Genomic DNA, 115,343 nt, shown 5'->3' with positions numbered 1-115,343 from the left:
GGTGCTGTGCAATTTCGCAGCCGTGCAGATCGACAGCGTCGTCAAACACAATAATGTGGCTTAGTTGCGGGCATACGCCACGCAATGCAATAGCGGCATCCAATTGGGCCTGCTCACCAACAAACAGAATGCGTACATCAGCATCATTGATGATAAAAGCCGCCTGAGCCGCCGTGTTAGTGGCATACAGCGGCACGCTAACGCCACGCAATTGCAGAATCGCCAAATCAACCAGTGACCAAGCCATGCAGTTGTTGGCAAAAATGGCGATACGTTCCTGTACGTCAATACCCAATGCCAGTAACGCACTCGCGATGTGACTGATATGCGCGTCGACCTGTCGCCAGGTCAGCTGTGTCTCACCATCAGGTGACCATTGGCGAAAAGCTGTGCGATCGGCACGGTGGGAAACTTGATGCTGTATACGGTGAGTTAAATGGTATTGCAGCAGATTATTGATCATAGCGCTCTAAGCCTGAAATGAATCAAACAGTTAACCTTGGGCAGGACGACATATCCCGCATCTCAGCTTACACGTGTTTACTTTTTTTCGCGCAGTCTACCTACTCTCTGGCAGCGGGAAAAGAGATTTCAGCGTCGAAGTGTGCGCCAAAACCAAGATTAATTTCATCACGTCCATTCATTTGGACAGAAAGAAGGTTAAAAGGTTTGATTCAGGCTACGAAATGCATGTCAGGCAGCAGCACCTTACCAACAGGTAAAAACACCAATCGTAATTAAAATATCAGGATATAATTTCGCATTGAAAAACTTTGGTAAAACTATCGAAAAAATAAAGAAGTGGTTAATGAAAAAGACTTAACTCAAGATATATCTTAGATAAGCCCAAGGTAATTCCTAATAAACAAACAGCAAAAATTATTCCCCCAATCGGGAGATAGCCGCCTTAGGGGGTAATAACCCGTTACTTACTCAGTGGTCTCGGGCTGACTCAGCATGGATTTCAACCATTGATGCCCCTTATCGCGTTCGGCTGATTCATGCCAAGAAAGATAGCATGTTGCTTTTTCCTCAATCCAAGGCAAGGGAATACATCTTAACTGTAATTTTTCGGCTTGCTGCTGAGCTAACCAAGCAGGAACAATAGCCACCATGTCTGTATTGGAGACAATGCTCAGTACACTATATAAGTCCGTACACTGCTGGGTGATGACACGCCGCATCGTTTCTTTTATATAGTAAGGTTTACTGAATGAATAGAACTCCTCAAGCGATACTACAGCGTGCTGTTCCGATAAAAGTTGTTCCTGTGTGATGTTAGCGTCAATTCTCGGATGTTTCTGGGCTAAGACTAACGTCAGCTCATCCTCAAAAAGAACAACATTGTTAAACTCTGTAGATTCAAAGTTTGCATAACCAATGACAAACTCCACATCCTGATAACGCAATTGGTTGTCAATGTTACTTGTTATATAAGAATTTATTTTCAAATGTATTTGCGGTGCCATTTCTTTCACGCGGTTGATTATTGCCGCCCCCAAACGCAAATCAAGCGGGCTGCACAATGCAACAGAGAAAATGCGCTCGCTGGTCACAGGCTCAAATTCCGCCCCTGGCAATTCATTTTGCACAAGCTGCAACGCCTGGCGCATCGGGCCAAACAGCTGTTTGGCACGCACTGTGGGCTGAATGCCGCGCCCACATCGCACAAAAAGCTCGTCATTAAACATCAGTTTCAAACGCGCGACAGCGTTACTCACCGCGGGTTGTGACATCCCCAAAAAGCTTGCCGCCCGCGTAATGTTCTGCATTTGCATAACCGCGTCAAACACCGTGAGCAGGTTCAGATCGACGCTACGCAGGTGTATTTCACTCACACATTGATCAATAACAACCTCTGAATTTAATTCCGACATATCTCACTCCACTAAGTCCTATTTAGATAACTCAAACGAATATAATCAAAACAATGATTGAAACATCACTCTCTGAATCACACACGAAAAGTTAGTTGCCCATCGCCTCTATTTAAAAAATGGCTTGAACATCATCCCATATAAAAACGTGATTAAAGATTAAATACTGACGTATATCTCGATTATTTTCTTGGTTGCAGACAGAAAAACCGCATTAAAAACCCAACAAACAGTCACAATATAACTCGCAGTTATAACATCACCTGACACACTCACCATTAACTGTTCATACCCAAGAAAATAAAATACAAAAGCATAACCTGTCAAACATCTGATTCTTACCTATTGATAGCCAGATCGTCTAACACATTCACTGGAACAATAAAAAGCACAAACACATTGACAATAGGAATGCAAAAAATCAAAAACACTCTTTTAGTCTCGCGAGAGCGATGGTTACGCACTTTCAATATTAACCAAATGTAAATCAGAAGCAATTACGACAATATATATTCAGTTAATTTATGCTAAGAGGCCCGCAAATCACTCATGATTTTTTCTCTGGCAACATCATTTTTTACCGAATTATCGTCTAAAGCGTTACGCCGTTAACCACGTATGTAAAGACTATCCCCATTTTCAATCAGGTGTTGACAGCGCCAAGCCAATAACGTATCAAATTAGACAACGACATTATTTTGAGAACGTGAACCGCTATGAACCGTACACATCGTCTACTAGGCCTACTACTTAACGCATCTTCTTTGCGCGGTATGCCAGTGGACGAAGTTCAGAGCTGATTCAGCCCACGACATAACAAACCCGCGCTACTGCGCGGGTTTTTTTTTACCCGCTTAGCGTGAAATAAACACGATAAGGAACGCCCTGATGAGCCAACAAGTCATTATTTTCGATACAACGCTGCGTGATGGTGAACAAGCGCTGCAAGCCAGTCTGAGCGTGAAAGAGAAGATTCAGATAGCGATGGCACTGGAAAGAATGGGGGTCGACGTCATGGAAGTCGGTTTCCCAGTCTCTTCACCGGGTGATTTCGAATCGGTGCAAACCATCGCCCGTCAGATCAAAAATAGCCGTGTGTGTGGATTGGCCCGATGCGTCGATAAAGATATCGACGTCGCGGCCGAAGCATTGCGTGTCGCCGAAGCCTTTCGTATTCACGTCTTCCTGGCCACCTCAACCCTGCACATCGAATCAAAGTTGAAGCGTTCGTTCGATGAAGTGCTGGAGATGGCGATTCGGTCAGTGAAACGTGCTCGCAATTACACAGACGACGTAGAGTTCTCTTGTGAAGATGCAGGCCGTACTCCCATCGATAATCTGTGCCGTGTGGTGGAAGCGGCGATTAATGCTGGCGCGACAACGATCAATATCCCGGATACCGTGGGTTACACCACGCCGAACCAGTTTGGCGGCATCATCAGCACCCTGTACAACCGCGTCCCCAATATCGATAAAGCCATTATTTCTGTCCATTGCCATGACGATTTGGGTATGGCAGTCGGCAACTCTATCGCCGCAGTGCAGGCAGGTGCGCGCCAGGTTGAAGGGACGTTGAACGGCATTGGTGAGCGTGCAGGCAACACCTCGTTGGAAGAAGTGATCATGGCGATCAAAGTGCGCCAGGACATCATGAACGTGCACACCAATATCAACCACCAGGAAATTTTCCGCACCAGTCAAATTGTCAGCCAGTTGTGTAACATGCCGATCCCGGCCAACAAGGCGATCGTGGGCTCCAATGCTTTCGCACACTCATCCGGTATCCACCAAGATGGTGTCCTGAAGAACCGCGAAAACTACGAAATCATGTCACCGCAGACCATTGGTCTGAAAGATGTGCAACTGAACCTGACCTCCCGTTCCGGTCGTGCTGCGGTAAAACACCGTATGGAAGAAATGGGCTATAAGGAACAGGACTATAACCTGGACAACCTGTACGCCGCATTCCTGAAGCTGGCCGACAAGAAAGGCCAAGTGTTCGATTACGATCTGGAAGCATTGGCCTTCATTAATAAGCAGCAAGAAGAACCAGAGCATTTCAGCCTGGACTATTTCAGCGTCCAGTCAGGTAGCAGCATCATGGCGACCGCATCGGTGAAATTGATCTGTGGTGAAGAAGAAAAAGCCGAAGCGGCCACAGGCAACGGCCCGGTTGACGCAGTTTACCAAGCTATCAATCGCATTACCGGTTACCCAATCGAGTTGGTGAAATACCAGTTAACGGCCAAAGGTCAAGGCCGTGATGCACTGGGCCAGGTTGATATTGTCGTGTCCTACAACGGTCGTCGCTTCCACGGTGTGGGCCTTGCGACCGACATCGTGGAATCCTCAGCCAAGGCGATGGTTCACGTATTGAATAATATTTGGCGCTCTCAGCAGGTAGAAAAAGAAAAACAGCGTCTGCAGCAAAGCAAACATCAAAATAATCAGGAAACGGTGTGAACATGACGAAGACTTACCACATTGCCGTCTTACCCGGAGACGGAATCGGCCCAGAAGTAATGGCCCAGGCGCGTAAAGTGTTGGACGCAGTGCGTCAGCGCTTTGATATCCGCATCACCGAAGCCGAATATGACGTCGGTGGCATCGCCATCGACCGTCATGGCAGCCCACTGCCCCAGGCTACCCTTGCGGGTTGTGAACAAGCCGATGCTATTCTGTTTGGCTCCGTGGGTGGCCCGAAATGGGAACACCTGCCCCCCGCCGAACAACCAGAACGCGGCGCGTTACTGCCACTGCGTAAGCACTTCAAGCTGTTTAGTAACCTGCGTCCCGCGCGTTTGTACCAAGGCTTAGAAGAATTCTGCCCACTGCGCGCCGACATCGCCGCCCGGGGATTCGATATTTTGTGCGTGCGCGAACTGACCGGCGGTATTTACTTTGGCCAGCCGAAAGGCCGTGAAGGCCAAGGCATGCAGGAACGTGCTTTCGACACTGAGGTCTATCACCGTTTCGAGATTGAACGCATTGCACGCATCGCCTTTGAATCCGCCCGTAAGCGTCGCAACAAAGTCACCTCTATCGACAAAGCCAACGTCCTGCAAAGCTCAATCCTGTGGCGGGAAGTGGTCAATCAGGTTGCTAAAGATTACCCGGACGTGTCGCTGTCGCACATGTACATTGACAACGCCACCATGCAGCTGATTAAAGATCCGTCCCAATTCGACGTGCTGCTGTGCTCCAACCTGTTCGGCGACATCCTGTCCGACGAATGCGCCATGATCACCGGTTCAATGGGCATGCTGCCATCCGCCAGCCTGAACGAGCAAGGTTTCGGTCTGTATGAGCCGGCTGGCGGTTCTGCGCCAGACATCGCGGGTAAAGGTATCGCTAACCCAATCGCTCAGATTCTGTCGGCCACCCTGCTGTTGCGATACAGCCTGGGCGCCGCCGACGCGGCTGATGCCGTAGAGCGCGCGATAAACCAGGCGCTGGAACAGGGCTACCGCACCGCCGATCTGGCCGGTACAGGTAACGCCATCAGCACCGATGAAATGGGCGACATCATCGCCCGCTTTGTAGCTCAGGGGGCATAACATGGCCAAGACCTTATATCAAAAGCTGTACGATGCCCACGTGGTGTACGAAGCCCCAAACGAAACGCCGCTGTTATACATCGACCGTCATTTGGTGCACGAAGTCACTTCGCCACAGGCGTTTGATGGCCTGCGCGCCATGGGCCGCAAAGTTCGTCAACCGGGCAAAACGTTCGCCACCATGGATCACAACGTCTCGACCCAAACCAAAGACATCAACGCCAGCGGCGAGATGGCACGAATTCAAATGCAGGAGCTGATCAAGAACTGTGCTGAATTCGGTGTCTCCCTGTACGATCTGAACCACCCGTTCCAGGGTATCGTGCACGTCATCGGCCCTGAACAGGGCATGACGCTGCCGGGCATGACCATCGTGTGCGGAGACTCCCACACCGCAACGCACGGCGCCTTTGGCTCGCTGGCATTCGGTATTGGCACCTCGGAAGTCGAACACGTACTGGCGACCCAGACCCTGAAACAGGGTCGCGCCAAGACGATGAAAATTGAAGTCGCCGGCGACGCAGCCGAAGGCATTACCGCCAAGGACATTGTGCTGGCGATCATCGGCAAAACTGGCAGCGCTGGCGGTACAGGTCACGTAGTGGAATTCTGCGGCAAAGCGATTGAAGCGCTGAGCATGGAAGGCCGCATGACCCTGTGCAACATGGCGATTGAAATGGGGGCCAAGGCCGGGCTGGTTGCACCGGACGACACCACCTTTGATTACCTGAAGGGCCGCCAGTTTGCGCCGACCGGCAGCAACTGGGAACAGGCTGTCGCTTACTGGCGTACGATGAAGTCCGATGATGACGCCAAATTCGATACCGTGGTGACCTTACGCGCAGAAGATATTGCGCCACAGGTCACCTGGGGTACTAACCCAGGCCAGGTGATCGCCGTCAATCAGGTGATCCCTGCACCGGAATCCTTTAGCGATCCTGTCGAACGAGCCTCTGCCGAGAAGGCACTGGCCTACATGGATCTCAAACCGGGTATCAAACTGACTGAAGTGCCGATCGACAAAGTGTTTATCGGTTCTTGCACCAATTCGCGCATCGAAGATCTGCGTGCCGCAGCGGCGATCGCCAAGGGGCGCAAGGTTGCCAACGGCGTTCAAGCTATCGTGGTGCCCGGCTCCGGCCCAGTAAAGGCGCAGGCAGAGGCTGAAGGCTTGGATAAAATCTTTATTGAAGCCGGTTTTGAATGGCGTCTGCCGGGTTGCTCAATGTGCCTGGCAATGAACAACGACCGTCTGAACCCCGGCGAACGCTGTGCATCCACCAGCAACCGTAACTTTGAAGGGCGTCAGGGCCGTGGTGGCCGTACGCACCTGCTCAGCCCTGCTATGGCTGCTGCGGCTGCCGTTGCCGGTCATTTCGCCGATATCCGTGATATTCACTAAGGGGCTAACGTGTCTAAATTTACTCAGCATATCGGTTTAGTCGTCCCTCTGGACGCGGCTAACGTCGATACCGACGCCATCATCCCAAAACAGTTTTTGCAGAAAGTCACGCGCACAGGTTTCGGCCAGCATCTGTTCAACGACTGGCGTTTTCTCGACGATGCCGGTCAACAACCGAACCCAGAGTTCGTGCTGAACAAACCGCGTTACAAGGGGGCCAGTATCCTGCTGGCGCGTGAAAACTTTGGCTGTGGCTCCTCACGTGAGCATGCGCCGTGGGCACTGACCGATTACGGTTTCAAAGTCGTGATTGCACCAAGCTTCGCTGATATCTTCTATGGCAACTCGTTCAATAACCAGTTGTTACCTGTCACACTGAGCGAACAAGAAGTCGATGAATTGTTCAAACTGGTGGCAGACAACGAAGGCGTCGAGTTCGTGGTCGATCTGGAAAATCAGACAGTCAACGCTGGCGGTAAAAGCTATCCGTTCGAGATTGACAGCTTCCGCCGCCACTGCATGATCAACGGGCTGGACAGTATTGGTTTGACGCTGCAACACGAGGCCGATATTTCCCGCTACGAAGCGCAGCAGCCTGCGTTTCTGAACTGATCATCGGCTAATACTCCCAATACGGCAAGGGGCTCCCTGGAGCTGAGTAAACTCAGTGGCAGGGGCCCCTTACACAACCCAAACAGCAGCAGTTTCAAGTATGACGGGTATCACCAATAACCCAGCCACTTCCACCACGCCCCACCAATCAAAATCCAAATCAACAGGTTAACCACGCTCATCACCCAACCGGCTTTCCACCACTCCCCTAGCGTCACGTAGCCAGAGCCGAAAATAATCGGTGCTGTTCCCGTGCCATAGTGAGTCAGTGACATCATCAGTGAAGAAGAGAACGCCAGGATCAGTCCCAGCAATGCAGGCGGGGCACCCAGCGCAACACCAGCAGCAAAGAACGCGGCGAACATGGCAGTGACGTGTGCGGTGGTGCTGGCGAAAAAGTAATGCGAGTACAGATAGATAATGGTCAGCAGTACCGTACCACCGACCCAGCTCATGCCCATGTGATCGATACCGTTGCCCACCGTTTGCGACAGCCAACTGATCAATCCCAACTTACCAAGGAAACTGGCCATCATCACCAGCGCGGAGAACCACACGACGGTATCCCAAGCGCCCTTGTGTTTCAGCACGTCTTCCCAGCTCAACACCCCTGTAGCCAATAGCACCGCCAGGCCAATCAGCGCCGCAGTGGTTGGGTTTACCGACAAGGCCGGTCCAAAGATCATCGCCGGGATACCTGCCCACATCACCAATAGCAAGGCAAATACCGCCAAGGTGATTTTCTCAGGTAACGTGATGCGTCCCAATGCCTGCAGTTTTTCACGGGCGAAAAGTGGTGCATCCGGGGTACTTTTCACGTCCGGCGGATACAACAGGTAAATCACCAATGGCATAACGATAAGCGAACACAATCCCGGTACCAAAGCCGCAACAGCCCACATAGACCAGGAGAGCTCAAAGTTGCCATGGGTGCCTTTGGCAATCAAACTGACGATCAAGGGGTTAGGTGCCGTAGCGGTGATAAACATCGCAGAAGTGATAGGGTTGATATTGTAATTCACCAATGACAGATAGCGGCCAATTTTACCGGAGGTATTCAACTCGGGTTTGGAGCCAAAGCTATCGGCGATCGATCTCATGATCGGGTGGATAATCCCGCCGCCACGGGCCGTATTGCTTGGCGTTACCGGTGCCAACGTGGTCTCAGCCAGCGTTAATGCATAGGCGATCCCCAGCGTCTTTTTGCCAAACAGCGAAATAAAGTAATAGCCAATACGTGCACCTAACCCGGTTTTGTTCAGGCTAAGAGAAATCATAATCGAGAAACCAATCAGCCAGATCAATTGGTTGGAAAATCCACTCAGCGCGTCATTCAGCGCCGCGCCTGGATTGCCGGGATGGGTAACGCCGGTCACGGCCACCAGCGCAATGGCCACCACTGAAACGGCACCGATCGGCATCGCTTTGCCGATGATGGCAATAATGGTGCCGATAAACAGCGCCAGCAAATGCCAGGCATTGGGCTCTACCCCATCAGGCACAGGGATCACAAACCAAATTAGCAAAGTCGCAGCGAGGGCACACAGAGAAGGGACAGGTTTGAGCGGTGTTAGTTTATCCATAACATACCCACTTTTCTAAACGGATCGGCATCTCAGCAACAAGATGGGCGGGAGCGCAGCAGTCACGCTCCGTGTTCCATTTAGCTTGGGGGGTTGGCGTCATGTTCTCAATGACATGCGTCAATATTGCTGACGTTAAAACTCACACTTCCCGCACGCGAGCGCTCACCCATAACGCCACCACAGCCAGGACGGTCGCGAACCAATACACCGCATAATGGCCCAGATTTTCCACCAATGCCCCCTGCAGTACACCCGCCAAAATCACACCGGTAGAAATGCTGTTGGTAAACAACGTCGTCGCTGCCCCCGGCCGTCCCGGCATCAGGTCCTGGAAATACAGCATGCCGATGCCAGCGATAATGCCAATAAATATGGCGTTGAATAGCTGTAGCACCATCAGTGCCAGCTTGAATTTAAACATCACCAACCCGGCATAAAACAAAATACCCGCTGCCACAGCAAACAGCATCATGTTGCGCTTGCCGAAGCGTTTGACGTAATAGCCAGCCAGCAGCATTGCCGGGATCTCCAACCCCGCCGCTGTCCCCATCAGCAGACCCGCCAGATTCTCCGGTAGCCCCAAATCCGCGGTAATGTAGAGCGGCATATCGATGATATACATCGTATTGCACGTCCACATCAGCATCGAGGCGATAAACAAGCGCCGCACATCAGGGTTACGCCAGGCACTCACGGGGGCAATAGGGGCAGAGGCCGTATTGGCAAGCGCATCGTCCTGTGCTTGCTGCCCAGCACGCGGCACTGATGGCAAGGTAAACCACACCAATAGTGCACAGACAGCAAAGGTTGTCGCCGCAATCACGAACATCACGGTAAATCCATAAGTCAGCGCCAGCGTAAACGACAGCGGCGGACCAATCACCCATGCCAGCGACAATTGCGCACGCATCACCGAGCTGAACATCACGACTTCACGCGCCGAGCTGTCAGCATATTCTCGCGCCAGCGCGAAAATTTGCGGCATCGCCGTATTGGCAATAGCCGACAACAGCACACCGGCGGTAATCAGCGTCAAATAGTCACGATTGAAGGCAAACAGCAGACAGTTGCCGATCGCCATAACACAGCACATCAGAATCAAATTACGCCGGTCACCCTGCGTATCCGAACGCTTGGCCAACAGAAAACTGACGGCAATACCGACAATGGCATTAACGGTGTAGAACAGGCCAACCCATAACGGTCGCACCTTAACTTCAGTGGTCAGGAACAGGCTCAGCGTCGGCGCCAAGAGTGCCCCGGCAATGCCGGAAAGAAACGCGATCAGCAGGAAAGCGGCAAAGACAGGATTAAAGCGGCGTGGCAGCCAGCGCTGGCGTTTCATATCATCGTTCCCTGGCCCTAAAGCGGAAGACAGAACCTTAGGCTACGGGAGAAAAATTGCAAGAACATCCCATGGCCCACAATAAAAAAACCAGTGGGTATGACCCCACTGGCTGGTGAACAACACCATTACTCAGAAACACTTTCATTACCGGAGCCTCAGAGGTGCTCGCGGTATTGCTTGTCCGTCATGCTCTTAATGTCCCACTGGGTCAGGTGGGCCAACATGTCCAATCGTGCCTGTTCAGGCACCAGGCCCAGCCAGTCGGCGTGCTGCCGGCGTACCGCACTGAAGTAGCGCTGATAGAACTGTTTTGACAAGAAAACTTTCATCCGTCGCCCTCCCCCTTTCATTGAGGAAAATTATCGGCGTAATATAGGGAAAGATAAATTGATGAGTTGATGCCGGAGCGTTCCTCTTTTATGTCCACCTCCAGATTGCAACAGCAGTTCATTCGCCTGTGGCAACGCTGCCATGGCGAGCCGACAGAGACCACGCTGCAAGAACTGGCCGACGCGCTCACCTGCTCACGTCGTCACGTGCGTTCGCTACTTGGGGCCATGCAGCAGCAAGGCTGGCTGACCTGGCAAGCGGAATCGGGTCGCGGCAAACGTTCGCGGCTCACCTTCCACTATACTGGCCTGGCATTGCAGCAGCAGCGGGCGGAAGACCTGTTGGAACAAGACCGCATCGATCAACTGGTGCAATTGGTCGGCGATAAAAATGTGGTGCGACAGATGCTCCTCTCGCAACTGGGGCGCAGCTTTCGTCAGGGTAAACACATTCTTCGTGTGCTCTACTATCGCCAGTTGTACAACCTGTTGCCCGGTTCGGCGTTACGACGTTCGGAAACCCATTTGGCACGGCAGATCTTCAGCGGACTGACGCGTATAAATGAGGAAAACGGGGAACTAGAATCAGATCTCGCGCATCATTGGCAAGCGTTAACACCGCTGCACTGGCGTTTTTATCTACGTCCGGCGATCCATTTTCACCATGGACGTGAACTGGAAATGGAGGATGTCATCAGCACGCTCAGTCGGTTGACGCCGCAGCCCCTGTTTTCCCATATCGAGCGAGTGACGTCACCGACGCCATACGTGATTGACGTGCACCTGCTCAGCCCCGACTACTGGCTCCCCTGGTTGCTGGGCTCTGTGCACGCCATGATCCTCCCGCGTGAGTGGCAGAGTCTGCCAGAGTTCTCACGCCATCCAATCGGCACTGGGCCGTACAGTGTGGAAAGGAACCACCGCAGTCAGATGAAAATTCACGCCTTCGACGATTACTTTGGTTACCGGGCACTGATCGATGAGGTAAATATCTGGGTATTGCCGGAAGTGACAGAAGAACTGGTACATTCAGGCGTACAACTGCAAGCTGACGATACCGGCAAAAATGAGCTGGAAAGCCGATTGGAAGAAGGCTGCTATTTCCTGTTGTTCGATCAACGTTCCCCATTGGCGGCAGATCCGGCCATTCGCAGTTGGCTGTGTGAGTTGATTAACCCCATTTCACTGCTGAGCAACGCCGGGCCTATCTACCAACGCTATTGGTCTCCCGCCTATGGCATTCTGCCGCGCTGGCATCATAACCGTGCGCTGGCCCTGCAACCCAAACCACCTGGATTAACCGAACTGACGCTGACCTTCTACAGCGAACACTCGGAATTCCATGCCATTCAACAGGCGATCGAACCTTTGCTGGCGCAGCAGGGTATCAAGCTGAAGATTCAGAGCGTCGATTACGACACCTGGCACAAAGGCGATGCGATCAGCGATGTGTGGCTAGGCAGCGCCAACTTCTATCTGCCGCTGGAATTCTCACTGTTCGCCACGCTGTATGAGTTGCCGCTAATGCAGCACTGCATGAATGAAGATCTCGCAGAGGATGCGATGTTATGGCGCGCCAATGCCTTACCGCTGGCCGATTTTGGTCAACGCCTGGTCAGCAGTCATCAGTTGCATCCGCTGTTCCACCACTGGCTACAGCTACACGGTCAACGGAGTATGCGCGGCGTGCGGATGAACACCCTCGGCTGGTTTGATTTTAAATCCGCGTGGTTTGCGCCACCGGAAGCATAAGCATCTTTCACCAGCGCGCGTTAGTCTTTACAATGGCGCCGTCTCAACGGGGTGCAAAATGCGGCGTGCCGATTTTGCTGAGAACAAACCCGTCGAACCTGATCCGGTCAATACCGGCGGAGGGATTTGAGCCTAGCGAACCGGCAGCCGCCATTCGCCCCTCAGATACCTTTGCCCCCTAAATGTTCAGGAGTGCAAAGTGGTCAAAAAAAGCCTGCCCTTATTACTGTTGTTGAGCGCCGCACCGGTGTTCGCCAAACCCACGCTGACGGTCTATACCTATGATTCTTTCGCTGCCGACTGGGGCCCTGGCCCGGCAGTCAAAAAGGCCTTTGAGGCCCAGTGCGACTGTGATCTGAAATTCGTTGCCCTGGAAGACGGTGTCTCACTGCTTAACCGTTTACGCATGGAAGGCAAAAACAGTGCCGCCGACGTGGTTCTGGGATTGGACAACAACCTGCTGCAGGCCGCGCAACAAACCGGTTTATTCGCGCCAAGCGGCGTTAACAGCGCAACCTTGAGTGTGCCTGGCGGCTGGCAGGATAAAACCTTCGTGCCTTACGACTACGGTTACTTTGCCTTTGTTTACAATAAAGAAAAACTGAAGAACCCACCCACAAGCCTGCGAGAACTGGTCGACAGCGATCAAAAATGGAAAGTGATTTACGAAGATCCGCGCACCAGTACTCCGGGCCTGGGCCTGCTGCTGTGGATGCAGAAAGTCTATGGTGACAAAGCCCCCGAAGCTTGGCAGAAACTGGCGAAAAAAACCGTCACCGTGACAAAGGGCTGGAGTGAAGCCTACGGTTTGTTCCTGAAAGGTGAAGGCGATCTGGTGCTCAGCTACACCACCTCCCCGGCCTATCATCTTATTGAAGAGAAGAAAGACAGCTACGCTGCGGCCAATTTTAGCGAAGGCCACTATCTGCAAGTCGAAGTGGCGGGCAAACTCAAAGCCAGCAAACAACCGGCGCTGGCCGAGCGCTTTATGCAATTTATGGTCACTCCGGCGTTCCAGAACACCATTCCAACAGGCAACTGGATGTACCCGGTGATAAAAACCCAATTACCCGCAGGTTTTGAGCAAATGACCGTACCGCAGACAGCGCTGCAATACAGTGCAGAAGACGTGGCTAAACAACGCGGCAACTGGATCCGAGCATGGCAAACCGCCGTCAGCCACTGATCCCGCATTGGCTATGGCCGGGGCTACTGGCCGCCGGTCTGATCCTGACCATCGCCGTATTGGCGATGGGTTCTCTGTGGCGACACGCGCCGGAAAGCGACTGGCGCGGCCTGTGGCAAGACAGCTACCTGTGGCATGTGGTCCGTTTCACCTTCTGGCAGGCGTTGCTGTCTGCACTGATTTCGGTGCTGCCCGCAATCCTATTGGCACGTGCGCTATACCGCCGCCGTTTTCCTGGTCGTCAACTGCTGCTGCGGTTGTGTGCCATGACGCTGGTGCTGCCCGTACTGGTAGCCGTATTCGGCTTGCTCAGTGTGTATGGCCGACAAGGCTGGTTGGCCGCGCTATGCGGCTGGCTCGGCATTGACTACAGTTTCTCCCCTTACGGCCTGCAGGGCATCCTGTTAGCCCACATGTTCTTCAACCTGCCTTTAGCGACCCGGCTACTGTTACAGGCACTGGAAAACATTCCGGTCGAGCAACGCCAACTGGCGGCCCAGCTTGGCATGAGCGGTTGGCAGCAATTCCGCTTTGTCGAGTGGCCAGCGCTGCGTCGTCAAATTCTGCCGAGCGGTGCGCTGATCTTTATGTTGTGCTTCGCCAGCTTCGCCACCGTGCTATCACTGGGAGGCGGGCCGCAAGCCACCACCATCGAACTGGCTATCTATCAGGCACTCAGTTATGACTACGATCTCAGCCGTGCAGCACTGCTGGCTCTTATCCAACTGGCATGCTGTCTGGGCCTGGTGGTGCTCAGTCAGCGTTTGAGCCAGGCGCTGCCCGTTGGCAACACCCATGCCCACCGTTGGCGCAATCCGGAAGATAGCCTGTGGCGCCGCACCAGTGATGTTCTGTTGATTACCGCCGCGCTGCTGTTGCTGTTACCCCCGCTGCTGGCCGTCATTGCCGACGGGGCCAATCAAACACTGGTCAGCGTTCTACAACAACAGGTGCTCTGGCAGGCGTTGTTCACCTCGCTACGCATCGCGCTCGGTGCAGGCGCACTCTGTGTCATGCTGACGATGATGCTGTTGTGGAGTAGCCGTGAATTAAAGCTGCAACAGCGATTACGCTTTGGCCATACGTTGGAACTGAGCGGCATGGTGATCCTGGCAATGCCGGGTATCGTGCTGGCTACCGGCTTCTTCTTGTTGTTAAGCGATACCCTGGGGCTACCGCAATCGCCCTATGCGCTGGTTATCCTCACCAATGCGTTGATGGCAGTGCCTTATGCGTTGAAAGTGCTGGAAAACCCCATGCGCGACCTCGCTGAACGTTACAACCCGCTGTGTTTGTCACTGGATATCCACGGTTGGCAACGGCTACGCTGGATCGAACTCAAAGCATTACGCCGCCCACTGGCACAGGCGTTAGCCTTCGCCTGCGTATTGTCACTCGGGGATTTTGGCGTGGTGGCCCTGTTCGGCAACGAGCACTTCCGTACGCTACCTTTTTACCTGTATCAACAGATTGGCGCCTATCGCAGTAATGACGGCGCGGTCACCGCACTGTTGCTGCTACTGTTGTGCTTCCTACTGTTTACCTTGATCGAACGTTTACCAGGCCGCCATGATAGATCTTGAAAAACTGACCTACCTGTATGAACACCTGCCTATGCGCTTTGATCTGCGCATTGAGCCGGGCGAACGTGTCGCGGTGCTTGGCCCCAGCGGGGCAGGAAAAAGCACGCTTCTTAGCCTGATCGCCGGGTTCCTGTCTGCCACCAGCGGCAAGCTGCGGCTCAATGGCAGCGACCACACCACTACGCCACCGGCTAAACGCCCCGTCTCTATGCTGTTTCAGGAAAATAACCTGTTCGCCCATTTGACGGTGGCACAGAACATCGGATTAGGTCTGGATCCCGGATTGCGGCTGAAGGAAGAACAGAAGCAACAGTTGGCACACATCGCGCGACAAGTGGGATTGGAAGAACATTTGACGCGCCTGCCGTCACAGCTATCCGGTGGCCAGCGCCAGCGTGCAGCCTTGGCCCGCTGTCTGATCCGTCAACAGCCTATCCTGTTGCTCGACGAGCCTTTCTCAGCGCTCGATCCCGCACTGCGCAATGAAATGTTGCAGCTACTGCAGGAGGTTTGCGACCAGCGATCCCTGACATTACTGATGGTTTCCCACAATCTGGATGATGCCGCGCGGATCGCGCCGCGCACCTTACTCGTGGTCGACGGCCGCATTTATTATGACGGCCCGACGCTGGCGCTACTGGACGGCAGCGCCCCAGAGGCCAAGGTACTCGGCATCGCGAACAAAGCGTGATCTGACGCGCGTTTTTTATGCTGTGAAAATAAACCTGTTGTGCGAATTTTGCGCCTGTGGTTTTATAAAAACCTGACTTTTTTTACTGATGATAAGGTTCCCTGTGATCGCATCCTCGCTGACTTCGACCCTACTAATTACCGCGCTACCAGCCGCGGTGGTCGTCGTGCGTGTGGTGGTGGTCGTCGGCAATGCGCCGTAGGGTCCGAATCAACGCATCGATTCCCAAACCCCGCCGGCGCAAACCGGGCGGGGTTTTTAGTTTTAGCCCCCTGCCCAGAAAAGCGAACCGGCCTTGAGAAAGGATAGGAACATGGCAATTTCGGGCACGCCACATCAAGGTAACCGCTTCACCGGCGCACAGCTGATCGTTCATCTGCTGGAACGGCAGGGTATTACCACCGTCGCCGGCATTCCCGGTGGTGCAGCACTGCCACTGTATGATGCACTGGGCCAAAGCACTCGCATTCACCACGTACTGGCACGCCACGAACAGGGCGCAGGCTTTATGGCACAAGGCATGGCGCGTGCTAACGGCAAAGCGGCGGTGTGCATCGCCTCTAGCGGACCGGGTGCAACCAACCTGGTCACCGCCATCGCCGACGCCAAGCTCGATTCCATTCCGCTGGTATGTATCACCGGCCAAGTGCCTTCCTCTATGATCGGCACCGACGCTTTCCAGGAAGTGGATACCTACGGCATCTCGATCCCTATCACCAAGCACAACCATTTGGTACGCGATATCCGCGAATTGCCGCAAGTGATCTGCGATGCATTCCGTATCGCAGAGTCCGGTCGCCCAGGCCCAGTGTGGATCGACGTGCCTAAAGACGTACAAACTGCGGTTATCGATTTGGATGAGTTGCCCCCGATCGCCATTCCCGATGCGGCTCCCGCCTTTGAAGCCTCCGCGGTGGCTCAGGCTGCGACAATGATCAACCAGGCCAAGCGCCCGGTGCTGTATCTGGGTGGCGGTATCATCTGCGCCAATGCCTACCAACAGGCGGTTGAATTGGCCGAACGCGCCAACTTGCCCACCACCATGACGCTGATGGCACTCGGCGCCATGCCGGTTCAGCATCCGCTGTCGCTGGGTATGCTGGGGATGCATGCGGCACGTAGCACTAACTTTATCCTGCAAGAAGCCGATCTGCTGATCGTACTGGGCGCCCGCTTTGACGATCGGGCGATTGGCAAAACCGAACAGTTTTGCCCGAACGCCAGCATCATCCATGTGGATATCGACCGTGCCGAACTGGGTAAGGTGAAACAGGCCAATATTGCCATTCATGCCGACGTTGGTCAGGTGTTGCAGCAACTGTTACCACTGATTGAGGCACAGCCACGCAGTGAATGGCTGGACACCGTCAACGGCCTGAAGCGCGAGTTCCCGTTCAGTATGCCGAACGCCGAAGACCCGCTGAGCCATTACGGGCTGGTGCTCGCTGCCGCACGCTGTGTAGATGACAGCGCCATTATCACCACCGACGTGGGCCAGCATCAGATGTGGGTAGCACAAGCCTATCCGCTGAGCCGTCCGCGCCAGTGGCTGACCTCTGGTGGACTCGGGACCATGGGCTTTGGCCTACCAGCCGCAATTGGCGCCGCGTTGGCAGAACCACAGCGTAAAGTGCTGTGCTTTTCCGGTGACGGTAGCCTGATGATGAACATTCAGGAAATGGCTACTGCCGTCGAACACAATCTGGACGTGAAAATTATCCTGATGAACAATCAGGCGTTGGGGCTGGTACATCAACAGCAAACCCTGTTTTATCAACAGCGCATTTTTGCCGCCGCCTACCCCAAGCGCACCGACTTTATCAAGATTGCTGCCGGTTTCGGGTTGGACACCTGCGATTTGAACGCCGCGGAAGATCCACAGGCAGCTCTCGCAGAAGCGATCCAGCGCCCAGGGCCTTGTCTGATCCACGCGCTGATCGATATCAATGAAAAGGTCTTCCCGATGGTGCCGCCGGGTGCCGCTAATATCGACATGATTGGAGAATAAGCCATGTCAGAACAATACAATAACCCGCAGGTGATCCTGGAACTGACGGTTCGTAACCATCCCGGCGTGATGTCGCATGTGTGCGGTCTGTTCGCCCGCCGCGCCTTTAACGTGGAAGGCATTCTGTGTCTGCCGCTGAAAGACGGTAAACAGAGCCGCATCTGGCTATTGGTGGCGGACGATCAACGACTGATGCAGATGATAAGTCAGGTAGAGAAACTCGAAGATGTATTGCAAGTAAAACGCCACAGCGAGGACGTGCGGGTGTTCGAACAGTTAGAGGCATTCTTCCAGTAATGCACAAAGGGGCGTTACGCCCCCTTGTTATTGTCCTGCTAATACCTTCCACAAGAGGTGCCGATAAACCGGCATCAGTGGTTGCAGGGACAGATAATAAAAGGTGCCGAGCGCCAGGATCCAACTCAGCACGCAGGCCATCCGCAGGCGCACCGGCGACAGCCAGTTGCTCAAGCGGTCGGCGCTGCGCTTGCCTTCACGCCACCAACGCCAGCTCAGCCAGACGGCAAGCCAAACCAGCATCACCACCGCAAACAGCAACCATTTGAATAACGCACTGTTGGCGCTGGCAGGAATGTCGATCGCCACGCCGGCCAGAATACCCGGGAAAAAATAGACCGGTGGCCAGGTGATGCAGCCGATAATGTTCGGCAATGCGAATTTGTACGGCGGTAAATCCAGCATCCCGGCGACCATCGGCACCAGTGGACGCGTCGGGCCAATAAAACGGCCAATCAGAATGGTCGCCATACTGTGCTGATGTAGCGCATGCTCGGTTTTGTCGAGCATCGCCTTGTTCTTTTTCAGGAATGACCACCGGTGCAACGGCCCCTTGAAGGCACGACCGATAAAGTAAGAGATCCAGTCGCCCAGCAAGCAACCGGCAATGCCCGCCGCCCAGGCGTAATAGAAGTCAACCTGACCACTGCCAATCAAGGCGCCGATACTGGCCATCATCACCGTGCCGGGCAACAACAACCCAACCAACGCCAACGACTCCAAAAACGCGACAAGCATGACGACCATCAGAGTGAAAGCCAAAGACTGGGTAATTAAATGCTGTAAATAGGCTTCCATTAAACCTCTGCTGGTTATCCAAAGCGCGTGGGCGTGGGATTGTCAGGTGCAGCCGGGAACGAGTCAACCGGTGAATTGTAGGGTTTTTTGGCAGGACTGCACGGCAATGGACAATGACTGTATAAAAACCCATACTGTAATTTATGTCCTTCTCCCTTTAGCTTAGCCTCTCAGGAACAGCGTGATGTCACTCCAACAGGGTTTCCTGCTCACCCGCCACTGGCGTGATACGCCGGCTGGCACCGAGGTGGAGTTTTGGCTGGCGACCGACAATGGGCCACAGCAAATTCGCCTGTCGCCGCAGACCTCCGTCGCCTTCATTCCTGTCGAACAGCGCCAACGTGCTGAGCTGTTGCTGCGCGAAGAGCGGCAATGGGAGCTAAAACCCTTACCGCTGACTGATTTTCATCACCGCCCGGTCCTGGGGCTGTACTGCCGCCAACACCGTCAGTTGATCAAACTGGAAAGGCTGCTGAAAGACGGCGGCGTCAATGTCTACGAAGCCGATATTCGCCCGCCGGAACGCTACCTGATGGAGCGCTTTATCACCGCACCGGTGTGGTTCAGTGGCCAACCGAATGGCAGTGGCCCCCTGCTCAACAGTAAAATGAAACCCGCACCAGAATACCGCCCTGTACTGAAGCTGGTCTCGCTGGACATTGAAACCACCGCTCACGGTGAGCTGTACTCTATTGCACTGGAAGGCTGTGGACAGCGCCAGGTCTACATGCTTGGGCCAGCCAACGGTGGCAATGAGACTCTGGATTTTGCTCTGGAGTACTGCGTAAGCCGCCCGCAGATGTTAGAACGCCTGAACCAATGGCTGGAACAGCACGACCCCGACGCCATCATTGGCTGGAATCTGGTGCAGTTTGATCTACGCGTACTGCAAAAACACGCTGAGCGCTACCAGATCCCATTACGGTTAGGCCGTGGGGGTAACCCGCTCGAGTGGCGTGAGCACGGTTTCAAACAAAATCACTTTTTCGCCTCCGCCGCCGGTCGATTGATTATCGATGGCATCGAAGCGTTGAAATCTGCCACCTGGAACTTCCCTTCTTTTAGTCTCGAGCACGTGTCCCAGACACTGCTGGGGGAAGGCAAGTCGATCGACAACCCTTATCAGCGGATGGCCGAAATCGACCGACGCTTCGCCGAAGATAAGCCGGCACTGGCACGCTACAACTTAAAAGATTGTGAGCTCGTGACGCGGATTTTTGCCAAAACCGAGTTGCTGACCTTTCTGCTGGAGCGCGCCACGGTCACCGGGTTAGCGGCCGATCGCAGTGGCGGTTCGGTCGCGGCCTTCAGCAATCTGTATATGCCACGCATGCACCGGCTGGGTTTTATCGCCCCCAACCTCGGCGAACAGCCAGAAGAACACAGCCCCGGCGGTTTTGTGATGGATTCACAACCCGGCCTGTATGATTCAGTGCTGGTGCTGGATTACAAAAGTCTGTATCCGTCGATCATCCGCACCTTTCTGATCGATCCGGTCGGGCTGGTGGAAGGCATGCAACACCCGAGCGATGTCGATTCAGTGCCCGGTTTCCGCAACGCGCGCTTCTCACGTAGCAAACACTGCCTGCCGGCGATCGTCGAGCAGATCTGGCAGGGGCGTGAAACGGCAAAACGTCAGCAGAACAAAGCGTTATCCCAAGCATTGAAGATCATCATGAATGCGCTGTATGGCGTATTGGGATCGAGCGGTTGCCGCTTTTTCGATCCCCGCCTGGCCTCGTCGATCACCCTGCGTGGCCACGAGATCATGCGCCAAACGCGTGAACTGATCGAAGCGCAGGGGTACCAGGTCATCTACGGCGATACAGATTCCACCTTCGTTTGGCTCAAGCAACCCCATGACGAGCAGCAGGCCGCCCAAATCGGCAGGACGCTGGTTGAGCACGTAAACCAATGGTGGCAACAACATTTACAGGCGCAGTATGGGCTGGATAATGCCTTGGAGCTGGAGTTCGAAACCCATTACTCGCGTTTCCTGATGCCGACCATTCGTGGTGCCGAACAGGGCAGTAAAAAACGCTATGCTGGGCTGATCGCAAGCGCTGATGGCCGTGAAGAGATGGTTTACAAAGGCCTTGAAACCGTGCGCACCGACTGGACACCGCTTGCGCAGCAGTTCCAGCAACTGCTCTACCAACGCATTTTTAAACGGCAGCCGTATCAGGATTTTGTGCGGGAATACGTGAGCCAAACACTGAACGGCGATTTCGACGATCGGCTCGTTTACCGCAAACGCCTGCGCAGGAGACTGGACGAATATCAGCGCAACGTACCGCCACATGTCCGTGCTGCACGCATCGCCGACGACTATAATCGTCAGCAGGGTCGGCCGCTTCAATACCAGAATGGCGGCTGGATCAGCTATGTCATGACCGTTGCCGGGCCAGAGCCGCTGGAGACCCAACAATCGGCAATTGATTACCCCCATTATCTGGAGCGCCAGTTACAACCCGTGGCAGACGCTATACTCCCATTCTTGCACGACGATTTTACCACGCTGGTGACCGGGCAAATGGGGTTGTTTTGACATTCAGCCCGTCCCGCGGGCTTTGGCGAAGGGTTAAGAAAAATCATCAGGTTTTGCAGGTGACGAACGCGTCGCCTTCCATTACCATAGCGCCCTTCCCAAATTCTGGACCACACTTCACCCATGCCGTCTAACGATGTATGCATGGGATGAATAGCTATTGCCCGCCATATAAAAATAAATCGGGATTAGCAGACGTTTGATACGGGTACCGCGGTGTTCTAAACCCGGTAACAAGACTTACTTAAAAAGAATCGAGCCGACAATATATGCCTTTTACACTTGGTCAACGCTGGATCAGCGACACGGAAAGCGAATTAGGACTGGGTACTGTCGTGGCGCTGGATGCGCGCATGATTACCCTGCTTTTCCCCGCAACCGGCGAAAACCGCCTCTATGCCAGAAATGACTCGCCAATCACCCGCGTGATGTTCAACCCAGGCGACACCATCAGCAACCACGAAGGCTGGGAGCTGCAGGTGGAAGAGGTCAAAGAGGATAACGGCCTGCTGACCTATATTGGCACCCGCCTGGACACCCAGGAAAGCGGTGTGGCAATGCGTGAAGTGCTGCTGGACAGTAAGCTGACCTTCAGCAAGCCGCAAGACCGCCTGTTTGCCGGCCAGATCGACCGTATGGATCGCTTCGCGCTGCGTTTCCGCGCCCGTAAATACCAGAGCGAACAGTATCGCCTGCCGTTTGCCGGTCTGCGCGGCATGCGAGCCAGCCTGATCCCTCACCAGTTGCATATTGCCTATGAAGTCGGCCAGCGCCATGCCCCACGCGTTCTGTTAGCAGATGAAGTGGGCCTGGGTAAAACCATTGAAGCCGGTATGATCATCCACCAGCAACTGCTGGCAGGCCGTGCCGAGCGCGTATTGATCGTGGTACCAGAAACGTTGCAGCACCAGTGGCTGGTCGAAATGATGCGCCGCTTCAACCTCTATTTCTCACTATTCGACGACAGCCGTTACTCAGAGGCCAAACTCGACAGCAGCAACCCGTTTGAAACCGAACAGTTGGTCATCTGCTCGCTGGACTTCGTGCGCCGTAATAAGCAGCGCCTGGAAGAACTGGCCGATGCCCAATGGGATCTGCTGGTCGTCGATGAAGCACACCACCTGGCCTGGAGCGAAGACGCACCAAGCCGCGAATACCAGGTGATTGAACAGCTGGCCGAGCATATCCCCGGCGTACTGCTGCTGACCGCAACCCCAGAACAGCTTGGCCAACAGAGCCACTTTGCGCGTTTACGCCTGTTGGATCCGAACCGTTTCCACGACTACCACGAATTCGTCGCAGAACAGCAGAAATACCGCCCGGTGGCGGATGCTGTCACCTTGCTGCTCAGTGGTGAGCGCCTGGCGGATGACAAGCTGAACCTGCTCGGCGAGCTGATCGACGAACAAGACATTGAACCGCTGTTAAAAGCCGCCAACAGCGACAGTGAAAACAGCGAGCAGGCGCGTCAGGAGCTGGTTACCATGCTGATGGACCGCCACGGTACCAGCCGCGTGCTGTTCCGTAACACCCGTAATGGGGTCAAAGGCTTCCCGCACCGTAATCTGCATCAGATCAAGCTGCCGCTGCCAACTCAGTACCAGACCGCCATTAAAGTGTCTGGCATCATGGGTGCAAAGAAAACCGTTGAGGCACGTGCACGCGACATGCTCTATCCAGAGCAAATCTATCAGGAATTTGAAGGCGAAAACGCCACCTGGTGGAACTTCGATCCGCGTGTTGAATGGTTACTGAATTACCTGGTAAGCAACCGCAACGAAAAAGTCCTGGTGATCTGCGCCAAGGCCGCCACTGCACTGCAATTGGAACAGGTGTTGCGTGAGCGAGAAGCTATCCGTGCCGCCGTGTTCCATGAAGGCTTGTCGATTATCGAGCGCGATCGCGCCGCCGCTTACTTCGCCTCAGAGGAAGACGGTGCCCAAGTGCTGCTGTGCTCGGAAATCGGCTCTGAAGGCCGTAACTTCCAGTTCGCCAGCCACCTGGTGATGTTCGATCTGCCGTTTAACCCGGACCTGCTGGAACAACGTATTGGCCGTCTGGACCGTATCGGCCAGATGCATGACATTCAAATCATGGTGCCATACCTGGAAAACACCGCTCAGGCGGTACTGGGCCGTTGGTTCCACGAAGGGCTCGATGCCTTCGAACATACCTGCCCAACCGGCCGTACCATTTATGACAGTGGTTATGAGCAACTGATCGGTTTCCTGGCGTCACCCACCGAGCAGGAAGGCCTGGATGAATTCATTCACACCTGCCGTCAGCAGCACGACCAACTGAAGGTGCAACTGGAGCAGGGCCGCGATCGCCTGCTGGAAATGCACTCCAATGGCGGCGAAAAAGCGCAGGCGTTGGCTGAAGCCATTGCCAATCAGGACAACGACGTCAACCTGGTGGGCTTTGCGCTTAACCTATTCGACATCGTCGGTATCAACCAGGACGACCGCAGCGATAACCTGATCGTCCTGACACCGTCCGATCATATGCTGGTACCTGACTTCCCGGGCTTGCCACAGGATGGCTGCACCGTCACCTTCGATCGTGAGCAAGCGCTTTCACGTGAAGATGCCCAGTTCGTCAGTTGGGAGCACCCGATTATCCGCAACGGCCTGGATCTGATCCTGTCTGGGGATACCGGTAGCTGTGCCGTTTCTCTGCTGAAAAACAAGGCGCTGCCTGTCGGCACCTTGTTGGTTGAGCTGGTGTACGTGGTTGAGGCGCAAGCGCCGAAGCACCTGCAACTGACCCGCTTCCTGCCACCGACGCCAATCCGTATGTTGATGGACCGCAAAGGTACCAATCTGGCGGCGCAGGTTGAATTCGAAAGCTTCAACCGCCAATTGAACGCAGTTAACCGTCACACCTCCAGCAAGCTGGTCAATGCCGTGCAGCAAGATGTGCATGCCATGCTGCAACAGGCAGAAAGCCTGGTTGAAGAACAGGCCCGTGCCTTGATCGAGCAAGCAAAACAGGAAGCGGATGACAAGCTAAGCACCGAGCTGGCACGTCTGGAAGCCCTGAAGGCCGTCAACCCGAACATCCGTGATGACGAAGTCGAAGCGCTGGAGTTCAACCGTAAGCAGGTGTTGGTTAACCTGAATGAAGCGGGATGGCGTTTGGACGCGATCCGTCTGGTGGTTGTCACTCACCAGTAACCTGGCGCAAGGGGGGAGCTGCGGTTCCCCTATTGTGACTTTCAGCGGAGCCAACAAGATGGAACCCTACAATCCCCCACAGGGCCCGATGCATATCCTGTATCAGGATGAGCACATTATCGTGGTCAACAAGCCGAGCGGTCTGCTGTCGGTACCCGGCCGTGCGCCGGAAAACAAAGACAGTCTGATGACACGCATTCAGGCAGACTTTCCGGCCGCCGAGTCGGTGCATCGTCTGGATATGGCAACCAGTGGCGTGATTGTGGTGGCGTTAAATAAAGCCGCTGAACGTGAGCTAAAACGCCAGTTCCGCGAGCGCGAGCCGAAAAAGTCCTATATCGCACGGGTCTGGGGTCATCTGGAGCACGATGAAGGTCTGGTGGATTTGCCGCTGATTTGCGACTGGCCTAATCGGCCGTTGCAGAAAGTGTGTTTCGAGACGGGTAAAGCAGCGCAAACGGAGTATCTTGTGCTGTCACGAGATGCCGATGGAAGCACACGCGTAAAACTCATGCCGATCACCGGTCGCTCACACCAGTTGCGCGTTCATATGCTGGCATTGGGCCACCCGATCCTCGGTGACGGTTTTTATGCCACACCAGAAGCCAAGGCCATGGCGCCACGTTTACAGTTGCATGCGCAAGAGCTGCGCATTACCCACCCTGCTTTCCAGACGCCGATGCATTTCCGCGTTGAACCGGATTTCTAACCCCATCGGACGGCGATACCCTAAACAGCAACCTTGCTCACCCCAGGAGCCTGGTCAGCCAGGTGACCGGGGGGAGCAGGCGCAGCCAACAAAGAGGCAGCTTCAAGTATGACGGGTATCGTTATTTGAAGCCTTTCTCACGCTTGATCAGGTCGTAGGCCGCCTGAATTTCCTGCGCCTTTTGCTTGGCCATTTCCATCATTTGTGGTGGTAAACCTTTCGCCACCAGCTTGTCTGGATGGTGCTCGCTCATCAGCTTGCGGTAAGCACGTTTAATGGTGGTCGCATCGTCGCTGCTGCTGACACCCAGCACTTTACAGGCGTCATCCAAAGTAGGCCCACGCTGCGCCTGCTGGTAGCCGCCCTGCGAATGCCCGCCTTGCTGACCGCCGCCAAATTGGCGCCCGCCCTCCATCATGCTGAGGAACTGATCAAACTGCGCACGCGAAATGCCCAATTCTTCAGCGATGACGTACAGCACCTGGCGCTCGTTTGGATGCAGCGAACCATCGGCAAACGCCGCCTGAATTTGAATTTCCAGAAACATCCGAATCAGGTCAAAACGGCCAAAACAGATGCTGCGGAACTGCTGCAGCGTTTCTCTCAGTGGGAACTGGCTCTGTTTACCTTCACGAAATGCCTGCTGTGCCGCGGTACGGGCTTCCCCGTGCAGTTGCAGGCGATCCATAAACAGGCTGGCGATCTGGATATCCGCCTCGGTAACACGTCCTTTCGATTTGGTCAGGTGACCCATCACCTGAAAAGTGGTGCGGAAAAACAGCGTTTGCCGCGTTTGCTGGTCGGCGAAAAAACCCCGGCTGCGCTTGTTGCTGCGCGCAGTGTCAATCATATGACCGACAATCAGCCCCAAAACTACACCCCAGAATCCCGCGCCAGCCCAAATGGCCACGATGACCCCGAGCAGTTTTCCCCAATACTGCATATACTCCTCAATTATCATGCCGAAAGCCGACTGCTCCCTTCCGTCTTAGGTAAGGGTTAAGGCGATTTTTCCCAGGATTTCGATTATCATACCTGTCATTTATCTTTGCGCCTATCGACGACGCAAGTAAACGGCCGGATTTAACACTAGCGCAACGCAGATGAGTGATATAGTCTCTGACCGTTTGCCGGACATGACGCCTCTGATGACGGAACACCAAAACCGCGTATGAAAAAAAGTTTCCCAACACTGCTGGCCACACTGATTTGGACGGCACTCTACAGTCAGCACGCGCTGGCTGACCTGGCTGAGCAATGCATGCTCGGGGTACCTGTTTATGACAAACCGCTGGTCAGCGGCGATCCGAACAGCCAACCCGTCACTATTCACGCCGATGACTCCCGCGCCGATTATCCAAAAAGCGCGCTGTTCACCGGTAACGTGAACATTGAGCAAGGCAACAGTACCCTGACTGCCAAACAGGTTGAGCTGAACCAGACGCAAAACCCAGGACAAACCGAGCCGGTACGCACCGTAACGGCGACCGGTGACGTGCACTACAGCGACAATCAGATCAAACTGAAAGGTCCGAAAGCCTGGTCTAACCTGAACAATAAAGACACCGACGTCTATGAAGGCGACTACCAGATGGTAGGCCGTCAGGGCCGTGGCGACGCCGACAAGATGAAGATGCGCGGCGCCAACCGCTACACCATTCTGGAAAACGGCACCTTTACGTCCTGCTTGCCTGGCGACGACAGCTGGAGCGTCGTCGGATCCGAAGTGATCCACGACCGCGAAGAGCAGGTCGCAGAAATCTGGAACGCGCGCTTCAAAATTGGCGGCGTGCCCGTATTCTACAGCCCTTATCTGCAATTGCCGGTGGGTGATAAACGTCGCTCCGGTTTCCTGATCCCGAATGCAAAATATGGCAGCAGCAATGGTTTTGAGTTCTTGCTGCCGTATTACTGGAACATTGCGCCGAACTTCGACGCCACCATCACACCGCACTATATGTCCCGGCGTGGTCTGCAGTTGCAGAACGAATTCCGTTATCTGGTGCAGCCTGGTTTGGGCCTGATGGAATTCGACTGGTTGCCGAACGACAAGGAATACAGCAAGGACAACCCTGACGACAGCAAGCGTTGGTTGTTCTACTGGAACCATAATGGCGTGATGGACAAGGTGTGGCGTTTCAACGTCGACTACACCAAGGTCAGCGACTCCAAATACTTTACCGATTTGGACTCTAAATACGGTTCCACCACCGACGGTTACGCGACGCAGAAATTCAGCGTCGGCTACGCCATTGATAACTGGGACGCCACCTTAAGCTCCAAACAGTTCCAGATCTACGACGATACCGACCGCAGCCAATCGGACTCTTATAAAGTTCAACCACAGTTGGACCTGAACTACTACAAGGACGATATCGGGCCGTTCGATTTCCACATTTACGGCCAGGCAGCCAAGTTCATTAGCGTTAACCCATACAGCCCTGACGCGACCCGTCTGCATATGGAACCGACGCTAAGCCTGCCGCTGACCAACGGTTGGGGCAGCCTGAACACCGAAGCCAAACTGCTGGCAACCCACTATCAGCAGGATATTCCTGACGGTTTTGCCACCAACTACAAGAACCGCACTGGCAACAACGCCCCAGGCCTGGAAGACTCGGTCAACCGCGTGCTGCCGCAGTTCAAAGTCGACGGCAAGATGGTGTTCGATCGCCCAATGAACTGGTCTGAGGGCTATACGCAAACCCTCGAACCGCGCGTACAGTATTTGTATGTGCCGTATCGTGACCAAAGCAACATCTATACCTACGACACCACGTTGCTGCAAACCGACTACTCAGGCCTGTTCCGTGACCGCACATACAGTGGCCTGGATCGCATCGCGTCACAAAACCGTGTTTCAACCGGTTTGACCTCGCGTATTTATGATGACGCGCTGGTTGAACGTTTTAATGTTTCCGTTGGTCAAATCTACTACTTCAGCCGTTCCCGTACCGGTGACCAGACTACGCGTTACGACAACAATGACGATACCGGCAGCCTGGCTTGGGCTGGCGATAGCTATTGGAAGATTGACGATCGTTGGGGTCTCCGTGGCGGTCTGCAGTACGACACGCGTCTCAATAGCATCTCATTGGGTAATGGCGTACTGGAATACCGTCAGGATTCTGAACGCGTACTGCAGTTGAACTACCGTTACGCTACGCCGGAGTATATTGAGACGGCATTGAATACCACGCAGGTTCCGGCTTATCAGGACGGTATTTCGCAAGTGGGCGTCACCGGCAGTTGGCCGATTGCCGATCGCTGGGCAGTTGTAGGGGCTTATTACTACGACACCCGTGCAAAACAATCAGCCGATCAGCTGCTCGGCGTGAAGTACAACACCTGCTGTTGGGCGGTAACCTTGGGCTATGAGCGCAAGATCACCGACTGGAATAACAGTAACAATACCAGCGTTTATGACAACAAAGTTTCATTCAACGTCGAACTGCGTGGCCTGAGCAGCGATCACAGTCTGGGCTCCGCGGAAATGTTGCGTTCCGGCATTCTGCCTTATCAGCGTGCATTTTGATGCTTTGTAACACTTTGAAAACGAGAACTTTCACCCGCATTTGCGGATTACATAATGGGAAATGTATGAAGAACTGGAGAACGCTTATTCTCGGATTGGTGGTTTGCGCCAATACCGCGTTCGCAGCACCCCAAGAAGTGGATAAAGTCGCCGCCGTCGTGGATAACGGCGTTGTGCTTGAGAGCGACGTAAACACCCTGTTGCAGTCGGTGAAACTTAATGCGCAGCAAGCCGGGCAACAATTGCCGGATGACAAGACACTGCGTCACCAAATCCTTGAACGCCTGATTATGGATAACATCCAGCTGCAGATGGCCAAGAAAATGGGCATTACCGTTTCCGATGCCGATCTGGACAAAGCCATCAGTAACATCGCTGCACAGAACAAAATGAGCATCGATCAGATGCGCAGCCGTCTGGCGTATGAAGGCTTGAACTACAACACTTACCGTTCGCAGATCCGTAAGGAAATGCTGATTTCTGAAGTGCGTAACAACGAAGTTCGCCGACGCGTCACCATCCTGCCTCAGGAAGTGGACTCACTGGCAACGCAGGTTGGCGCTCAGAACGGTAGCGATACTGAAATGAACATCAGTCACATCCTGATCCCGCTGCCGGAAAACCCGTCGCAGGCACAGGTTGACGACGCAGAAGCCTTGGCGAAAAAACTGATGGGTGAAATCAACGGCGGTGCCGACTTCGGCAAGCTGGCGATCGCCTACTCCGCGGACTCCCAGGCGCTGAAAGGCGGCAACATGGGCTGGGGCAAGCTGCAGGAAATCCCTACGCTGTTCGCTGAAAGACTGGTTAACGCCAAAAAAGGCGATGTGGTCGGCCCAATCCGTTCCGGTGTCGGCTTCCACATTCTGAAAGTGAACGATATCCGCGGCGCCAACCAGTCGGTATCCGTCACCGAGGTTCATGCACGCCATATTCTGCTGAAGCCTTCCGTGGTGCTGACCGACGATCAGGCTCGTGCAAAACTGCAAGCCGTTGCTGAAGAAATTAAGAGCGGCCGCGCCAAGTTTGCTGACGAAGCCAAACAGCTTTCTCAGGATCCAGGTTCTGCACTTCAGGGTGGTGATTTGGGCTGGGCTTCTCCAGACATCTACGATCCTGCTTTCCGCGATGCTTTAATGAAACTGAGTAAAGGCGAAATCAGCCAACCAGTGCACTCTTCCTTCGGCTGGCACCTGATTCAGTTGCTGGATACGCGTCAGGTGGATAAAACCGACGCGGCGCAGAAAGACCGTGCTTACCGCATGCTGTTCAACCGCAAGTTTGCAGAAGAAGCGCAAACCTGGATGCAGGAACAACGTGCTCAGGCTTACGTGAAGATCCTTGACGGTAATGCACAACAATAATCGCATCGTAATCACCCCCGGCGAGCCTGCCGGGGTTGGGCCGGATTTAGTGGCAGTGCTGGCACAACAGGATTGGCCTGTTGAACTGGTGGTGTGCGCGGATCCGGCCTTGTTGCTTGAGCGCGCCCGGCAGTTAAACCTGCCGTTGCAACTGCGCGACTATCAAGCTCAACAGCCTGCCCAGCCACAGCGAGCCGGTACGCTGACGGTATTACCCGTCGCGCTCGCTCATGCGGTCGTAGCAGGTGAATTGAACGTGGGCAATAGCGCCTACGTCGTAGAAACGCTGGCACGCGCCTGCGACGGCTGTCTGAATGGCGAATTCGCCGCACTGATCACCGGCCCGGTGAACAAGGGCGTGATCAATGATGCCGGTGTCTCCTTTATTGGCCATACCGAATTCTTTGCCGATCGCAGCGGCTGCGATCGTGTCGTGATGATGCTGGCAACGGAAGAGCTGCGCGTGGCGTTGGCGACCACTCACCTGCCTTTATTGGCTGTGCCTGGCGCTATCACCCAGCAAAGTCTGCATGAAGTCATCCATATTCTCGACCATGACCTGAAAACCAAATTTGGCCTTGCACAACCACAAATTTATGTCTGTGGCCTGAATCCGCATGCCGGAGAAGGTGGCCATATGGGCCGCGAAGAGATCGATACCATTATCCCGGCGCTCGACGCGCTGCGTGCTGAAGGTATCCATCTTATTGGCCCACTGCCGGCAGACACCCTGTTCCAGCCCAAGTATCTGCAACATGCCGATGCTGTGCTGGCGATGTATCACGATCAGGGTCTGCCAGTGCTAAAATACCAAGGGTTCGGCCGGGCGGTAAATATTACCCTCGGTTTGCCTTTTATCCGTACCTCGGTCGACCACGGTACCGCTTTAGAACTTGCAGGCACCGGCACCGCCGATGCAGGCAGTTTCAAAACGGCCTTGAATCTCGCCATTAAAATGATAATTAATTGTAATGAATAATAAAGTCCACCAAGGGCACTTTGCCCGCAAACGCTTTGGACAGAACTTTTTAACCGATCAGTTTGTCATCGATAGCATTGTCTCCGCCATTCATCCCATGCCGGGTGAAGCGGTGGTTGAAATCGGCCCCGGCTTGGGTGCATTGACCGAGCCGGTTGGCGCACGCATGGACCGCATGACAGTGATTGAGCTGGACCGCGATCTGGCGGCTCGCCTGGCGAATCACCCACAGCTGAAAGACAAACTGACCATCCACCAGCAAGACGCCATGACGGTAAACTTTGCCGAAATGGCCGAGCAGGCTGGCCAACCGCTGCGCGTGTTTGGTAACCTGCCGTATAACATTTCGACGCCGCTGATGTTCCACCTTTTCAGCTATACTCAGGCCATCCGCGACATGCACTTTATGTTGCAGAAAGAAGTCGTCAATCGTCTGGTTGCTGGGCCAAACAGCAAAGCCTACGGGCGTTTAACCGTAATGGCGCAGTACTACTGCAATGTCATCCCGGTGCTGGAAGTGCCACCGACCTCTTTCACCCCGGCGCCAAAAGTGGATTCCGCTGTGGTACGTCTGGTTCCGCACCTTGTGAACCCGAACCCGGTGGGTGACGTACGTATGCTAAGCCGGATTACAACTCAGGCGTTCAACCAGCGCCGGAAGACGGTCCGCAACAGCCTGGGTGATCTGTTCACGCCAGAGCAACTGACGGAATTGGGTATCGATCCGGTACTTAGAGCAGAGAATATTTCTGTGGCGCAATACTGTAAGCTGGCTAACTGGCTTTCAGCCAATCCCGCGCCGCAGCAATAAGGAGTAGTGGTCATGATTGATTCGCCCCGTGTATGTATTCAGGTACAAAGTGTCTATGTGGAATCACAATCGATACCTGAGGAAGAACGTTACGTCTTCGCTTATACCATCACCATCCGCAATTTGGGGCGTTTCAACGTGCAACTGCTTGGGCGTTACTGGTTGATTACCAACAGTAATGGCCGTCAGACTGAAGTTCAGGGTGAAGGCGTGGTTGGCGAACAACCCCTCATTCCACCTGGGGGAGAATTCCAATACACCAGCGGCGCTATCCTTGAAACGCCACTGGGTACCATGGAAGGCCATTACGAAATGGTTGATCATCAGGGTCAACCGTTCCAGACCGCTATTCCCGTGTTCCGCTTAGCTATCCCAACACTGATTCACTAATTCTATGTCGACATATCTCATCGGCGATGTTCATGGCTGTTTTGATGAACTGCAGTCGCTATTGGCCCAAGTTGCTTTCGATCCTCTGCATGACCGCCTGTGGCTGACCGGCGATTTGGTTGCCCGCGGCCCCGGCTCGTTGGACGTGCTGCGCTACGTGCGTTCACTCGGCCCTGCGGTACGTATGGTCCTGGGCAACCACGATCTGCACCTGTTGGCTGTCTATGCCGGCATCAGTCGTAATAAGCCCAAAGACCGCATCACTCAGTTGCTGGAAGCCCCTGACGCTGATGAGCTTATCAACTGGCTACGCCGCCAACCGGTGCTGCAAGTGGATGAGCAACTCAAACTGGTGATGGCACATGCCGGGATCACTCCGCAATGGGACATTGAAACGGCACAAATCTGCGCCCGTGAAGTCGAGGCCGTATTGAGCAGCGACAGCTATCCGCTGTTCCTCGACGCCATGTACGGTGATATGCCGAACAACTGGAGCCCAGAGCTGAGCGGATTGGCTCGCCTGCGGTTCAGTACCAATGCCCTGACACGCATGCGTTACTGCTTCCCGAACGGCCAGCTTGATATGATCTGCAAAGATGCGCCAGGCACAGCGCCTGCCCCGCTCAAGCCTTGGTTTGAATTACCGCGATTGGTTGATGCCGATTACACCATTATCTTTGGTCACTGGGCATCACTGGAAGGTAAGGGCACACCCGCAGGCGTTATTGGCCTTGATACCGGCTGCTGTTGGGGGGGCGATCTGACCATGCTACGTTGGGAAGACCAGCAGTACTTTACCCAACCGGCTCACCGCCGTGATTCTCAGGACAGCGTGCACCAACAGGTCGCGTCATAATTAGAGTGGGGCGGTTAAAGCCGCCCCACTGTTTTCGCCTTAAGCCCCGATAACACCACCGTCTTCACGCGTAATCATCAATACTGACGAACGCGGGCGCGGACTGTTGTTCGGGAAATGGGAATCGCCTTCTTCGCCCGGGTGCTGTACGTTGACAAACATCGTCTTGTAATCCGGAGTGAAGGTAATACCGGTCAATTCGCAGGATTTCGGGCCGACCATAAAGCGACGAATCTCACCACTGAGTGGATCCCCCACCAACATCTGGTTGTTCCCTTGCCCAGCATAGTCGCCCTTATTACTGTATTTACCGTCAGTGAGGATCCACAGGCGACCGGATTTATCAAAGCCCAAGCCATCCGGGCTATTGAAGGTATTGTCCGCAGTAATATTGGGCGTACCGCGATTCACCCCTTCCGGGTGCGCAATAGGGTTGCCGCACAATGCATAAATATCCCAGGTGAATGACGCCGCCGTGGCATCGCCACCTTCATCCCAACGGATAATCTGACCGTAGACATTATTCGGGCGCGGGTTCGCCGCGTTCAGCGGCATGCCCTCTTCGCCACGCTTACTGTTATTGGTTAACGTGCAATAGGCTCGACCATCGTGAGGATTGACCGCGATCCATTCCGGGCGGTCCATTTTGGTTGCCCCAACCTGCGCCGCCGCTTTACGGGCGAAGATCAGCACTTCAGCCTCGTCACGGAAGCCATTTTCCGGTGTCAGCCCATTCTTGCCGAACTCCAGGGCAATCCAACGCCCTGTGCCCTTCAACGGCGTACCGGCGGCATCGCCATCAAACTGCGCCACATACAGCGTGCCTTCGTCCAACAGGGTACGATTATTGGCAGGGTTAGCCACGTCAACCACACCCTTGGAAACGTATTTATAAATGTGCTCACCGCGCTCATCGTCCCCCATGTAAACAACCAGGCGGCCATCCTTTGCGACAGTAACGGCAGCATTTTCATGCTTGAAGCGCCCCAGAGCGGTGTGTTTGATCGGTGTCGACGTTGGATTCATTGGGTCGATTTCGACAATCCAACCGTGGCGGTTGAATTCGTTTGGATTTTTCGCCACATCAAAACGCTCGTCATAATCCGGCCAGTTACGCTCCGGTTCGCTCACTTTCAGCGTGTAGCGTTTCTGTTCTGCCGTCGTCTTGTAATCCGCCTGGTGAGTACCAAAATAAGTATCAAAATTCTCTTCGCAGGTCAGGTAAGTGCCCCAGGGCGTTTTCCCGTTAGCACAGTTGCCGAAGGTGCCCAACACCTTGCGTCCGCTAGGATCAGCCGCCGTCTGCAACAACGGGTGGCCGGCAGCCGGGCCGCTGAACTGCATTTCGGTATTGGCCGTGATACGGCGGTTATAGCGTGACGGACGCTCTACTTCCCAGCGTTGGCTGTCACCGTCGCGGCGCACCGCAACAATGGAAACACCATGTGCGGCTTGTGATTTACGCACGTCCTCCAGGCTGGTGGCTTTGGTGCCACCATGGGCAAAGAGATACTGCTCATTAACGTATTCGTTGTTGATGGCCATCGCGCCGTGATTGTCATCAATCGGGAAGAAACTCATGCCATCGTTGTTATCACCAAACTGCTTTTCCTGGTCGGCAGCGCTGTTGTTGCCCTGCGGGTCAAAAGCGGCAGCGCCCTCAACCAACGGTTCCCCCCAAGAGATCAGCACCTCCGCGCGATATCCCGGTGCAATCGCCACCTCATCCGCGGTTGAGGCTGCAATGCCCTTGAAGCCCAACAGCTTGTTTGGCGGTAAATCTTCTGCCAATGCGTCGGCGGATAGGGTCCAAATACCGCCGCCGAGGAAACCGGCCAGGCCAACGGCACCTGCGCTGCCCAGCAGTAACTTGCGGCGGGTGGGGTCGGTCAGGCGATCGGCATCTAATTGCTCAATTTTAGTCGTCATAGGTTTATTTCCTTTTTTAATATGGCGCCGCGATCAAGATTCACCAGAGTTGCCGGGCGCTCAGAGTTGGGCTTCATACTAATCAGGAAATGTGACGAAAATGTTACAGCTAAAAGTCAGAAAACCTTTTGCCGCAGAAACGACAAAGGACGCAATCTCTTGCGCCCTTTGGAGGATATGGTTAACACCCGGTGATTAGCGGTGTTCTAAAATCTCAAAGCAATAGCTGTGAGAATTCAGCTCGTCAGCATCGTGGAACTCACTGAACGAAGTTTCCCATTCGTCCGGCTCATAGTCCGGGAAATGGGTGTCACCACCGACTTCGGCATCGATATGCGTCAGGTACATGCGGTTGGCGCGTGGCAGGAATTGGGTATAAATACGCCCCCCCCCCATCACCATGACTTCTTCGACATCGCCAGCAGCGGCCAGTGCTTCGTCCAGTGACGTCGCCCAGGTCACCCCGGTTTCACTGCCAGGACGGCTGCTTAAAACGATATTATGGCGCCCCGGCAACGGGCGACCAATGGACTCGAAAGTTTTACGGCCCATAATAACCGGTTTATTCAGCGTGTTACGTTTAAACCACGCTAAATCTGCTGGCAGGTGCCACGGCATGGCGTTTTCCATACCAATAACGCGATCCGCCGCCAAGGCAGCGATCAGGCTGATAATCATTGTTAAACCCTGTGTAGGCAGCAAAATTGCTCACACTATACGTAAAGCCCTATCTGCCGTCGATAGGCTAATCAAGCAATATGAATATATAAGATAGCTCTTATCAGCATAACTAATACCCATATTTTCTTGCCCGTAAATCCTCAGACGCCGGGACGTTTGCGATACAACCAAAGCCCAGGCAATGACAGCCCGATCGATAACGCGCCGACGATAAAACAGGCCTTGAGAAAATTACTCATCATCGTGGCCATCAGCGCCTCGCTATAACCCAAATGCGAAATCTCAACCACTGAGATCATCGCGGTATACGCGGAGATACCGGGGAACATCGGGATCACGGCTGCCACGGTAAACACCTTTGGGTGTGCCAGCAGCCAGCGAGACCAATAAATGCCGATGATGCCAATCAAAATAGCTGCCAGCAGCGACGCCCATTCGATGTTCATTCCTGCGTGCATCATCAGCATACGGGAACCGTGGCCCACCGCGCCCAACAATGCGCAATAACGCAAGGCACGCAGCGGCACGTTGAATACCATGGCAAAGCCCAGCGCCGGCACCGCCGCCAGCAACATGTCCTGCAGTAAGGCCCAAAGCAAACTCATGACCACCCCCGCAGATCCCATAGCGCCATCGCCATCACTACACCGATACAGGTGGCCAACGTCAGCAAGCTCGCCATCGCCCAACGCGCCAAACCAGTATTAATGTGCCCCTTGAACATATCGGCGACCGCGTTAATCAGCGGGAATCCGGGCACCAGCAGCAGTACGCTGGCCGCCATCGCCACCGTGGAGGTTTGACTAAACACCGGCAATCGCAGTAGCAGGCCGGAAACCGATGTAGCGACAAACGCCGTCAGGCAAAAGTTAATCAGCGGATTCATATGACGAGCCGTCAACATTTGGCGCACAGACATCGCCAGGCCACTGGCGATAAAGGTGACTGCAAATGCTTTTTGATCACCACCGTTCAATACGCTGAAGCAGCCGCAAGACAGCGCCACCATCAACACGACCAACCAGCGTGGGTAACGCAGCGGACGGATTTTCTCGAAACGCCGGGCTACGTCATGCGCATCGGCGAGCCGATGCTCCGCCAAAATGACGATGTGTTGTACCTCGGTCACCATCTGCATATTGATGCCGCGGTCAACATTCTTGCGTGTCGTGGTCAGGCATTCACCTTTACTGAGCGTCGTCAGCACGACCGCATTGGCCGAGATCGAACTTTCCACGCTGTCCATCCCCAGCGCCATCCCCAGCCGAGTCGATAACTGCTCCACTACCGTGCTTTCAGCGCCATGTTGTAACAGCAGCAAAGCACACTGAATGCACAGCCGAGTGATTTCACGTTGTTGCCGCTGTGGCGGCGGGATGTCTGTCGTTGTCGGCTGTTGCATAATGTCCCGGGGTTCGCGCTGAGTAGACCCTCTGGCTTTCACTACTGCGGCTTGAAAGACGGCGGGCAGGAATGTTTATCATAGAGTCAAACATTACCTCATTTGGTTGATGCGCATCAGGAGAAGCGGCGTTATTATCAGCGCAATTGGGCCTTTTGTGCAGAGAGTCAAATCATGCTTGAAACTTCGCTGTTCGTTGCCGGTATTGCCGCTTTAGGGATGCTATCGCCAGGTCCGGATTTTTTCCTGGTGATCAAAAACGCGGCCCGTTATCCGCGGCTGGCTGCCATGATGACCGCCTTCGGTGTGTTCTGCGGTGTCGCGACCCATATGTCTTACTGTGTCGCCGGCTTGGCGGTGGTGATCACAACCACCCCTTGGTTGTTTAATGTGCTGAAATACGCGGGAGCGGTATACCTGATTTGGGTTGGTATTCAGGCGTTACTGTCACGCGGTGGCAGCAAGATGAATGTCAGTAATCTGCCGCAACAGCAGGTGAGCCTGAAAAGCGCCTTTGTACAAGGGTATCTGTGTAATCTGCTTAACCCAAAAGCCACGTTATTCTTCCTGGCGGTCTTCACTCAGGTACTGCAGATCAACTCTGGGCTGGGCGAAAAACTCTGGTACGCGGGGATTATTCTTGGGCTGTCCGCCCTCTGGTGGCCGGCGTTGGTATTCCTGATACAAAGCGGGCCGGTACGCCGTGGGCTGGAAAAGACCCAGAAGATCGTCGACAAAGTGCTGGGCGGCATGCTGATTGCCTTGGGTATCAAGGTCGCGCTCAGTTAATTGCCCCTTCTTACCTGTCGCTGCCGCGTTGTTGACGGCATACATTTACCCCGGTCACTTGGCTCACCAAGCTCCCGGGGATTCATGGACTTGCCGCTTAACCGCAACATCCCGTACTTTGGGTCAATATCAGCATGATTATCCCTTGGCTTCTACCACCTCATCCTCCGGTGCCTTACCGTCAATACTGCCACGCCAACCACTTTGCTGTACTCTCGCCAGCCGATTTTGGTCCTGCTCGATAGCAGCGCTGAGCATCTCTTTGGCCCGCTGCAAGCTGGCAATGCGGAATTCTGTATCCTGGTAATTCTCCAGCGTTTCCTCCAGCATTTTCTGGTTATAACGCCGGAAGGTATCGGCTTTCTCACGTGCCTCGTAGGCATCCAGCCCCAGCAGCTCCAGTGCTTCACGACCGATACGCAGTGAACTTTCAAAGGTTTCACGTTCCGGGCTTTCCACCCCCAACTGCCGCAGCTGATACCAGTGATCAACGTCACGTGCACGCGCCACCACCTTCAGATGCGGGAAATGCCGCTTGGCCAGTTCGGTCAGTTGCAAGTTGGCCTCTACGTCGTCGATAGCATTAATCAGCACCTTGGCGTGCTCAGCCCCCGCAGCTTCCAGCAGATCGGCACGGGTGGCATCGCCATAAAATACTTTCGTGTCGAACTTGCGCAGAGTTTCAATATGGTCTGGGTCGTGATCCAACACCACGGTATGCACACCATTGGCCAGCAATAAACGGCCGGCAATCTGGCCGAAGCGACCAAACCCGGCAATGATTACACTGGCATTCTCATCGTCAATCTCATCCGCCGGACGTTCATCTTTCGGCGCGTTCTTCTCAAGCCGGGCGGCCACGACCAACAACAAGGGGGTCATCGCCATCGACAGGGCCACTGACAGCGTCAATGACTTAGCCCATTCTGGCGGCAAGACCCCAGCCAGTTGCGCAGCCGCAAAGATCACAAAAGCAAACTCACTGCCCTGACCTAACAAGATGGCAAACATGCCACGCTGACGTTTTGGCACCCCCAGCCACGGCCCAATCAGCCACAGTAACGCTGCTTTAATCAGCATAAAGCCCAGCAGTAGCGACGCGATCAGCAACGGGTGGTGGAACAGGGTGCCGAAGTCGATAGACATGCCGACACCGATGAAGAACAGCCCGAGTAACAGCCCTTTGAATGGCTGAATATCGCTTTCCAATGCGTGGCGGTATTCAGAACTCGCCAACATCACCCCAGCGAGGAAAGCCCCCATCGCCATCGACAGCCCGGCCATTTCCAGCAGAATGCCAAAACCAAAGACCAGGAACAGTGCTACGGCGCTGAAGACTTCGCGCATACCGGAACGGGCGACAAAATGCAGCAACGGTCGAGTGACATAGCGACCAAGCAGTACCACCGTCGCCAATGCCCCAACCACCTTGGCAGCCGACAGGGCGAATGATGCCAACGTGGTCGCAGTACCGCTGCTGGCCAATAGCGGAATCATCGCGACCAAAGGGATCGCCGCGATATCCTGGAATAACAACGCCGCAAACGCGCTGCGACCAATCGGCGATGGCGTCAGGTTACGCTCACTCATGGCCTGCATGGCAATCGCGGTGGAAGACAATGCCAGAGTCAGACCGATCAGCAGCGCCACCTTCCAGTCCAGTCCGAGGAAATAACAAAACGCGCTCAGCGCCAGCCCGCACGACGCCATCTGAATAATACCGCCGCCAAACACCGATGCCCGCAACGTCCAAAGCCGTTTCGGATCCAACTCCAGGCCGATGATAAACAACATCAGCACCACGCCGATCTCGGCAAAGGTGAGGATCGACTCAGCGTCGGAAACCAGCTTCAGCCCCCAGGGACCAATAATGCAGCCAGCAATCAGGTAGCCCAGCACAGAGCCCAGTCCAAGCCGCACTGCGATCGGCACAAACAATGCGGCCGATCCTAAATAGATCAGCCCCTCAATCATCATCTGGTGATTATCCATTTTCGACTCCCTGCTCAACGGGTTCGCTGTGTTCCATCAGATACGTTATCAGCCTTTGGCGATAGGCTTCCCCAGCGGCCATCAACGCCGGCTCATTGCAGGTAAAGGTGTTATGCACGGCAAAATACGGCAGCCAATTCATGCCGCAATACAATGCGGTCGCCTGCAACGGTTGTGCCAGTGCTGCAAAGTTGGGGTAATCGCCCAGCTCGAAATGGTGTTCATCGCCACCGCTGGTTACTGCCCACAGCACATCTTTACCCACCAAGGCATTGCCTTCATGGCCATAAGCCCAGCCATGTTCCAGCACTTTATCGATCCACAGTTTCAGTAACGGCGGTTGGCTGTACCACTGCATCGGGTGTTGCAACACCACCAGATCGGCGCGCTCCAAGGCTTGCTGCTCGGCATTGATATCGATATTGAAGTCGGGATACAGCTCGTACAACGAGCGCACCTCCACCTCAGGAATATCCTTCACTGCCTGTAGCAGACGGTGATTGGCATGCGAATGCCGGGGATAGGGATGGGCGTAAATAATGAGAATCATGTTGTCGTCGTTCCTTCGTTCCATGCCAATACATCAAGCATATACCAATCACACAGGGTGACAGTTTGCTGAATGATTGATAGCGGAAATTTCTAATTCAAGACAACAAATTCCCTGAACAAGTTAAAAAAATAAGGGCGCTGCAGCTGCAGCGCCCTGAGGCTTACGGCATTATTGAATTACTTGCCGATGCGTGCGTGCAGCTCCTGCACCGACGTCACTTGCTCGGTCGGATCTGCCTTCAGCGCCATCGCAGTGGCAAAGCCGCCGTTCAGGGTTGTGTCGTAATGCACTTTGTACTGCAGTGCGCTGCGGCGAATCAGCTTGGAGTCTTCAATCGCCTGACGACCGGCCGTGGTGTTAACGATGTAGGTATATTCGCCATTCTTGATACGGTCCTGAATGTGCGGACGGCCTTCATGCACTTTGTTGACCAGGCGCGGGTTAATTCCCGCCTCGCCCAGCACCACGGCGGTACCGTGAGTGGCATCCAGCTCGAAGCCCTGTTTCAACAGGCTTGCGGCCAGGTCCACCACGCGGGCTTTATCGCCTTCACGCACAGAGAGCAGTGCGCGGCCCTGTTTTTTCATGCCTGACTGGCTGCCGAGCATCGCTTTGGAGAAAGCCTCTGCGAAGGTGCGGCCAACGCCCATCACTTCCCCGGTAGAGCGCATTTCTGGCCCTAAAATCGGGTCAACGCCTGGGAATTTGTTGAACGGCAATACCACTTCTTTCACCGAGTAGTACGGCGGGATAACTTCTTCCGTTACACCCTGCTCAGCCAGTGTTTTACCTGCCATCACACGCGCAGCCACCTTGGCCAGCGGCACGCCAGTAGCCTTGGAGACAAACGGCACGGTACGTGCAGCACGTGGGTTGACTTCAATCAGGTAGACTTCGTTGTTCTTCACGGCAAACTGCACGTTCATCAGGCCACGAACCTGCAGCTCAAACGCCAGTTTCTCAACCTGTTGACGCATCACGTCCTGAATTTCTTTGCTCAGGGTGTACGCCGGCAGTGAGCACGCGGAGTCACCGGAGTGTACGCCAGCCTGTTCAATGTGTTCCATAATGCCGCCAATCAGCACCCGCTCACCGTCGCAAATGGCGTCGACGTCCACTTCTACCGCGTCATCCAGGAAGCGGTCCAGCAGTACCGGGGCGTCGTTGGATACGCTAACCGCGTTTTGGAAGTAGCGACGCAGGTCGATGTCGTCATAAACGATTTCCATCGCACGCCCGCCCAGCACATAGGAAGGACGCACCACCAACGGATAACCGATACCGGCCGCTTTCTCTACCGCTTGTTCGATAGTGGCAACGGTAGCATTAGCAGGCTGTTTCAGGCCCAGACGGTTCACCGCCTGTTGGAAACGCTCACGGTCTTCGGCACGGTCAATCGCATCCGGGCTGGTGCCGATAATCGGCACACCGGCAGCTTCCAGCTCACGTGCCAACTTCAACGGGGTCTGGCCACCGTACTGCACGATCACGCCTTTAGGCTTCTCGATGCGCACGATTTCCAGCACGTCTTCCAGCGTCACCGGCTCGAAGTACAGGCGGTCGGAGGTGTCGTAGTCGGTAGACACGGTTTCCGGGTTACAGTTGACCATAATGGTTTCGTAACCATCTTCACGCAGTGCCAGCGAGGCGTGCACGCAGCAGTAGTCGAACTCAATACCTTGGCCAATACGGTTCGGACCGCCGCCCAGCACCATCACTTTCGGACGGTCATTGGTCGGGTTGGACTCGCACTCTTCTTCATAGGTGGAGTACATATAAGCGGTATCGGTAGCGAACTCCGCTGCGCAGGTATCCACACGTTTGTATACCGGGTGCAGGCCATAACCGTGACGCAGTTTGCGGATTTCGCTTTCGGCGACGCCAGCCAAAGTCGCCAAACGCGCATCAGCGAAGCCTTTACGCTTCAGGGTGCGCAGGAACTCTTGAGTCAGGCCGTTGATGCCGGTTTCGGCAACCTGCTCTTCCAGACGCACCAACTCTTCAATCTGTACCAGGAACCAGCGGTCAACGTTGGTCAGGTTGAATACGCCATCAACTGACAGGCCGGCACGGAAGGCGTCAGCGATGTACCAGATACGATCGGAGCCAGCATCTTTCAGCTCACGACGAATTTTGGTCAAGGCTTCCGGGTCATCCAGGCTCACTTTCGGGTCAAAACCGGTCGCGCCCACTTCCAGGCCGCGCAGCGCTTTTTGCAGTGACTCTTGCTGGGTGCGGCCAATGGCCATCACTTCGCCGACCGATTTCATTTGGGTGGTCAGGCGGTCATTGGCACCGGCAAATTTCTCGAAGTTGAAACGAGGAATTTTAGTCACAACGTAGTCGATTGACGGTTCAAACGAAGCCGGGGTACGGCCACCGGTGATGTCGTTCATCAGCTCATCGAGGGTGTAGCCCACCGCCAGCTTGGCGGCGATTTTGGCAATCGGGAAGCCGGTGGCTTTTGACGCCAGCGCCGAGGAGCGGGATACGCGCGGGTTCATTTCGATGACGATCAAGCGGCCGGTTTTCGGGTTAACCGAGAACTGCACGTTGGAACCACCGGTTTCGACGCCAATTTCACGCAGCACCGCCATCGAGGCGTTACGCATGATTTGGTATTCTTTGTCGGTCAATGTCTGTGCTGGCGCCACGGTGATGGAGTCGCCGGTATGGATACCCATGGCGTCGAAGTTTTCGATCGAACAGACGATGATGCAGTTATCGTTCTTATCGCGCACCACCTCCATCTCGTACTCTTTCCAGCCGATCAGCGATTCGTCAATCAACAGTTCTTTGGTCGGTGACAAGTCCAGACCGCGTTCGCAGATCTCTTCGAACTCTTCACGGTTATAAGCGATGCCGCCACCGGTGCCACCCATAGTAAAGGAAGGGCGGATGATGCATGGGAAGCCAACGTCAGCGGCAACCGCCAGCGCTTCTTCCATGTTGTGTGCGATGCCTGAACGCGCGGTGTCCAGACCGATTTTCTTCATTGCCACGTCAAAACGGCGACGGTCTTCCGCTTTATCGATCGCATCAGCGGTCGCGCCAATCATGGTCACGCCAAACTCGGCCAGTACGCCTTGACGTTCCAGCTCCAGCGCACAGTTCAGTGCAGTCTGGCCGCCCATGGTCGGCAGCACGGCGTCTGGACGCTCTTTCTCGATAATTTTACGCACCACTTCCCAGTGAATTGGCTCGATGTAGGTCGCATCAGCCATTTCCGGGTCAGTCATGATCGTGGCCGGGTTGGAGTTCACCAGAATGACCCGGTAACCCTCTTCGCGCAGCGCTTTACACGCCTGAGCACCCGAGTAGTCGAACTCACACGCCTGACCGATAACAATCGGGCCAGCGCCGAGGATCAGGATGCTTTTTATATCAGTACGTTTTGGCATTTTTTTGCTCCTGATTATTTGGCGTTAGAACGGTAAGTCTCGATCAATTCGATAAAGTGATCGAACAGCGGCGCGGCATCGTGTGGGCCCGGGCTGGCTTCAGGGTGACCCTGGAAGCTAAACGCTGCTTTATCGGTGCGGTGAATGCCCTGCACCGTGTGGTCAAACAAGGATTTGTGCGTGATGCGCAGTTCGGCCGGCAAGTTATTTTCGTCCACTGCAAAACCGTGGTTCTGGGCGGTAATCATGACGCAGTCGTTATCCAGGTCTTTCACCGGGTGGTTGCCGCCGTGGTGACCAAGCTTCATCTTCACGGTTTTTGCGCCGCTCGCCAGTGCCAGCAACTGATGACCGAGGCAGATGCCGAACACCGGAATGTCGGTCTCCAGGAACTGTTTAATCGCAGTGATAGCGTAATCACATGGCTCTGGGTCGCCAGGGCCGTTGGACAAGAAAATGCCGTCCGGATTCATCTTCAAGACTTCATCTGCCGGCGTCTGTGCAGGTACTACCGTCAGGCGGCAACCGCGATCCACCAGCATGCGCAGGATGTTACGCTTGGCGCCGTAATCATATGCCACGACGTGGAATGGCAGTTCAGAGGCTGCTTTGGCTTCCGGCAGTTCGCCTTCCAGTGTCCAGCTCCCCTGCTGCCAGCTGTAAGCTTCCTGAGTGGTCACTTCTTTGGCCAGATCCATGCCTTTTAGACCCGGGAAGGCTTTGGCCTTCGCTAATGCCAGAGCGGCATCCGGCGTGTCAGCGGCGATGATGCAACCGTTCTGTGCACCCTTTTCACGCAGCAGGCGAGTCAGCTTGCGGGTATCAATATCGGCAATCGCCACAATGTTATGGCGCTTCAGGTAATCAGACAGACCTTCTTCGTTGCGGTAGTTGCTGGCAATCAGTGGGAGGTCACGAATGACGAGGCCTTGGGCGTGTACTGCGGAGGATTCTTCGTCGGAAGCATTGGTGCCGACATTGCCGATATGGGGATAAGTAAGAGTAACGATCTGGCGGGAGTAGGAAGGATCAGTGAGGATTTCTTGATAACCGGTCATCGACGTATTGAAGACCACTTCCCCCACTGCCGTACCCTCTGCCCCGATGGCCCGACCGTGGAATTGGGTTCCGTCTTCGAGAACCAATAGCGCTGACTTAATCAAAACACCCTCCAAGGAATAATCAATCACAATATTTGCATATTAATTCAGATATCGCGATCTAAATCAATGCAAAAACCGCCCTCAAGGTCAATTTTTGGCAAATTGGGCGCATTTTAATGATGAGTGCTCCGCTTGTCTACCCAAAGCGCCATTTTTTCTCTTATTTTTGCACTTCTCGGCGTTTAATAGCCCCAGCAGCCATAAAAACACCGCTAAACTCGGGCTGGTAAACGGTTGCGGGATGGGATGACAAAAAATTGCACTAGCGACGCTAAAATACGGGGTTTAAAACATCATCAAAGCCTGTTATGGATGAAATAACTCATTAAAACACACATAAAAACACATCAAGAACACAGAAATAATCGAAACCATCATTTTCAGTGTTAAAAAAAAGGACAATAAAATTATTGTCCTTTAATCATATAATTATGATTAATACAACCACATCACGATGGTGTATAAATTAATTACAACTGGTCAAGACCCAGTACATCACGCATATCAAACAGGCCTTTATCACGCTTACTTAACCAAATAGCGGCCTTAACTGCTCCACTGGCAAAAGTCATACGACTGGAGGCTTTGTGGGTAATTTCTACCCGCTCGCCAATGTCGGCAAACATGGCAGTGTGTTCACCGACAATGTCGCCAGCGCGGATAGTGGCAAAGCCGATGCTTTTTGGGTCACGTTCGCCGGTATAACCTTCACGTGCATACACGGCGCACTCTTTAAGATCACGCCCCAGCGCACCGGCAATCGCCTCCCCCATCGCCAACGCAGTCCCCGACGGGGCATCCACCTTGTGGCGATGATGCGCTTCAACAATTTCAATGTCGGTATAATCCCCCATCACCTGGGCTGCTTTTTCCAACAGTTTCAGCACCAGATTAACGCCCACGCTGAAGTTAGCGGCAAACACGATGCCAATCTGCTCGCCAGCGGCGCGGATGGCATCTTTGCCCGCATCATCAAAACCGGTGGTGCCTATCACGATAGCTTTTTTGTGTTCGACACAGAAAGCCAGATACGCCAGGGAGCTTTCCGGACGAGTGAAGTCGATCAGAATATCAAAATCACCGACAACGCTTTCCAGGCTGTCGCTCACGGCCACGCCCAACTTGCCTATGCCTGCCAGCTCACCCGCATCAACACCGATCAGACTTGAACCCGGGCGTGAAATCGCCGCACCCAGTACCACGCCAGGCACCTGTTGTACCGCCTGGATCAATTGACGGCCCATGCGGCCGCCGGAACCCGCAATCGCAATGCGGATTTGTGAATCAGTCATACATGCTCTCTTGTCATTGTGATATCAGCACCCGAGATAATTCAGAGCGACACCCAGGCCGCAAAGGCGCGTTTCCCGATGAACGTACTCTTACGGGTGATCGAACGCAGCCAACACAGATGCCACTTCAAATATGATGGGGATATGGGTTCAGGTTAACTGCCACACCTTATCACCACCAGAGGATTCATTTCATAATTAGAAAATTATGATATTGGCTGCTTTTCATCAGTAATGCTGTCAATAGGTTAACATTCGCTGCAATACACGCCAATTCAGGGTGATACATAATCATGCAGTTTTGACCGGTTGAATCTGCATAAAAAAAGGCACCACGAAGGGTGCCTAAGAGGTGATAAGACGGGCTGCTTAACCGGTTAAGGCCGCCACTTCCTCGGCGATTGCCGCCAGCGTATCATGGCGCGCATAGTCGGCCTGGACCAGCGCCGCACGCTGTCGATACAGCGGCTGTGCCAGGATCTGTTGTACGGCCTGCCTCAGCTGTGCTTCATCTGGAGTGCTGGTATGCAGGTTTATCCCACATCCCGCAGCGACCACCCGCGTAGCGGCCTCGAGTTTATCTTCGCCCGTACCGGCTACAATCAAGGGTACGCCGTGATCCAACGCGGCGTTGATCGAACCGTAACCGCCGTTGGTGATCAACAACGCCGCCTGCGGCAACCAGTGATCAAAAGAGATAAACGCCTGCACCCTGGCATTAGCAGGCAAAAGTGCCTGCAAGGCTTCAACTGAACGCCCACCGGTGGTCGCTAAAACTCGCACAGGTAACTGCGCCAGCGCCTTCAACGTTGGGACTATCAACTGGTGCAGATCGACATTCGCCAGCGTGCCCTGCGAGACGATCACCAGCGGACGACGGTCGGCCTCATCCCACAGGTCTGGTGTCTTATCCGCCGCCGCGGCACTGCGCAACGGGCCAATAAAACGCACGCTGTCAGGCAAATCGTCACGGGGATATTCCAGCGCCGGGGTAGCCAGTTGCAAGAATCGATCGCAACCGCCAATCAGTGCATCAGTAAACGCCTGTTGCAGCGGTTTACCGCCGGATTGTGCCATCGCAACATCAAAACGCTGGTGCACTTCATCGATGAGCAAACGGGTCGCGTCATCCACCAGTTGCTCACGCAGCAAATCGCGTGGCAATAACCCGGGGGGTATTCGCGGCCCGTAGAAGATCGAATCCGTTGAAGAGTACGACAAAGGTGTCACGCCGATGCCGATCACCGGAGGACGGTCCACCCTTTGCAGCAGTGGTAACACGCCATAGAAGCAGTTTTCCACCATCAACAAATCCGTGGCCTCAGCCGCGATCGCGGCGCGCAATTGCTGATCCAACAGCGGGATCGGCGCAGCAAAAAAATCTTTCAGCGCCAACGCCATCTGCGCATTACCCGGGGGCAGCGCAGCGCGCTCTGGAAAGTGCTGCTCAAGATAGCGGTAATCAAAATCTACCCGCTCATCAAAGGCGATAAATTGTGCGCCAGCCGCTTCTGCACGTTCACGAAACAGGGCACCGGTCATCACCCGAACCTGATGCCCTTGCGCAATCAGGTATCGAGCAATGCTCAGCATCGGATAAACATGACCCGGCGTTGCCACCGCGGTCATCAGAATACGTGCCATAACGGGTTAAGCCTCTGCGTTAGCCGGCTTCAGCGCCAAATTGGCACACACCGGGTTACTCTGAATATGCACGCGCTGCAAATGACGTGCGGAACGGGCAGTGAACCCTTCACGGCCGTGCAATAACGAGAAGTTGTCCGCAATGACGACGTCGCCCTGCTGCCATTGATGGGCATAATAGTGGCGCGGATCGTACAAATGCTGCTGCAGCGTCTGATGGAAAGCCTCTTGTTGATCTTGCGGCACACCGTGGTATTCCAGGGCGTGCTGGTTCAGGAATTTCTTGCCTTCGGTCGGCGGCTCGTTATAGCGCATGATCTGCCCGTGGCCGCTTGGATGCGTCACCACCAGCGGCGAGCACACCTCACCGCCATAATGCACCACCTGCTTAATACGGTAGGAGATCGATACCGTCAGCCACTGGGCCAACAGTGATTCATCGGCATTGGCCAACAACCGCGTGGTATCCACAAAGGTCGTCCGTCCGCCTTCATCCTGTGAAGGTGCCGCGACGCAGTGGAACAGCTGAAACTCAGGAATGGTCGGTTTGTACATACCATCCCAATGCAGTGGCACATAGCTGCTATCGAAAATGTGGTCCTTGGCGTCCGGGTGTTCTTTCACGTCCAGCACCGCACCGAACGGCCACATCATGATGTCTCCCCACCCCTCGGCATAATGCGTCAGTACCTGTGGATCGGTAAAACCGGAGCCAAAGCCGCGCAACACCAACAGGTGATGCTGCTGCGCCAATGCCCGCAGTGCAGCCACGGGCAGTTCGCTGATGTGTTGCCCAGGGTGCATAGGGGTCAGTACCGCACCAAAGGGGGTATTCAGTTCAATGCGGCAGTTCAGTGTTTGATTGTCCATCAGTAACTCTCCTTGAATCGAATTTGCTGCTCACACGGCAACCGTACCGTTAAAAGACGCCCACCAAGATTGCGGGCGCAATGTGGCCAATTACGCCATTTGAGGTTGTTCGATCAGGTAATGGCTGGGTGTTCCGCGGATCGTCACCAGTTCACCCGCCAACTGCTGGGCATCCTTGCGCTTCATCAGGACAAACTGTCCGTTGATGTTAGCCGCCACCCCGTGCCACGGGGTCAGCCAATCATCTTTGGTCGGCATCATATGAATACCCATTTTCAGGCTGTCCGCAGGCTGCGGGTGGATAGACAAACGTATCGCCGATGGGAAATGCTGGGCCAACAAATTGCCCCAGGCCCAGCTACGCTGTATCACGCCACAGGCACGCTGTTTGGCATCTTTTTGCAGTGCCGCGTTGGAACCAACGTAATCAGGAAGCTGACTGTCTTCATACAAGAAGCGGGTGATGGCGCGATACAGCTGTAACCCCTGCTCATCCTGCATCAACTGTTGTTTGATCGCCGTTTCCGATTCGGCATAACCGTCGACCAGCAGCTGACGCAGGAGATCGTAATCGCCGGTATGCTCGGCCAGGCCTTCCACATCGCCCAGGTTGAACACGCTCAGGTGAGTTGCCCCCACCTCATGTAACAAGTTTTCGATTTCGCGCTGATAGTGATTAATGGCGTCATCGCTGACGCGGATCAAATCGCCAAAGACATGGCCGTCAGAACAGATGACGATATGCGCCCCTGGCGGGTAATAAAGCTGAATACGCTGGCAGAGAGAATTAAGGAATATCAGTGACAGCCGTTCTGCCATATCGGGCACCGAACCAATTACCTTATTAGTATTAGGTGATTTTGTTGGGAAGGCGGGGAGTACAAATTCAATGCGTTGTTGGTTTTCAATAAATGCCCGGATACGCGGTAATTGTACCTGAGAAACGGCATGTTCTTCCTCAGCGTTTGACGTTTCCATTCCTGGGAATCGACGTCGGTATTGCAATAGCTCATGAAGGATTTTTAACGATATTGTTTCAATACGAACACTATCCACAATTAACTCCTGTTCAGATGTGGCGCAGGCAATTTATTCGCAAACGCAATAAGACTTATCAAAAATAGAGATGACGATCGGGAAATAAGTCTTACCCTCACGATTTATCTGCTTCAGGCAATATAGAAGAGAAACTGCTATATTATTAGCCCGTATAATTCACAATCTTGGTTAAGTTGAACTTAACAAACTATGAGTAATATTCTAAAACGCATGGCCATTTTTTCTAAAGTTGTCGATTGCGGCGCATTCAGCATGGCAGCCAAAGAATTAGGCATTACTACCTCCGCCGTCAGTCAGCATATCCGCTTGCTGGAAAACGAACTGGGCATTCAATTACTTCTACGTTCTACGCGTTCACTGAGCCTGACCGAGGCCGGGCTGTGTTTTTATGAGGATTGTGTACTGATGATCCATGCAGCCGAACGGGGCCAGCAGCGTATCGCTGCTTTGCGCGGCGAACTGGCAGGGGAATTGCGTGTCGCCACCTCCACGGAATTTGCCACCCATTATCTGGTGCCGGCGCTGCAAAGCTTCCTTGATGATCACCCGCGAATCACACTGAGATTAGAAATTCATGACGAAAAAATCGACCTGATAGGCCAACGCATTGATCTGGCCATCCGCGGTGGCGTATTGGCCGACTCCAGCTACGTATCGACCCGGCTGGCGCGCTTTCGCGAAGTCCTGTGCGCTTCTCCAGTCTATCTTGCCAACCACGGCATACCCGATAGCCCGCAGTCACTGACTCACCACCAATGGGTTACTTTTACCCCCTTGGGCAACCCGCAGTTTGTCCGCCTGCTCCATCAGGATGGCGCAGAGCACAGGTTACGAATGACCGGACGTTTATTTACCAATAACGGCATGGCGATGAAAGAATTGGCACTGGCCGGCAAAGGAATCATCCGGAATTTTTTTGTCAACGTTGAGCGTGAATTACACAACGGTGATTTGGTGGAGGTGTTACCCGAGTGGCGATTACCCGACATTAATTGTTATGCGATTATGCCAAGAAGGGACAGCCAACCATTAAAAGTTCGCCGCTTATTAGAGCATATGAAAATCTATTTACAGAAAAACGAGAAGCATTCCTTAGATCAGTTCAGAACTTAATAAAATAAGAAGTATCCGTAACGTCACTTAATTTAGTTATTTAACTTTTCGGCATATTGCTGACCAGCACCAGAGTTAATTTAGATTGCAGACTAATGATATTATCCTTAATAACTCCCTGACTTTCTATATAAGTAATTTCTCATCTTTAATTCAAATTATCAGAACGAATTTGACTTTGAATAACATAAAATTTGAATCAGTTCCCTTTCCCTACCCAAAACTCAATTCATCTATTTCTTGGCTCTCGCTCCCAAACGAAAAACGGGGAGCCTAGGCTCCCCGTTATCTTATTTGTCGTTGAGGCTTATTCAACCTGCTTGATATCAACCCGCAGCTCTTTCGGCACTTCAAACACAATGTTCTCTTCGCGGCCGCTGACTTCCTGCACGTTGACACCCCCCAGCGCCTTCAGGCGGCTGATCACATCCTGAACCAGTACGTCAGGTGCGGATGCGCCGGCAGTGACACCGATATTACGGGCATCTTTCAGCCAGGCTTCCTGAATGTCAGCCGCAGAGTCGATCAGATATGCCGGCTTGCCTACACGCTGAGCCAGCTCTGCCAACCGGTTAGAGTTAGAGGAGTTTTTCGACCCCACAACCAAAACCACATCTGCATCACCCGCCAGGTTGCGTACCGCTTCCTGGCGGTTAGTGGTGGCATAGCAGATATCGTCCTTACGCGGGCCGATAATGCTCGGGAAGCGCTTGCGCAAAGCATCAATCACGTCAGACGTGTCATCCACCGACAATGTGGTTTGCGTCATAAAGCACAGGTTGCTCTCATCTTTCACCTGCAGCTTCCACACATCATCTGGCGACTCGACCAGGTACATGCCCCCTTTAGGGTTACTGTACTGGCCCATGGTGCCTTCCACTTCTGGATGGCCCGCATGGCCTATCAGGATCGCCTCGGTACCACGGCGGCTGGCTCGCGCCACCTCCATATGCACTTTGGTCACCAGTGGGCAAGTGGCATCAAACAGCATGGTCAAATCACGCGCTTTGGCTTCTGCTCGTACCGCCTGAGAAACACCGTGCGCCGAGAAGATCAAAATCGACCCATCCGGCACTTCAGTAATTTCCTCGATAAATACCGCCCCGCGCTCGCGCAGGCTATCTACCACATAGCGGTTATGCACCACTTCGTGGCGCACATAGATAGGTGCGCCATAAATTTCCAGCGCACGTTCAACGATACTGATCGCACGATCAACCCCAGCACAGAAGCCGCGTGGGTTAGCCAGCAATATTTGCATGCGTCTCCTCCTGCTGCGGATCGATCTCCAGCACTTCGATATCGAAGGTTACCGGATGGCCCGCCAGCGGATGGTTGAAATCAACGGTAATCGAATCTTCCGCCACTTCACGTACCACGCCTGGCATTTCGCTACCGTCAACGGCGGTAAACAGCATAATTGTGCCGACGTCCGGTACCCCGGTTTCCGCGAAATCACGACGTGAGAAGAACTGGACTAGATCCGGGTTCTCTGCACCGAATGCCGCTTCCGGCTGTAAGGTAAAAGCACATTTGTCGCCCGCACTCAAACCAAGCAGTTGTGCTTCCAGCGGTTCGGACAAACTGCCGTCACCCAGACGGAACAGCGCCGGTTTGCCACTGCTGCGGGTAGACTCTGCGGTCGAACCGTCTTCCAGTTTCAGCGTGAAGTGTACCAACACTTCACTGCTGCCGTTAACCTGAGCCGTCATATTACTCACCTTTGCTCTTTGCGCTTTTGTTCGCCGGCGACAAGAAGCCTTCCAGCACTATCATCGCCGCCCCTACGCAAATAAAACTATCTGCAAGGTTGAAGGTCGGGTAATGCCAATCGCCTACGTAGAAGTCGATAAAATCGACGACAAAACCGTGCCATAAGCGATCGAACAGGTTACCGAGCGCACCACCGATGATAAAAGCATAGGCAATGTTGTTCAGCTTCTGCTGCGCCTGACTGCGGTACATCATCACCAGCAGCACCGCCACGATAGCCACCGCAATACCGGCGAAGAACCAACGCTGCCAGCCGCCATGATCGGCCAGGAAACTGAACGCAGCACCGTAGTTACGCGCATAGAACAGATTGAACGACGGGATCAGCGGCTGGGACTGGCCCAGCACAAAGTTACCGAGGATCCACTGCTTGCTGGCAAAATCCAGTACCAACACGACTACTACCAGCCACAGCCAGCGCAGGCCAGTCGAACAGATTGGTTTACTCATTAGGCAAACTTACGCTTTTCGCCGTCGCCGGCTACGTTGATAACACAGCGGCCGCAGAGATCTGCATGCTCCGCCACCAAACCAATATCGGTGGTGTAATGCCAGCAGCGCGGACACTTCTCACCTTCTGCAGTGCTGAAGGCGATTTTCAGGCCCTTCACCAGTTCTGACGTCAGTGCATCCGCTGGCGCATCAGCCAAAGGTGCAACGCGAGCGCCGGAGGTCAGCAACACAAAGCGCAGCTCATCCTGCAGGCTGTTGAGACGTTCAGCCAGTTCGCTATCGGCATACAACGTTACCGCGGCTTCCAACGAGCCACCGAGACGTTTGTCAGCACGAGCCTGTTCCAGCACCTTGTTCACTTCGCCACGCACTTTCAGCAGCTCAGCCCAGAAGGCGTCGTTCATGCCTTCGCCTTCGGCCAGACCGAACAGGCCGTCGTACCACTCTTCAGTGAACACGTACTGCGCGCGTTTGCCCGGCAGGAAAGCCCAGATTTCATCAGCGGTGAACGACATGATCGGTGCCATCCAGCGCACCAATGCCTCTGCGATATGGAACAGCGCAGTCTGGCAGCTGCGGCGGGCGACGCTGTCGCTCTTCGCGGTGTACTGGCGATCTTTGATGATATCCAGGTAGAAGGACCCCATCTCGACAGAACAGAACTGCATCAGGCGTTGTACCACTTCATGGAAATCGTAGTTGGCGTATGCCTGCTCGATATCCTGTTGTGCCGCCAGAGCACGACCCACGGCCCAGCGATCCAGTACCACCATATCTTCCGGAGCCACACAATCCGTGCTTGGTTCGAACCCGTTCAGGTTCGCCAGCAGGAAGCGCGCGGTGTTACGGATGCGGCGATAGGAATCGGCAGAACGTTTCAAGATCTCGTCAGATACCGCGATCTCACCGGTGTAATCCGTAGAAGCCACCCACAGACGCAGGATGTCCCCCCCCAGCTTGTTCATCACGTCTTGCGGACTGATGGTGTTGCCGATGGACTTGGACATCTTGCGGCCCTGACCGTCAACGGTGAAACCGTGAGTCAGTACTTCTTTATAGGGTGCTTTGCCCTTCATGGCGGTGGAGATCATCAGTGATGACATGAACCAGCCACGGTGTTGGTCGGAGCCTTCCAGGTACATGTCAGCGCCATGACCATTGAACTCAGGACGAACATCAACCACGGAAGAATGGGTCGAACCGGAGTCGAACCACACGTCCAGGGTATCGGGCACTTTGACATAGTCGGCAGCTTCCGCGCCAAGAATGTCAGCGGCGTCCAGATCCCACCATGCCTGAATACCGTCCTGCTCAACACGTTTGGCCACTTCTTCCATCAGCTCTACGCTGCGTGGGTGCAGTTGCTCCGTGTCTTTATGCACAAACAGCGACATTGGCACTCCCCAGGTACGCTGGCGTGAGATACACCAATCCGGGCGGTTAGCGACCATGGTTTCGATGCGTGCCTGGCCCCATTCAGGGATCCACTGTACGCCTTTGATCTCTTCCAGCGACTGCTTGCGCAGGCCTTTTTGATCCATGCTGATGAACCACTGAGGCGTTGCACGGAAGATGATCGGCGTTTTGTGACGCCAGCAGCAGGGATAACTGTGAACCAGTTTCTCCACGTGCAGCAATGCACCTTTCTCACGCAGCAGATCAACAATCAGATCGTTGGCCTTAAACACAAACTTGCCATCCAGCAGTGGATGAGTGCCCGGTAGATAGCAACCGTTCGGCCCCACCGGGTTGGCAATTTCCAAACCGTATTTCTGGCTGATGACAAAGTCATCCGGGCCGTGGCCACCGGCGGTGTGTACTGCACCGGTACCCGCGTCCAGCGTGACGTGCTCACCCATGATCGCCGGTACGTCGAAGCCCATGAACGGGTGTTCAAAACGCATCAGCTCCAGATCGGCACCCTTGCAACTGCCCAGCACGGTCCACGCGCTGATACCGGCGCGTTTCATCACGCTTTCTACCAGTTCAGCCGCCAGGATCAGGCATTGGCCGTCGACCTGCACCAGCTGATAAGCAAATTCCGGGTGCAGAGAGATAGCGCGGTTAGCCGGTAAGGTCCACGGCGTGGTGGTCCAGATAACCAAAGAGACCGGGCCATTGAAGCTGGTGACGCCAAACTTGGCCGCCACGGCAGCCGCGTCAACCGCGTGGAAAGCCACATCGATAGACGGCGACGTCTTGTCGTAATATTCGACTTCCGCTTCCGCCAGTGAAGAGCGGCAATCGGTACACCAGTGCACCGGCTTGGCACCTTTCAGCAGGTGACCGTTGTCGATGATTTTACCCAGCGCACGAATGATATTGGCTTCGGTTTTGAAGTCCATGGTCAAGTACGGGTGATCCCAGTCACCCAGCACGCCAAGACGGATGAAGTCTTTTTTCTGGCCTTCAACTTGTTCAGCGGCATACTCACGGCATTTCACACGGAACTCCGCCGCGGTGAGTTTCTCGCCCGGCTTACCGTACAGCTGCTCGACTTTCAGTTCGATCGGCAGACCATGACAGTCCCAACCTGGAACATAAGGCGAATCGAAACCGGACATCCCTTTTGACTTGATAATAATGTCTTTGAGAATCTTGTTAACCGAGTGACCAATGTGAATGCTGCCGTTCGCATACGGAGGGCCGTCATGCAAAATGAAGGATTTTTTGCCCTTTTTGGCAGTACGAATGATCCCGTACAGATCCTGTTCATACCAACGTTGCAGCATGCCAGGTTCACGCTTGGCCAGATCGCCACGCATCGGGAACCCTGTTTCCGGCAAGTTCAGGGTATTCTTGTAGTCACTCATGAGATTCTCGTTTCCGTTTTCGGCTATTTACCCGTCGCACTTCAAGCCACATCTTTGTGGGCCGCCCTTTCTTATCCGAATCACTTGCCTGTGCAAGCCCATCGGGATTCGTGCGGTTGCCGCCGCGATGCGGCTCGAATTACTTAGGGTAAACGATTAAACCAGTGTTTTTAACCCGAAGAACTTCCGGGCCGTCACCACATCATTGGCGATTTGCTGCTTCAGGGCATCGAGCGAAGCAAAACGCTGTTCATTGCGCAATTTCGCGCGGAGCACCACGTCAATATGGCGCCCGTAAAGATCCATTGTGACATCCAACAGATGGACTTCCAGCTGTTGGCGCACGCCGGCAACGGTTGGTCGCGTACCAATATTGGCTACGCCAGGCAGCGGTTCAGGCCCCAGGCCATACACCTCCACCGCATAAACACCTTTGACCGGAGCAACCAGGCGTTTCAGCGGCAGGTTGGCCGTGGGGAAGCCGATGGTGCGGCCCAGTTCATCACCGTGTACTACTCGGCCTGAAATACTGTACGGATGACCCAACAGCGTTTCAGCCTGTGCCAGATCATCATCGCGCAGTGCATTGCGAATCGCCGTACTGCTGATACGTTGATCGCCTTCACGGAAGGTCGGCGTGCTGATCACTTCAAAGCCGTATTCTATCCCGGCTTTTTGCAATAGCGGAAAATCGCCCTGACGCGTCGCGCCAAAGCGAAAATCATCCCCGACCATCAGGAATTTCACACCCAGTTTTTCCACCAGCAACTCGGCAACGAACGCCTGTGCCGTGTTGGCGGCGAAACGCGGGTCAAACTTGACGCACAGCAGGTAGTCAACGCCCGCCTGCGCCAGATATTTGGCTTTATCACGCAAGCGCGTGAGTCGGGCCGGTGCCTTGTCCGCTGCAAACATTTCCAGCGGTTGCGGCTCAAAGATCATGACCATCACTGGCAGCCCGAGGCGTTGCCCCTCTTGTTTCAGCTGCTCCAGCAACGCTTGGTGACCGCGGTGTACGCCGTCAAAGTTGCCGATGGTGAGCACACAACCATGGTGGCGTGCCCGGATATTGTGAATGCCGCGAATTAGCTCCATAGCTGGCTCAAAACAGTGGAAATCGCCGGATTATACCTTGTACAGCGGTTAAGGTTAACCCGCGATTGGTGCCTTTGTGTAATAGACATACCATACCGGAGATAATCTGCAGGTGAAACGCCCCAACCGCAGTTTATCCGGCAACATGCCGCTGATTATCGACCACGACCAACAGCTTGCAGCCAATACAGCAATTCATTGGCGAATTTTCTCGCGAAACACTGTATTCCCATGACCGAAGCTGGTAAAATCCTGCCCCATCACAACGTAGCAAGTGCCGCCCGTACAAACGGCGCTTATTTGCACAAATCCGTTGACAAACGAAGACTAAAAGGGGATATTCCTCGGCCTTCGAATTGTCCTCAATAGAATATATTTGGGAGTTGGACCTTGGCTAATATCAAATCAGCTAAGAAACGCGCCGTACAGTCTGAGAAACGTCGTAAGCACAACGCTAGCGGCCGCTCTATGATGCGTACCTACATCAAGAAAGTAGAAGTTGCTATCGCAACTGGCGATAAAGAAGCTGCAAAAAACGCATTCCTCGTGATGCAACCAATCGTGGACCGCAAGGCAGCTAAAGGCCTGATCCACAAAAACAAAGCAGCACGCCATAAGTCAAATCTGACTGCGCGTATCAACGCAATGCAATAAGCATTACGTTGTCTGCTTGATAAAAAAACCGGCTCAGGCCGGTTTTTTTACGTCTGCAGTTTTCACCGCGTTAGTAAGTAAACAGCGCGGAAAAATCCTTGTTGCATACCCGTTGTACCGCTGGATGCTGGATCATTCGTTCGGCAAAAATGATGTAGTACTCTTCCTGTACGCTATCAATACGCCCAATCTCCACCACGTCATCATCGTTATAGGTATCCTGCGCATACAGCGTCGGCGCAACGAAGATCGCGTTGTGGTACATGCCAAAGGTCTTCATCAGGGCCGCATCATCGAACTCGCCCAAGATCTCTACCTGAATACCTTGCGTGTTAAACCAGTTAAGCAGCTTACGCCCCAGCATCGAACGCCGGCCTGGAATGAGCAGCTTACGCTGTTCAAGACAAGCGGGAAACGGCAAGTCCGGCGCGGGCTGACGGCAAAAGAAACTGATGCCGCATTCACCCAGCTTGAGTGAAAACAACCCTTCCTGCTGACTGGAGTCCACCGGGCAATCTGACAAAATCATGTCGAGCTTATGTTGGCTGAGCTGTTCCAGTAGCATCTCGTGCGTCGACTCAAAGCAGCGCAGATGGATTTGTTCATTATCCACCACCACCGCGGTCTCCAGAACCTGACTCACCAAGCGTTTGGACAGCGCATCCGCGACCCCGACGTCGAACAGCAGGTTAGATTCCTTGCGATAATTGACGATATCCAGCATTTCCTGGCTGAGCATAAACATTTTGTCGGCGTAGCGGAAAACCAGCTGCCCCAATTCAGAAGGCACCAGCCCACGCCCCTGACGCTTGAACAGCTTACCGTCCAAACGTTCTTCCAGCGCTTTGATCTGGCCGGTGATGGTCTGCGGCGTCAGAAACAGTGCTTCAGCGGCGCCGACCACCGAACCTTCCTTGCAGACCTGCCAGAAGTAGTAAAGGTGATTAAAGTTAATATGCGACATCCTCACGAGGTGCTCTCCTTAACATTTCGTCAGGCTAAACGATAGACCCTGACGAGCGACTAATGTCCTTTCCCTGTTTCAGACAACCTGTTGCTGCATTCGTCCCAAACAGAATGGCCGAAGCTGCACATATTTCATACTGCACAGCTCCGACCAGCTATTGTAATCGGTACTTACGAACAGAGGATCCCCTAAAGGGGTTATCTGACCCGTGGCAACGACATGCGCAACAGACCGTATCCAACCACCGCCGCCGTGGTTGACCCAATCAGGATACCCAGCCGCGAATAAGTGCTTAGTACGACATCCGCATCGCCAAACGCCAGCGAAGCGATGAAAATTGACATGGTGAAACCAATACCACAGAGCACAGAAACGGCAAACACCTGTTTGAAACCAATTCCTTCAGGCAGCTTGGCAATGCCCAACTTCACCGCCAGCAGGCTAAATATGAAGATACCCAACGGCTTACCGATGAACAGACCCGCTGCGATACCGACCGGGAGCAGTGAGGTCAGGCCACTCAGTGACACGCCCTGCAATGAAACACCCGCATTGGCGAAAGCGAACAGCGGCAGTATCAGGAACGCCACCCATGGGTGAAGCTCGTGCTCCAGAGTCTCCGACGGTGACGGGCCTTTCTTCACGTTCAACGGGATCATAAAGCCAATAATTACCCCGGCTAGGGTCGCATGTACCCCGGACTTGAGGATAGCCACCCACAGCACCAGGCCGACAATCATGTAAAGCGACGTTTTGCCCACGCCACGCCAGTTCATAAATGCCAGCACCACAACAGACGCGGCTGCTACACCTAAAGCCGCCATCGACACTTCGTGGGTATAGAACAGTGCGATAATCACGATCACACCCAGGTCATCGATAATCGCCAGCGCCAGCAGGAACACTTTCAGGCTGGTTGGTACGCGGTTCCCCAACAACGCCATCACCCCAAGGGCAAACGCAATGTCCGTTGCCGCCGGGATCGCCCAGCCCTGACGGGTAACCTCATCGGCACCGTTAAACAGCAGGTAAATAAGTGCCGGTGCCAACATGCCGCCCAACGCAGCAATAGCGGGAAACACCGCCTTATCACGCCCGGCCAGTGAACCCTGCATCAGTTCACGCTTGACCTCCAACCCGACCACCAAGAAAAAGATCGCCATCAGGCCGTCGTTGATCCACAGCAGGAGCGGCTTGGCAATGTCCAGTGAGGACACTTTCACCATGACCGGTAAATTGAGAAAAGCATGATAAATCCCCTGGGCTGGGGTATTGGCCATGATCAACGCGATAATCGCGGCTACGATCAGGATAATGCCGCCTGCGGCTTCCTGACGTAAAAATTGACGAATGATATTGGTCACAATACGTCTCTCCAGAGATGCGCGAAGTAGAAACAGCTCCGCAAACAAAGTAATGGAATGAGTATAGACGGCGATTTAGCTCGATAAAATACGTTTATAAATGCTTTAATGATCGTAAAAACCGATCTATATACGACAGGTGTCACATTTTTTGTAGGGTTATTAGCCGTCCACGGCCAATAAAAAACCCCGGTTTTGACGCCGGGGTTATGCAGTACGCTAACAGAACAACAGCTTAACGCGTCAGGTCATCAAAAAACTTTTTCACACCGTCGAAGAAGCTCTTCGAACGTGGGCTGTTTTTATCACCAGAAGGGCCACCCAGGCTCTCTTCCAGTTCCTTCAGCAATTGCTTCTGCTTGTCGTTCAGGTTAACCGGGGTTTCCACCACCACGCGGCACAACAGGTCACCCTGGCTGCCACCACGCACCGATTTAACACCCTTGCCGCGCATGCGGAACAGTTTGCCCGTCTGGGTTTCTGACGGGACTTTCAGCTTCACGCGGCCATCCAGCGTTGGCACTTCAATCTCACCGCCCAATGCTGCCATCGCGAAGTTGATCGGCACTTCACAGTACAGGTTATTCCCTTCGCGTTCGAAGATCGGGTGCGCTTTCACCTGAACCTGAACGTACAGATCGCCTGCTGGTGCGCCATGTTCACCGGCTTCCCCCTCACCCGCCAAGCGGATGCGGTCGCCAGTATCAACGCCGGCCGGGATTTTCACCGACAGCGTTTTGGCTTTCTCTACCCGGCCGTGGCCATGGCAGCTGTTGCACGGGTCTTTGATAATTTGGCCGCGGCCATGGCAATGCGGACAGGCCTGCTGCACGGTAAAGAAGCCCTGGCGCATTTGCACCTGGCCTTGGCCGTGACAGGTTGGGCAAGTCACTGGCGAACTGCCTGGTTTTGCACCGCTACCGTGGCAAACGCCACACTCTTCCAGCGTCGGGATACGGATCTCTTTGGTTACGCCACGAACCGCTTCCTCAAGGGACAGCTCCATGTTGTAACGTAGATCAGAACCGCGGCTGGCACGCTGACGGCGGCCACCACCAAAGATATCGCCGAAAACGTCGCCAAAGATGTCGCTGAAATCGGCACCGCCACCGCCAAACCCACCGCCACCACCCATACCGCCTTGTTCAAAAGCGGCGTGGCCATACTGATCGTAAGCTGCACGCTTTTGATCGTCGGTCAGGACTTCGTACGCTTCCTTGATCTCTTTAAACTTGGCTTCGGCGTCTTGATCCTGGTTACGGTCAGGATGGTATTTCATCGCCAGGCGCTTATACGCCTTTTTTATGTCACGCTCTTCCGCCGTCTTGGAGACGCCGAGAATCTCGTAATAGTCTTTCTTCGCCATTATTTCTGTAACCCTTAACATGCGTGCACGGGCGCAGAGTTGCCTCGACGCCCGTGCTGGTTTCCAGTAACGGCCTCTCGGCCGTTACGTGCCCGCTTAAGGGCGATTATTTTTTGTCTTTAACTTCTTCGAACTCAGCGTCAACCACGTCGTCGTCTTTCTGCGCCGCGTTGTCAGCACCAGCATCAGCACCTTGCTGTGCCTGCTGCGCCTGAGCCATTTCCAGCAGTTTGCCAGAAACCTGCACCAGAGCCTGGGTCTTCGCTTCGATATCGGCTTTATCTTCGCCTTTAACCGCAGTTTCCAGATCTTTCAGCGCCGCTTCGATAGCCGTTTTGTCTTCTGCTGGCAGTTTGTCGCCCGCTTCTTCCAACTGCTTACGGGTACCGTGGATCAGGTGGTCAGCCTGGTTACGGGTCTGCACCAGCTCTTCGAACTTACGGTCCGCTTCGGCGTTCAGTTCAGCATCACGCACCATTTTCTGGATTTCTTCTTCGTTCAGACCAGAAGAAGCCTTGATGGTGATTTTCTGCTCACGGCCAGTATTCTTGTCTTTAGCAGACACATGCAGAATACCGTCGGCGTCGATGTCGAAGGTCACTTCGATCTGCGCCATACCGCGCGGAGCAGCCTGGATACCGTCCAAATTGAACTGACCCAGTGACTTGTTATCGTTAGCGCGTTTACGCTCACCCTGCAGCACGTGGATGGTTACCGCAGACTGGTTGTCTTCAGCGGTAGAGAACACCTGGCTGTGCTTGGTCGGGATCGTGGTGTTTTTGGTGATCAACGGAGTCATCACGCTGCCCATGGTTTCGATACCCAGCGACAGCGGGGTAACGTCCAGCAGCAGAACGTCCTTCACATCACCGGCCAACACGCCGCCCTGTACCGCAGCACCCACCGCAACGGCTTCGTCCGGGTTAACGTCTTTACGTGGTTCTTTACCGAAGAAGTCAGCAACTTTCTTCTGAACCATTGGCATACGGGTCTGGCCGCCCACCAGGATCACGTCCTGGATGTCGGAAACCGACAGGCCTGCGTCTTTCAGTGCCACTTTCAGCGGCTCGATAGAACGCGCTACCAGATCTTCAACCAGCGACTCGAGTTTTGCACGGGTCACTTTGATGTTCATGTGTTTTGGACCGCTCGCATCTGCAGTGATGTACGGCAGGTTAACGTCGGTCTGCTGAGCGGAAGACAGTTCGATCTTCGCTTTCTCAGCGGCTTCTTTCAGACGCTGCATCGCCAACGGATCGTTGCGCAGATCGAAACCTTGTTCTTTCTTGAACTCTTCCACCAGGTAGTTGATCAGGCGGCTGTCGAAGTCTTCACCACCCAGGTGGGTATCACCGTTGGTTGCCAGAACTTCGAAGGTTTTTTCGCCGTCAACTTCGTCGATTTCGATAATAGAGATATCGAAAGTACCGCCACCCAGGTCATAAACCGCGATGGTACGGTTGCCAACTTCTTTGTCCAGGCCGTAAGCCAGGGCAGCAGCAGTCGGTTCGTTGATGATACGTTTTACTTCCAGACCTGCGATACGACCGGCGTCTTTAGTCGCCTGACGCTGTGCGTCGTTGAAGTATGCAGGAACAGTGATAACCGCTTCAGTTACCGGTTCACCCAGGTAATCTTCCGCCGTTTTCTTCATTTTCTTCAGCACTTCAGCAGAGATCTGCGGTGGTGCTACACGCTGGCCTTTCACTTCAACCCATGCGTCGCCGTTATCAGCAGCCACAATTTTGTACGGCATGATGTCTTTATCACGCTGTGCTTCTTCATCCTGGAAGCGACGGCCAATCAGGCGCTTGATCGCAAACAGGGTGTTTTGTGGGTTAGTAACAGCCTGACGCTTAGCAGGCTGGCCAACCAGAATTTCACCATCCTGGGTATATGCGATGATCGAAGGTGTAGTACGGTCGCCTTCGCTGTTCTCCAGCACGCGCGCTTTACCACCATCCATAATAGCTACACAAGAGTTGGTAGTACCCAGGTCGATACCAATAATTTTGCCCATCTAAACGTCTCCACTAATAAATTCATATTCGGTCAGGTTGCTAACCTATATGCGGGCAAATTTTTGTTTTTCAACTGCCCAACATTTCAGTCTTAGCCGCGGTCAGCAACTGCGGTTGCAAATAAGATGGGGCCATCCAACTCAGCATCAAGGGGCAAGGCGAAAAAAATTTCTTTTTTATCGTCACTCAGATCATTGTTTCCTGTTCCGGGGATCATTATGATGCCGCGCACTCTGATGGAAGTTATCGATTTTTCGGCCATTCAGAACATTTATGTATTTACTTCGCTATTTCCGTTAATTTTCTGTTATTGCAGAGGACTTATGCACACCAACAAGTTGGCGAATCCCGGCCCTCTCGGCCTGATGGGCTTCGGGATGACCACCGTCTTGCTGAACCTGCACAACGCGGGCTTTTTCCCATTGAATTCCGCCATTATCAGCATGGGGATTTTCTTCGGTGGGTTGGCCCAAATTATGGCCGGCCTGCTGGAATACAAGAAGGGAAACACCTTCGGCATGACTGCCTTTATCTCTTATGGCAGCTTCTGGCTGAGCCTGGTGGGCCTGCTGCTGCTGCCGCGCCTGGGTCTGGCAGAACCGACCGACGCCAGCGTACTGGGTATTTATCTGGCGCTGTGGGGTGTCTTCACTCTGTTCATGTTCTTCGGCACGTTGCGCGCTAACCGCGTGCTGCAGTTTGTGTTCGGCAGCCTGACGCTGCTGTTCGCCTTGCTGGCGATCGGCAATATCACGGGCAATCATGCCCTGCTGAACGTTGCTGGTTATGAAGGCATTATCTGCGGTGCCAGTGCCATTTACCTGGCAATGGCAGAAGTGCTCAACGAGCAATTTGGCCGTAAGGTTCTGCCGATTGGCGAACCCGACGTCAACAATGTAGAACCCATTCGGGCAGCGGCATAATCACCGCCGTCTGAAACAAAAAGCCCTGCACTTATTGCAGGGCTTTTTTTTAGCTGTAAGAGCGGGCACGCTGCGCCTTGGTCTCACTGTTCAGGTCACGGTGCAGGTACATTCCCAGCAGCAACCCGATACCTGACAGCGCCAGTACATAGTAAGCAGGCGCTAACGGGGTTAACTTCATGATCAACGTCACAAATACTGGGGTTAAACCCCCGAAAATAGCGTATGCAACATTATATGAGAACGAAATCCCGGTAAACCGCACTTCCGCTGGGAAAGCCCGCACCATGACATAGGGTACAGCCCCGACGACACCCACGCTGAAACCTACCAGCGCATAGCAGGCGAACAGCATTTCCGGGTGCTCTCCCACCGTCCGATAAAACAGCCAGCTGCAGCCAGCCAACAGCAAGCTGCCAACGATAAAGGTTTTGCTAGCGCCGAAACGATCCGCCGACAACCCCGCAATAATACAACCGGCAATCAGCATAATGGTGGCGATACTGTTAGCTTGCAGTGACAGCGCCGGGGCGATGCCGAACTGTTTTTGCAAATAGGTCGGCGTCATCAGGATCACCACCACAATGCCGGCGGACAACAGCCAGGTCAGCAGCATTGACACCACAACCTCTTTGCGATGGTTAAGTACCACCGATTTCAGCGGCAGCTCCTCCGCCAAGGCTTTCCGCGCCTGCATCTCGATAAATATTGGCGTTTCCTGTAACCAACGGCGCAGATACATTGCCACCAGACCGAAAATACCGCCCAGCAGGAACGGCAGGCGCCAGCCGCCGTCAATAATGGTCTGTTGACTGAGCGTGGTATTGATTACCGTCGCCACCAACGACCCCAGCAAAATACCGACGGTCAGACCGGCAGTCAGCGTACCGCAGGCAAAACCAATACGGCGGCGCGGCACGTGCTCGGCAACAAACACCCATGCGCCGGGGACCTCACCACCGATAGCCGCCCCTTGCAGTACGCGCATCAGCAGCAGCAGCAGTGGTGCGGCAATGCCAATACTGGCGTAGGTCGGTAACAGACCCATGCCCAACGTAGGCAACGCCATCAGTAAAATACTCAGGCTGAACATTTTTTTGCGGCCGACCCGATCGCCAAAGTGCGCCATCACGATGCCACCCAGCGGGCGCGCCAGATAGCCTGCGGCAAAGATGCCGAAGGTCTGTACCTGGCGTAGCCATTCCGGCATATCTGCCGGGAAGAATAGCTCACCCATAACCGCGGCAAAGAAGACAAAAATGATGAAGTCATAGAACTCTAACGCACCGCCCAAGGCGGCTAACGTCAGAGTTTTGTAGTCTTGCCGGTTTAACCGGCGATTATTATCGAGAGGCATAGAGTACCGTCGGAGGAGACTGTTAAAATAAAAGCCAGAGGCTTTCTGTAAACGAATCCTTACTATAACGGCAAATTTATTTCACACCAGATCGGCTGGGATTTATCCCACATATCGCTGAAATTTAGAGGTTTATCTCGCGACGCGCATTCTTAGGACGAAATGCTGCTACCACCGCGGCATGCGTTTCCACATAAGGTCCTTCAAGCAGCTGTATGCAGTACGGCACGCTGGCGAAAATACCGTGCACAACCACCTTACCCTGCTCATCCTTAACCCCTTCCAGCGTTTCCTTGATCGACTTGGGTTGCCCCGGCAGATTGATGATCAACGCCTGCTTGCGGATCGCCCCCACCTGACGCGAAAGAATTGCCGTTGGCACATAGTGTAGGCTGATTTGACGCATTTGCTCGCCGAAGCCGGGCATCACGCGATCGGCAATCGCCAACGTGGCATCGGGGGTCACATCACGGCGTGCCGGGCCGGTACCGCCGGTCGTCAGCACCAAATGGCAGCCCATTTCATCCACCAGCTCACACAGGGTTTGTTCGATCAACGTTTGCTCATCGGGGATCAGCCTGGTTTCCACTTTGAACGGCGTCGCCAGCGCTGTGGCCAGCCATTCTTCCAGCGCCGGTATGCCTTTATCCTGGTAAACGCCGCCAGAAGCGCGGTCAGAAACGGAAACCAAACCAATACGTAATATGTCCATGCGTAACCTCTACAGCCTGATGGGGTTCGGGCGGGTTCATTTCCTGCCCTGTTATGAATCCAGAGAGTATAAAGTGTCTGCCCGCTACCGGGATCTGCGGGCATAAAAAAAGGCGGCCTAAGCCACCTTTTTCTGCGCTGATTGCGAAAATTACAGCAGATCGGCGATCATTTTTTCGAGCTTACCCTGGTCTACAGCAAACTTGCGGATACCGTCGGTCAGTTTCTCAACGGCCATTGGATCCTGGTTGTGCTGCCAGTAGAACTCAGGCTCAGTCAACGCTGTAGGACGCGCTTTCACTTCGCCCGTGTAGGACAGTTTACGCTCCAGCGTGCCTTCGCTTTCTGCCAGCTCTTTCAGCAGCGCAGGGGCGATGGTCAGACGGTCACAGCCAGCCAGTTCGATGATTTCGCCGACGTTACGGAAGCTCGCGCCCATCACCACGGTTTTGTAACCGTGCTCTTTGTAATACTGGTAAATCTCAGTAACGGAAACCACACCTGGATCTTCGTTTGGCGCGAACTCTTTCTTGTCGCCATTCGCTTTGTACCAGTCGAGGATACGGCCAACAAACGGAGAAATCAGGAACACGCCAGCTTCAGCACAGGCACGCGCCTGAGCGAAGGAGAACAGCAGTGTCAGGTTACAGTTGATGCCTGCTTTTTCCAGCTGCTCCGCGGCGCGGATGCCCTGCCAGGTAGAAGCCAGTTTGATCAAGATACGATCGTTGCTGATACCGGCATCGTTGTACAGTTTGATCAGTCGCTTGGCTTTGGCAACGCTGGCTTCAGTGTCGTAAGACAAACGCGCGTCCACTTCAGTGGAGATACGGCCCGGCACCAGTTTCAGGATCTCCAGACCGATGTTGACTGCCAGCTTGTCGGCGGCATCGGCAATCTGCTGTTCGCGATCGCTGCTCTGCTCACGTGCCCAGGCAATGGCTTCGTCAATCAGTTTGCGGTATTCAGGAATTTGGGCTGCATTGAGGATCAGCGAAGGGTTGGTCGTAGCATCTTGCGGTTGATACAGCTTCATTGCCGCGATATCGCCCGTATCTGCAACCACGGTAGTCAGTTGGCGCAGGGAAGTTAATTTATCGGTCATGTTGGCATTATCTCATCGTGTGTGCATGAACTTTTGGCATCGTTCAACCATGCCCTGCCCTGATAATAACATGCGCAAGGCCCGGTGCAAGGCTGGAAAATCACGGCCTGGCGACGCCCGTTTTATCCTTGAGCGAGCAACCGTTTACGCCACTATCTTTCGCCATTCCCGAGCTGATGAAAAGGCAATAACGTGCTATCGATTGAATAAATTATGTTAAATTCGCGAAAATTAGTGCAATGGGTGACAAAATCTGAGAAAAATCTCAATTGCTCAGACTCCGGCTGATCTCAGCTAAGCTCTTGTAAAAATTCAATCAATGTCTTTTCACCCGCGGTGGATACGGCGTGGTGCGCAACAAATTTCAACAAGGAGGGATCCGTGACGGACCTAATGAATTTTATCAATAATATCTTGTGGGGTTCGGTACTGATTTATTTGCTGTTGGGTACAGGCATTTATTTCACGCTGCGCACCCGCTTTATTCAGGTCCGCCATTTCAGCCATATGTTCTCGATACTGAAACACAGCAACAAGAGCGACAGTGCTGGCATTTCCTCCTTTCAAGCGCTCTGTACTACCCTCGCGGCCCGTGTTGGCACCGGTAACCTGACGGGAGTAGCGATCGCCCTCACCGCCGGTGGCCCTGGTGCCATCTTCTGGATGTGGGTTGTGGCATTTATCGGCATGGCCACGTCCTTTGTAGAAAGTAGCCTGGCGCAGCTCTACAAAACCAAAGACGACCAGGGTAACTACCGTGGCGGTCCGGCTTATTATATGGAGAAAGGTCTGGGCATGCGCTGGATGGGCGTATTGTTCTCAATCTTTTTGATCATTGCCTTTGGCCTGGTATTCAACGCCGTGCAAGCCAACTCCATCGCTCAGGCTTCCGCCGTCGCCTTCCATATAGAACCTCTGTATGTCGGTATCGGCCTGGTGATCCTGAGCGGCGCAGTGATCTTTGGCGGCATCCGTTCCGTCGCCCGCGTGGCTGAGTTGATCGTCCCCTTGATGGCGGCCGCTTACCTGCTGCTGGCGTTCTGGGTGATTGGTCATAACATTGAGCATATGCCGGCTATCCTGTCACTGGTGGTCAAAAGCGCTTTCGGGCTACAGGAAGCGGCAGCAGGTGCCGTCGGTTACGGTATTTCGCAGGCAATGACTCAGGGCGTTCAGCGCGGCCTGTTTTCCAACGAGGCCGGCATGGGTTCTGCCCCCAATGCGGCGGCTTCCGCTTCCCCCTATCCTCCGCACCCTGCTTCTCAGGGTTATGTACAAATGCTCGGGGTATTTATTGATACCATCGTGATTTGCAGCGCGACCGCCGCAATCATTCTGTCCTCTGGCGTATTGGACCAACCGGTAGCCAACATCAGTGGTATCGACATGACACAGCGGGCACTCTCCGCCGCCGTCGGCAGTTGGGGCTCGCCGTTTGTGGCCATCGCCATTTTCTTTTTCGCCTTTACCTCTATTATTGCCAACTATGCCTATGCCGAGAGCAATCTGGTTTTTCTGGAACGCAATCATCCGGCGGGTCTGCTGATTTTCCGTTGCGCCGCGCTAGGCATGGTGATGTTTGGCGCGCTGGCAGAACTGCCTGTGGTATGGAAAATGGCAGATACCTCAATGGCGTTGATGGCCATTACCAACCTGACAGCAATCTTGCTGCTGTCACGGGTAGCGCTGAAGCTGGCGAATGATTACCACCGTCAGCGAACGCTGGGGCAATTGCCCACGTTCGACGCCAATCGCTTCCCCGAACTGAAATCCCAGCTTGAACCGGGCGTGTGGGACAAGCATTAATTTTTTGCGGGCGCGTCTGGCACGCGCCCTGCCTATCACACCCATTGCCCCTTTTTTCCGCGCTTTTTGCTACAGTACTCGTTCTTGGATAAACAGGATCTGGCCATGCTCGTTATTATTTCACCTGCAAAAACTCTTGATTACGAAAGCCCGCTGGCGACAGAACGCTTCACACAGCCGGAGCTGCTGGATAAATCTAAGCAGTTGATCAAAATCTGCCGTGACCTCACGCCGGTACAAATTTCTACGTTGATGGGCATCAGCGACAAACTGGCCGGGCTGAACGCCGCTCGCTTTGGTGACTGGCAGCCAAAATTTACCCCCGACAATGCCCGCCAGGCACTGCTGGCTTTTAAAGGCGATGTCTATACTGGCTTGCACGCACAAGACTTTAGCGAAGACGACTTTGATTTTGCCCAACAGCATCTGCGCATGCTGTCCGGGCTGTACGGCGTGCTGCGTCCGCTCGACCTGATGATGCCTTACCGTCTGGAGATGGGCATCAAGCTGGAAAACGCCAAGGGCAAAGATCTGTACAGTTTCTGGGGCGAGCAAATTACTAAAAAGCTCAACGAGGCATTGGAACAACAGGGGGACGACGTGGTAGTCAACCTGGCGTCAGACGAATACTTCAAATCCGTGAAACCAGCCAAACTGCACGGCACACTGATTAAACCGGTGTTCCTCGACGAGAAGAACGGCAAATACAAAGTGATCAGCTTCTACGCCAAGAAGGCGCGTGGGTTGATGAGCCGCTATATCATCAAAAACCGCCTGACCCAGCGCGAACAGCTACTTGGCTTCAACCTCGAAGGCTACGCCTTTGATGAAGCCGGCTCCAAGGGCAACGAACTGGTGTTCAAACGCCCAGAGCAGTAATAAACCTCGCCCACAAAAAAGCCGTCGTAATGACGGCTTTTTGATTTTATGAGCTCATCAGAATCAGGCTGGTAAGGCCATCAGGAACTTACGCAGTTCGCTGAACCCAGCTGGCAGGTTATGAGACAGCAACGGCAAATCGGCACGCAGTGCCAATGCTTTTGGCAATGGCAGTTCCTGACCCAGAATCTCCTCTACGCTCTCTTTAAACTTGGCTGGATGCGCGGTCCCCAGGAACAGACCAAACTCACCGTCCTGCAACTGGTCGCGCAATGCGCGGTACGCAATTGCCGCATGAGGTTCGGAGAGATAGCCCAATTGCGCCAGCTCACGCATGCTGTCCTTGGTGGTCTCGTCACTGACCGTTGCGTGACCCAGCTCTTTCAGTTGCCAGATCTTACGACGGAACAGTTCCTCTACCCGCGGCCAGTTGTTCGGCTGGCTAACATCCATCGCATTCGACAGCGTCGCCACGGTGGCGTGCGGCTGCCACTGCCCGTGAGTCAGGAAACGCGGCACAGTATCATTGGCATTGGTCGCTGCGATAAAACGCTTCACCGGCAGGCCCAACGATTTTGCCAGCAAACCGGCAGTCAAATCACCGAAGTTGCCGCTAGGCACCGAGACAACCAACTGATTGCGTGCTTCTTGCGGCAGTTGCGCTACCGCTTCGAAGTAATAACAAATCTGCGCCAGCAGCCGGCTGATATTAATAGAGTTAGCCGAGTTCAAATGCAGAGCGTCTTTCAATTCCTGATCGTCAAATGCCTGCTTCACCAGTGCCTGGCAAGCATCGAAGTCGCCGTCGATCGCCACGGTATGGATGTTGCCACCCAGGGTACAGAACAACTTTTCCTGCAGCGGGCTGATTTTGCCCTGCGGATACAGAATCACTACGCGCACATTCTTCAGGCCATAGAACGCATGCGCTACCGCGGCCCCCGTATCGCCAGACGTCGCGGTCAAAATAGTCACAGGCTGATCGCCCGCGACTTCCGCCAACATTTGCGCCATAAAGCGGCCGCCGAAGTCTTTGAACGCCAGCGTTGGGCCATGGAACAGTTCCAGACAGGCAATGTCATCTTCGACTTGCGCGACCGGCGCTGGGAACTCAAAGGCCGCCGCCACACGCTTATGCAATGCTTCTTCAGAAACTTCATCACCAATAAACGCCGACAGAATACGGCTGCTGCGCGTGACAAAATCCTGTTCCAGCAACTGGTCGATTTCCGTCAGCTCAAATTCCGGCAGCTCCAGCGGGAAAAACAGCCCTTGCTGTTTACCCAGGCCCTGTTTGATCGCCTGTGCGAAGCTGACCTGCTCGTTGTGATCCTTAAGGTTGTACAGTTTCATGCGTTATCCCAGTAGTCGTGCGCCTGCGGTATCCAGACGGCAAATATGAACAAAACCTTCGTCGTTTTGCAGATAGTGATGAGTCAGCCAGTCGGCCATGCGTTGCGCGGTCGCGCTGTCGTTGCAAACGGCAAACAGCGTCGGGCCTGAGCCGGAAATACCGCAGGCCAACGCGCCGATATCCTGCGCAGCCTTGCGCGCCTCGGCAAAGCCCGGCAACAGGCGGGTGCGATACGGTTCGGCAATCACATCCTGCATCAGTTTGGCGGCCAGCTGCGGTTGTTGGGTGTGGCAGGCATGGATAAAACCCGCCAGATAACGGCCGTGGCTGATGCAGTCCTGACGACGATACTGCGCGGGCAAGATCGCACGCGCTTCGGCGGTGGATACCTTGATGCCTGGATAGGCCATCACCCACAGCCAGTCTTTAAAGCATGGCACTTCCTGGCTGATGAAGCCTTCTTCTTCCAGCATCAACTGCAGGCCGCCAAGGTAGCAAGGCGCCACATTATCGTAATGCACGCTGCCGGAGATACGGCCTTCCAGCTCGCCCATCAGGCCCAGCAGGGTCATTCTATCCAATGGGCGGTTGCAGAATTCGTTCATCGCCATCAATCCTGCAACCACTGAGCAGGCACTTGAGCCCAACCCGGAACCTATCGGCATATTCTTCTCAAGTCGCATCGCCACCGGGATCTGTTGACCCATCTCCTGGCAGAAACGCTCCCAGCATTGGTAAACGATATTCTCTTTCGGGTCGTCCGGCAGCTTGCTGACGAAACGGCCGGCATTCTGCAAACTGAACGTTTCGGCGGCCTCTACGCTGACGCAATCGCCCAGCAAAGTCCCGTCGATCGGGGATACCGCGGCGCCCAGGACGTCGAAACCGACGCTCACGTTGCCAATTGAGGCCGGCGCATACACCTTAACCATATTAAACTCCCAACTTCCATGACAGTGTGCGCAGCAAGTCAGCAAAGACACCCGCTGCGGTCACATCGTTACCGGCGCCATAGCCACGCAGCACCAACGGCAACGGCTGATAGTAACGGCTGTAGAAAGCCAAGGCGTTCTCGCCGTTCTTCACTTTATACAACGGATCGTTGCCGTCTACCGCATCTATACGTACCTGACAGCGGCCATTTTCGATCACGCCGACATAGCGCAATACCTTGCCCTGTTCGGTGGCATTGGCCACGTTGCGAGCGTACTCGTTATCCAGCTCCGGCAGGCGCGCCATAAAAGCATCCACATCGCCAGAAGCGTCAAAGGACGGCGGCAACACCGACTCTACGTCGATATCCGCCAACTCCAGTTTGTAGCCCGCTTCGCGCGCCAGGATCAGCAACTTGCGCGCGACATCCATACCGGACAGGTCATCCCGCGGATCCGGTTCGGTGTACCCTTTTTCCTTAGCCTGTTGAGTCGCCGCCGACAACGACATCCCTTCATCCAACTTACCAAAAATAAAGGACAGTGAACCGGAGAGAATACCGGAGAAACGCGTCAGTTCGTCACCCGCGTTCAACAGGTTCTGCAAGTTCTCGATCACCGGCAGGCCCGCACCGACGTTGGTATCGTACAGGAACTTGCGGCGCGAACCGGCTGCAGCGGTGCGCAATTGCTGGTAGTAGTTCATCGACGAGGTATTGGCCTTTTTGTTCGGCGTCACTACGTGGAAACCGTCGGCGAGGAAATCCGCATATTGGTCGGCAACCGCCTGGCTGGAGGTACAGTCAACAATCACCGGGTTCAGCAGGTGATACTCCTTCACCAGACGAATCAAACGGCCAAGATTGAACGGCTCCTGTGCACCGGCCAGCTCGTCGCGCCAGCTTTCCAAAGCGATGCCGTGTACGTTGGTTAACATGGCGCGGGAATTGGCGATCCCGCACACGCGCAGATCGATATGCTTTTGTTTTAACCACGGCTGCTGGCGGTAAATCTGCTCGATCAATGCGCCACCCACGCCACCGACACCGATGACAAAGACCTCAATCACCTGATCGGTGTTGAACAACATCTGGTGGCAGACACGAACACCGGTCGTCGCGGAATCATTGCTCACCACAACCGAAATAGAACGTTCTGAAGACCCTTGGGCAATAGCGACAATGTTAATATTGGCGCGCGCCAGTGCCGAGAAGAAACTGGCCGAAATCCCCCGGAGAGTACGCATGCCATCGCCGACTACCGAAATAATCGCCAGTTTCTCCATGACGTCCAGCGGCTCCAGCAGCCCATCTTTCAATTCAAGATAGAACTCGTCCTCCAGTGCTCGACGCGCACGCTGCAGTTCATTTTGCGGCACACAGAAGCTGATGCTGTATTCGGAAGAGGACTGGGTAATCAGCACCACCGAAATACCTGCACGCGACATCACGGCGAACACCCGCGCAGCCATGCCGACCATGCCCTTCATCCCTGGCCCGGAAACGTTGATCATCGCCATGTTGTTCAGATTGGTGATGCCTTTAACCGGGGTATCTGTATCCAGATTTTCACCGCCGATTAACGTGCCTGGGGCTTGCGGGTTGGCGGTATTTTTAATCAGACAAGGGATTTGGAACTGGGCAATCGGGGCAATAGTGCGGGGGTGAAGTACGCTGGCGCCGAAGTAGGAAAGCTCCATCGCTTCCTGATACGACATCGACTTCAATAACCTGGCGTCCGGCACGGTGCGTGGATCGCAGGTGTAGACACCATCGACGTCAGTCCAGATCTCACAACAGTCGGCACGCAGACAAGCAGCCAGCACCGCAGCAGAGTAATCAGAACCGTTACGGCCAAGCACCACCAGTTCACCTTTATCATTACCGGCGGTGAAACCGGCCATCAGCACAATGTGATCCGCAGGAATCGCCGACGCCGCAATGCGCAGTGTGGATTCGGCGATGTCCACCGTAGATTCCAGATAGTGCCCCTGGGCCAGCAATTTCTCTACCGGGTTGATCACCGTGACCGGGAAACCTTTGGCACGAAACACGCCTTCCATGATAGCGATGGAGAGCTTCTCACCGCGGCAGATGATAGCCGCATTCACGCTGTCCGGGCATTGTCCGAGCAGTGCAACGCCGTGCAGTACCTGCTTGAGTTGAGCGAACTCATGATCGACCAAGGTCTTGAGACGATCATATTCAAAGCCAGGTAATGCCTGTGTCAAACCGCTCAGCAAGTCAGCGAAAATGCGTTCTGCATCGCTCATATTTGGCAGAATGTCTTGCCCTGCTACCGTTTTGTCAATCATCGCCACCAAGTGGTTGGTGATTTTAGCCGGAGCGGACAATACCGTGGCCACCTGTCCCTGACGTGCGTTACTTTCCATGATGTCGGCGACGCGCAGAAAACGTTCTGCATTCGCTACCGAGGTTCCGCCAAATTTCAGCACTCGCATTTCTTATCTCTCCCGAATTTAAGCCGAAAAAAAAGCCCGCACTGGTTAGGTGCGGGCTTTTTTCTTTTGTTTCCTGTACGCGTCAGCCCGCCCCGTTACCTGTGGTATCGGTGGTGGTAATAATTGTTGTGTTCAGGCTGATGTTTCGCATTTTTTCTGTCTGTCTCATTAAATACTCTGTCCCCTCTATTGGTTAAAGCAATCGCTATCCCAAGTCAAATTATTTCTTATTTTTGCTTATTTATTCCCCAAAGGGGCCATTGAGCAATGAGAGAGCTGAAAAGCCAAATGACAGAATAAAAACACAGACAGCAAGCAATTTTGCAGTGGATCACACTGCATAATAAGCCATGTTTGTGGGTGTCACTTTGTCAGTTTTTTTTCGATGTCGTGCAACAACGTATGCAGCATCGCCGTGTCCCGCTGCTGCAAAGCACCGAGCCGTTGATGCAGCCAGTCTCGCAATTTTTGGTCATCACTGACCCCTAATGCGCCGAGTAAACCTTCGGCACGCTGACGCAGCGCCTTAAGTTGGCCTTCGTTAGCCACCGGCTCCTGTGGTGCACTAACGTCCATCAGCGCTGACAGTTGGTAGCAATACACCATCACCGCCTGGCCAAGATTCAAGGAGGGGTAATCCGCCTTCATTGGCACACCGGTGAGCAGATCGGCCAATTCCAATTCTTCGTTGGTCAAACCGGAATCTTCACGACCAAACACCAGCGCAGCCTGGCCTACCCACTCACGGCGTTCGTCCAACTGACCCAGTAACTGCTGGGGCGTACAGTAATAGTGGAAGCGTGCGCGGCTGCGAGCGGTGGTCGCTACCGTGAAATCAACATCCGCCAGCGCCTGCTCGAGCGTTGAAAAAGTTTGCACGCCGTCAAGGATATCCCCTGCCCCATGGGCGACCCAGCGCGCCGCCGGCTGCAAGTGCGCGTCGCTATCGACAATACGTAACGAAGTAAAGCCCATGGTTTTCATCGCCCGCGCCGCAGCGCCGACGTTTTCCGGCCGTGCCGGAGCCACTAAAACAATATGAAGCTGCATCAATACTCCACAGAATGAGGGATTGCGAGTTTTTGACTGTTCAGGATAGTCTGATTATATTTACAAGCGTGCAACAATAATCCCGACAGCCACGATAGATAGGGTTAAATGCGTTATTGGCCTGATAAAGAGAGTGTAATACATATTATTGCTGCTTATGATTTACTACCATTATAAATCAAAGTGTTAAAAGCCCCCCTTTATCAATAAGCCGATAATTCTACCCCATTAGGCGCGACAATGCTGAATCGTACACAGAATTTATGCTTCTGTGACTTAAACTGGCATTTCTGTAAGTGTTTTTCACAAAACTGTTAACGTGCTACAATTGAATTTGATATATGTCAACAAAGCTTAGTTTTGTTGGGTGATGAATTCGGTACGCACTGTTATATTGCTGTTAATAGGGTTAGGATATGCGCCGTTTTGGCACCTTTGGGGTTGTAGGGAATAGCACCCCCACCAAGCTAGCGATCTTGTTGACATGAGATGGAAAGTGCATCAAGAACGAGTTTACGTACTGTAGTCATTTGTTAAGAGGGAACGTGAGCGCTAATCTCTGCCCTCCGCCAAGAAAACAAAGACTTCTGTACTTCCTATTTTCTATTTTGTTGGCAATTTTAGGTAGCAAATATGCAGACCCCGCACATTCTGATTGTCGAAGACGAGTTAGTCACTCGTAACACCCTGAAGAGCATTTTCGAGGCGGAAGGCTACGTTGTTCATGAAGCCAATGATGGTGCAGAAATGCACAACATCCTGTCTGAAAATGATATCAATCTGGTTATCATGGACATCAATCTGCCAGGCAAAAACGGCCTGCTGCTGGCGCGCGAACTGCGTGAACAGGCTAGCGTCGCGCTGATGTTCCTGACCGGTCGTGATAACGAAGTTGATAAGATCCTCGGATTGGAAATCGGCGCTGATGACTATATCACCAAGCCGTTCAACCCGCGTGAACTGACCATTCGCGCACGCAACCTGCTGTCTCGTACCATGAACCTGGGCAGCGTCGGCGAAGAACGCCGCCTGGTTGAAAGCTATAAATTCAACGGTTGGGAGCTGGACATCAATAGCCGCTCACTGATCAGCCCAGCTGGCGAACAGTACAAACTGCCGCGCAGTGAATTCCGCGCCATGCTGCACTTCTGCGAAAACCCGGGCAAGATCCAATCCCGTGGCGAACTGCTGAAGAAAATGACCGGCCGTGAGCTGAAGCCGCATGACCGTACCGTGGACGTGACCATCCGTCGCATCCGCAAGCACTTCGAATCAACGCCTGACACACCAGAAATTATCGCCACCATTCACGGTGAAGGTTACCGTTTCTGCGGCGATCTGGAAGAGTAAGTCTCCCGCGTTAAATAGTTGGGGTTCCCTCGAACCCCAAATCTTATTTTGCCTCACCCCAAGGGATGATCGGCACCGCACTCAACGCGTTCTTCGGTGAACCATCCACCACTCGGTCTGAATAGCTCAGATAAATCAACGCATTGCGTGTCGCATCGTAGAAACGCACGACCTGCAGCTTCTTAAACACCAACGATGTTCGTTTCTGGAACACGACGGTACCTTCCGCCTTGCCATTCTTAATTTTATCGTTCAGCTCAATGGGCCCAACCTGCTGGCAAGAAATGGCCGCATCCGCAGTGTCTTCCGCTAATCCCAGCCCGCCTTTAATGCCACCGGTTTTTGCCCGGCTGATATAACAAGTTACATTTTTGACATCAGGATCGTCGAACGCTTCCACGACAATTTTGTGGTCTGGACCAAAGAGTTTGAATACCGTGTCGACTGACCCAACCTGTTCAGCCTGCGCCGTATTTACTGTTGCGCAAACTAAACCAAACAAAAATATCCATCCTTTTTTCATTCACTTAACTCCAATAGCCAGAACCTAAAGAAATAGGCGCTGGCAATCAATATTGTTTATGTTTTAGGTCACAGAATAGGTTTTCTTCTGGTCCGCACCGATCTTTTTAGCACAGAGCGTGAAAAAAATCTTTGGGAGTCTCGGAGGAAAAAAATTGCTATTATGCGGCGTCGTTATTTCTTTTCGCCCGTTTAAGGTGTGCCCCTATCCAACTCTTGCGCAACCCGCAGCAAGAGGTAAAGAGTGCTACGCAAAATGGCTCATGGATTGGTCTGATAGCGCAAAGCACCAGCGTAATGAATAAACAGTTCGGGTCCTTACCCTAAAGCTCTACGAGGAAGATCTATGGATCAAGCCGGTATCATTCGTGATCTGCTTAGCTGGCTGGAAAGCCATCTGGACCAACCCTTGTCGCTAGACAACGTGGCGGCTAAAGCGGGTTACTCCAAGTGGCATTTACAACGGATGTTCAAAGATATTACCGGTAACGCCATCGGCGCTTATATCCGGGCAAGGAGATTATCCAAAGCTGCGGTGGCGCTGCGTTTAACCAGCCGACCTATTCTGGATATCGCCTTACAGTATCGCTTCGACTCGCAGCAGACATTCACACGCGCATTTAAAAAACAGTTTGCGCAAACGCCAGCGCTATATCGCCGTGCAGAAGACTGGAGCGCATTCGGCATTTGCCCGCCAATTCGCCTGGGTGCCTTTACCCTGCCGCAGCCTGAGTTTATCTCTCTGCCGGAACAGCATCTGATTGGCCTGACGCAAAGCTATTCCTGCACACTTGAGCAAATATCCAACTTCCGTACCGAGCTGCGTTCCCAGTTCTGGCGCCAATATCTGGGCGAAGCAGACACGCTGCCACCGGTGTTGTACGGGTTGCATCATTCGCGCCCAAGCCAGGAAAAGGATGACGAGCAGGAAGTGCTGTACACCACAGCGCTGGAGCCTGATCACGTGCCGGCAAAAATACAGGCAGGCCAGCCGCTCGTACTGCAAGGCGGCGAATATGCCATGTTCAGCTACGAAGGCCCGGCTTCAGGCCTACAAGACTTTATTCTGACCCTGTATGGCACCTGCCTGCCAGCACTCAAACTCACGCGCCGTAAAGGGCACGACATTGAGCGCTTTTATCCAAAAGGTGACCGTAGGCCACCTCAACCGCCAACCGAGATCAACTGCGACTACTTGATCCCGATCCGTCGTTAGCGTTGCAGTTCGTCCAACGCGGGCATGTCCAAATGCGTGACATCGCCCGCGGTTTCAACGATCCAGCCAGAAGCCAGCCATGGGCTCTGCTGATAGTCGACACGCGACAGCGAACAGTTACGCAGGCGCAGGCGGCGTTCAGCATAAGCCGGCAATCCGAGTACGGTGCTGATCAAACACCCCAAAGCGATACCGTGGCTGACGATCAGCGGTTTGCTGCCCTCAGGCAACATCAGGCAGCTTTCCAATGCCGCACGCATACGTTCGCCCAACTCACTCATGGATTCGCCTTGAGGGATGCGCCCGTCCGCAGTACCATCGACCATCTGCTTGCGCCACTGTTCTTCCTGCGGCGTCAGGCTGTCGATCAAGCGCTCTTCCAGCACCCCCATATGCAACTCACGCAAACGTGGATCGTTAATCACCTCGCAGCCGCAAGCCTCTGCGATGATTTGTGCAGTGCGTCGGGTGCGCCCGAGATCGCTGGTAATCACATGCGTAATGCCTTGTTTGCTGACACGCTGGGCAACCAGACGAGCCTGATGTTCACCGTTGGCGGTTAACGGGCTGTCGGACTGGCCTTGGATACGGCGAGCCGCATTCCATTCCGTTTCGCCGTGGCGAACGAGGTATACCTGTAACATTTTGCTTTTCCGTTATACTGCGTGAAACCTGAGTTTATCTTCGTCAGAAACCGCTTTCGCACATGCCTGACGTTTGAATAGGCTCTTAGCTTAAGGATGCCAAACCCGTTATGTATCATGTTGTCGCTGCCACTACCAACCCGGCAAAGATCAAGGCTATTCAGTTGGCTTTTGATGACACCTTTGGCGCAGGCCAATGCCGTATTGAATCAGTCGACGTCGCCAGCGGCGTCTCACTGCAACCCATAGGTAATCTCGAAACCCGCACCGGGGCACGCCAGCGTGTAATGGAAGCGCGGCAAGTACGCCCAGAAGCCGACTTTTGGGTCGGCGTGGAAGCAGGCATCGAAGAGAATATGACTTTCGCCTGGATGACGGTCGAAAACCCACACACCCGCGGCGAATCGCGCTCAGCCAGCCTGATGTTACCAGAGACAATTTTACAGGGAATTCGCGCTGGTCGCGAATTGGGGAGCGAGATGGCGGCCATCACCGGCAATGCTGAATTGAAACGCCAGGGCGGCGCTATCGGCATCTTTACCGATGGGCGGTTAAGCCGCACCAGCGTTTACCATCAGGCGCTGTTGCTGGCGTTGGTGCCCTTCCACAATTCAATCTACCAAAACCACAATAACGCGCCGCAGAAGTAGCCCTGTTGGGCGTTACGCTACTGCGTATCGCCCAACAACTGCTGTTCCAGCCATTGCTTCAGCGCCGGTGTCGCCGCCTTCAGGCTGTTCGAACCCCGGGTGATAGTGGCAATGCCTGCCCCCAGTTCATTTTTCAGCTCACGCTGGCTCATCTCACCGCGCATCAGTTCCTGGATGATCCGTACCCGCGTGCCTAACGCCGTGCGTTCATCTGGCGTCAGCAGCAGTTGCATCAGAGGCTGATGCAGTTCTTGTGCAAACGCGTTTTGCAGCAGCGCAACAAAGCGCAGCCAATCCTCATTACCTTGTTCTGAAAGAGCCGGGTCGTTAAGTGATAATTGCGTCATGGCAAGCCACCATACTATTTAACTAGTACAGCAGCATACCATAGCACCGTCAAAATCAATAACGCCTCTGCCACTCCGCATCGGTCAGCACTTTGGCTGGTCGGTGCATGAGATAGCGATAAAATGCATCGTAAGCCAACACGTTCTTCACGTAAGAACGGGTTTCCGAGAACGGGATGCTTTCGACAAACGCCACCGCATCGACTCGCCCTTCACTGTTGCCCAACCAGGTGTTTACGCGGGATGGGCCAGCGTTATAAGCCGCCGACGACAGAATACGGTTTCGCCCAAACTGCTGGTAAACGTACTCCAGATAACTGGTGCCGATGGTAATGTTGACCCGCGGGTCAAGTAATTGGCTTGGGCTTGAGTAACCCGGAATATTGTACATTTCAACGGTATGCTGCGCGGTTCGCGGCATAACCTGCATCAGGCCGCTCGCCCCCACCGGGGATTGCGCTTTTGGATTCCAGGCACTCTCTTGGCGGGCAATCGCCATGGCATAGCTCGGCGTTATCCCCTTGTCGTCGGTCGCAGCACGGAACTCTTGCGGCCAGGCCACCGGGAAACGCTCTTCCAGGTGATCCCACAACTTACCGACGATGGTCGCCTGCACGCTAAGATCGGCCCATTTCTGCTCGAAAGCATAACGCGCCAGCGCTTCCTGTTCTGGACGACTGCGACTGGCCACAAAGGAAGTCCACTCGCTGCGCGCCAGATTGTCCATATTCCAATACATCAACTCACGCACACGGGCAATTTCCGGCCCGTCCACCAGCGACGCGCGAGGTTTCGCCGCCACAGCGACCATAACCGGGTAAGTCGTATTCAGCTTTTGCGCCGCTACCATGGGATAAAAGCCGCGTTCAGTCATCAGGCGACGCAGGATCTCTTCACCTTCACTGCGTTTGCCCTCGTCCAGCAAAATACTCGCACGCCAATAGCGCCATTCATCTTTATTACGTGACTCTTCTGGCAGGCGAGCCAACCAGGTCGTTACGCCTTGGCGATCGCCATTACCCAGCGCCATGCGCACACGGCGTTCCAGTAGCGTGGGGGATTGGCTGCGCAGGATCACCTTATCGCGCCATTGTGTCTGTTCAAAGGTGGCGTCACTGCCCATCAGACGCCACGCCACCGCTTCTTCCAACCCCAGTCGTTCGCTGTCACTCATTTTTTGCAGGCGAGCGAGCGTTGGGATCATCGCGCGGGCGTTTTCGACATCCTGACGCGCCAGACGTTCGAAAGCGATGCTGGTCGCCGCCCGGGTAAAGTCAGTCGGCCCCACGCTCCGAGCAAAGGACTCCACCGTCGTCGGATCATTTTGCAGCCGTACCAGTGCGTCGCCCATTGTCTGATAATCTGAGGGTAACTGGCGGTAAAGGCTGTTCACCAATCCGCTGTTCCCTTCTTTCAGTGCCAGCTTCATACGCTCCAGGATAAGCGACGGCGTTTGCTTACCCGCCCCCTGCCAAACGCTGAACAGCTTGTCACAGGCGCCCGGCAACGATTTGCCGCTCATCCAAACGTCGCTTGCACCACTCCAGGCCGCCTGCTGATCGCCCGTGGCCCATTTGGCGTAGTAATAATTACAACGCGCAGCAATAGGTTTCGGCGCCTGTGGACTGAAAGCCAACAGACTGCGCCAGTCTTCACGCCGTGCCAGCTCATTAACAAAGCGCGGAGCTAACGATTTGGCAGGCGGCAGTGTCGGGTGCTGCTTAATAAAGTCATTCACCTCAGAGAACCCCGCCTGGCTGAGATCTTGCGTCAGCTCGCGGTACTCCAGGTAAGGGTAAAGTGGATAATCGCGCAACGTCGGCATCAGTTGTGCCACGACACCCATTTGATTACTGTCCCACGCCTGCTTAATCTGCAGGTAACGTTGACGCTGGGCATCCAGGGAATCCGCCAATGCCGCGCCCGAAAATGCCGTCAGACACAGGCCCACAGCCCAAAACCGCCACTTGTCTACCTTGACCATACTGACTCTTTCCTCGCTAATGCTTATGTGTTGCCAGAGACGACGCCCCCCGCTGCCGCGCTACGCCAGCAGTCAACGGACGGGGAAATCGGCTCTCCGAGTGTTTCACGTCCTGTCGTGGAAAATCACCGTCATCACGCCAGAACAAAAGGGTGCGCTAAGCGACCGGCTCAGCCATCTATCATAGACAGCACGATTGCTTATCCATTCACTACTGTAGAAGAAGTTTATCGTCACGATGGGCCATAGGTAAAAAAGGTTTACCGTCGCTGACAAATAAAATAAAGCCGGCGGCAATTTCTGCCGTATTAATCATTTTGGCCAGGTGTTATCACTGAAAAATGACGCGCTCAGCCATTATTAATGACGACGTCGATAATAAGATGAAGTCATTTGAAATTATTAGCCACCATAGAATTCCACTGTCGGAACAACGAAAGAACGATGTTGCGCAAACCGCTGAATCCCTGACCTGCTGCACCAACTTTGCTGAAAACGCCTGGCAAACTCGGGTGCACGTTTTTATACTGTTAAAAAAAGATAAGATAATTCCGAGAAAACGGCACATAAAGCGCGCAACCGAGATATCTTATAATACAATCCGCGCCAATTATGGGTTAGATAGTGTTCATCAGGCAGTGCGATTGACAGTTTTCAGTAAGATAATTATCCCTTCAACCGGGTCAGGCTTCTCATTGTTACGTTGCCGCAACAGTGCGCGGACGTGGGCAGGAATGGCAGATGAAGATGGCGAATAATGCCGCGTTATTGGCAACCTGCGCAAAAAACTCATTTATGAGTTTCATTTGCGCACGTCTAAATTATGGTCGCTTATTGTCGCTGCTTCTTGCCACACTGCTGGTCTTTCCCAGTTTAGCCAGCCCCGAGACGGCCGATCCCTATAAAAATCGCACCCATGCTGTTACCACCGTGGTCGTTGGCATTATCAGCTACGCACGCTGGAACAGTGAACCCAACCCGATACGGTTATGCGTGACGGCGCCAACCCAGTATGACAAGGGCCTGTTCGATCCCATTCTACTGAGCGCCCCTCGGCCAATCAAAACTGAGCGTATTCCCTTCGATAGTCCACTGCTGAGCACCGGCTGTGATGTGATCTATCTGGGTAATGTCAGCGCCAGCCAAAAACAGAACTTTATGCAACGCATTAGCGGACGTTCCATTCTCAGCATCAGTGAGAACGACGGTGAATGTTCTGCCGGCAGCGCGTTTTGCCTGCAGATCGAAGGTGACACCGCCAGCTTTAAAGTGAACCTTGACGCACTGGCACGCAGCGGCGTACGTGTTCACCCTAACGTGCTTCAACTGGCACGCAAACAGGCGCCTCCGTTATGAAGTGGTTGCGCAAGAACAGATCGGGTCAATCACGACCTACGCTGGGCGGGGTGTTGCAACGCGTACATCTTGCACTGGCGTTGATTGCTGTCGGCACCGCCGGGATTTTCCTGACGTTGGTCGCGCTGTTTGCGCTACGTGCCTATGCCAACCACAACTTGCACCTGATCGCGCGCTCCATCAGCTATACCGTCGAAGCTGCTGTCGTGTTTGAAGACCGCACCGCCGCACGCGAAGCGCTGGTGCTGATCGCCTCCAATGAGGAAGTGTCAGAAGCAAAAATCCTGAACAATAACGGCAAGGTGCTCGCCAGTTGGCGTCATCCTAAAGACGGTCCTTTACACGGTATGGAGCAAGTCGTCGCTCACTGGGCGCTACCGGAACCGGTGATCCTGCCGATTACACATGAAGGCAAAGTGGTCGGTAAAGTGTGGCTTAGCGGGCATGGGGGTAGCCTACTGCGCTTCCTGCTGCGTGGTATGGTGGGGATGCTCGCCTGTCTGGTGCTCAGTACGCTGTGCTCATTGGTTCTTTCCCGCCGCATGTTGCTAGGGATTGTCAGCTCATTGGACGATATTGCTAACGTGGCACATGCGGTGCGACGCGATCGTACATTTGGTCTGCGGGTGCCTTCTGCCCCCATTGCCGAACTGCATGAGTTGAGCAGTGACTTTAACGGCCTGCTCGACGAGCTGGAAGCCTGGCAAGCGCATCTGAAACAGGAAAATGACTCACTGACGCACCGGGCGACCCATGACAGCCTTACCGGTTTGCCAAACCGCGCGTTCTTTGAAGGCCGACTGAGCCGTGCGTTAGGAGACATTAAGCCAAAAGAAAAACTGGCGGTGCTGTTTATAGACGGCGACCGCTTCAAGGAAGTTAACGACAGCTACGGGCACGCCGCCGGCGACGTAGTACTGACCACCATTGCCGGGCGTATTCGCGCGCAACTGCGTGAAAGCGATCTGGTGGCACGTTTAGGAGGTGATGAGTTCGCCGTATTGTTGGCGCCGGTCCACACTACGGAAGATGTGCTGCAAATTGCCGATAACATTATCGACTGCATGACCCAACCGGTAATTTTGCCGAACAACGAGACGGTGATTTCCTCTCTGAGTATCGGTATTGCGCTTTACCCTGAACATGCGGTAACGCCTCAGGGGCTCTTGCACGAAGCTGACGATGCCATGTACCAGGCAAAACATCGTTATAACGGAGGCTGGCGGCTAGCAATACAGAAATAAAGCCCCGGCGATACCCAACATCATTGGCGTTGCATCAAGGCGGCCAGAACGTCAGACCCAAAGCACTGACTGAAGTCAGTGATTGGGGCGAGCGCTCGCAGCCAACACAGATGCAGCATCAAGAATGACGGGTATATAAAATAAAACTAGGGATTTGATTATGATACAGCAAACACTAAAACGCCGTTTTTCACTGCTGACGATGATGTTTATCGCCTTGTTAGCCCTTGCCGGCTGCCAGAGCAAACCGCAGGGCTTAACCCCTGAGCAAATTGCGCTGTTGCAGTCACAGGGATTCAAACTGACGGATAACGGCTGGGAATTTGGACTGTCCGACAAAGTACTGTTTGGTAATAACGTCGGCAAGCTGAACCCGGAAAGCACCGAAACGGTACAAAAAATGGGTCGCGCACTGATGAGCGTTGGCATCACCCAATTCCGTCTGGACGGGCATACCGACAATTACGGTGAAGACAGCTATAACGATCAGCTGTCGCTGCGCCGTGCCGATGCCGTCGCCGACTTGCTGGCCAGCGTAGGCATTCCTCGCGCCAATATTGAAACGCGGGGTATGGGCAAGCGCGATCCTGTAGCCGATAACCGCACTTCCAGCGGTCGTGCGGAAAACCGCCGCGTCGCGATCGTCGTCACGCCTTAAGCAACCAATATGCGCCTTCACGGGCGCATAAAGAGTTATACTTGGCGATCGCGGAGTGATGTCTGGGATCCGCTTTCGAAACGGGCTACACTCCGCAGCCAGACATCCTATCTACCCCAAATAATTGGCGTTGCATCGCGACGGCAACTAAATGCATCCCCGGAGCGTACGCGTAGTCCGTGACAGGGGTAAATGCAGGCAGCCAACTAAGATGCAGCACCAAGTATGACGGGTATAAAAACTGATATAGAGAGGCTAGAGCAACGTGGCTCAATACGTCTATACCATGCATCGCGTCGGCAAAGTGGTTCCGCCGAAGCGTCACATCTTGAAAAATATCTCTCTGAGCTTCTTCCCTGGCGCCAAAATTGGTGTGCTGGGTCTGAACGGCTCGGGTAAATCCACCCTGCTGCGCATCATGGCTGGCATCGATACCGATATCGAAGGTGAAGCTCGCCCGCAGCCAGGGATTAAAATCGGCTACCTGCCACAGGAACCGCAACTGAACCTGGAGCATACCGTCCGCGAGTCGGTCGAAGAGGCGCTGGCGGAAGTGGTTGGTGCTCTGAAACGCCTGGATGAGGTGTACGCGCTGTACGCTGAAGAAGGCGCTGACTTTGACAAGCTGGCCGCTGAACAGGGCCGCCTGGAAGAGATCATTCAGGCTCATGATGGCCACAATCTGAATACCCAGCTTGAGCGTGCCGCCGATGCGTTACGCCTGCCAGAATGGGACGCGAAAATCGCCAACCTTTCCGGTGGTGAGCGTCGACGCGTAGCGCTGTGCCGCCTGTTGCTGGAAAAACCGGACATGCTACTGCTCGACGAACCAACTAACCACCTGGATGCTGAATCCGTGGCTTGGCTGGAACGCTTCCTGCACGACTTCGAAGGTACCGTTGTGGCGATCACGCACGACCGTTACTTCCTCGACAACGTGGCCGGCTGGATCCTCGAGCTTGACCGTGGTGAAGGTATTCCATGGGAAGGTAACTACTCTTCCTGGTTGGAACAAAAAGACGCTCGCCTGGCACAGGAAGCCTCTTCTGAAGCCGCTCGTCGTAAATCCATTGAGAAAGAGCTGGAGTGGGTTCGTCAGGGCGCTAAGGGCCGTCAGTCTAAAGGCAAGGCCCGTTTGGCGCGCTTTGAAGAGCTGAACAGCACTGAATACCAAAAGCGTAACGAGACCAACGAACTGTTTATCCCACCTGGCGCACGCCTGGGGGATAAAGTCGTTGAAGTCAGCAACCTGCGTAAGTCTTACGGCGACCGCGTGCTGATTGACGATCTCACCTTCGCAGTACCTAAGGGCGCGATTGTCGGCATTATCGGCCCGAACGGCGCCGGTAAATCGACGTTGTTCCGCATGATGTCCGGTCAGGAACAGCCTGATTCCGGCAGCATCGTGTTGGGCGATACCGTTAAGCTGGCCTCGGTCGATCAGTTCCGCGACAGCATGGACAATGCCAAAACCGTCTGGGAAGAAGTCTCCGGCGGTCAGGACATCATGCGTATCGGCAACACTGAAATGCCAAGCCGTGCCTACGTCGGCCGCTTTAACTTCAAGGGCGTCGATCAGGGCAAACGCGTAGGCGAGCTGTCCGGTGGTGAGCGTGGCCGCTTGCACCTGGCCAAGCTGCTGCAGGTTGGCGGCAACGTGCTGCTGCTCGACGAACCGACCAACGACCTGGACATCGAAACCCTGCGCGCGTTGGAAAACGCCCTGCTGGAATTCCCAGGCTGCGCGATGGTTATCTCGCACGACCGTTGGTTCCTTGACCGTATCGCCACCCACATTCTGGATTACCAGGATGAAGGCAACGTCGAATTCTTCGAAGGCAACTTCACCGAATACGAAGAGTACAAGAAACGTACGCTGGGCGCTGAAGCGCTTGAGCCACATCGTATCAAGTACAAAAGAATCGCCAAGTAATCCGAAAGGCGCCGCATGCGGCGCCTTTTTTAATCCCGCGCCAGCTCGCGGGCGTAATCGTCAAATACCGGGTGTTGCAGCACAACGTCAATAAAACAGGCCAGCGCCGGCGAATTCAGCTTGCGGCTCGGATAGACCAAATACAGCTCATTACCTTCTGCCTGCCATTCCGGCAGCACTTCTACCAACTGCTTCTGCGCGACCACCTCACGGCTAAGAAATGCCGGCAAGAGGGTTATCCCGGCCCCGGCAATGGCACATTCACGCGCGTACAGCAGGTTATCGGTAATATGCCGCGTCGGCAGCTGCCAACGGAAATATTCATCCCCCCGGCGCAGGTTCCAGGCCGGCCAGGAACTGTGTGCAATACACCGATGCTGCTGCAACTGCTGCGGGTGAAGGATCGGTGAGTGCTGCGCCAAATAAGCCGATGAGGCCAGTAAATAACGTGGCGCATGGCCCAAACGGCGGCCAATCAGTGAAGAGTCCTGTGGCTTGCCGGTCCGCAGCGCTGCGTCATACCCTTCCTGCACCATATCTACCATCGCATCAGACACCGACACTTCCAGTGAGACATCTGGATATTGGCGTTGAAAATCCGCAGTCAGCCGCGGTAACAAGGTTGCGCCTAAGCCTGCGGGGGTCGATATACGTAACCGGCCGCTGGGATTATCACGCAACCGTTGCAGCGCCAGGTCTGCCCGTTCGGCGGCGGTGAGCATTTCCTGACAGTGTTCCAAATAACGCTCACCGGCAAAGGTCAGGTTGAGCTGACGGGTGGTGCGATTCAGTAACCGCAGGCCCAGCGTTTGTTCCAATTGGCTAATCCGCTGGCTGACGCTGGATTTTGGCAAAGCGGCGCGTTTGGCGGCGGCGGTAAAACTGCCGCACTCGGCCACCAGCGCAAACAGCGCCATGTCCTGTAACTGTTTAAACCGCATTGTTCACCTCAAACGAACACTTAGTTAGTTATTGTCCATCTTATCACTCCCCATCAAGAGGTCTACACTGTGGCTATTCATTCGAAAGGAGCACAGTCATGCCGATTAAAGCCATTGCCGTAGACCCAAAAAACCCCGCAGCCTTCATTGAGATCACCCCGGAAAAGCCCACTCCCGGTCAATACGATCTGTTGGTGGACGTTAAAGCGGTGTCGGTCAATCCGGTGGACACCAAGGTCCACGCTGGCCTGCAAAAAAGTGGCCTGCAACAGCCGCGCATCCTCGGCTGGGATGCCAGCGGTATCGTGGTTGACGTGGGCAGCAGCGTCAGCGGCTTCAAACCCGGCGACGAGGTCTGGTACGCCGGCGATATCACTCGTCCAGGCAGCAACAGCACCCTTCAGTTGATTGACTCTCGTATCACGGCCCACAAGCCGCGCAGCCTGAACTGGGCAGAGTCCGCCGCCATGCCGCTGACTGCCCTGACCGCCTGGGAGGCTTTGTTCGAACACCTGAAAATTCAGGACGCGGCAGCAGGGAAAACCCTGTTGATTATTGGCGGTGCCGGTGGCGTGGGTTCGCTGGCGATCCCCTTTGCCGCACAGCGCAGCCAGGTGAAGGTGATTGCAACCGCCTCACGCCCGGAATCAGCAGCCTGGTGCCTGGAGCGCGGCGCCGATCTGATCGTTGATTATCACGATCTGAAAGGCAACCTTGCACAGCAAGGCATTGAGAACGTGGATTATATTCTTTGCCTGAACGACACCGACGGTCACTGGAAAGCAATGTCTGACTTGATCGCGCCGATGGGCCACATCTGCACCATCGTAGAAAATGCGCAACCGCTGGACCAGAGCGCCCTGAAGTTGAAAAGTGCGGCACTGCACTGGGAATTAATGTTTACCCGCAGCATGTTCAACACGCCGGACATTGCCCAGCAAGGTGAGATCCTCAAGCACGTCGCGCAGCTGCTCGACGAAGGGAAGTTAAGCACCACCCTGAGTGAGACGCTGCATGGGTTGACGGTAGACAACCTGACCGCCGCGCATGAAAAACTGCGCGACGGCCATATGCAGGGCAAATTGGTGATTGTTTACTGATGAGGCAAAGCGCGTGGCGTTATGGCGTCACGCGCCTTTTCCGGCCGCACAAAAGCAATGCACACCGGTTGCGGCGCAGCTTTAGGATCGGCTTGGAACGGCAGGCTTTGCTGCACGTCAATGCGTATCTTGGGCCAACTGGCCAGAGCGCCATCGAAATCCGTTTGCTCACAGGACTCCCCCAAGTGACCAAACAGCACGGCCCCGTGCTGCGCAATCTGCGCATAACTGACATGGGCGTTATAAATGTTCGGCCGCTCATGATTGGACCAACGCGTAATCGTCTCCGGGCGCGAAGCGGCATACACCGTCATCCATTGTGATAAATAAGCGCCACCGACATAATTTAATTCCATTCCGTAATGTTGCAACCAACGCTGTTCAACTCCAGCACTGAACGCCTTGATCCCCACCATCTTTTGCCCGGCATTACGCACGTTGCCGACCATGATGGCGGCATAACCCAAATAAATCACCAGCGCTGCGCACATCATCCCCACGACAGCACTGCGCAACGAACGGTGAGGCGGTTGTTTTACACAACCCACCAACAACGCGGGAGCCAACACAAAGAAAGGTTGCAGCCACTCAGTCAATCGGCCCCCCACATTGAAGGAAAACCAGAAAGTAATAATGCCCAGCGGCAACAGATAGATGCCTAACAGCACCCGCATCGAAGGATCGTCAGGCCAGGCCAGCACCGCTCCCGCACGTCGCAAAATCAGCCACAGGAACAATGACGGATAAAACACCAACAGCAGCGATTGCAGCATATCCAGGTTTAACTGCATTTTGACTTGCGAGTCGACCCACTTGAATGCGGCAAAGTCATGCTGCCACAGCCAAACCAGGTTTGGCACGACAATAGCCAGCCAAGCAGCAACTGCGAGGTAAAACTGAGGCTGTCTGTAGCAGCGGCGAATATGGGGTATAAACAGCGTCGACAGGAAAGCGAAATAAACAAATGCAAAGGTTGAGTACTTCGCCATCGTCGCCAAACCCGCCGTGACGGCAAACGCCAGCCACCAGTTAGCGGAACGGGTGATCGCCAGATGAAAGCACAGCATCATCCAGGGCCACAGCATCACCAGCAAATAGTTGTCGTTATAGGGGATAATATCGAAATTAATGATGCCTGAGAGGTTCAGCGTCAACAGTGCCAACCAAGCCAGCCGGGTGCTGCCACTCAGGTGCCGCGCCAGAAGCCATACCCCCAGCATACCTATGGCGAGTGCCACAAAGTGGCTCGCATACCAATAGATATTTAACGGCAACCAGGGCAACCAAATCACCGGGTGCATCGCTACACCCACTAGCCACGGGTTTTTCGGCGAGCCCCACTCTGCATTGATGCCCCAGTTTACGGCTTCGACAGCATCGTAAGGCACGGTTGGATCGAGGTGAACAGTCAGCAGTGTCCAGGCAGCGGCATAGAACAGTAACCAGATAGCAAGTAAGCGATACGTCATAGTCTCTACGGCATTTGTTTCGACGAAACGCTTAACCTAATAAATGATTAATGAACCTTAACTAAACAACAGTGAAATCCAGCGTTTAACGGCTAATTTTGCCCAGGTGATCACACATTGGGCGACATCAACCAATGACGTGCTGATTTTCAGGTGCCGCTATCAAACGGCTGGCGTCGGCCGCCAACAGCTGTTTTACCAAGTCGACACAGCGCAGGAAACGCTCGTCATAGCCGCTGGATTCTACGTGCACGTACTCGATATTATTGGCGCGCAGCATCTCCTCCAACAACTGCTGGAAGGCTTTGCGATCGTTGGGATTGCCGAGGCTCCGCAGGCCGTCCGCCACCCATGGGGTGTTATTTTCCAAGAGTATCACCAGATCAAACCGATACTCATCAATCAGCGCCTGCACAAAGGGGTGCTCCCTGCCTTCGTACTTCTTGCAGAATGCCTGGGTGGTAACAAAGTCAGTATCGATAAACGCCACTTTATTGGCATATTTAACCGCGAAATCAACGTATTGAGCCTGACCCAACGCGATCTTGTCATAGTCAGAATACTGCAACGCCATTTCATCACCACCCAGGTGCGAGAACACATAGTCGCGGCCATATTCCCAGGCGCTGGTGGTATTAAAAATGTTCGCCAGCTTATTCACCAACGTCGATTTGCCACTCGACTCACCGCCGAGAATCGCCACGGTGCGGACAAAGAAGGGTTTCACTTCGGTCGGGATATAGTCCCAATAGCGGAACGGATCCTGGCGGATCTGGCTGCCGCTGATATTCATAAATGAACGTTCTGGATCGATCAGGATGGTTTCAATCGCCAAATGTTCGCGATAACGCGGGGCGTCCTGCGCCTCGCTGGAATAGATAAAACTCGGCACGATGGCTTTCTGTTCCAGAAAAGCTTTCATCCCGTCGCTCCATACATTCCAGCCGTGCGGGTAGGGTTCAATACCCTGCTCGTCGAATGAATGAATATGGATGTTTTTCTGGTACTTGAAGGTTTGCAGTAGCCAGCGCAGACGATCGCTGACCGTCGGCTGCTGCGACATCGAGCTATTGTCGAACAGCTCCCGATCGCGCGGTTCGTCGTGGCACAGGATCACGTGCAGTTCATCTACCTGGCTGCAGGCACGTTGAATCAGGTAAATATGGCCAGTATGCAGAGGGTAAAATTTACCAAACACCACACCGACCTTTTTCTCACGACGCGGAAACTCCAGACCCAGATAACGGTGTAGCGCTTCCAGTTTCTGGGCGCTCGGGCTTTTGATTTTGTCGTTTAACAGCTGGCTAAGATAGCCTTTGGTCATGCCACTGGCATCTGCCACCTGTTGCAGGGTACAGTTCTTCTGCTTAATCGACGCCTTCAGGTAATCAAATTGCCGCATAGCCCCTCCGTTTAGTATGCTAAACAAAATAGCATAATCTTCACCCCGCGTGGCAATTAATAAAACTGTTCCAGCACGTCAAGTGCATCCGCCAGCTTCTTCACGCCGAACACCTGCATGTTGGCCGGCGGTTTTTTCGGTACGTTGGCGTGCGGTACGATAGCCCGTTTGAAGCCATGCTTGGCCGCCTCAGAAATACGCTCCTGACCACTGGGCACCGGACGGATTTCTCCCGCAAGACCGACCTCACCAAACACCACCAGATCGTTTGGCAGCGGGCGATCTCGCAGACTGGATACCAGCGACATCAGCAACGCCAAGTCGGCGCTGGTTTCACTCACTTTCACCCCGCCGACGACGTTAACAAAGACGTCTTGATCGGACATCTGCAAGCCACCGTGGCGGTGCAACACCGCCAGCAAGATAGCCAGGCGGTTTTGCTCCAGGCCAACCGCCACCCGCCGCGGGTTGGACATCATGGAATGATCGACCAGCGCCTGGATCTCTACCAGTAACGGCCTTGTGCCCTCCCAGACCACCATAACCGAACTGCCTGAGGTCACCTCATCACCCCGGCTCAGGAAGATGGCCGACGGGTTGCTGACCTCACGCAGACCTTGTTCGGTCATGGCGAACACGCCCAGTTCATTCACCGCACCGAAGCGGTTTTTGTGGCTGCGCAAGGTACGAAAACGCGAATCGGCATCGCCGTCCAGCAGTACCGAGCAGTCGATACAGTGCTCCAAGACTTTCGGCCCGGCCAGAGAACCGTCTTTGGTCACGTGGCCAACCATCACTATCGCCACACCGCGTGTTTTGGCAAAGCGCGTCAGATAAGCGGCAGTTTCACGCACCTGTGCCACACTGCCCGGCGAAGACTGAATATCCGCCATGTGCATCACCTGGATGGAGTCAATCACCATCAGCTTTGGCTGCTCCTGCTCGGCGATCAGGCAGATCTGTTCGATACTGGTTTCCGACAGCATATTCAGGCCCCCCGTCGGCAAACCGAGACGGTGGGCACGCATGGCAACCTGTTGTAAGGATTCCTCACCGGTAACGTACAGGGTCTTCATTTGTTCGGACAGTTTGCACAATACTTGTAATAGCAACGTACTCTTACCGGCACCGGGATTACCGCCAATCAGGATCGCGCTGCCCGGCACCACGCCCCCACCCAGCACGCGGTCAAACTCAAGAAAACCGGTAGAGAAACGCGGCAACTCTTCGAGACTGATATCCGACAACTTTTGCACTTTGCTGATGCCAGCATCGCCGGCATAACCGCTAAGGCGCTCGTTGCGAGAAGAAGAAGACACGGCAGCCAGGCGCACTTCTGTAATGCTGTTCCAGGCGTGACAAGCGCTGCACTGCCCCTGCCAGCGCGGATAATCAGCCCCACACTCATTACATACAAACGCCCGTTTTGCTGCTTTTGCCACGTATTACCTCAATCATTTTTTATACCCTAGATAATTGGAGTTGCATCAAGGCAGCCAGTGCGGGAATCCTCAGGAGCTTACTTAGGTAAGTGACTGGGGTGAGCGCACGCAGCTAACGCGGAGGCAGCTTCAAGTATGACGGGTTTAGCGAACTTCGTGTTTCAGGCTGCCGGTCAGTACACACAGCACACCGATAAGGTCAGCATGGCGAATCGACACCTGCGCCTTCTCATACACTTTCGGTTTGGCGTGATAGGCGATGCCTAATCCGGCAACCTGCATCATTTTCAAATCGTTGGCACCGTCGCCGATGGCGACAGTTTGCTGTATTGGGATGCCCAGCTTTTCGGCCAATGCAACTAACGTATCCGCTTTGAACTGCGCGTCGACTATCGGCCCCAAAACGTCACCGGTCAGCTTGCCGTCACGGATTTCCAGCTCATTGGCCGCCACCGCGACCAATTTCAGTTTGTCGCGCAGGTACTCGGCATAATAAGTGAAACCACCAGAAGCAATCGCCACATGCCAGTCCATTGCCTGTAACTTACGCACCAGGCTGATCAATCCAGGCATCAACGGCAACTCATCACGCACCTGCTTGAGAATATTGGCGTCGGCACCTTTAAGCGCACCTACGCGCTGGCGCAGGCTGGCAGTAAAGTCCAATTCGCCTCGCATCGCACGTTCGGTGACTTCCGACACTTGCTCGCCCACGCCTGCCAGTTTGGCTATCTCGTCAATGCATTCAATCTCAATTGCGGTCGAATCCATATCCATCACCAGCAACCCTGGAGTGCGCAGATGCGGGATCTTGCCGAGCGGCGCCACATCCAGCCCGCTCTCTGCCGCCAGCAGCTTGGCGCGCGCCGTCAACGTACCGGCCAGACGCACAACCTGATAATCCTCAACACACCAGGCGGTCACGATCACCATCGCCGCACCCAACTTACGCTGGAAATCGGTGATACGCGTTTTGTTCAGTTCTCTGCCATATAATAGCCAACCGGTATGACCCGCCCGATAATCCAGCGGCATCACTTCGTCACCGCTCAGCGAAAGGGGAAGACCCGGCCATTGAGAGATCTCTGCCGGGAGATCGCAATAGGTCAGACTATTCGACATCCTTAACTCCTGAAAAAACACTGCATGATAAAACGACGCATCAAGCTATCCTATCGCTATTGCTTCTGGCAACATAAAGTGTCCAAGATGCCCAAGGAACCTGCATGGCTCGCGCTAAACTGAAATTTCGCCTGCACCGCACTGCTATTATCCTGATTTGCCTGGCTTTACTGGTTTTGTTGATGCAGGGTGCGTCCTATTTTAGCCTGAGTCACCAGTTGGCGCGATCCGAACAGGTGGAAGAACTGGCCCAAACGCTGACCAAACAGGTGGCGTCGAGCCTTGCTCCCCTGATGGACGACGACAGTGATGTCGACAATCAGCGCATCAATGCCATTCTCAAACAGCTCACCGATCACAGCCGTATTCTGGACGCCAGCGTCTATCAGCTTGACGGCACATTGATTTCCCATGCCGGTGAACAAATAAGTATACGCGATCGCCTGTCGCTTGATGGCAAACGCGCCGGGAGTTACTTCAACCACCAACTGGTGGAGTCTATTCAGAGCAAAGACGGCCCGATTGGCTTTATCCGCATCACGCTCGATACCCACGTGCTGGCAACTGAATCCAAACAGGTGGACAACACCACCAACCTGCTGCGCCTGATGATCCTGCTGGCGTTGGCGATCGGCATTATTCTGGCCCGAACCTTACTGCAACACCGTCGCAGCCGCTGGCAACAGTCACCGTATCTCCTGACCGCCAATACCCCTTTGGATGAGGGTAACACGGTGGAAAATGACGATGACGAACAGCCGGAAGAAAAGAAAGAAGAGAGGAAGCCTTAAACCGGCAGACAGCCAGTTTAAGCCATGCGCTGGATGTGTTCGTTCAGCCCCTGAACCTGTTTCAGCATCTGCTTGGCAATATCGCGGAACGCTTCGCTGATCGGTTCATGTTGTGACACACGTTGCCAAAACTCCAGCGCCATCAATTCGGCCTGCCGCCAAACAGCACCTTTGACCTCATGGCCCAGTCGGATCTCCACCGCTTGATGACGCATGTTACCGCTGCTGGTTGGTGCAAATGCCATTGGCAACATATCATACAAAGGTGCTAAAACCACTGGCCGCTGTTCGGGGCGTAGAAACGACAAGTTACCCTGATGCATATCGCTATTGGCAATCAACCTGCCAAATGCCCAATACAGAGCCATTCTCTGACAGGTATGGCGATCTATCACACCCTGTTTCAATAACCCTTCAGCCGCCGTGGCCCAATTGGCATTACCACTACCGCTAAACTCGGCATCCAATGCTTCCAACGAAACCATCGCCACCCGACCAAAGGGACCGATGCGATCGAACCGTTCAATTTCCAGAAAACACTGCCGATCTTCACCCAGCAAGATGTCACTTTGTGCCGCAGGCAACCCCGCCTCCGCCACGACCTGCAACGCCAGTGACTCTGCAATAAGCAAGTCGCTCCAACGCTGAGCATTAGGGTTTGTCGGAACCGAACTGAACTTAACCAGCACATGACGACATCGGCCGCCCTTCAGTTCAGCATAAGCGATAAACTTGGGTTGCTCGCCACCGGCAGACGATCCAACCAGTTCCCCCGCCAACGCCTGCTTAGCCAGTTCCGCGTAACGAGTATTTTTATCCAATACCGGTACAGCGCTCTCTGGACCCCTTACCAACCAGCGTTGATAGCTGCCATTGCCGGGCAGTAGGTTGCCGCTCATGTCGTCACCAAAGTGGCAAAGCGCCAATAGGCGCTGATCTTCATTCCAGAGCTGCGTATCTTCCGGCAAACGCAGTACTTGCGAGACGGCTTTCCCCCAGGCTCGTCCAAGAAAGCCTATCGGTCGCAGATCGTTTAGGTACCAAGGCAAACCGTCATAAAGATGCCACTCGCCATTTTGCTCATGCTGAACGGCATAGCAGCCCGCCGGATAGACAGGATAAAGTGTGAGCAGCTTAGAAACCTTGCCCAGTTCATCCACCTGATACAGCGGAAAATACGACTCCCCTCCCACAACCCGGCACAATGCATAGCGGGTGGCGCGACCTTTGCCAACGGCCAATACCCTGCCCGCCAGGTCGCGAATACGGCGCGACAACGTTGGTTGGCTAATGCCCAACGCATCGGTAAGCACTTTTGACGCAGCCGGGCCATTCCGCAGAACCTGCTCAAGGGTAGTCATAATTGAATAGATTGGTGAATAGATTGATGAATAGATTAATAGCGCTAATTACCTATAAGGTAAAGTTTTTCAAATAATAAGTGGGGCAGGATGAATAGATTTATCCGAGGCGCGGCAGGGTGCCGCGCCCGCAGTGTTATTACGCTTTGTCACCCAGCAGTACAGATTCCAGCGCGATAACGATCATTTCGTTAAAGGTGGTCTGACGCTCTGCCGCGGTGGTCGCTTCATGACGCAGAATGTGGTCTGAAACGGTACAAATGGTCAGTGCTTTACAGCCGAACTCTTCGTACATCTCCGCAGCCACACCGTAGATGCCGGCGGCTTCCATTTCCACACCCAGGATGCCGTACTTCTTCATCACCTGGAACATGTCTGGATCTGGCGTGTAGAACAAATCAGCAGAGAAGATGTTACCCACGCGCGCCGGGATACCCTGCGCTGCCGCTGCGTCTACTGCGTTACGCACCATGTCAAAATCGGCAATCGCCGCATAGTCATGATCCTTGAAACGCATGCGGTTCACTTTGGAATCGGTGCAAGCACCCATACCGATCACCACGTCACGCAGTTTGACATCGTCACGAACCGCGCCACAGGAACCCACACGGATGATTTTCTTCACGCCGAATTCGGCAATCAGTTCACGCGCATAAATGGAGCAAGATGGGATCCCCATACCGTGGCCCATGACAGAGATCTTACGACCTTTGTAAGTCCCGGTGAAGCCCAGCATACCGCGCACGTTATTCACTTCCACCGCGCCTTCCAGGAAAGTTTCCGCGATGTATTTTGCACGCAGCGGATCGCCCGGCATCAGTACTACGTCAGCGAAATCACCCATTTCAGCATTAATATGCGGCGTAGCCATAATTGTCTTCCTTTAGAAATCGTATTGAATAAAAACGTCAAACATCCAAACCATTGAACGCCAAACCGCAGTGTTCTCACTCGCGGGCGAGTCCCCAGCCACTGACTTGAGTCAGTCACTGGGGCCCACGCATAAAGCTAATAACGCTGCAGCTTGAAATAGGGGGCTTAGAGCATGGATTTACCGTAATCCATCGGTGACACGCCAAAGTAGCTGGCGACCGTCTGGCCGATGTCGGCGAAGGTCTCACGGTGACCCAATGAGCCTGGTTTTACTTTCGGACCGTAAACCAATACCGGAATGTGCTCACGGGTATGGTCGGTGCCCGGCCAAGTTGGATCGCAACCGTGGTCAGCGGTGAAGATAATGATGTCTTCATCTTTAACCAATTTTAACAGCTCAGGCAGGCGGCGGTCGAACAGCTCCAATGCTGCGGCATAGCCTGCAACGTCACGGCGGTGGCCGTAAGAGGAGTCAAAATCAACAAAGTTGGTGAACACAATGGTGTTGTCACCGGCTTTTTCCATTTCGATCAGGGTTGCATCAAACAACGCGTCGATACCGGTCGCCTTGACCTTCTTGGTGATGCCCACGTTAGCGTAGATATCGGCAATTTTACCGATCGACACCACTTCACCACCCTTCTCGTCCACCAGCTTTTTCAGCACGGTAGGGGCAGGTGGTTCTACTGCCAGATCATGGCGGTTACCGGTACGCTGGAAGTTGCCCGGCTTGTCGCCCAGGAAAGGACGCGCAATCACGCGGCCGATGTTGTAACCGCCTTCCGTCAGCTCTTCACGGGCGATTTCACACAGCTCATACAGACGGTCCAGGCCGAAAGTTTCTTCATGGCAGGCAATCTGGAACACTGAGTCAGCAGAGGTGTAGAAAATCGGCTTGCCGGTTTTCATGTGCTCTTCACCCAGTTGGTCGAGGATCACAGTGCCGGATGAGTGGCAGTTGCCGAGATAGCCGGGCAAATTGGCACGTTCAACCAGTTTGTCCAGCAGTTCTTGTGGGAAGCTGTTGTGCTCGTCGCTGAAATAGCCCCAGTCGAACAAGACCGGCACACCGGCGATTTCCCAGTGGCCTGACGGCGTATCTTTACCAGAAGAAAGCTCGCTGGCATAACCGTAGGCACCAATGATATCCGCATTGCGATCCAGCCCTTGCGGGAAGGTGCCAGTGGACTCTTCCGCCGCTTTACCCAAGCCCAAACGGCTCAGGTTAGGCAGTGTCAACGGGCCCTGACGGCCAACGTTGGCTTCACCGCGCGCGCAAACATCGGCAATATGGCCCAGCGTATCGGAACCCTGATCGCCAAATTTCTCAGCATCTTCGCTTGCGCCAATACCGAATGAGTCTAATACCATAATAAATGTGCGTTTCATCATGCTCTCCTGTATACCCGTCGTCTTTCAAGCCGCAGGTGTGTGGGTTGCCTTCACTCACCCCAGTCACTGGATTTACCAAGCTCCTGGGATTCCTTCCGTTGCCGCCTACCTGCACCTTGAAATTCATTGGGTATAGCGGCAGCGAGTTTGGCTACCGCTATAAATGTTGTAAAGGTAATACTTATTCCGAAATGCGTTTGTAAACTACCGGCGTCTCTTCCGGTGCTTTGTCGCTTAGCGTCATGGCACTGCGGACCGCTTCGGCCGCCTGCTGCCAAGTTTCTTCGTCGTTGGCATGGATCACCGCCAGCGGCTGCTGAGTATCCACTTTGTCGCCCAGACGTGCCATGCCAGTCAGGCCCACGCTGTAATCAATACTGTCGGTCGCACGACGACGGCCACCGCCCAGTGACACGACAGCCATGCCCAGCGCGCGGGTATCCATCGCGCTGATAATGCCCTGCTTCTCGGCATAAACGGGCTTGCTCAGGGTTGCCGCAGGCAGATAGCTGTCGTAACGCTCAACGAAATCGGTCGGGCCTTGTTGTGCAGCCACCATCCGACCAAACACCTCTGCTGCCTTACCATTGTCCAATACCGCCTGGAGCTTGGCACGCGCATCGGCGTCGTCTTTCGCCAGCCCACCGGAAAGCAACATCTCCACGCACAACGCCATGGTCACTTCCAACAGGCGTGGGTTGCGGTATTCACCGGTAAGGAAGCGCACCGCTTCACGCACTTCCACCGCATTACCCGCGCTCGAAGCCAGTACCTGGTTCATGTCTGTCAGCAATGCCGTGGTTTTGCAGCCCGCACCGTTGGCCACGCCAACAATCGCCTGTGCCAAGTCAGCCGACAACGCGTAAGTTGGCATAAAGGCACCAGAACCGACTTTAACGTCCATCACCAAGGCATCCAGGCCTTCTGCCAGCTTTTTCGCCAGAATAGACGCGGTGATCAGCGGGATAGAATCCACGGTCGCGGTAATGTCACGGGTCGCGTAGAAACGCTTGTCCGCCGGTGCCAGCGAGCTGGTTTGGCCGATAATCGCAACGCCTACGTCCTGAATAATCTTACGGAAGGCATTGTCGTCCGGGAAAATATTAAAGCCCGGGATGGCCTCCAGCTTGTCCAATGTCCCACCGGTATGGCCCAAACCACGGCCAGAAATCATTGGGACATAACCGCCACATGCGGCGACCATGGGACCGAGCATCAGCGACGTCACATCGCCCACACCGCCTGTGGAATGCTTGTCGACTAAAGGTCCATTCAGCGACAGACTTTTCCAGTCCAGCACGGTGCCGGAATCACGCATTGCCATGGTAAGCGCCACGCGCTCCGGCATGGTCATATCGTGGAAATAAATGGTCATCGCCAGCGCGGCGATCTGACCTTCGGAAACCACATTGTCACGGATCCCATTGATGAAAAAGCGGATTTCCGCTTCGCTCAACGGCTGACCGTCACGTTTCTTACGAATAATTTCTTGTGCCAGGAACAAGGCATCCCCCTGTTTTAGCGAATGTAGGGTGCAGGCAGGCGCCGTATCGCGCCTTGCCGACGTAATCGATCAGTAACCGCTACCGGACGTCTCGGCACTGTGGCCCAGCGTCGTCAGCAGGCTGGCTAACAAGCTGGACGCCCCGAAGCGGAAATGACGCGCATCGGCCCAGCCTTCACCCAGAATACGATCGGCAAGTTGCAGATAATGCAGCGCATCTTCCGCCGTACGAACACCACCGGCCGGCTTAAAGCCCACGGTTTTGGCGACATTCATATCGCGGATCACCGACATCATTAGCTCAGCACTTTCCAGCGTCGCGTTGACGGGCACTTTACCGGTAGAGGTTTTGATAAAGTCAGCACCGGCCTTGATGGCAATCTCCGACGCCTTACGAATCAGATTCGCCTGCTTTAGCTCACCGGTTTCGATGATCACTTTCAGCAGGACATTAGCCGCCTGACAGACCTGTTTGCACTGTTTTACCAGTTCAAATCCCACTTGCTCATTACCGGCGAGCAACGCGCGATAAGGGAATACCACATCCACTTCATCAGCACCGTAGGCGATAGCCGCACGGGTTTCCGCCAGCGCGATGTCGATATCGTCGTTGCCATGCGGGAAATTGGTTACAGTCGCAATGCGGATATCCGGCGTCCCCTGTTCGCGCAACGTTTTACGCGCTATAGGGATAAAACGCGGGTAAATACAGATGGCCGCCGTATGGCCTGCCGGGCTGTTCGCCTGATGACACAACGCGATCACCTTCTCGTCGGTGTCATCATCGTTCAGCGTGGTTAAATCCATTAAGGTCAGCGCACGTTGCGCTGCTGCGGTTAGTTCGGTCATAAAACTCTCCAACTGAGAACCTGGATGTTGGCGAGCGGACTTGGTTCCTTGAAGACAGCGCTGGGGAACAGAGCTCCCACGGCGGCCACTGAGATCCTTCTCACCGCGCATGACCCTTCGTTTCGTGTAGGGTCAGTAATAGCTATTTGAACACGATCGCCCGGGGCGATTCGCGCTCACAGTCACACTATATGAAATAACACTGTAACAGGCCGGAATTATATGTGAAGAGCATCACAAAATAACGCGATATCGTTCACAAATTCGCTAAAGAAACGGACAAAGACAACGGGCACAGCATCTGTGCCCGTCTTAGAGTATAGGCGGAGTCCTGCCATAGAGCATGTTGCGCCAGGGCAAGACAGAACCTGGCTTACAGTGCCAAGAAGAACCCGGCAATGGTTGCGCTCATTAAGTTGGAGAGCGTACCGGCAGCCACGGCTTTCAGACCGAAACGCGCAATATCGTGACGACGGTTTGGCGCCATGCTGCCTAAGCCACCCAGCAAGATCGCCACCGATGACAGGTTGGCGAAGCCGCACAGTGCAAAGGAAATGATGGCCTTGGTATGCATAGACAGCACCTGCAGCCCGTCAGCCGCAACCACATCGTCTGGACGCAGGTAAGCGCCAAAGTTCATGTAGGCGACAAATTCATTCACGATAATCTTCTGGCCGATAAACGAACCGGCAGTCATCGCTTCATGCCATGGCACACCAATCAGGAAGGCGATCGGTGAGAATACCCAACCCAGAATCAGTTCCAGCGACAGTTGCGGATAGTCGAACCAACCGCCAATACCGCCGAGAATACCGTTCAACAACGCAATCAATGCGATAAACGCCAACAGCATCGCACCGACGTTCAGCGCCAATTGCATGCCCGAAGCCGCACCGGAAGCCGCCGCATCGATCACGTTAGCCGGGCGATCCTCTTCGGCGATCAGCTTCATCGCATCGTCTTTATCGTGGGTTTTTTCGGTTTCTGGCACCATCAGCTTGGCAAACAGCAATCCACCCGGCGCTGCCATGAACGACGCGGCAATCAGGTATTCCAGCGGCACACCCATCTGGGCGTAACCCGCCAGCACTGAACCGGCGACCGAGGCCAGGCCACCACACATCACGGTGAACAATTCAGACTGGGTCATGGTAGCGATATAGGGACGTACCACTAGCGGGGCTTCGGTCTGGCCAACGAAGATGTTGGCGGTTGCAGACAGCGACTCGGTACGTGAAGTACCCAGCAGTTTTTGCAAACCACCCCCCAAAATACGAATCACCAGTTGCATGATGCCGAGGTAATAAAGCACCGCAATCAGCGAGGAGAAGAACACGATTACCGGCAGCACGCGCAGTGCGAAAACAAAACCGCCGCCGCCGAAGACTTCAAACATCTTGTCGGAAACCAAGCCGCCAAAGATAAATGAAATCCCTTGGTTGCCATAAGCGATGACGTTAGCGACACCCGCCGACATACCGCCAAGAATGGCTCGGCCAACCGGGACATACAGCACCAGCGCGCCGATGGCGACCTGAATAACAAATGCCCAGACAACGGTGCGCAATTTAATCGCGCGGCGGTTGCTGGAGAGCAGCACGGCAATGGCGATCAGCGCCGCCATACCGACCAGGCTCATGATGAGTTGCATGCAAAGTATCCCTGTTGCGAAAAAAAGAAATGCATCCCTGTCCGGTAATACCGCGAGGGTTGCTTATGAGTGATTTCGGGATGCGATTATACGGAGCGAAGCCGCACCCGCACCGATTTATGTCACAAATGTATACAACAGGAAGCAAATGAAAATCTTATAACGTGATGGGCATCACATTTATGACGGGTTTACATCTCAGAGCTTAAACAGGGTGTGAGTGTTGTGTTGCAGATGGGCCGCAATATCATCGGGAGATTCAGCACGCAGTTGGCATAACACCTTAAATACCTCTGCGGCACGCTCAGGGCGGTTGGCCTGGCCTTGATAACCGGCTAGCGGCATATCCGGCGCATCGGTTTCCAGCAGTAAAGAAGTTAGCGGCAGTTGGGCCATGACGTTGCGGGTTTTCTGCGCCCGCTCATAACTGATGGTGCCCCCGACGCCGATGTAATACCCCAGACGAATGAACGCTTGCGCTTGCGACAAGCTGCCGGCAAAGCCATGCACCACGCCACAACGCGGCACCGGGGTACGGCGTAACAGTGCAGCCAACTGATCGTGGCTACGACGAGAATGCAGGATCACCGGCAAATCGTATTGTTTAGCCAGCGCCAATTGGGCCGCCAACACCCGCTGCTGCCGTTCAAACTGCGGGTTTTCCATATACAAATCGAGGCCGATCTCCCCCACGGCGACCAGCTTCGGAGGTTGGCTTGCCAGGAATGCCGCCAGTTGCTCGAGTTCAGGCTCCTGATGCTGGGCAATATACAGCGGATGCAGCCCCAGAGCGGCAAACAGCGGTGGGTATTCGCGCGCCAGCTTCAGAACCCGGGCAAAGCGATCGGCGGTCACCGTCGGCACGATGATCCGTCGCACGCCCGCCTGTTCGGCAAGAGCCAGGCTTTCTGGCTCATGGCCGTAAAACGGCGGAAAATCAAAATGGCAGTGTGTGTCGGTGAAGTCGTGACTCACAACTGTCCCCCTTCGCCCGGCGGCACGTCGCCCGGCAGGATAATATCCATCGCAGCCAACTTGGCTTCCGGTTGTGCCGCAAGATCGCGCGGGTGTGTGACGTCGGTAATGATCGGTGAAGGCATGACAACGTTTTCCGGTTGGATCAAACGGCGCGACAATACCTTTTTCACCTTCATGCCATCCAGCTTATCCTGTTGAACCAACCAGTGACCGACGGTTGCCAGGAAGTAACGTCCACAACGGCGACCCAAGTGATAGTCCTGATTAAGTGACGTCAAACGGCTGCCCAAGGCATTACTGGCCAACGGCTTTGGTGGGAAAATTTCAAAGATACGCAGCTTGCCGGGCGGTTTCTCAATAAACTGCTGGATGCGGTGATAGCTTTGCTCATGGTGTTGCAGGATGCGCACCATCTGTTGCAGGCTACTCTCGCTCAGCCAGTGCTCCATGCGCTTCATCCACTGCGGCGTGTAGTACATCTGTGACGGCACGGTGCGTATCACCACAATGGTGTCTGCGCCGCGGCGATAGGCCTCTTCAACCGGAATCGCGTCACTGATACCGCCATCCTGATAGCTCACGCCATCGAGTTCCACCCCCATCCGGTAAAAACCAGGGATGGCGCTGGATGCCTTGATGGCTGGCAACCAGTTTTCGCGCTGTGCAGACAGGTAGGTGGGCTCAAAATCATCGCTGCGGCAAGCGCACATCAGGAGTTCACGGCCATCGATCAGGTGCTTTTCCGCCACGTCCATTGCCAGCGGCAGCTGTTGCGACGTAGTGTCGATGAGCCAGTCAAGATCAATCAAATGCCCGCCGCGCACAAAACGCAGCGGATTGAAGAATTCAGCAGAGGTGGTATAACGCGTGATCACTCGCCGGGCGTAACCCATCTGGCCACAAATAAAAGCCGAGAGATTTTGCGCGCCGGCAGAAGTGCCGATCATCAGATCAAAAGGATTAAAGCGGGCACGCTGAAACTCGTCCAGTACGCCGGCGGTAAAAATACCGCGCTGCCCGCCCCCTTCACATACCAACGCCATTTTACCGGGCCGGTAAGGTTTATACGCCAGCGGTTCTATATTGCCGAGCGTGATGGGTATTCTGTATCCCAACCCTGAATCCTCAGTGAGACGTTTTACCCGAGGATACCTCGTCTTGCTCTCTTCCGTAATCCTCTTGCAGTACACCAGAGAGGCAGTCATTGCTTCCCATCAGCCAAATGCAGTCATTGTCGGACCACTCTGCCAATGCTTGGCAGGCCCGGCCCTTCAACTGTTTCCAGCGTCCGAGAATGATATCGCTGTTCATGACTGGCCTCCCTACTGCGAGAAAACGGATTAAGCTTTGTTACACTTTGTCTTAAGAAGCTAAGGACGTCGGCGGCCGGTAAACAGGCTGACCAGGAACAGAATGATCCCAACGACGAAGACGATTTTTGCTGCCCAAGCGGCGGTACCCGCCAGCGTCCCAAAACCCAACGCCGCAGCAATCAATGCAATGACTAAAAAGATAATGCCCCAACGAAACATAAGCTTCTCCTTACCATAGTGAAAAAACACATCGCAGCCTGTGCCCTTGTCAGGCTCTCTCAGGTTACAGGTCAGTTTCTTTTTTTGATGGTGCATCCTGGGTTAACCTCACGACCAACCCAGGATTTGGTGCTTGTTGTCACGTGTTCTAAAAATTTATGGTTTAACGACCAGGTCGTTCTTAACGCTTTTCACGCCGTCGATAGCCTTGGCGATGCTTTCAGCACGCTCAGACTGCGCCTGGCTTTTCACTTCACCGGAAAGCTGCACGACACCGTCGGTGGTTTCCACTTTCACGTTACGCGAAGGCACGATGTCATCGGCCAGCAGTTTAGCTTTCAGTTCGCTGGTGGTCGCAGTATCACCGGCATAGGCTTTCATGGATTGCTTGCTTTCATCTTTCACGTGCAGCTTGTCGCTGACGGATTTAACGCCTTCAACCTTACCGGCCACTTCTACCGCATGCTCGGCCTGCGCTTGGCTACCGACAAACCCGCTCAGGGTGACGGTCCCTTTCTCGGTTTTCACCGAGATATCGCTGCTGGTGATGGTTTTATCATCCACCAACGCACTTTTAACTTTAGCCGTTGTTGCGCTGTCATCCATGTAGCCGTCAACTTTTTTCATGGAGCTATCGATTTTGGCACCCGCACTATCAGCGGCACTCGACGCTTTATTGAGCAGCGTATCTTCAGCCAGCGCGCTGCCACTAACCAGAACGGAACCCAAAACAACAGCCATCAGTGATTGTGCAAATTTAGTATTTTTCATCGATCTCTTCCTTTGGTTGTGAACCCAAAATGGTGACGGATTCTTCAGCCGCCATAACGCGGCCCATTCAGTAAATACTTCACAATTTCTATACGATCAAATATTCACGTAAAACGATTGTTGCCACATTTGGACTGTTGCAACGGCTGTGCCAACTTTAAAATTAACTTTAAAATCAATAACAAAACAAAAACCGCTTACTTTTCAAACTAAAAACTGTCGTCTATTAACGACAACCTCTGCCCGTAAAATCGATGTTATCGCTATGTTATTGATATTTATAACATCATACTGTCTCTAATTGGCAACAGTACCGAACAACTCGCTACAGTTATAAGCAAATTCAGTGAATTACGCTTACCCAACAGTTAGCGCCCTGTTAAATATAGACCATATGACAAAAAAAGCAGGTAAGGCCGGGAAATTGCTGATGATGACAAGAGAGAATGAACTGATGAGGGGAATTTACTAATTAGCAGGCTGAGAGGGAATTCAATAGCAGCAGGGCGCCCTAAGGCGCCCTGCTGTTCTGTTAGTGCTCGCGCGTTTTGCGGAACACCACTTCAGGGTAACGTTCCTGTGTGATGTTCAGGTTAACCATGGTTGGCGCGATGTAAGACAGGTTGTCTCCGCCGTCCAATGCCAGGTTAAGTTCACACTTACGTTTAAATTCTTCAAACTTCTTCACGTCACTGCATTCAACCCAGCGGGCGGTCGACACGTTGACGGACTCGTACAAGGCTTCAACGTTGTATTCGCTTTTCAGACGCGCTACCACCACGTCGAACTGCAGCACACCCACCGCGCCAACGATCAAATCGTTGTTGGCAATCGGACGGAAGACCTGTACAGCCCCTTCTTCAGATAGCTGAACCAGACCTTTCAACAATTGTTTTTGCTTCAGCGGATCACGCAGACGAATGCGGCGGAACAGTTCCGGTGCAAAGTTTGGAATACCGGTGAACTTCATATCTTCACCCTGGGTGAAGGTATCGCCAATCTGAATGGTGCCGTGGTTATGCAACCCAATGATATCGCCAGGATAGGCTTCTTCCACGTGCGAACGGTCGCCCGCCATGAAGGTCAGTGCATCAGAGATTACGACGTCTTTACCGGTACGTACCTGACGCAGCTTCATGCCTTTTTCATAGCGGCCGGAGACCACACGCATAAAGGCAACGCGGTCACGGTGTTTAGGATCCATATTGGCCTGAATCTTAAAGACAAAACCGGTGAACTTCTCTTCGGCAGCGACCACTTCACGGGTGCTGCTTTGGCGCGGCATCGGCGCAGGGGCCCAGGCAACCAGACCGTCAAGCATATGGTCCACACCGAAGTTACCCAGTGCGGTACCAAAGAATACCGGCGTCAAATCACCGCTGAGGAAAGCATCTTGATCAAACTCGTGGGATGCGCCCTGCACCAGCTCCAGCTCTTCACGCAACTGCGCAGCCAGATCCTCACCGACGGCAGCGTCCAGTTCTGGGTTGTCCAACCCTTTGACAATGCGCACTTCTTGAATGGTGTGGCCTTTACCGGTCTGATAAAGGTAGGTTTCATCCTTATACAGGTGGTAAACCCCTTTAAACAGCTTGCCGCAGCCGATAGGCCAGGTGATCGGTGAGCAGGCGATTTTCAGCTCACGCTCAACTTCGTCCATGACTTCCATTGGATCACGGATATCGCGGTCCAGTTTGTTCATGAAGGTCAGGATCGGGGTATCGCGCAGACGGGTAACTTCCATCAGTTTACGGGTACGATCCTCAACCCCTTTCGCCGCGTCAATCACCATCAAACAGCAGTCGACAGCGGTCAGGGTACGATAAGTATCTTCGGAGAAGTCTTCGTGTCCCGGGGTATCGAGCAGGTTAACCAAGCATTCGCGATACGGGAATTGCATCACCGAGGTCGTAATGGAAATACCACGTTGTTTTTCCATCTCCATCCAGTCGGATTTGGCATGCTGGTTTGAACCGCGGCCTTTTACCGTACCGGCGGTTTGTATCGCCTGTCCGAATAACAACACCTTTTCGGTAATGGTGGTTTTACCGGCATCGGGGTGCGAGATGATGGCGAAAGTTCTTCTTTTCGAGACTTCGCGGGCAAATTCACTAGGAGACATGTTTTTCAGATTCTACAGTTAGTCCGCCCTGCGAAAGCATCAGAACGCGCCGATCGCGGCGCCAGGCAAAGCGGTAAATAAAAGATAATAGCCGGGTATTTTCGCTGATTTGTCAACCGGTGACAATCAATGCTTTTCCCGGCGGAGAAGTTAGAAGCGGGCTACCCGCTAACCTAGCGGCAGCGCCATCACAATCGCATCTTCACGGCCATGGGTGCCTGGGTAGTAATTCCGGCGGATGGTCACTTCGTTGAAGCCGAGATCTTCGTACAACGCGATGGCAGCACGGTTAGAAGCGCGGACTTCCAGCCACAACGTCACTACGCCACGGGTTTCCAATTGGGCAATGAGCGCCTCCAGCAGCTGGCGGCCGAACCCCCGACGTTGCCAGTCTGGATGAATGGCAATGTTGAACAACGTAGCTTCATCCAGCACGATCTGGGTAATGGCAAAACCGGCCATCTGCCCGTCGGATTCCAGCTTCAGATTCAGATAGCGGTCGCCCTGATTGCTGGTAAAGGTGGCCTGTGTCCAGGGAAAGGCGTGGCTGGCTTGCTCAATCTTGAAGGCTGTGGCCAGATCGGCCGCGTTCAGGGTAGAAATAGTGTTCATGATGACAAATCTGCTGCCAGAGTGCGCGTTTGGCACTCGCATCGAGAGAGAGCTCGGCCAATGCCGGGCTATATAGCTGCGCGCCGGCCACCGCAAGTGGCTCCGCAACGCCCAACCGCCAACTGTTGCATTCGGTGTCCTCAGGCAGCATAGCCACCTGATCCGGCGTCAGGCCGTAGGTTTGCGCCGGGGTCAATCCCAGGCTGCGCAGCACGTCGCAAAACAGCGGATCGTTATGCTCAGGCAAGGTCTGCGCCACAACCAGCAAGCGCACCTCGGGTGGCAGGCTGACCGCGACTTCGCCCTGCAACACGCCCGGGCGGCGCAATGTCCACTGCGTAATACCCAGTTGTTGTAACAGCCAGTCGCGTTTTGATGCCATGCCGATTCCTGTCAGGATCTACCTGTTGTGGTGCGCCATGCCTGCCATGCGCCGCGCTATGCTAACAAACCCGCACGGCCTGCGCCAACATCCCGTCATCTTTCATCTTAACGGTACTCTTTATACCCAATAGCTTTCAAATTGCAGGAAGGCGGCAAGCGAGTGAATCCCCAGCAGCTTACTCAAGTAAGTGACTGGGGTGAGGTCGCGCAGCCAACACACCTGCGATTTGAAAGATGACGGGTATATAAACCCGTCGAACATATCGCCACAAAGCTCTATAATCCCCGGTCTAATTTCTAGGAGCCAAAACCTGATGTCTGCATTAACCCCCGCCAGTGAAGTTATGCTGCGCCACAGTGATGAGTTTATCGAACGCCGCGTTCTGTTTGCCGGTGACCTGCAGGACGCCCTGCCGGCCCAATTCGAGGCCGCGGATGTGCGTGTCCATACCCAGCAGTACCATCACTGGCAGTTACTGAACCGGGCGATGGGTGACAACGTGCAGTTCGGTCTGACCGTGGATGCCGCGTTCGTCGCCGAGTGCGATACGCTGATCTACTACTGGCCGAAGAGCAAGCAGGAAGCCCAATTCCAGTTGTGCAACATTCTGGCATTGCTGCCCGTAGGCGCTGATGTGTTCGTCGTCGGCGAGAACCGCAGCGGTGTTCGCAGCGCGGACCAGATGCTCGAAGACAACACCACACTGGTTAAAATCGACAGCGCTCGCCGCTGTGGCCTGTATCACGGTCGTCTGGATACGCAGTCCGAATTCGCACTGGAAGACTGGTGGGAAAGCTATCAATTACACGATCTGGAAGTGAAAACACTGCCGGGCGTGTTCAGCCGTGACGGCCTGGACGTTGGGAGTTCGCTGCTGCTGTCTACTCTGGATAAACACATGAAAGGCAAAGTGCTGGACGTGGGTTGCGGTGCCGGTGTCATGGCGTCAGTGTTGTCCAAAATGTCACCAAAGATGAAGCTGACCCTCAGCGACGTCAACGCAGCCGCTATTGAATCCAGCCGTGCAACCCTGGCTGCCAACGGCATTGAAGGTGAAGTCATCGTCAGTAACGTCTATTCCGACATTACCGGCCGCTTTGATTTGATCATCTCCAACCCGCCGTTCCATGATGGCCTGCAAACCAGCCTGACAGCGGCCGAAACCTTGATCCGCGGCGCATTGAAACACCTGCCGATTGGTGGCCGCCTGCGCATCGTGGCCAACGCCTTCCTGCCGTACCCGGACATTCTGGACGCCACCTTTGGCAGCCATGAAGTGCTGGCACAAAACGGCCGCTTCAAGGTTTATCAGGCAACCGTAGCCCGTGCGCCACGCGATACCAAGAAGAAGAAATAAGTCGGATTTCGCCCGTTAACCCCGGGTATCAGGGCGCCGCGTTCATACGCGGCGCCCTTTTTATTTAACCGTTAATATACGTCATCGACTCCGCACTGTAGCGATTGCCCGCCACTGCCTCCACCGGGAACACGGCCTCGATTGCCGCCAGATCCGCCTGGCTCAATGTCAGTTCCGCTGCCGCCATGTTCTCCTCCAGATAACGACGCCGTTTGGTACCCGGAATCGGCACAATATGCTTGCCTTGCGCTAACACCCAGGCCAACGCCAACTGCGACGGTGCCACGCCTTTCAGTTTCGCCAGCTCGGTCACTTTCGCCACCAGGGCCAGATTGCGGGCAAAGTTATCGCCCTGGAAGCGCGGATTGCTACGGCGGAAATCGTCGGCATCCAGGTCCTCCGGCCGCTGGATCGCCCCAGTCAGGAAACCTCTCCCCAGCGGACTGTAAGGAACAAAACCGATGCCCAGACGCTCACAGGCGGCCAATACGCCTTGCTCGGCATCACGCGTCCATAGCGAATACTCGGTCTGCAACGCGGTAATCGGATGCACCTTATGCGCACGCTCAAGCGTAGCAACCGACGCTTCGCTAAGCCCAATGTGGCGGATCTTCCCTTCACGGATCAGATCCGCCATGGTACCCACGACATCCTCAATGGGCACCTGCGGATCGACCCGGTGCTGGTAATAAAGGTCTATTTCATCGACCCCCAGTCGTTTCAGGCTGCCTTCAACCGACCGGCGAATGTATTCCGGCCGGCTGCTGACGCCACGCGCGGCGGGATCGGTGGGATCGCGCAAAATACCGAACTTCGTCGCTAAAAACACCTGCTGCCGCTTGCCCTTGATTGCCTTCCCCACCAGTTGCTCGTTCGTGTGTGGGCCGTACATGTCGGCGGTATCCAGCAGGGTGACGCCCAGTTCGAGCGCCCGATGCAAGGTGGCGATGGCTTCCTGTTGATCGCTGCCGGTTGAGTAAAAGTCACTCATCCCCATGCAGCCCAAGCCCAGAGCAGAAACAGTCGGGCCATTGGGGCCTAATTGACGTTGTTGCATTGTGTTGCCCTCATACCGTGGATTGATAACGCAACAAAGTCTGGTTGTTTACCCTGCAAAGATAAATAATGCGAATGGCTCATCACTGTTCATAAATCGCTAACAATACGGAGAAGCTAATGGATCAGATCCAGGCCATGCGCATTTTTACCCGTATCGTCGAGTTGGGCAGCTTCAGTCGGGCAGCCGAGCGTCTGCAATTGCCACGAGCCACCGTCAGTAATGTGCTCAAGCGACTGGAACAACGCCTCGGCGTACGCCTGCTGATCCGCACCACCCGCCAGGTACAGGTGACCAGCGAAGGCACGCTTTATTACCAACGCTGCGTGCAATTGCTAGGGGCATTGGAAGAAGCGGACACACTGTTTAGCCACCATAAACTGAAGCCTTCCGGCAACATACGTATCGATATGCCGCATTCGCTGGCTCGCGAAATCGTTATTCCCGCGTTGGGTGACTTTTATCAGCGCTATCCAGAGCTCACCCTGTCGCTGGGGGCCAATGACACCCACGTCGACTTGCTGCGTGAGGGCGTGGATTGCGTACTGCGCGCATGGGAAACCGAGGACGACAGTCTGGTGGCACGACGCATAGCCATGATGCCGCAGCTAACCTGTGCGTCACCCGGCTATCTGGCGACGTTCGGCGTGCCGCAGTCGATTGATCAATTACAACCGCACCAGGCGATGGGTTACTTTTCCCTCGCCAGCAACCGCAATTACCCGCTGGAATTTTGCCGGAATGGCAAAGTGGAATTACGCGAACTCCCCACCCGGCTAAACGTCAGTGGCGCAGATGCCTACACCAGCGGCTGTCGCGCCGGCCTGGGGCTCATACAAGCTTCTCGCTATTCGTTGACGCCCTGGCTGCAAAATGGGGAATTGGTGGAAGTATTGGCAGAAACACCGCCCCCGCCGATGCCCATTTACATCATGTATCCTCCCGGTCGTTTCCTTGCACCACGGGTCAGGGTGTTGATTGACTGGCTGATTTGGCTGTTTGAGCACGGCAAAAGTAGTGATATGGCTATATTTCCAGCAAACACCAGCAAACAGGGGAAATAACTATTGACGTACCCGCCAAAATCTCTAGAATTCGCCTCCGTGGTAGCGTTACTCCGGTAATGTTTCTGGTATGCGAAGGTGGCGGAATTGGTAGACGCGCTAGCTTCAGGTGTTAGTGTCCTTACGGACGTGAGGGTTCAAGTCCCTCTCTTCGCACCAAATAACCACATGATTTATATTGCACAGCATCAATGCGAAGGTGGCGGAATTGGTAGACGCGCTAGCTTCAGGTGTTAGTGTTCTTACGGACGTGAGGGTTCAAGTCCCTCTCTTCGCACCAAGCTGGTGATATAAATCGAAAGCAAAATGACAGTATCGACTGTGCGAAGGTGGCGGAATTGGTAGACGCGCTAGCTTCAGGTGTTAGTGTTCTTACGGACGTGAGGGTTCAAGTCCCTCTCTTCGCACCAATCGATAACTCTCTCCGGTAACATCCCCAAAGAAGCATCCCATTGAAACGATAAAGAACACGCGAAAGCGTGGTTTTGCGTTTTCAGCCCAGGTTGAAGTTCAGACCGATAGCCGCCAATCCCCCCGCTAACGCCATGCAAGACGGCAGCAGCAAGTAGTGACGCCAGCGGCTGTTAAACAGCATCACCAATGTGGCCAGCATCGCGATCACAATGAGCGTACGCAGTTGCATCATATCCAGGTTGATCAATGCCAGTAACGGCATTAAAGCGCATGGCAACAAAACGCCCCAGGCGCTGGCCAAACGGTTGCCCAGGCACCAGCTGACGCCCCACAATCCGCATGCGGTAATCATGGCTGCAATCATGATAACCCTACCCTTTAAGTGATAATGATAACCAATATCATATACCACTTTTTTTCACTGCGCATCATTTTCACCCCGACGACCAAACACGGATGACATAACGGTGGAAAAATGATAGTTTGCCATAAGAAAATTCTTAGTCTTATTCGCATGTTAATAATCACAATCAAAAATCATACAATGCGAATGCTTAATTCATACCGAAAGAATTTTTCGCCACCTTCATTTTTCGACAGATCGATATTGTAAAGAGTGAACTCCGTATGAACGCGCGTTCTTATCAGGAACTGCTAAATAGCAAGCACCGCTTATCATTATTTTTATTTTTGTTGATGAACGTCGCGTCTTCCCTATTTACATTATTGGTTCCGTTTAATAACAAGCCCGCTTTTACCCTGCCTTTATTAGGGATACCGCTATTTTGTATGGCAGCACTGTTATTCACCTTGCAGTCTCCGCGGTTATACGTAAAAAAATTGAATCTATTTTCCTTTGTTATTGGTTTGCTGTGGGCGGCACA

101 protein-coding genes, 3 tRNA genes, 1 riboswitch and 1 other annotated feature (2 of these 106 cut by a window edge) are annotated in these 115,343 nt (G+C 54.1%); of the genes, 42 read left to right on the top strand and 62 right to left on the bottom strand.

The genetic code is table 11. The features are described from left to right. Nucleotides 1-463, bottom strand: partial view of an AMP-dependent synthetase/ligase gene (locus tag ACI2J2_RS15625; RefSeq protein WP_404760403.1) — the 5' end (the start) only. Its footprint begins 1,340 nt before the window's first position; the window shows 463 of its 1,803 coding nt (coding positions 1-463); the start codon lies at nucleotides 461-463; the stop codon falls past the left edge of the window. 466 nt (nucleotides 464-929) lie between these two features. Then, a complete protein-coding gene (leuO, locus tag ACI2J2_RS15620; protein ID WP_404760402.1) occupies nucleotides 930-1,877 on the bottom strand; it encodes a transcriptional regulator LeuO in 948 nt (315 codons plus the stop codon). An 888-nt stretch (nucleotides 1,878-2,765) separates the two neighbouring features. Here leuO and leuA point away from each other — a divergent pair. Genes leuA through leuD form a run of 4 tightly spaced genes read left to right on the top strand, consistent with a single transcriptional unit; the run spans nucleotide 2,766 to nucleotide 7,448 of the window. Beyond that, on the top strand, nucleotides 2,766-4,340 hold the full coding sequence (leuA, locus tag ACI2J2_RS15615; RefSeq protein ID WP_209635051.1) for a 2-isopropylmalate synthase: 1,575 nt from the start codon (nucleotides 2,766-2,768) through the stop codon (nucleotides 4,338-4,340). 2 nt (nucleotides 4,341-4,342) lie between these two features. Beyond that, the gene (gene leuB / locus ACI2J2_RS15610) at nucleotides 4,343-5,434 is read left to right on the top strand and encodes a 3-isopropylmalate dehydrogenase (protein ID WP_209635049.1); all 1,092 of its coding nucleotides are present in this window, start codon (nucleotides 4,343-4,345) and stop codon (nucleotides 5,432-5,434) included. 1 nt (nucleotide 5,435) lies between these two features. Continuing rightward, a complete protein-coding gene (gene leuC, locus ACI2J2_RS15605) occupies nucleotides 5,436-6,836 on the top strand; it encodes a 3-isopropylmalate dehydratase large subunit (RefSeq protein ID WP_265555791.1) in 1,401 nt (466 codons plus the stop codon). Between the two features lie 9 nt (nucleotides 6,837-6,845). Next, nucleotides 6,846-7,448 (top strand): 3-isopropylmalate dehydratase small subunit, encoded by a 603-nt coding sequence (gene leuD, locus ACI2J2_RS15600; protein ID WP_037420776.1) that lies wholly within the window; start codon nucleotides 6,846-6,848, stop codon nucleotides 7,446-7,448. Nucleotides 7,449-7,558: 110 nt separating this feature from the next. Here leuD and ACI2J2_RS15595 read toward each other — a convergent pair whose 3' ends face one another. The 3 genes from ACI2J2_RS15595 to sgrT all read right to left on the bottom strand — a co-directional run bounded on the left by ACI2J2_RS15595 (nucleotide 7,559) and on the right by sgrT (nucleotide 10,711). Beyond that, entirely contained in the window at nucleotides 7,559-9,031 is a 1,473-nt protein-coding gene (locus ACI2J2_RS15595; RefSeq protein WP_404760401.1) for a DASS family sodium-coupled anion symporter, read from the bottom strand. Between the two features lie 142 nt (nucleotides 9,032-9,173). Further along, complete coding sequence (locus ACI2J2_RS15590) at nucleotides 9,174-10,379, bottom strand: sugar efflux transporter (protein WP_404760400.1); 1,206 nt, start codon at nucleotides 10,377-10,379, stop codon at nucleotides 9,174-9,176. Nucleotides 10,380-10,537: 158 nt separating this feature from the next. After that, nucleotides 10,538-10,711: a glucose uptake inhibitor SgrT gene (sgrT, locus tag ACI2J2_RS15585; protein ID WP_209635039.1), complete on the bottom strand. Its 174-nt coding sequence runs from the start codon at nucleotides 10,709-10,711 to the stop codon at nucleotides 10,538-10,540. Between the two features lie 90 nt (nucleotides 10,712-10,801). Between sgrT and sgrR the strand changes: the two genes are divergently transcribed. The 7 genes from sgrR to ilvN all read left to right on the top strand — a co-directional run bounded on the left by sgrR (nucleotide 10,802) and on the right by ilvN (nucleotide 18,228). Further along, the gene (gene sgrR, locus ACI2J2_RS15580) at nucleotides 10,802-12,463 is read left to right on the top strand and encodes an HTH-type transcriptional regulator SgrR (RefSeq protein ID WP_209635037.1); all 1,662 of its coding nucleotides are present in this window, start codon (nucleotides 10,802-10,804) and stop codon (nucleotides 12,461-12,463) included. 37 nt (nucleotides 12,464-12,500) lie between these two features. Continuing rightward, a riboswitch (TPP riboswitch) is annotated at nucleotides 12,501-12,606 on the top strand. Between the two features lie 56 nt (nucleotides 12,607-12,662). After that, on the top strand, nucleotides 12,663-13,649 hold the full coding sequence (thiB, locus tag ACI2J2_RS15575) for a thiamine ABC transporter substrate binding subunit (protein ID WP_265555792.1): 987 nt from the start codon (nucleotides 12,663-12,665) through the stop codon (nucleotides 13,647-13,649). Beyond that, the gene (gene thiP, locus ACI2J2_RS15570; protein WP_404760399.1) at nucleotides 13,625-15,232 is read left to right on the top strand and encodes a thiamine/thiamine pyrophosphate ABC transporter permease ThiP; all 1,608 of its coding nucleotides are present in this window, start codon (nucleotides 13,625-13,627) and stop codon (nucleotides 15,230-15,232) included. The genes thiB and thiP overlap by 25 nt, the downstream gene beginning before the upstream one ends. Continuing rightward, nucleotides 15,219-15,923, top strand: coding sequence for a thiamine ABC transporter ATP-binding protein ThiQ (thiQ, locus tag ACI2J2_RS15565; RefSeq protein ID WP_209635031.1), 705 nt, complete (start codon nucleotides 15,219-15,221; stop codon nucleotides 15,921-15,923). The genes thiP and thiQ overlap by 14 nt, the downstream gene beginning before the upstream one ends. 88 nt (nucleotides 15,924-16,011) lie before the next feature. Next, nucleotides 16,012-16,125, top strand: a complete 114-nt coding sequence (gene ivbL, locus ACI2J2_RS15560) for an ilvB operon leader peptide IvbL (protein WP_218167600.1) — start codon at nucleotides 16,012-16,014, stop codon at nucleotides 16,123-16,125. Nucleotides 16,126-16,236: 111 nt separating this feature from the next. After that, nucleotides 16,237-17,931, top strand: a complete 1,695-nt coding sequence (ilvB, locus tag ACI2J2_RS15555) for an acetolactate synthase large subunit (RefSeq protein ID WP_209635029.1) — start codon at nucleotides 16,237-16,239, stop codon at nucleotides 17,929-17,931. Between the two features lie 3 nt (nucleotides 17,932-17,934). Next, nucleotides 17,935-18,228 (top strand): acetolactate synthase small subunit, encoded by a 294-nt coding sequence (gene ilvN / locus ACI2J2_RS15550; RefSeq protein ID WP_037420755.1) that lies wholly within the window; start codon nucleotides 17,935-17,937, stop codon nucleotides 18,226-18,228. 27 nt (nucleotides 18,229-18,255) lie between these two features. Here the strand turns inward: ilvN and ACI2J2_RS15545 are convergent, their stop codons facing one another. Next, nucleotides 18,256-19,026, bottom strand: a complete 771-nt coding sequence (locus ACI2J2_RS15545; RefSeq protein ID WP_209635028.1) for a DedA family protein — start codon at nucleotides 19,024-19,026, stop codon at nucleotides 18,256-18,258. 184 nt (nucleotides 19,027-19,210) lie between these two features. Between ACI2J2_RS15545 and ACI2J2_RS15540 the strand changes: the two genes are divergently transcribed. From ACI2J2_RS15540 to rluA, 3 genes are all read left to right on the top strand, one after another. Next, on the top strand, nucleotides 19,211-21,574 hold the full coding sequence (locus ACI2J2_RS15540; protein WP_404760398.1) for a DNA polymerase II: 2,364 nt from the start codon (nucleotides 19,211-19,213) through the stop codon (nucleotides 21,572-21,574). Between the two features lie 269 nt (nucleotides 21,575-21,843). Continuing rightward, nucleotides 21,844-24,750, top strand: coding sequence for an RNA polymerase-associated protein RapA (gene rapA / locus ACI2J2_RS15535; protein ID WP_209635024.1), 2,907 nt, complete (start codon nucleotides 21,844-21,846; stop codon nucleotides 24,748-24,750). A gap of 58 nt (nucleotides 24,751-24,808) precedes the next feature. Next, nucleotides 24,809-25,459 carry a bifunctional tRNA pseudouridine(32) synthase/23S rRNA pseudouridine(746) synthase RluA gene (rluA, locus tag ACI2J2_RS15530; protein WP_209635023.1) on the top strand — a complete coding sequence of 217 codons (651 nt, stop codon included), beginning with the start codon at nucleotides 24,809-24,811 and terminating at the stop codon, nucleotides 25,457-25,459. 121 nt (nucleotides 25,460-25,580) lie between these two features. On the opposite strand, the gene djlA is transcribed toward rluA, so the two are convergent. Beyond that, nucleotides 25,581-26,402, bottom strand: coding sequence for a co-chaperone DjlA (gene djlA, locus ACI2J2_RS15525; protein ID WP_209635021.1), 822 nt, complete (start codon nucleotides 26,400-26,402; stop codon nucleotides 25,581-25,583). Between the two features lie 228 nt (nucleotides 26,403-26,630). Between djlA and lptD the strand changes: the two genes are divergently transcribed. The 6 genes from lptD (at nucleotide 26,631) to apaH (ending at nucleotide 33,394) form a co-directional block, all read left to right on the top strand. Further along, nucleotides 26,631-28,994 (top strand): LPS assembly protein LptD, encoded by a 2,364-nt coding sequence (lptD, locus tag ACI2J2_RS15520; RefSeq protein WP_265555796.1) that lies wholly within the window; start codon nucleotides 26,631-26,633, stop codon nucleotides 28,992-28,994. 65 nt (nucleotides 28,995-29,059) lie between these two features. Then, complete coding sequence (gene surA, locus ACI2J2_RS15515) at nucleotides 29,060-30,358, top strand: peptidylprolyl isomerase SurA (protein ID WP_209635017.1); 1,299 nt, start codon at nucleotides 29,060-29,062, stop codon at nucleotides 30,356-30,358. Then, entirely contained in the window at nucleotides 30,345-31,337 is a 993-nt protein-coding gene (gene pdxA, locus ACI2J2_RS15510) for a 4-hydroxythreonine-4-phosphate dehydrogenase PdxA (RefSeq protein WP_404760397.1), read from the top strand. The genes surA and pdxA overlap by 14 nt, the downstream gene beginning before the upstream one ends. Continuing rightward, nucleotides 31,330-32,148, top strand: coding sequence for a 16S rRNA (adenine(1518)-N(6)/adenine(1519)-N(6))-dimethyltransferase RsmA (gene rsmA, locus ACI2J2_RS15505; RefSeq protein WP_037420728.1), 819 nt, complete (start codon nucleotides 31,330-31,332; stop codon nucleotides 32,146-32,148). The genes pdxA and rsmA overlap by 8 nt, the downstream gene beginning before the upstream one ends. Nucleotides 32,149-32,160: 12 nt before the next feature. Then, on the top strand, nucleotides 32,161-32,538 hold the full coding sequence (apaG, locus tag ACI2J2_RS15500; protein ID WP_012005174.1) for a Co2+/Mg2+ efflux protein ApaG: 378 nt from the start codon (nucleotides 32,161-32,163) through the stop codon (nucleotides 32,536-32,538). Between the two features lie 4 nt (nucleotides 32,539-32,542). After that, nucleotides 32,543-33,394, top strand: a complete 852-nt coding sequence (gene apaH, locus ACI2J2_RS15495; protein WP_209635015.1) for a bis(5'-nucleosyl)-tetraphosphatase (symmetrical) ApaH — start codon at nucleotides 32,543-32,545, stop codon at nucleotides 33,392-33,394. A 39-nt stretch (nucleotides 33,395-33,433) separates the two neighbouring features. Here apaH and ACI2J2_RS15490 read toward each other — a convergent pair whose 3' ends face one another. The 4 genes from ACI2J2_RS15490 to ACI2J2_RS15475 form a co-directional block, all read right to left on the bottom strand. Next, a complete protein-coding gene (locus ACI2J2_RS15490; protein ID WP_404760396.1) occupies nucleotides 33,434-35,323 on the bottom strand; it encodes a PhoX family protein in 1,890 nt (629 codons plus the stop codon). 195 nt (nucleotides 35,324-35,518) lie between these two features. Further along, a complete protein-coding gene (gene folA / locus ACI2J2_RS15485) occupies nucleotides 35,519-36,001 on the bottom strand; it encodes a type 3 dihydrofolate reductase (RefSeq protein WP_037420718.1) in 483 nt (160 codons plus the stop codon). 143 nt (nucleotides 36,002-36,144) lie between these two features. Then, nucleotides 36,145-36,609, bottom strand: coding sequence for a threonine/serine exporter (locus ACI2J2_RS15480; protein WP_209635013.1), 465 nt, complete (start codon nucleotides 36,607-36,609; stop codon nucleotides 36,145-36,147). After that, nucleotides 36,606-37,406 carry a threonine/serine exporter ThrE family protein gene (locus ACI2J2_RS15475; RefSeq protein ID WP_209635012.1) on the bottom strand — a complete coding sequence of 267 codons (801 nt, stop codon included), beginning with the start codon at nucleotides 37,404-37,406 and terminating at the stop codon, nucleotides 36,606-36,608. The genes ACI2J2_RS15480 and ACI2J2_RS15475 overlap by 4 nt, the downstream gene beginning before the upstream one ends. A 174-nt stretch (nucleotides 37,407-37,580) precedes the next feature. Between ACI2J2_RS15475 and ACI2J2_RS15470 the strand changes: the two genes are divergently transcribed. Further along, nucleotides 37,581-38,195, top strand: coding sequence for a LysE family translocator (locus tag ACI2J2_RS15470; RefSeq protein WP_404760395.1), 615 nt, complete (start codon nucleotides 37,581-37,583; stop codon nucleotides 38,193-38,195). A gap of 138 nt (nucleotides 38,196-38,333) precedes the next feature. On the opposite strand, the gene kefC is transcribed toward ACI2J2_RS15470, so the two are convergent. The 8 genes from kefC to pvcA all read right to left on the bottom strand — a co-directional run bounded on the left by kefC (nucleotide 38,334) and on the right by pvcA (nucleotide 50,166). Further along, complete coding sequence (gene kefC, locus ACI2J2_RS15465) at nucleotides 38,334-40,187, bottom strand: glutathione-regulated potassium-efflux system protein KefC (protein ID WP_404760394.1); 1,854 nt, start codon at nucleotides 40,185-40,187, stop codon at nucleotides 38,334-38,336. After that, entirely contained in the window at nucleotides 40,180-40,737 is a 558-nt protein-coding gene (kefF, locus tag ACI2J2_RS15460) for a glutathione-regulated potassium-efflux system oxidoreductase KefF (RefSeq protein ID WP_209635009.1), read from the bottom strand. The genes kefC and kefF overlap by 8 nt, the downstream gene beginning before the upstream one ends. Before the next feature lie 179 nt (nucleotides 40,738-40,916). After that, complete coding sequence (gene carB, locus ACI2J2_RS15455) at nucleotides 40,917-44,141, bottom strand: carbamoyl-phosphate synthase large subunit (RefSeq protein WP_209635007.1); 3,225 nt, start codon at nucleotides 44,139-44,141, stop codon at nucleotides 40,917-40,919. 14 nt (nucleotides 44,142-44,155) lie between these two features. Continuing rightward, nucleotides 44,156-45,304, bottom strand: coding sequence for a glutamine-hydrolyzing carbamoyl-phosphate synthase small subunit (carA, locus tag ACI2J2_RS15450; protein ID WP_265555804.1), 1,149 nt, complete (start codon nucleotides 45,302-45,304; stop codon nucleotides 44,156-44,158). Nucleotides 45,305-45,774: 470 nt separating this feature from the next. Continuing rightward, nucleotides 45,775-46,596: a 4-hydroxy-tetrahydrodipicolinate reductase gene (gene dapB, locus ACI2J2_RS15445; RefSeq protein ID WP_265555805.1), complete on the bottom strand. Its 822-nt coding sequence runs from the start codon at nucleotides 46,594-46,596 to the stop codon at nucleotides 45,775-45,777. 369 nt (nucleotides 46,597-46,965) lie between these two features. Then, on the bottom strand, nucleotides 46,966-48,225 hold the full coding sequence (locus ACI2J2_RS15440; RefSeq protein ID WP_404760432.1) for a glycosyltransferase: 1,260 nt from the start codon (nucleotides 48,223-48,225) through the stop codon (nucleotides 46,966-46,968). A 21-nt stretch (nucleotides 48,226-48,246) separates the two neighbouring features. After that, nucleotides 48,247-49,110, bottom strand: coding sequence for a TauD/TfdA family dioxygenase (locus tag ACI2J2_RS15435; RefSeq protein WP_209635000.1), 864 nt, complete (start codon nucleotides 49,108-49,110; stop codon nucleotides 48,247-48,249). Nucleotides 49,111-49,200: 90 nt separating this feature from the next. After that, complete coding sequence (pvcA, locus tag ACI2J2_RS15430; protein ID WP_404760393.1) at nucleotides 49,201-50,166, bottom strand: L-tyrosine isonitrile synthase; 966 nt, start codon at nucleotides 50,164-50,166, stop codon at nucleotides 49,201-49,203. A 192-nt stretch (nucleotides 50,167-50,358) separates the two neighbouring features. Between pvcA and ACI2J2_RS15425 the strand changes: the two genes are divergently transcribed. Continuing rightward, on the top strand, nucleotides 50,359-51,282 hold the full coding sequence (locus ACI2J2_RS15425; protein ID WP_209634996.1) for a LysR family transcriptional regulator: 924 nt from the start codon (nucleotides 50,359-50,361) through the stop codon (nucleotides 51,280-51,282). Between the two features lie 307 nt (nucleotides 51,283-51,589). Here the strand turns inward: ACI2J2_RS15425 and ispH are convergent, their stop codons facing one another. The 5 genes from ispH to ribF all read right to left on the bottom strand — a co-directional run bounded on the left by ispH (nucleotide 51,590) and on the right by ribF (nucleotide 57,416). Beyond that, nucleotides 51,590-52,543, bottom strand: coding sequence for a 4-hydroxy-3-methylbut-2-enyl diphosphate reductase (gene ispH, locus ACI2J2_RS15420; protein ID WP_209634993.1), 954 nt, complete (start codon nucleotides 52,541-52,543; stop codon nucleotides 51,590-51,592). Then, on the bottom strand, nucleotides 52,524-52,994 hold the full coding sequence (fkpB, locus tag ACI2J2_RS15415) for an FKBP-type peptidyl-prolyl cis-trans isomerase (protein WP_209634992.1): 471 nt from the start codon (nucleotides 52,992-52,994) through the stop codon (nucleotides 52,524-52,526). The genes ispH and fkpB overlap by 20 nt, the downstream gene beginning before the upstream one ends. Nucleotide 52,995: 1 nt before the next feature. Further along, on the bottom strand, nucleotides 52,996-53,505 hold the full coding sequence (lspA, locus tag ACI2J2_RS15410; protein ID WP_209634990.1) for a signal peptidase II: 510 nt from the start codon (nucleotides 53,503-53,505) through the stop codon (nucleotides 52,996-52,998). Then, nucleotides 53,505-56,321 carry an isoleucine--tRNA ligase gene (ileS, locus tag ACI2J2_RS15405; RefSeq protein ID WP_265555807.1) on the bottom strand — a complete coding sequence of 939 codons (2,817 nt, stop codon included), beginning with the start codon at nucleotides 56,319-56,321 and terminating at the stop codon, nucleotides 53,505-53,507. The genes lspA and ileS overlap by 1 nt, the downstream gene beginning before the upstream one ends. 156 nt (nucleotides 56,322-56,477) lie before the next feature. Then, nucleotides 56,478-57,416 carry a bifunctional riboflavin kinase/FAD synthetase gene (gene ribF / locus ACI2J2_RS15400; RefSeq protein WP_061807386.1) on the bottom strand — a complete coding sequence of 313 codons (939 nt, stop codon included), beginning with the start codon at nucleotides 57,414-57,416 and terminating at the stop codon, nucleotides 56,478-56,480. Nucleotides 57,417-57,806: 390 nt separating this feature from the next. On the opposite strand from ribF, the gene rpsT reads away from it, so the two are divergent. Next, complete coding sequence (rpsT, locus tag ACI2J2_RS15395) at nucleotides 57,807-58,070, top strand: 30S ribosomal protein S20 (RefSeq protein WP_037420676.1); 264 nt, start codon at nucleotides 57,807-57,809, stop codon at nucleotides 58,068-58,070. 70 nt (nucleotides 58,071-58,140) lie between these two features. Here the strand turns inward: rpsT and nhaR are convergent, their stop codons facing one another. The 5 genes from nhaR to ACI2J2_RS15370 form a co-directional block, all read right to left on the bottom strand. Beyond that, on the bottom strand, nucleotides 58,141-59,040 hold the full coding sequence (gene nhaR, locus ACI2J2_RS15390) for a transcriptional activator NhaR (RefSeq protein WP_037420673.1): 900 nt from the start codon (nucleotides 59,038-59,040) through the stop codon (nucleotides 58,141-58,143). Nucleotides 59,041-59,234: 194 nt separating this feature from the next. Beyond that, a complete protein-coding gene (gene nhaA, locus ACI2J2_RS15385) occupies nucleotides 59,235-60,401 on the bottom strand; it encodes a Na+/H+ antiporter NhaA (protein WP_404760392.1) in 1,167 nt (388 codons plus the stop codon). A 235-nt stretch (nucleotides 60,402-60,636) separates the two neighbouring features. Continuing rightward, nucleotides 60,637-61,767 carry a molecular chaperone DnaJ gene (gene dnaJ, locus ACI2J2_RS15380; protein ID WP_037420667.1) on the bottom strand — a complete coding sequence of 377 codons (1,131 nt, stop codon included), beginning with the start codon at nucleotides 61,765-61,767 and terminating at the stop codon, nucleotides 60,637-60,639. Nucleotides 61,768-61,873: 106 nt separating this feature from the next. Next, nucleotides 61,874-63,787 (bottom strand): molecular chaperone DnaK, encoded by a 1,914-nt coding sequence (gene dnaK, locus ACI2J2_RS15375; RefSeq protein ID WP_209634985.1) that lies wholly within the window; start codon nucleotides 63,785-63,787, stop codon nucleotides 61,874-61,876. Nucleotides 63,788-63,879: 92 nt separating this feature from the next. Continuing rightward, entirely contained in the window at nucleotides 63,880-64,050 is a 171-nt protein-coding gene (locus ACI2J2_RS15370; RefSeq protein ID WP_209634983.1) for a hypothetical protein, read from the bottom strand. A 61-nt stretch (nucleotides 64,051-64,111) separates the two neighbouring features. On the opposite strand from ACI2J2_RS15370, the gene satP reads away from it, so the two are divergent. Further along, nucleotides 64,112-64,711, top strand: coding sequence for an acetate uptake transporter (gene satP / locus ACI2J2_RS15365; RefSeq protein WP_209634981.1), 600 nt, complete (start codon nucleotides 64,112-64,114; stop codon nucleotides 64,709-64,711). 49 nt (nucleotides 64,712-64,760) lie between these two features. Here the strand turns inward: satP and ACI2J2_RS15360 are convergent, their stop codons facing one another. The 3 genes from ACI2J2_RS15360 to tal all read right to left on the bottom strand — a co-directional run bounded on the left by ACI2J2_RS15360 (nucleotide 64,761) and on the right by tal (nucleotide 67,884). Beyond that, nucleotides 64,761-66,068 carry an MFS transporter gene (locus tag ACI2J2_RS15360; protein WP_265555809.1) on the bottom strand — a complete coding sequence of 436 codons (1,308 nt, stop codon included), beginning with the start codon at nucleotides 66,066-66,068 and terminating at the stop codon, nucleotides 64,761-64,763. 124 nt (nucleotides 66,069-66,192) lie between these two features. Then, complete coding sequence (gene mog, locus ACI2J2_RS15355) at nucleotides 66,193-66,780, bottom strand: molybdopterin adenylyltransferase (RefSeq protein WP_209634977.1); 588 nt, start codon at nucleotides 66,778-66,780, stop codon at nucleotides 66,193-66,195. Between the two features lie 150 nt (nucleotides 66,781-66,930). Then, on the bottom strand, nucleotides 66,931-67,884 hold the full coding sequence (gene tal / locus ACI2J2_RS15350; protein ID WP_209634976.1) for a transaldolase: 954 nt from the start codon (nucleotides 67,882-67,884) through the stop codon (nucleotides 66,931-66,933). 381 nt (nucleotides 67,885-68,265) lie between these two features. On the opposite strand from tal, the gene ACI2J2_RS15345 reads away from it, so the two are divergent. Together ACI2J2_RS15345 and yaaA are read left to right on the top strand one after the other, a co-directional pair. Then, a complete protein-coding gene (locus ACI2J2_RS15345) occupies nucleotides 68,266-69,690 on the top strand; it encodes a sodium:alanine symporter family protein (RefSeq protein ID WP_209634974.1) in 1,425 nt (474 codons plus the stop codon). A 105-nt stretch (nucleotides 69,691-69,795) separates the two neighbouring features. Beyond that, complete coding sequence (gene yaaA / locus ACI2J2_RS15340; RefSeq protein ID WP_265555810.1) at nucleotides 69,796-70,569, top strand: peroxide stress protein YaaA; 774 nt, start codon at nucleotides 69,796-69,798, stop codon at nucleotides 70,567-70,569. A gap of 63 nt (nucleotides 70,570-70,632) precedes the next feature. Here yaaA and thrC read toward each other — a convergent pair whose 3' ends face one another. The 5 genes from thrC to ACI2J2_RS15315 all read right to left on the bottom strand — a co-directional run bounded on the left by thrC (nucleotide 70,633) and on the right by ACI2J2_RS15315 (nucleotide 76,366). Beyond that, a complete protein-coding gene (thrC, locus tag ACI2J2_RS15335; RefSeq protein ID WP_209634970.1) occupies nucleotides 70,633-71,922 on the bottom strand; it encodes a threonine synthase in 1,290 nt (429 codons plus the stop codon). Between the two features lie 3 nt (nucleotides 71,923-71,925). After that, the gene (gene thrB, locus ACI2J2_RS15330; RefSeq protein WP_265555812.1) at nucleotides 71,926-72,855 is read right to left on the bottom strand and encodes a homoserine kinase; all 930 of its coding nucleotides are present in this window, start codon (nucleotides 72,853-72,855) and stop codon (nucleotides 71,926-71,928) included. A 1-nt stretch (nucleotide 72,856) separates the two neighbouring features. Further along, the gene (gene thrA / locus ACI2J2_RS15325) at nucleotides 72,857-75,316 is read right to left on the bottom strand and encodes a bifunctional aspartate kinase/homoserine dehydrogenase I (protein ID WP_404760391.1); all 2,460 of its coding nucleotides are present in this window, start codon (nucleotides 75,314-75,316) and stop codon (nucleotides 72,857-72,859) included. A gap of 25 nt (nucleotides 75,317-75,341) precedes the next feature. Then, nucleotides 75,342-75,460, bottom strand: a sequence feature (Thr leader region). Continuing rightward, complete coding sequence (thrL, locus tag ACI2J2_RS15320; protein WP_071998276.1) at nucleotides 75,399-75,467, bottom strand: thr operon leader peptide; 69 nt, start codon at nucleotides 75,465-75,467, stop codon at nucleotides 75,399-75,401. It overlaps the preceding feature by 62 nt. Before the next feature lie 212 nt (nucleotides 75,468-75,679). Beyond that, nucleotides 75,680-76,366 carry a tRNA/rRNA methyltransferase gene (locus ACI2J2_RS15315; RefSeq protein ID WP_209634963.1) on the bottom strand — a complete coding sequence of 229 codons (687 nt, stop codon included), beginning with the start codon at nucleotides 76,364-76,366 and terminating at the stop codon, nucleotides 75,680-75,682. A gap of 633 nt (nucleotides 76,367-76,999) precedes the next feature. Between ACI2J2_RS15315 and arcA the strand changes: the two genes are divergently transcribed. Beyond that, nucleotides 77,000-77,716, top strand: coding sequence for a two-component system response regulator ArcA (arcA, locus tag ACI2J2_RS15310; RefSeq protein WP_004949989.1), 717 nt, complete (start codon nucleotides 77,000-77,002; stop codon nucleotides 77,714-77,716). 43 nt (nucleotides 77,717-77,759) lie between these two features. Here arcA and creA read toward each other — a convergent pair whose 3' ends face one another. Further along, nucleotides 77,760-78,239, bottom strand: coding sequence for a protein CreA (creA, locus tag ACI2J2_RS15305; RefSeq protein ID WP_209634961.1), 480 nt, complete (start codon nucleotides 78,237-78,239; stop codon nucleotides 77,760-77,762). Between the two features lie 345 nt (nucleotides 78,240-78,584). Here creA and robA point away from each other — a divergent pair, with 345 nt between their 5' ends. Further along, a complete protein-coding gene (robA, locus tag ACI2J2_RS15300; RefSeq protein ID WP_209634959.1) occupies nucleotides 78,585-79,454 on the top strand; it encodes an MDR efflux pump AcrAB transcriptional activator RobA in 870 nt (289 codons plus the stop codon). On the opposite strand, the gene gpmB is transcribed toward robA, so the two are convergent. Then, complete coding sequence (gpmB, locus tag ACI2J2_RS15295) at nucleotides 79,451-80,098, bottom strand: 2,3-diphosphoglycerate-dependent phosphoglycerate mutase GpmB (protein WP_037420628.1); 648 nt, start codon at nucleotides 80,096-80,098, stop codon at nucleotides 79,451-79,453. The two genes, robA and gpmB, sit on opposite strands and share 4 nt — an antisense overlap. A gap of 110 nt (nucleotides 80,099-80,208) precedes the next feature. Here gpmB and yjjX point away from each other — a divergent pair, with 110 nt between their 5' ends. Further along, entirely contained in the window at nucleotides 80,209-80,748 is a 540-nt protein-coding gene (gene yjjX, locus ACI2J2_RS15290; protein WP_404760390.1) for an inosine/xanthosine triphosphatase, read from the top strand. Nucleotides 80,749-80,765: 17 nt separating this feature from the next. Here the strand turns inward: yjjX and trpR are convergent, their stop codons facing one another. Then, complete coding sequence (trpR, locus tag ACI2J2_RS15285) at nucleotides 80,766-81,095, bottom strand: trp operon repressor (RefSeq protein WP_209634955.1); 330 nt, start codon at nucleotides 81,093-81,095, stop codon at nucleotides 80,766-80,768. A 55-nt stretch (nucleotides 81,096-81,150) separates the two neighbouring features. Continuing rightward, nucleotides 81,151-83,079 (bottom strand): murein transglycosylase, encoded by a 1,929-nt coding sequence (gene sltY, locus ACI2J2_RS15280; protein ID WP_404760389.1) that lies wholly within the window; start codon nucleotides 83,077-83,079, stop codon nucleotides 81,151-81,153. A gap of 383 nt (nucleotides 83,080-83,462) precedes the next feature. On the opposite strand from sltY, the gene ACI2J2_RS15275 reads away from it, so the two are divergent. From ACI2J2_RS15275 to ettA, 5 genes are all read left to right on the top strand, one after another. After that, the gene (locus ACI2J2_RS15275) at nucleotides 83,463-83,837 is read left to right on the top strand and encodes a hypothetical protein (RefSeq protein ID WP_265555815.1); all 375 of its coding nucleotides are present in this window, start codon (nucleotides 83,463-83,465) and stop codon (nucleotides 83,835-83,837) included. Further along, the gene (locus ACI2J2_RS15270) at nucleotides 83,821-84,435 is read left to right on the top strand and encodes a YfiR family protein (RefSeq protein WP_209634946.1); all 615 of its coding nucleotides are present in this window, start codon (nucleotides 83,821-83,823) and stop codon (nucleotides 84,433-84,435) included. Before ACI2J2_RS15275 ends, ACI2J2_RS15270 begins: the two co-directional genes overlap by 17 nt. After that, nucleotides 84,432-85,679, top strand: coding sequence for a diguanylate cyclase domain-containing protein (locus tag ACI2J2_RS15265; protein ID WP_209634944.1), 1,248 nt, complete (start codon nucleotides 84,432-84,434; stop codon nucleotides 85,677-85,679). Before ACI2J2_RS15270 ends, ACI2J2_RS15265 begins: the two co-directional genes overlap by 4 nt. Before the next feature lie 160 nt (nucleotides 85,680-85,839). Beyond that, nucleotides 85,840-86,337 carry an OmpA family protein gene (locus ACI2J2_RS15260; protein ID WP_037420612.1) on the top strand — a complete coding sequence of 166 codons (498 nt, stop codon included), beginning with the start codon at nucleotides 85,840-85,842 and terminating at the stop codon, nucleotides 86,335-86,337. Nucleotides 86,338-86,602: 265 nt separating this feature from the next. Next, nucleotides 86,603-88,270, top strand: coding sequence for an energy-dependent translational throttle protein EttA (gene ettA / locus ACI2J2_RS15255; protein WP_037420609.1), 1,668 nt, complete (start codon nucleotides 86,603-86,605; stop codon nucleotides 88,268-88,270). Nucleotides 88,271-88,299: 29 nt separating this feature from the next. Here ettA and ACI2J2_RS15250 read toward each other — a convergent pair whose 3' ends face one another. After that, the gene (locus tag ACI2J2_RS15250; protein WP_209634942.1) at nucleotides 88,300-89,211 is read right to left on the bottom strand and encodes a LysR family transcriptional regulator; all 912 of its coding nucleotides are present in this window, start codon (nucleotides 89,209-89,211) and stop codon (nucleotides 88,300-88,302) included. A gap of 98 nt (nucleotides 89,212-89,309) precedes the next feature. On the opposite strand from ACI2J2_RS15250, the gene ACI2J2_RS15245 reads away from it, so the two are divergent. Beyond that, nucleotides 89,310-90,311 carry a zinc-binding alcohol dehydrogenase family protein gene (locus tag ACI2J2_RS15245; RefSeq protein ID WP_404760388.1) on the top strand — a complete coding sequence of 334 codons (1,002 nt, stop codon included), beginning with the start codon at nucleotides 89,310-89,312 and terminating at the stop codon, nucleotides 90,309-90,311. Here ACI2J2_RS15245 and ACI2J2_RS15240 read toward each other — a convergent pair. From ACI2J2_RS15240 to serB, 4 genes are all read right to left on the bottom strand, one after another. Continuing rightward, a complete protein-coding gene (locus ACI2J2_RS15240; protein ID WP_404760387.1) occupies nucleotides 90,305-91,780 on the bottom strand; it encodes a glycosyltransferase family 39 protein in 1,476 nt (491 codons plus the stop codon). The two genes, ACI2J2_RS15245 and ACI2J2_RS15240, sit on opposite strands and share 7 nt — an antisense overlap. Before the next feature lie 127 nt (nucleotides 91,781-91,907). Then, nucleotides 91,908-93,182: a multifunctional transcriptional regulator/nicotinamide-nucleotide adenylyltransferase/ribosylnicotinamide kinase NadR gene (gene nadR, locus ACI2J2_RS15235; RefSeq protein ID WP_209634937.1), complete on the bottom strand. Its 1,275-nt coding sequence runs from the start codon at nucleotides 93,180-93,182 to the stop codon at nucleotides 91,908-91,910. 56 nt (nucleotides 93,183-93,238) lie between these two features. Continuing rightward, nucleotides 93,239-94,624, bottom strand: a complete 1,386-nt coding sequence (gene radA / locus ACI2J2_RS15230; protein ID WP_020825123.1) for a DNA repair protein RadA — start codon at nucleotides 94,622-94,624, stop codon at nucleotides 93,239-93,241. A 144-nt stretch (nucleotides 94,625-94,768) separates the two neighbouring features. Continuing rightward, nucleotides 94,769-95,746, bottom strand: coding sequence for a phosphoserine phosphatase (gene serB / locus ACI2J2_RS15225; protein ID WP_209634935.1), 978 nt, complete (start codon nucleotides 95,744-95,746; stop codon nucleotides 94,769-94,771). Between the two features lie 104 nt (nucleotides 95,747-95,850). Between serB and ACI2J2_RS15220 the strand changes: the two genes are divergently transcribed. Continuing rightward, on the top strand, nucleotides 95,851-96,537 hold the full coding sequence (locus ACI2J2_RS15220) for a YtjB family periplasmic protein (protein WP_265555820.1): 687 nt from the start codon (nucleotides 95,851-95,853) through the stop codon (nucleotides 96,535-96,537). A gap of 17 nt (nucleotides 96,538-96,554) precedes the next feature. Here ACI2J2_RS15220 and yjjJ read toward each other — a convergent pair whose 3' ends face one another. The 14 genes from yjjJ to ACI2J2_RS15150 form a co-directional block, all read right to left on the bottom strand. After that, entirely contained in the window at nucleotides 96,555-97,898 is a 1,344-nt protein-coding gene (yjjJ, locus tag ACI2J2_RS15215; protein ID WP_404760386.1) for a type II toxin-antitoxin system HipA family toxin YjjJ, read from the bottom strand. A 139-nt stretch (nucleotides 97,899-98,037) separates the two neighbouring features. Then, nucleotides 98,038-98,769 (bottom strand): purine-nucleoside phosphorylase, encoded by a 732-nt coding sequence (gene deoD, locus ACI2J2_RS15210; RefSeq protein ID WP_061807400.1) that lies wholly within the window; start codon nucleotides 98,767-98,769, stop codon nucleotides 98,038-98,040. A 167-nt stretch (nucleotides 98,770-98,936) separates the two neighbouring features. Continuing rightward, the gene (gene deoB / locus ACI2J2_RS15205) at nucleotides 98,937-100,160 is read right to left on the bottom strand and encodes a phosphopentomutase (RefSeq protein ID WP_209634929.1); all 1,224 of its coding nucleotides are present in this window, start codon (nucleotides 100,158-100,160) and stop codon (nucleotides 98,937-98,939) included. A gap of 184 nt (nucleotides 100,161-100,344) precedes the next feature. Further along, nucleotides 100,345-101,667, bottom strand: coding sequence for a thymidine phosphorylase (deoA, locus tag ACI2J2_RS15200; RefSeq protein WP_209634926.1), 1,323 nt, complete (start codon nucleotides 101,665-101,667; stop codon nucleotides 100,345-100,347). A 69-nt stretch (nucleotides 101,668-101,736) separates the two neighbouring features. Further along, the gene (gene deoC / locus ACI2J2_RS15195; protein ID WP_404760385.1) at nucleotides 101,737-102,516 is read right to left on the bottom strand and encodes a deoxyribose-phosphate aldolase; all 780 of its coding nucleotides are present in this window, start codon (nucleotides 102,514-102,516) and stop codon (nucleotides 101,737-101,739) included. Between the two features lie 373 nt (nucleotides 102,517-102,889). After that, a complete protein-coding gene (locus ACI2J2_RS15190; RefSeq protein ID WP_209635291.1) occupies nucleotides 102,890-104,155 on the bottom strand; it encodes a NupC/NupG family nucleoside CNT transporter in 1,266 nt (421 codons plus the stop codon). 210 nt (nucleotides 104,156-104,365) lie between these two features. Next, a complete protein-coding gene (locus tag ACI2J2_RS15185) occupies nucleotides 104,366-105,142 on the bottom strand; it encodes a TatD family hydrolase (RefSeq protein ID WP_209634921.1) in 777 nt (258 codons plus the stop codon). Beyond that, nucleotides 105,139-106,260, bottom strand: a complete 1,122-nt coding sequence (locus tag ACI2J2_RS15180) for a patatin family protein (RefSeq protein WP_404760384.1) — start codon at nucleotides 106,258-106,260, stop codon at nucleotides 105,139-105,141. The genes ACI2J2_RS15185 and ACI2J2_RS15180 overlap by 4 nt, the downstream gene beginning before the upstream one ends. Nucleotides 106,261-106,270: 10 nt before the next feature. Then, nucleotides 106,271-106,456 carry a stress-response protein gene (locus ACI2J2_RS15175; RefSeq protein ID WP_209634914.1) on the bottom strand — a complete coding sequence of 62 codons (186 nt, stop codon included), beginning with the start codon at nucleotides 106,454-106,456 and terminating at the stop codon, nucleotides 106,271-106,273. Between the two features lie 59 nt (nucleotides 106,457-106,515). Further along, nucleotides 106,516-106,677, bottom strand: coding sequence for a DUF1328 domain-containing protein (locus ACI2J2_RS15170; RefSeq protein WP_004955572.1), 162 nt, complete (start codon nucleotides 106,675-106,677; stop codon nucleotides 106,516-106,518). A 156-nt stretch (nucleotides 106,678-106,833) separates the two neighbouring features. After that, the gene (gene osmY, locus ACI2J2_RS15165; protein ID WP_209634911.1) at nucleotides 106,834-107,448 is read right to left on the bottom strand and encodes a molecular chaperone OsmY; all 615 of its coding nucleotides are present in this window, start codon (nucleotides 107,446-107,448) and stop codon (nucleotides 106,834-106,836) included. A 532-nt stretch (nucleotides 107,449-107,980) separates the two neighbouring features. Beyond that, nucleotides 107,981-109,570, bottom strand: coding sequence for a peptide chain release factor 3 (prfC, locus tag ACI2J2_RS15160; protein ID WP_209634908.1), 1,590 nt, complete (start codon nucleotides 109,568-109,570; stop codon nucleotides 107,981-107,983). 168 nt (nucleotides 109,571-109,738) lie between these two features. Further along, complete coding sequence (gene rimI / locus ACI2J2_RS15155; RefSeq protein WP_209634904.1) at nucleotides 109,739-110,182, bottom strand: ribosomal protein S18-alanine N-acetyltransferase; 444 nt, start codon at nucleotides 110,180-110,182, stop codon at nucleotides 109,739-109,741. Then, complete coding sequence (locus ACI2J2_RS15150) at nucleotides 110,127-110,564, bottom strand: DNA polymerase III subunit psi (RefSeq protein WP_037424156.1); 438 nt, start codon at nucleotides 110,562-110,564, stop codon at nucleotides 110,127-110,129. Before ACI2J2_RS15150 ends, rimI begins: the two co-directional genes overlap by 56 nt. A 316-nt stretch (nucleotides 110,565-110,880) precedes the next feature. Here ACI2J2_RS15150 and rsmC point away from each other — a divergent pair, with 316 nt between their 5' ends. After that, complete coding sequence (gene rsmC, locus ACI2J2_RS15145; RefSeq protein ID WP_404760383.1) at nucleotides 110,881-111,924, top strand: 16S rRNA (guanine(1207)-N(2))-methyltransferase RsmC; 1,044 nt, start codon at nucleotides 110,881-110,883, stop codon at nucleotides 111,922-111,924. Nucleotides 111,925-111,988: 64 nt separating this feature from the next. Here the strand turns inward: rsmC and ACI2J2_RS15140 are convergent, their stop codons facing one another. Next, entirely contained in the window at nucleotides 111,989-112,981 is a 993-nt protein-coding gene (locus tag ACI2J2_RS15140; protein ID WP_265555823.1) for an aldo/keto reductase, read from the bottom strand. A 119-nt stretch (nucleotides 112,982-113,100) separates the two neighbouring features. Here ACI2J2_RS15140 and ACI2J2_RS15135 point away from each other — a divergent pair, with 119 nt between their 5' ends. From ACI2J2_RS15135 to ACI2J2_RS15120, 4 genes are all read left to right on the top strand, one after another. Beyond that, entirely contained in the window at nucleotides 113,101-114,045 is a 945-nt protein-coding gene (locus ACI2J2_RS15135; RefSeq protein ID WP_404760382.1) for a LysR family transcriptional regulator, read from the top strand. Between the two features lie 72 nt (nucleotides 114,046-114,117). Beyond that, a tRNA-Leu gene (locus ACI2J2_RS15130) sits at nucleotides 114,118-114,204 on the top strand. A 34-nt stretch (nucleotides 114,205-114,238) separates the two neighbouring features. Further along, nucleotides 114,239-114,325, top strand: a tRNA-Leu gene (locus ACI2J2_RS15125). Between the two features lie 43 nt (nucleotides 114,326-114,368). Next, a tRNA-Leu gene (locus ACI2J2_RS15120) sits at nucleotides 114,369-114,455 on the top strand. Between the two features lie 83 nt (nucleotides 114,456-114,538). On the opposite strand, the gene ACI2J2_RS15115 is transcribed toward ACI2J2_RS15120, so the two are convergent. Beyond that, complete coding sequence (locus ACI2J2_RS15115) at nucleotides 114,539-114,823, bottom strand: DUF1435 domain-containing protein (protein ID WP_037424165.1); 285 nt, start codon at nucleotides 114,821-114,823, stop codon at nucleotides 114,539-114,541. Nucleotides 114,824-115,086: 263 nt separating this feature from the next. Between ACI2J2_RS15115 and ACI2J2_RS15110 the strand changes: the two genes are divergently transcribed. Further along, nucleotides 115,087-115,343, top strand: partial view of a diguanylate cyclase gene (locus tag ACI2J2_RS15110; RefSeq protein ID WP_209634889.1) — the beginning only. It continues 817 nt past the right edge of the window; 257 of the gene's 1,074 nt are visible here — the first part of the coding sequence; the start codon lies at nucleotides 115,087-115,089; its stop codon lies off the right edge, out of view.

Source organism: Serratia sp. NPDC087055, assembly GCF_044900985.1.
Lineage (GTDB): Bacteria > Pseudomonadota > Gammaproteobacteria > Enterobacterales > Enterobacteriaceae > Serratia.
Note: the sequence above shows the minus strand (reverse complement) of the source record. Positions and strands in the feature narration are given on the sequence as shown.

Excerpts from the sequence above, each read along its gene's own strand:
- ACI2J2_RS15545 (WP_209635028.1), bottom strand. The coding sequence starts at position 19,026 with ATGGAAGCCTATTTACAGCATTTAATTACCCAGTCTTTGGCTTTCACT.
- ispH (WP_209634993.1), bottom strand. The coding sequence starts at position 52,543 with ATGCAAATATTGCTGGCTAACCCACGCGGCTTCTGTGCTGGGGTTGAT.
- ivbL (WP_218167600.1), top strand. The coding sequence starts at position 16,012 with ATGATAAGGTTCCCTGTGATCGCATCCTCGCTGACTTCGACCCTACTA.
- ACI2J2_RS15135 (WP_404760382.1), top strand. The coding sequence starts at position 113,101 with ATGGATCAGATCCAGGCCATGCGCATTTTTACCCGTATCGTCGAGTTG.
- ACI2J2_RS15260 (WP_037420612.1), top strand. The coding sequence starts at position 85,840 with ATGATACAGCAAACACTAAAACGCCGTTTTTCACTGCTGACGATGATG.
- thrC (WP_209634970.1), bottom strand. The coding sequence starts at position 71,922 with ATGAAACTGTACAACCTTAAGGATCACAACGAGCAGGTCAGCTTCGCA.
- deoD (WP_061807400.1), bottom strand. The coding sequence starts at position 98,769 with ATGGCTACGCCGCATATTAATGCTGAAATGGGTGATTTCGCTGACGTA.
- thiP (WP_404760399.1), top strand. The coding sequence starts at position 13,625 with ATGGCAAACCGCCGTCAGCCACTGATCCCGCATTGGCTATGGCCGGGG.
- ACI2J2_RS15315 (WP_209634963.1), bottom strand. The coding sequence starts at position 76,366 with ATGCAGCTTCATATTGTTTTAGTGGCTCCGGCACGGCCGGAAAACGTC.
- deoB (WP_209634929.1), bottom strand. The coding sequence starts at position 100,160 with ATGAAACGCACATTTATTATGGTATTAGACTCATTCGGTATTGGCGCA.
- apaG (WP_012005174.1), top strand. The coding sequence starts at position 32,161 with ATGATTGATTCGCCCCGTGTATGTATTCAGGTACAAAGTGTCTATGTG.
- ACI2J2_RS15440 (WP_404760432.1), bottom strand. The coding sequence starts at position 48,225 with ATGACCGCGGTGGCAACGCCGGGTCATGTTTATCCGATGCTGAGCATT.
- rapA (WP_209635024.1), top strand. The coding sequence starts at position 21,844 with ATGCCTTTTACACTTGGTCAACGCTGGATCAGCGACACGGAAAGCGAA.
- sltY (WP_404760389.1), bottom strand. The coding sequence starts at position 83,079 with ATGGTCAAGGTAGACAAGTGGCGGTTTTGGGCTGTGGGCCTGTGTCTG.
- tal (WP_209634976.1), bottom strand. The coding sequence starts at position 67,884 with ATGACCGATAAATTAACTTCCCTGCGCCAACTGACTACCGTGGTTGCA.
- thrA (WP_404760391.1), bottom strand. The coding sequence starts at position 75,316 with ATGCGAGTGCTGAAATTTGGCGGAACCTCGGTAGCGAATGCAGAACGT.
- yjjX (WP_404760390.1), top strand. The coding sequence starts at position 80,209 with ATGTATCATGTTGTCGCTGCCACTACCAACCCGGCAAAGATCAAGGCT.
- prfC (WP_209634908.1), bottom strand. The coding sequence starts at position 109,570 with ATGTCTCCTAGTGAATTTGCCCGCGAAGTCTCGAAAAGAAGAACTTTC.
- ilvN (WP_037420755.1), top strand. The coding sequence starts at position 17,935 with ATGTCAGAACAATACAATAACCCGCAGGTGATCCTGGAACTGACGGTT.
- ACI2J2_RS15590 (WP_404760400.1), bottom strand. The coding sequence starts at position 10,379 with ATGAAACGCCAGCGCTGGCTGCCACGCCGCTTTAATCCTGTCTTTGCC.
- ileS (WP_265555807.1), bottom strand. The coding sequence starts at position 56,321 with ATGAGTGACTACAAGAATACCCTGAACTTGCCGGAAACAGGGTTCCCG.
- ACI2J2_RS15245 (WP_404760388.1), top strand. The coding sequence starts at position 89,310 with ATGCCGATTAAAGCCATTGCCGTAGACCCAAAAAACCCCGCAGCCTTC.
- lptD (WP_265555796.1), top strand. The coding sequence starts at position 26,631 with ATGAAAAAAAGTTTCCCAACACTGCTGGCCACACTGATTTGGACGGCA.
- ACI2J2_RS15270 (WP_209634946.1), top strand. The coding sequence starts at position 83,821 with ATGAAGATGGCGAATAATGCCGCGTTATTGGCAACCTGCGCAAAAAAC.
- rsmA (WP_037420728.1), top strand. The coding sequence starts at position 31,330 with ATGAATAATAAAGTCCACCAAGGGCACTTTGCCCGCAAACGCTTTGGA.
- dnaK (WP_209634985.1), bottom strand. The coding sequence starts at position 63,787 with ATGGGCAAAATTATTGGTATCGACCTGGGTACTACCAACTCTTGTGTA.
- robA (WP_209634959.1), top strand. The coding sequence starts at position 78,585 with ATGGATCAAGCCGGTATCATTCGTGATCTGCTTAGCTGGCTGGAAAGC.
- osmY (WP_209634911.1), bottom strand. The coding sequence starts at position 107,448 with ATGAAAAATACTAAATTTGCACAATCACTGATGGCTGTTGTTTTGGGT.
- leuC (WP_265555791.1), top strand. The coding sequence starts at position 5,436 with ATGGCCAAGACCTTATATCAAAAGCTGTACGATGCCCACGTGGTGTAC.
- ACI2J2_RS15265 (WP_209634944.1), top strand. The coding sequence starts at position 84,432 with ATGAAGTGGTTGCGCAAGAACAGATCGGGTCAATCACGACCTACGCTG.
- ACI2J2_RS15150 (WP_037424156.1), bottom strand. The coding sequence starts at position 110,564 with ATGGCATCAAAACGCGACTGGCTGTTACAACAACTGGGTATTACGCAG.
- satP (WP_209634981.1), top strand. The coding sequence starts at position 64,112 with ATGCACACCAACAAGTTGGCGAATCCCGGCCCTCTCGGCCTGATGGGC.
- creA (WP_209634961.1), bottom strand. The coding sequence starts at position 78,239 with ATGAAAAAAGGATGGATATTTTTGTTTGGTTTAGTTTGCGCAACAGTA.
- serB (WP_209634935.1), bottom strand. The coding sequence starts at position 95,746 with ATGTCGAATAGTCTGACCTATTGCGATCTCCCGGCAGAGATCTCTCAA.
- thrB (WP_265555812.1), bottom strand. The coding sequence starts at position 72,855 with ATGGTTAAGGTGTATGCGCCGGCCTCAATTGGCAACGTGAGCGTCGGT.
- gpmB (WP_037420628.1), bottom strand. The coding sequence starts at position 80,098 with ATGTTACAGGTATACCTCGTTCGCCACGGCGAAACGGAATGGAATGCG.
- ACI2J2_RS15250 (WP_209634942.1), bottom strand. The coding sequence starts at position 89,211 with ATGCGGTTTAAACAGTTACAGGACATGGCGCTGTTTGCGCTGGTGGCC.
- trpR (WP_209634955.1), bottom strand. The coding sequence starts at position 81,095 with ATGACGCAATTATCACTTAACGACCCGGCTCTTTCAGAACAAGGTAAT.
- ACI2J2_RS15370 (WP_209634983.1), bottom strand. The coding sequence starts at position 64,050 with ATGGCCGAAAAATCGATAACTTCCATCAGAGTGCGCGGCATCATAATG.
- yaaA (WP_265555810.1), top strand. The coding sequence starts at position 69,796 with ATGCTCGTTATTATTTCACCTGCAAAAACTCTTGATTACGAAAGCCCG.
- sgrT (WP_209635039.1), bottom strand. The coding sequence starts at position 10,711 with ATGAAAGTTTTCTTGTCAAAACAGTTCTATCAGCGCTACTTCAGTGCG.
- surA (WP_209635017.1), top strand. The coding sequence starts at position 29,060 with ATGAAGAACTGGAGAACGCTTATTCTCGGATTGGTGGTTTGCGCCAAT.
- leuO (WP_404760402.1), bottom strand. The coding sequence starts at position 1,877 with ATGTCGGAATTAAATTCAGAGGTTGTTATTGATCAATGTGTGAGTGAA.
- ACI2J2_RS15470 (WP_404760395.1), top strand. The coding sequence starts at position 37,581 with ATGCTTGAAACTTCGCTGTTCGTTGCCGGTATTGCCGCTTTAGGGATG.
- ACI2J2_RS15220 (WP_265555820.1), top strand. The coding sequence starts at position 95,851 with ATGGCTCGCGCTAAACTGAAATTTCGCCTGCACCGCACTGCTATTATC.
- ilvB (WP_209635029.1), top strand. The coding sequence starts at position 16,237 with ATGGCAATTTCGGGCACGCCACATCAAGGTAACCGCTTCACCGGCGCA.
- apaH (WP_209635015.1), top strand. The coding sequence starts at position 32,543 with ATGTCGACATATCTCATCGGCGATGTTCATGGCTGTTTTGATGAACTG.
- arcA (WP_004949989.1), top strand. The coding sequence starts at position 77,000 with ATGCAGACCCCGCACATTCTGATTGTCGAAGACGAGTTAGTCACTCGT.
- ACI2J2_RS15170 (WP_004955572.1), bottom strand. The coding sequence starts at position 106,677 with ATGTTTCGTTGGGGCATTATCTTTTTAGTCATTGCATTGATTGCTGCG.
- ACI2J2_RS15115 (WP_037424165.1), bottom strand. The coding sequence starts at position 114,823 with ATGATTGCAGCCATGATTACCGCATGCGGATTGTGGGGCGTCAGCTGG.
- deoC (WP_404760385.1), bottom strand. The coding sequence starts at position 102,516 with ATGACCGAACTAACCGCAGCAGCGCAACGTGCGCTGACCTTAATGGAT.
- ACI2J2_RS15275 (WP_265555815.1), top strand. The coding sequence starts at position 83,463 with ATGAAGTCATTTGAAATTATTAGCCACCATAGAATTCCACTGTCGGAA.
- ACI2J2_RS15175 (WP_209634914.1), bottom strand. The coding sequence starts at position 106,456 with ATGAACAGCGATATCATTCTCGGACGCTGGAAACAGTTGAAGGGCCGG.
- dnaJ (WP_037420667.1), bottom strand. The coding sequence starts at position 61,767 with ATGGCGAAGAAAGACTATTACGAGATTCTCGGCGTCTCCAAGACGGCG.
- kefF (WP_209635009.1), bottom strand. The coding sequence starts at position 40,737 with ATGATTCTCATTATTTACGCCCATCCCTATCCCCGGCATTCGCATGCC.
- ACI2J2_RS15240 (WP_404760387.1), bottom strand. The coding sequence starts at position 91,780 with ATGACGTATCGCTTACTTGCTATCTGGTTACTGTTCTATGCCGCTGCC.
- ACI2J2_RS15540 (WP_404760398.1), top strand. The coding sequence starts at position 19,211 with ATGTCACTCCAACAGGGTTTCCTGCTCACCCGCCACTGGCGTGATACG.
- ACI2J2_RS15425 (WP_209634996.1), top strand. The coding sequence starts at position 50,359 with ATGAGTAATATTCTAAAACGCATGGCCATTTTTTCTAAAGTTGTCGAT.
- folA (WP_037420718.1), bottom strand. The coding sequence starts at position 36,001 with ATGATTATCAGCCTGATCGCTGCCTTGGCGGCGGATCGCGTTATTGGT.
- carB (WP_209635007.1), bottom strand. The coding sequence starts at position 44,141 with ATGCCAAAACGTACTGATATAAAAAGCATCCTGATCCTCGGCGCTGGC.
- yjjJ (WP_404760386.1), bottom strand. The coding sequence starts at position 97,898 with ATGACTACCCTTGAGCAGGTTCTGCGGAATGGCCCGGCTGCGTCAAAA.
- rluA (WP_209635023.1), top strand. The coding sequence starts at position 24,809 with ATGGAACCCTACAATCCCCCACAGGGCCCGATGCATATCCTGTATCAG.
- ribF (WP_061807386.1), bottom strand. The coding sequence starts at position 57,416 with ATGGAGCTAATTCGCGGCATTCACAATATCCGGGCACGCCACCATGGT.
- ACI2J2_RS15480 (WP_209635013.1), bottom strand. The coding sequence starts at position 36,609 with ATGAGTTTGCTTTGGGCCTTACTGCAGGACATGTTGCTGGCGGCGGTG.
- dapB (WP_265555805.1), bottom strand. The coding sequence starts at position 46,596 with ATGACTGATTCACAAATCCGCATTGCGATTGCGGGTTCCGGCGGCCGC.
- kefC (WP_404760394.1), bottom strand. The coding sequence starts at position 40,187 with ATGGATAATCACCAGATGATGATTGAGGGGCTGATCTATTTAGGATCG.
- ACI2J2_RS15490 (WP_404760396.1), bottom strand. The coding sequence starts at position 35,323 with ATGACGACTAAAATTGAGCAATTAGATGCCGATCGCCTGACCGACCCC.
- sgrR (WP_209635037.1), top strand. The coding sequence starts at position 10,802 with ATGTCCACCTCCAGATTGCAACAGCAGTTCATTCGCCTGTGGCAACGC.
- mog (WP_209634977.1), bottom strand. The coding sequence starts at position 66,780 with ATGGACATATTACGTATTGGTTTGGTTTCCGTTTCTGACCGCGCTTCT.
- djlA (WP_209635021.1), bottom strand. The coding sequence starts at position 26,402 with ATGCAGTATTGGGGAAAACTGCTCGGGGTCATCGTGGCCATTTGGGCT.
- rimI (WP_209634904.1), bottom strand. The coding sequence starts at position 110,182 with ATGAACACTATTTCTACCCTGAACGCGGCCGATCTGGCCACAGCCTTC.
- ACI2J2_RS15595 (WP_404760401.1), bottom strand. The coding sequence starts at position 9,031 with ATGGATAAACTAACACCGCTCAAACCTGTCCCTTCTCTGTGTGCCCTC.
- pdxA (WP_404760397.1), top strand. The coding sequence starts at position 30,345 with ATGCACAACAATAATCGCATCGTAATCACCCCCGGCGAGCCTGCCGGG.
- nadR (WP_209634937.1), bottom strand. The coding sequence starts at position 93,182 with ATGCGGCAATTTGATTACCTGAAGGCGTCGATTAAGCAGAAGAACTGT.
- ACI2J2_RS15140 (WP_265555823.1), bottom strand. The coding sequence starts at position 112,981 with ATGCAACAACGTCAATTAGGCCCCAATGGCCCGACTGTTTCTGCTCTG.
- leuA (WP_209635051.1), top strand. The coding sequence starts at position 2,766 with ATGAGCCAACAAGTCATTATTTTCGATACAACGCTGCGTGATGGTGAA.
- ACI2J2_RS15475 (WP_209635012.1), bottom strand. The coding sequence starts at position 37,406 with ATGCAACAGCCGACAACGACAGACATCCCGCCGCCACAGCGGCAACAA.
- rsmC (WP_404760383.1), top strand. The coding sequence starts at position 110,881 with ATGTCTGCATTAACCCCCGCCAGTGAAGTTATGCTGCGCCACAGTGAT.
- fkpB (WP_209634992.1), bottom strand. The coding sequence starts at position 52,994 with ATGACGGCTCAGGTTAACGGCAGCAGTGAAGTGTTGGTACACTTCACG.
- ACI2J2_RS15190 (WP_209635291.1), bottom strand. The coding sequence starts at position 104,155 with ATGAGCCTGGTCGGTATGGCGGCGCTGATCGCCATTGCCGTGCTGCTC.
- thiQ (WP_209635031.1), top strand. The coding sequence starts at position 15,219 with ATGATAGATCTTGAAAAACTGACCTACCTGTATGAACACCTGCCTATG.
- ACI2J2_RS15435 (WP_209635000.1), bottom strand. The coding sequence starts at position 49,110 with ATGGACAATCAAACACTGAACTGCCGCATTGAACTGAATACCCCCTTT.
- lspA (WP_209634990.1), bottom strand. The coding sequence starts at position 53,505 with ATGAGTAAACCAATCTGTTCGACTGGCCTGCGCTGGCTGTGGCTGGTA.
- leuB (WP_209635049.1), top strand. The coding sequence starts at position 4,343 with ATGACGAAGACTTACCACATTGCCGTCTTACCCGGAGACGGAATCGGC.
- ACI2J2_RS15360 (WP_265555809.1), bottom strand. The coding sequence starts at position 66,068 with ATGCCTCTCGATAATAATCGCCGGTTAAACCGGCAAGACTACAAAACT.